Below are 113,103 nucleotides of genomic sequence, written 5' to 3'. Positions count from 1 at the left end.
ACTCTCCCCTCGGGATATAAGGAGGGTTCGAGACAATCACGTCATACTTTTTATCATTTTCAAGGAGCGGATCCAGGAGGCTGCCCTGGAGAAATTTCACGTCCGCCCCGAGATCGGCCGCGTTTTGCTGCGCGGTTCTGAGGGCTTTCTTATCGAGTTCCACTGCTGTTACCTGTACGTCCGGAGCTTCAAGGGCAAGCGTGATGGCAATCGCACCGCTCCCGGTTCCGATATCAGCCACCTGCAGCCTTGAAATGCGCTGTTTCCGGATCCAGCGCAGCACCTCGTCCACCAGCTCCTCCGTTTCCGGTCTCGGTATCAGTACGTCTTCATTCACAAGAAAAGGACGTCCGTAAAACTCTTCGTACCCCATCAGGTGCTGAACGGGGACCCCCCGGCTGTGCCGGATCACATCGTGCTGGAATGCTTCCCACACAGGGGTGCTGAGCACCTCGCGACGGGATAGATGAAAACCTGCCCAGTCGGTTCCCAGATGGTGTTTCATTAAAAGATCCGCCGCCCGCGCCTCTCTTTTGTTTTTTTCTAAAAAAGACGAAGCCCAGTTCAGGGCTTCGTAGATATAGGCCGGTTTCATTCAGGCTTCGCCTGCCTCTTCCATCATTTCCGCCTGTTCTTCCACTATCAGGGCTTCAATGATTTCTTCGATTTCGCCTTGCAGCACCTGATCGAGCTTCTGCACGGTGAGGCCGATACGGTGGTCCGTCACGCGGCTCTGTGGAAAATTGTACGTGCGGATCCGCTCCGACCGGTCCCCGGTACCAACGGCGGACTTGCGGTTCTCCGCGTATTCAGCTTCCGCCTCTTTCTGGTACATGTCATAAATGCGGGCGCGGAGGACTTTCATCGCTTTATCCTTGTTTTTAAGCTGGGATTTTTCGTCCTGGCAGGACACCACAATGCCTGTCGGTTCATGGGTTAGACGAACCGCAGACATGGTCGTATTTACGCTCTGCCCGCCCGGTCCGCTGGCAGCGAACGTGTCGACACGGATGTCCTTGTCATGAAGCTCCACTTCGACTTCTTCGGCTTCCGGCAGTACAGCCACGGTTGCCGTCGATGTATGGATACGGCCGCCGGACTCGGTGCTCGGCACCCGCTGCACCCGGTGCGCCCCGTTCTCATATTTCATCTTTGAATAGGCGCCCTCACCGTTGATCATAAATATGATTTTACTGAAGCCGCCGAGTTCCGTCGGGGTCGACTCGATGACTTCGGCTTTCCAGTTGTTTTTCTCGGCGAAACGGCTGTACATCTTATACAGGTCCGCCGCAAACAGGGAGGCCTCATCGCCGCCTGCGGCTCCGCGGACTTCCACAATCACATTCTTGTCATCATTCGGATCTTTCGGGAGCAACAGGACACGGAGCGTCTCTTCCAGCTCTTCTTTCTTCTCCGACAGTTCCTCGATCTCCGCTTTTACCATCTCTTCCATTTCGTCATCGAGTTTGTCCTGGAGCATCGTTTTCGCATCTTCCAACTGGGTGGTCGTGTCTTTATATTCCCGGTATTTCTGGACGATCTCTGAAATTTCCGCCTGTTCTTTGGAATACTCGCGTAATTTCGCCGTATCGTTCACCACATCCGGATCACTCAGCCATTCATTCAGCTGTTCGTAACGGTCTTCCACGGCTTGCAGACGTTCTAGCACAAGCTTTCACCTCTTTATCGGTTGCATAACATTCTAATTATAGTATAATGCCTGCTCCCCGTCAAAAGGACCCGGCACGGAGTATCTCGTGTGAAATACCTATCGCGGTTACGGTTCGGAAAGAAAAAGAACGGCGCTTACGTTACGTTTTTACACCGGATGCCCGTGAAAACGTCACGTAAAACCTTTCATGATGACGTTTGGGATGTTCGTATCCCGCCTAAACGTCATCATGGCGCTCCAACGTTACGTTTGGCTTCTTTTTCCGCGCACAAACGTCATTTACACGTGCTCATAACGACGTTTAAACCGGGAGCCGTTATCCAAACGTCGTTTACTTACCAGCCGGTTCGTATTACGATATTTCTTCCACCCTGTCACTTCACTGGAGTATCCACACTCCCGCCGCTTATTGCTCCATTAAAATCTGAATCTTAAGGTTATCCCTCTTCCAGGCAGAAAATAGGTTTCTATTTTTCCAGGGAGGGAATACTGGTACCAGTATATTGGTTAAAGGAGTCTATTGTATGAAGTTTGTTATTATCGGCGGGGATGCTGCCGGGATGAGTGCGGCGATGCAGATTATCCGCAATGTGGAAGATGCCGAGGTTACAACGCTGGAAGCCGGCGGTATTTATTCTTATGCGCAGTGCGGACTCCCCTACATCATCGGCGGAGAGGTCGAGAGCACAGAGAACCTGATAGCCCGGGATGTGGAAACCTTCCGGGAGAAATACGGCATCGATGCGAGGGTATATCACCATGTCGAAACCGTCGACACAGAGAAGCAGGTTGTTTCCGGGAAGGATCTGAATAACGGAACACCTTTTGAGATGCCTTACGATAAACTTCTTGTTGCCACCGGCGGCGCGCCTGTTCTTCCTGACTGGCCGGGGCGGAACCTGAAAGGGGTACATACACTGAAGACAATTCCGGATATTGAATCAATCACCGGGGATCTTGATAACGTCCGCGATGTGACGATTATCGGCGGCGGCTACATCGGGCTGGAGCTCGCCGAAAATCTGGTTGAAACCGGACGGGACGTGCGGATCATCGAACGCAACAACCGGATCGCCAAAATGTTTGATCCGGACATGACGCCGCTCATTCACGAAGAAGCAGGAAAGCACGGCGTGGAATTGTGCCTGGAAGAATCCGTCACCACGCTGGAAGGAGAAGAAAGGGTGGAAGCGGTACGCACCTCTTCGAACCGGTATGAGACAGATTTAGTTATTGTCACAGCAGGTATCCGGCCCAATACCGAATGCCTGAAACATACCGGCATTCATCTTTGGGATAACGGGGCAGTCCAGGTGGACGCCTACATGCAGACGAATGTAAACAATGTATACGCAGCAGGCGACTGCGCCGTCCAGTACCACCGCATGAAGGAAAAAAATGATTATGTCCCGCTCGGCACGCATGCCAATAAACAGGGCCGTGCCGCCGGAAAGAATATGGCGGGCATTCCGAAAGCTTTTCAGGGAATTGTCGGTACGTCCATTCTGCGCTTCTTCGATTTGACGCTTGCCAAAACCGGATTAAATGAAACAGAAGCCAGGGCGATGCAGTTCCCTTATGATACCGTAACCCACCGCGCTTCCGATAAAGCCGGTTACTTTGAAGGCAAAAAACCACTGCATCTGAAGCTGCTGTACCGCACCGATACAGAAGAGGTGATCGGGGGCCAGGTTATCGGAGAATCCGGCGCAGCCAAACGCATCGATGTGCTGGCAGCCACCCTTTTTCATCGGATGACCCTCGATGAATACGAAGATCTGGATCTGTCGTATGCCCCGCCGTACAACGGTGTATGGGACCCGATCCAGCAGACGGTACGGCGTGCGACCTGACCATGTCTGCAGCCACGAACAGACGGACCGGGCGCATTAGTGTCCACTAAACGGTTTTTCACGGATACTAAGGTGCTGTGAGCAGAAAATAGCGGCTGCTGCGTGGAGCTCTGGAACCACTAAACGCCCATTGGTGCATCACAGTATCCCCCAGACCAACAATATATAACGTGAAACCTGGACGATTCTTCAGTGGATCGTCCGGGTTTTTTGTATACCATCGATGTTACAGCTGTTTTCACCAGGGTGCGGCGGATGATGGTCCTTGGAGCCGTCCACTTGTAAACGAATTTCTTTGGCATGTAAATCGCCCTGTTCGGCTTGTAACCACACCGTTTTGGACGGAACAGGATGTTCACGCGCAGCATCTCCCATCGTTCGGATCTATCCCCATACTATTTTTATCCGTCCAAAACAGTAACATGAACCTGGTATCTCGGAAATTCCTGTTTATACTGCTGCTTCAATTCCTGCTGCTTTTTCTGTTTTTGTTTTTTATTCCATGAGGCATCACCTGTCGTGTAAAGGTAGGCATGCCGGCCGCCGAAGGTGACGTATTTTGGAGAAAAACCAAGCCGTCGGGCGATATCCTTTACTCTGGCGTTATCATTGCCCTGATTCTGCTCTTTGGTCGTCATCGAGACATCACCGGGCCCCTGGTTATAATCCGAAGGTGTTGCCGGCTCCGGACTCTGCAGTGGTCCGGCCGAAGGCCCTGTTCCGGTATTTCCCTCCGCCTGCGGAGACTTATCCTGTTCACAGGATACGGAGAACATAAGCAGTCCGCTGATCATAAAGAGAATGATATATTTCATTAACGCTCTCTCCTTCTGTCGGTTTTTGTCTTATGTTTTCCACTCCTTTGATTTTCATTCAGGTGATGACTGCTTCCTTTTTTCTTAATACCGGTCATTTCGCAGAGCTTACGCGTCAAAACAGGGCATGTACCCGCCGCGGAAGCCTGGTTATCAGCCAACCTGCATTCATTACAAGCGAAATCATACTGAATACCAGCCAAACCCCGTTTCCATGCAAACCTACAAAAAAAGACCGTCCGTTCGGACAGTCTTCTGTTTCTGCTGTTATACCGATTCCACCGAAAAATCGTTTTCGGGTTTTCCGGGTACATCATGGCAGTGCCGGCACCGTGGTTCATAGGCTTCATCGGCGCCGACGAGAATAACTTCATCGTCATAGTGGGCAGGCCGGCCTTCGATCAGCCGCTGTGTGCGGGAAGCAGGAGATCCACAGCACGGGCAGACCGCCTGCAGCTTGATCACTTCCTCGGCTGCGGCCATCAGTTCCTTCACCTGCATAAACGGTTCCCCGCGGAAGTCCTGATCCAGTCCGGCCACCACCACCCGGATGCCCCGGTCCGCCAGGTGCTGGGCGACTTCTATAATTCCGCGGTCAAAAAACTGGGTCTCATCCACTGCCACCATCTGCACGCCTTCTTCGAGCATTGGAGGAATATCATGGGAATGAGCTACTGCTTTGGCCCATATTTTCGTTCCGTTGTGGGACACGACTTCTTCTTCGCTGTAGCGGTCATCAAGCGCAGGTTTAAACACAATGACGTTCAGATTGCCGTATGCCGCGCGGCGGATACGGCGTATCAGTTCTTCGGATTTTCCGGAAAACATGCTGCCGCAGATGACTTCCATCCAACCTTCTTTTCTTATCATGTACATTCTTGTTCCCCTTACTACATCCCGTTAAATTACGTTTATTCTTTTCTTATTTTCCCTGAAATTCAGAATGTATTCAATAGGTCACGGGGAACTTTTCCGGGTTATCCTTTCAAGCTTTCCTGCTTTGTTTCCATGGAAGAATAAGGAACTTCGCTCCATCCCTTACGCTTTTGTGTTTTCTGTCGTATCAAGCGGGGGAAGACCCCTCCTTCTCCGGCAAACAGAAAGGAAATCAGGAAAATGACGCCGGTCATGACCGCCATGCTTCCGGAAATCGATACGTTCAGCCATTTGGCGGCATAATATCCGCTGAAACAGGCGGCCGCACTGAACAGAATGCTGTATACAAACATGGTGGAAAGTCTGCTGGTCCAAAGATACGCCGAAGCGGCCGGTACGATCATAAAGGCAACGACAAGCACCGCCCCGACGCTATCAAAGGAAGAAACAGCGGTGACCGATGTCATCGTCATAAGCAGATAGTGAAGAAAAGCGGCCGGTATGCCGAGCGATACAGCCAGGGCCGGATCAAACGTGGATATCTTCCACTCTTTATACAGGAGCCCGATCAGGATAAGGTTAAGCAGAAGTACCACACTGACAAAAAGAAACGCCTGAGGTACAGGTACACCAAAGAGCGTCACCGTCTGAAAGGGAACAAACGCGATATCCCCCATCAGCGCGTGATTAACGTCCAGGTGGACATTCCCCGCATACCGGGAGATCAGAAAGACACCGAGCGCGAAAAACGCGGTGAATGTCACTCCTATGGCAGCGTCCGGCTGCACACCGGAATTCTGGAGCAGCTGAATGACAAGGGTTGTTAATAACCCCGCCACCGCCGCCCCGAGAAGCATCGTGAAACTATCCAGCGTGCTGGTTAGTAAAAACGCCGATACCAGACCAAGAATCACAGTGTGACTGATGGCATCTGAAATCATCGCCATCTGCCGCAGCACAAGCAGTACACCAATGATACTGCACGAGGCTCCGACCAGCACACCGGTTATAATAATCCATCCTTCATAGGTCAAGACTGTCTCCTCCTTTCCCCATCATGTGAGATACCTGTTCTTTTTCAGCCAATTCCATAACCGTCTGGCCTCGCTGTGTTCAGCACCGAGCGCTTTCTGCCAGGAAGCATACCGGGAATCGGCTGCATCCGGGACCAATTGCAGCGCCTCCACAGCCTGCTGTTTTTTCCACCGGCGCCGGAACCTTCGATACTCGATGATTTGAGCCAGCTTCCCTCTTTTAGGGGCAAATAGAAAAGACAGCACAAAGATGGCGGTTGCAATCAGTACAACAACCGGGCCCGTGGGAATGCCGCTGCTTGCGGCACTGAGAGCCGCGCCTGAAAAGCCGGACAATGCGCCGATCAGAGCGGAAAGAATGACCATTACCCCGAGCCTGTCGGTCCAGTACCTTGCTGCGATGGCAGGAGTGATAATGAGCGCCGACATTAAAATAATGCCTACCGCCTGGATTCCTGCTGTCACAATCAGCACAATGGACAGACTCAGGATGCTGTTCAGCGTGTTCGTCTTCCATCCCAGCCCGCCGGCGAACAGCGGATCAAAAATGACCAGCTTCCATTCTTTAAAAAACAGAAAGGATGCCGCGATAACCAATACAGCGATACCGCTCATCATCCAGACATCGAATTGCACCATGGAAGCGGCCTGGCCGAAAATGTAACTGTCCAGTCCGCTCTTATTACCCGCCGAACTGTTGGTAATCACGGTCAGCAGTACAATACCGAGTCCGAAAAAAACAGAAAGAATCAAACCGATGGCTGTGTCCTGTTTCAGTTTTGTGTTCCTGTGAATCACGCGTATGCCCCACAGGCTGATAAAACCGAAGGCAGCAGCACCGATCATCAGTGCCGGCAGCTCTCTTCCGGCAATGAAAAATCCAAGACACACACCGGGCAGCGCCGCGTGGGACATAGCTTCGCCTACCAGGCTCTCTTTACGCAGCAGCACGAATGAACCAATCACACCGCTTGCGATCCCCAAAAACATCGTGCCGAAAAGAACCCAGCGGAGGTTGGGACTTTCAAGCAGAGACAACCATTCCTGCATCATGATGGATTCCCCGCCTGTTCAGAGGCGGCAGACTGGAAAAAGGCAAGCTGGCCACCGTAAGCTTCCTGCAGCTTCTCTTTTGTAAACACATCCTCTGTCGGCCCATGTGCGACGACATGTTTATTCAAGAGAATCATCCAGTCAAAATATTCCTGCGCCGTCTGCAGATCATGATGCACGACGATAATGGTTTTGTTTTCCTGCTTCCATTTCTGCATTAACTGGATGATGGCACGTTCGGTTTTAGCATCCACGCCGGCAAATGGTTCATCCATAATGTACAGGGAAGCATCCTGTGCCATCGCGCGGGCAAGAAAAACCCGCTGCTGCTGCCCTCCGGAAAGCTGCCTGATCTGTCTTTTCGCAAATTGCTCCATTCCAAGTTCCTGTAAACTCTGAAAAGCGATCTCTTTATCCTGTTTCCGCGGCCGGCGGAAGAGTCCCGCGTGGCCGTAGCGCCCCATCGTCACCACATCCAGAGCATCGGTCGGAAAATCCCAGTCCACTTCGCCGCGCTGCGGCACGTAACCGATGCTCGATCGAACCGTTTTCAGGTCCTCTCCAAAAAAGACGGCACGCCCGTGCAGTTTCGGCACAAGATCCAGCACCGCCTTAAGAAGAGTCGATTTACCTGCTCCATTGGGACCGACAATACCGACCAGTTTCCCCTTCGGAACAGAAAATGCGGCATTCTCCAGAACAGCGGATTCCTGATAAGCTACTGTTATATTCTGAACGTCCAGTGCATTACTCATCACTCTGCCTCCTTCTTTTACTGGAGAGACGATACGATCGTGTCAATGTTGTGCCGGAACATGCCTTCATACGTTCCTTCTTCCGTTCCGGCTTCTCCCATCGCATCCGAATACAGCTCCCCGCCGATTTCAACCTGCTGGCCTCGTTCCTCTGCCCCTTCCACGACGGAATTCACCGCCTGTTCGGAGACGCTGGATTCCACAAATAATGCTCCTATGCTCCGCTCTACCATCAAGTCCACGATATGGTTAACGTCCCCGACACCGAATTCCGCGTCGGTGCTGATACCCTGCAGGCCCTGTACTTCCATGCCGTATGCATCGCCGAAATAGCTGAAAGCGTCATGGGCGGTCACAATCACCCGGCTTTCTTCCGGAATTTTCTGAATCTGTTCTTCGGCATATGCATCCACTTCCTCCAGCATATCGAGGTACTCCCCGGCACGTTCTTCATATCCTTCGCTGTTTTCTTCGTCCACTTCAATGAATGCATCCCTCACAGCTTCCACGGCATACGCCCATCTGTCCGGGTCAAACCATACGTGCGGATCATGAGGATAATCTTCTCCCCCGGAAATAAGCACATCTTCCGGGATATTCTCTCCGACCGCATAACTCGGGGTTTCGTTTTCTACATTCTGAAATACATCCCCCATATTCCCTTCCAGATTCAGCCCATTGTAAAGATTCAGATCCGCTTCTGTCAGATTCATCACATCCTGCTGTGTCGGTTCATACAGGTGCGGATCCACACCAGGCCCCATCATTCCCTTCACCTCAGCCTGATCTCCACCTATGTGTTCAGCGATATCCCTTATCTGACCGGTTGTTGTTACAACAGACAAGGTGCCGCCTTCCGAACCTTCCGATGACCCTGCATTTTCTCCGACCCCGCATCCCCCGAGAAACAGGATGCCGCTGGTGAACACAACGATTTGTTTCAACAAGCTCATTTTTTTACCCCCGACTAATTTATTTTTATATATGACAAAAAGTTTCCCTAATGCAATAATAGATGGGTTCCGAATGTTTTTCAATACTTTTTCTTCATGGAGAAGTCAAATAGGAAAAAAGGAACAGAAAAAGAGGGAGGTTTTACGATACTAAAAAAAACAGGCAGGGGATTCGTCCCCTGCCTGTTGCGGATGCGGCCATATTAGTCGAGGTTGTATTTCTTTTTGAAACGGTCGATACGACCGCCGGCATCGGCCAGCTTCTGCTTTCCGGTATAGAACGGATGGGAGTCAGAGCTGATCTCCACCTTCAAAAGCGGATACGTGTTGCCGTCTTCCCACTCAATCGTTTCATCGGAAGATTTCGTGGAACCGCTCAAGAATTTAAAGCCTGTGCTTGTATCCAAAAATACGACTTTCTGAAAATCCGGATGGATGTCCTGCTTCATTTGTATTCACTCCTTTTGCTTCTGGTGGTGACATGCCGCGTTCCCTACCTGGTTAATGCGGCATAGACGCTATCTTCTCGTCAGCGTTTGATCTCACACATAACGAGATTATAACAATCCCGCTATTATTTTTCAACTACTTCTTTATCATTCCGTTACGTGCGCCGGTTCGTGCTGCGGCCTTTCTGTTTATCCTTTTCCAGTTCTTCAAAGAACTCATCATTCGTTTTTGTCTGCTTGACCTTGCGGATAAAATGATCAATGAAATCCGGCGAATCGTTCATGGTTTTGCGCATGGCCCAGAGATTTTCCAAATGCTCTTTGGATAGAAGGAGTTCTTCCTTTCTTGTGCTGGAACGGCGGATATCGATCGCAGGGAAAATCCGGCGCTCGGCCAGGCGGCGGTCGAGATGCAGTTCCATATTCCCGGTTCCCTTAAACTCTTCATAAATCACGTCGTCCATCCGGGATCCGGTTTCCACCAGGGCTGTCGCCAGAATAGTGAGGCTCCCGCCTTCTTCAATATTCCGTGCCGCCCCGAAAAACCGTTTCGGGCGGTGCAGCGCCGCCGGGTCGATCCCGCCGGAAAGCGTACGGCCGCTCGGTGGAATGACCAGGTTGTAGGCACGGGCAAGGCGGGTAATGCTGTCCATTAAAATGACCACATCTTTCTTGTGCTCCACGAGCCGCATGGCCCGCTCCAGCACCAGTTCCGATACCTTGATATGGTTTTCCGGCACTTCGTCAAAGGTGGAGCTGGCAATATCGCCGTCCACCGATCGTTCAATATCGGTCACCTCTTCGGGGCGTTCATCGATCAGGAGCACGATTAATTCCGTTTCAGGGTGATTCTCTGTAATGCTGTTGGCTACTTCTTTTAAGAGGGACGTCTTCCCTGCTTTCGGCTGGGCGACAAGAAGTCCGCGCTGGCCGAAACCTACCGGTGTAACCATATCCATAATCCTTGTGCCGGCGCGTCCCGGTTTGTTTTCCAGGTTCATCCGCTCTTCGGGATATAACGGAGTCAGCGCCGGAAAATGAGGACGTTCCTTGGAAGAGTCCGGGTCGTCTCCGTTGACCGCTTCCACCATCAACAGCCCGTGGTACCGTTCTGAATCTTTTGGCGGACGGACCTTTCCGGATACTTTATCGCCGTTTCTCAGGTCAAAACGACGGATCTGGGAGGCGGAGATATAAATATCCTCGGAGCTCGGCAGGTAATTGATAGGACGAAGAAACCCGTATCCTTCCGTCTGGATGATTTCAAGAATCCCTTCCATAAACATATACCCGTCTTTTTCAGCCTGGCCCTTCAGTATGGCAAAAATCAATTCACGTTTGGTCAGTTTGCTGTAGTAAGACACTTTATACTCTTTGGCGAGTGTATAAAGTTCTTTCAGCGTTTTATTTTCCAGTTCCGCTAAATTTACACTCAATCATCGTCACCACTTTTCTGCAATAGTCCATTTTCTTTTTTTCTATGTTTGTTCTCTATCTATGAATGAAACTGGGATAGGAGTTTTCCATGGATAATCATTGGTTCGGAGGGATCTCTGCGGGTTGCGGTTGAAAAAGCTGATAAAATGATTCTTTGAAGAGGAAGGACGTTATCAAATTATTTTTCCCGTCTATCACATATTGTAAACACGTTTTTTTAAGAATAGCAACAATGAATTCAGGGGAACCGCGGCAAAAAATGTCACATAAGGTACAAATGCTGAAAAAGGAATGCCCCTTTTTCTTCCGGGGCACCCCTTCTGACTGCTGGTCAGTTTGTTTTGATGACAAACTCCGGTTTTTTCTTTACATTGTGTTTGCCATCCACAAATCTTACGGTTCCGGAACGGGCACGCATCACGAGAGACTGGGTGGTCGCGCTGGCTCCTTTATAATGAACGCCCTGCAGAAGACCGCCGTCTGTCACGCCGGTGGCTGCAAAGATGGCATCGTCGCCGGCGACCATATCTTCCATATATAACACCCGTGATACGTCATCGATTCCCATTTCTTCACAGCGTTTCTTCTCTTCATCATCCTTGGGAAGCAGCTTCCCCTGCTGTTCTCCGCCGAGGCACTTGAGGCCGACGGCGGAGAGAACACCTTCCGGAGCTCCGCCGGCACCGAGGAGAATATCGATCCCGGTTTCATCGAAGGCCGTGTTAATCGCAGCGGCTACATCCCCTTCCTGGATAAACTTGATCCTGGCGCCGGCATCGCGCACTTCCTGAATCAAAGAGGCGTGGCGTTCACGGTTGAGCATCGTGACGACGACATCTTCCACGTCTTTACCTTTCGCTGCCGCCACCGCTTTCAGGTTATCAAGGACCGGAGCGTTAATATCAATCTTTCCGACGGCTTCCGCGCCAACGGCGATTTTCTGCATATACATATCCGGTGCATTCAACAGGCATCCCTGGTCGGCCACGGCAAGCACTGTCAGTGCATTTTCCATGCCGTTGGCGACGATATTGGTACCTTCTACCGGATCCACGGCCACGTCCACTCTCGGACCGAAACCGGTACCGAGTTTTTCCCCGATATAAAGCATCGGTGCCTCGTCTTTTTCTCCTTCCCCGATCACCACCGTGCCTTTCATCGGGATGGTGTCAAATACATCCCTCATTACGCTTGTGGCTGCATCATCTGCTTCTTCTTTTTTCCCGCGGCCCATCCAGCGCGCCGACGATAAAGCGGCGGCTTCGGTTACGCGTACCAGTTCAATGGATAAACTTCTTTCCATTCCGTTCCCCTCCCCATGTACTTTACGAACTTTTCACTTGTCTGATTTCCTTGGCTGTAAGTTCTTCTCTCCATACCCGAGCCCCGAGGGCCAACAGTTTTTCTTCCAGGTCTTCATAGCCGCGGTCTATATGTTCCAATCCGGTAATTTCGGTTACGCCCTCAGCCATCAGACCGGCCACGACAAGGGCAGCCCCGGCACGGAGATCGCTAGCTTTTACTTTTGCGCCCTGCAGCGCGCCCTTCCCGTTAATGAGAGCGGACCGCCCTTCCAGCTTGATATCGGCTCCCATCCGCCGCAGTTCATCCACATGCTTGAACCGGGCATTGTATATCGTGTCCGTAACGACGCTTGTGCCGCGGGCTCTTGTCAATAGAGCGGTAACCGGCTGCTGCAGATCCGTTGCAAAACCTGGATATACAAGGGTTTTTATATCCACGCTCGCTAATTCAGGCGACGTCGCGATTCTTACCTGCTCATCCCCCGTTTCCACGCTCACTCCCATTTCCCGGAGTTTTGCCATCAGCGATTCCAGATGATCCGGAATAATGTTATTAATCATCACTTCTTTTCCTTTGGCAGCCGCGGCAATCATATACGTGCCGGCTTCGATCCGGTCCGGAATGATAGAGTGCACGCATCCGGTCAGTTCCTCCACGCCGTCTATCCGGATAACATCGGTTCCGACTCCTTTGATTTTAGCGCCCATGCTTGTTAATATCGTCGCTACATCAATGATTTCCGGCTCTTTTGCCGCATTTTCAATCGTTGTCCTTCCTTCGGCCTTCACAGCAGCCAGCATGATGTTGATCGTTGCACCGACACTGACAACATCCAGATAAATGCGGGCTCCGGTCAGTTTTTCCGCCTGAAGATAGATGGCGCCATGTTCATTCGTCACTTTCGCCCCCAAAGCTTCAAACCCTTTGATATGCTGGTCAATCGGGCGCGGTCCCAGGTTACAGCCGCCCGGAAGACCTATTGCGGCTTTTTTAAATTTGCCGAGCATGGCCCCCATCATGTAATAGGAAGCCCGAAGTGTCTTCACTCTGCCGTTTGGAAGCGGCATCGGTACAATACGGGACGGATCGATGTTCATTTTCGTCCCGTCATACGTGACAGACCCTCCAATATCTTCAAGCAGAGAAGCCAATGTTTCCACGTCGGAAATTTTCGGAAGGTTTTCGATCGATACGTTTGAATCGGCCAGCACGGCGGCAGGAATTAAGGCTACAGCACTGTTTTTCGCGCCGCTGATATGTATACTGCCATGTAAAGGATGTCCTCCTTCAATCATCAACTTTTCCATGCGTATCTCACTTCCTCATCTTCGTCTTATGGTGTCCGATCCATTTCGTCAGAGGCATCTTTCTTAGTATAGACAATCGGGAAAGGAGATAGACCTTTCCCGTTGTCCGTTTTTTAGAGGGAAGAGGCTTCCTGACATCCGCTCTTTCCGTGTCCTACCGGTTCTCCCAGTCATTGAGGAACTTTTCAATACCCTGATCGGTCAATGGATGGTTAAAGAGCTGACGGATCACTTTCAGCGGAAGAGTCGCAATGTCTGCGCCTCTCGCTGCGGATTCGGATACGTGAAGCGGATGACGGACAGAGGCAGCGAGAATTTCTGTATCAATATCGTGTTCGTCAAAAATTTCTGCAATCTCACTAATCAGATCGAGCCCGTTATGCCCGATGTCATCCAGCCGGCCTAAAAACGGGGATACGTAAGATGCTCCTGCTCTTGCAGCCATCAAGGCCTGTACAGAAGAGAAGACAAGGGTCACATTTGTTTTGATATTTTCCTCGGAAAAGACCTTAACCGCTTTCAAACCTTCTTCAGTCATCGGAACCTTCACCGTAATATTCGGAGCTATCTGAGCCAGCTCCCGCCCTTCAGCGAGCATGCCGTCAGCCTGGGTTGAAATGACTTCCGCGCTGACCGAACCTTTCACAAGCGAAGTGATTTCTTTCAGTCTTTCCTGAAAGTCAGCCCCTTCTTTGGCAACCAGACTTGGATTGGTCGTTACCCCGGCCAGAATTCCCAGTTCATGAGCTTCTTTTATCTCTTCCATGTTCGCTGAATCAATGAAAAATTTCATATTCCCGCCTCCTCAATTCTTATAAATGAAAGAGTTAACAGGTACAGCCCGGAGCGGCCGATACGCTACTAACTCTTTTCCCTTTACCCCGCTGTGTTACACGCGGCCGGACGATCCGAATTCACGCATTTTTGCTTTGACCGTGTCTTTCACGGCGTCACGTGCCGGCCCCATGTATTTCCGCGGATCATAAAGTTCCGGTTTTTCTTCGAGGGTTCTGCGAACTGCTGCAGCCGACGAGATCTGGCTTTCGGTGTTCACGTTGATCTTGGCATGTCCGTAGCTGATGGCCTTCTGTACATCATCGGCAGGAAGGCCTGTAACGCCGTGCAGAACGAGCGGAATGCCGGCAAAGCTGTCCATTTCTTTCATGCAGTCAAAGTCAAGGTTGGGTTCCCCCTTGTAGGGGCCGTGCACGGAACCAAGAGCCGGTGCGAAACAGTCCACTCCCGTTTCTTCCACCAGCTTCCTGCATTCGGACGGGATAGCATACGTTTTTTCCGCATCCTCCACAACAACATTGTCTTCCCGGCCGCCGATGCGGTCGAGTTCTGCTTCCACGGAGACGCCGACAGAATGAGCAGCATCCACCACCCGTTTCGTCAGAGCAATGTTTTCTTCCAGCGGATAATGAGACCCATCGATCATCACGGAGGTAAAACCTGCCCGGATGGCTTCGACACACTTTTCGAAGCTGGAACCGTGGTCCAGATGGATCGCTACAGGAACGGTGATGCTGTGAGCTTCCATAAAGGTTTTTACCATTTCCACCACCGGGTTGAAACCGCTCATGTAACGGGCTGATCCTTCGGATACCCCGCAGATGACGGGGGACCGTTCTTCTTCCGCCGCCTGCAGAATGGCCTGAATAAACTCCATGTTATTCAAGTTAAACTGGCCGACCGCATAACGGTTGGCTTTGGCCTCATCCAGCATCTCTTTCATTGACACCAATGGCATGAAACATCCTCCTTCAGGTCTGCCTGCCTCAAAACGCGCACCGCTATGTAACAAAGCTGATCAAGGAGCTTTTATTCTGTTCTTGGTACATTATAGCATATGATAAAAGATTTTCATCCGCACTCGGAGGAAAAGTTGTAACGCTGTAAACGGAGCGAGCGCTTTCATATTTTGTTTCCCGGGGAAAGGAAGCAAAAGAGGTCATGGGAGGTATTTTTGAATTTCTTCTCTGACCTGGTCAATGTCGAATGGTTTGGAAATATAAGAGGAAGCCCCCAGCTGCTCAGCCTCCTGCATCATGCTCAGTTCTCCGTACGCTGTCATTAAAATGACGCTCGTCCCTGGAGCCAGCCCTTGTTCTGCTCGTTTCTGCAGAATTTCCACCCCGTCCATGCCGGGAATTTTCATATCCAGCAGCACCAGATCAGGATGTTCTTCTTTCAGCAGTTCAAGGGCCCGGCTCCCGTTAGAGGCCTGCAGAATATAATGTCCTTCCTTCTGGAGTATTTCCTGTAACAGGACTCTTATGCCGTATTGATCATCTACAATAAGTATTTTTTTCATGCCGTTTCCCCTCTTTCTCTAAACGCTGCCCCGTATTCCGCGTATTCCGTACCTATCCTGATTGTTACTTCTTCCATATCTGTCCTCTTTTTTCCTGCTTCTACGAGTATTTTTACAGGAATAAGAATTTCGTTTACGATGGACATGACACTGGAGAAAAGGCGGGAAGAAAATGAAAATTTTTTCCACTCAGCTGCAGGGGGCTTTTCAACATATTTTAGCAGAGGAAGAAGCGATAGAAAATGGAGCCAGGCTTCTGGTTCAGGGGCCGGCGGGAACAGGGCGCCTTCTGATCGGCGGAACCCCCTCCATGGCGGGAACAGCATCCACCCTGGCGATGCATCCGGATGCCCCGCGGCAGACTGAATATGTTCCTTTGGATAAAGACGTGGCAGCCGAAATGGATGACCGGGTGCTGCTGTTTGCCGGACATGAAGAGAAGACAGCACTTCAGAGAACAGCTGCAAACCTGGTGCAGCGGGAAATTCCGGTAGTTATCACAGCACCGTTTTCCGAAGAAGAGAGCGGACTGGAGCTGGAACCTACGGACGTATGGCTCGACACGCACGTAAAAGGCGGCATCGTGCCCGGGGAAGACGGGGAGAGGCTGGGAGACCCGTCCGCCCTATGCTCTCTGTTTGCCGGCCAGCTTCTCTTTTTGAACATGAAAGAAATGCTCGAAGAATTGTGATGAAGAATAAGAAACAGACAGGGTCTTACCTGTCGTTCGCCATGGTTTAATAAAAAAGAGCCGTTCCGAAAAGGAAAACGGCTCTTTTTCATTACTGGTTCTGGTTGATGGAGGCCTGAATGAATTCGCGGAACAGCGGCTGCGGTCTGGTCGGGCGGGACACGAATTCAGGATGGAACTGGGAGGCCACAAAAAATGGATGATTCTCCAGTTCAATAATTTCCACCAGTCTCCCATCCGGGCTTGTCCCGCTGAAAAGGAACCCGGCTTCTTCCATCAGATCGCGGTAGGCGTTATTGAATTCATAACGGTGACGGTGGCGTTCATATACCACCTCTTCCCCATAAGCTGACTGCGCTATGGTGTTTTCATGCAGCTTGCAGGGGTATAAGCCGAGCCGGAGGGTGCCTCCCATATCCTCGACTTCTTTCTGCTCTGGGAGCAGGTCGATGACAGGATCTGCTGTGTCCGGATCAAGCTCTGCCGATCCGGCTCCCTCGATCCCTGCCACGTTGCGGGCATATTCCACCGAAGCCAGCTGCATTCCAAGACATATTCCAAGATATGGGATCTTATTTTCCCTGGCATATTGGATAGCGGTTAATTTCCCTTCTATTCCCCGGTCTCCAAAGCCTCCCGGTACAAGAATACCATCAGCCTCTTTCAGTTTGTCTGCGATATTGTCCGGAGTCACTTCTTCTGAGTTGATCCATTGAATATCCACGTAGGAATCGAACGCATAACCGGCATGTTTCAGAGACTCAGCAACTGAAAGATAAGCATCAGGGAGCGATACGTACTTACCGACAAGGGCAATGGTTACCCGGCCGGAAAGATTCTGCACTTTTTCAACAAGCATCTTCCACTCTTCCATATCCGCATGTCCGCCGTCGAGTTTCAGATAATCGCATACAATCTGATCCATCTTCTGCCGCTGCAGATCGAGCGGAATCTGGTAGAGCGTATCCGCATCCGAACACTCAATCACAGCATCCCTGTGAATATCACAGAAGAGGGCGATCTTCTCTTTCATCTCCTGAGGCACGGCACTTTCGGTCCGTACAACAATCACATTCGGCTGAATACCGAGGCTGCGGAGCTCTTTGACACTGTGCTGGGTCGGTTTGGACTTCAACTCGCCGGCAGCGGATAAATAAGGAATCAGTGTACAATGAATATACATGGCATTTTCGACACCGACATCGCTTTTTATCTGCCGGATCGCTTCCAGAAACGGCAGGCTTTCGATATCGCCGACCGTTCCGCCGATTTCGGTGATGACGACATCCGCTCCGGTTTCGCGGCCGGCACGGTAGACCCGTTCAATGATTTCATTTGTGACATGCGGAATGACCTGTACGGTACCGCCGAGATAATCCCCACGCCGTTCTTTGCGGATCACCGACGAGTAAACTTTCCCCGTTGTTACATTGCTGTTTTTGTTCAGGTTGATATCGATGAAGCGTTCATAATGACCCAGGTCGAGATCCGTTTCCGCACCGTCATCGGTGACAAACACTTCGCCGTGCTGATAAGGGCTCATCGTCCCTGGATCCACGTTAATGTAAGGGTCGAACTTCTGGATCGTCACATCGAGGCCGCGGTTTTTCAGAAGACGTCCCAGCGAAGCGGCGGTGATCCCTTTCCCGAGCGATGATACAACCCCTCCGGTTACAAAGATATATTTGACTGCCATGCATTCATCTACTCCTTTTTTTCTTTTAATAGCATCGCAAGAACGAGACGGTCTGTTCATAAAAAAAACAAAAGTGACACCACTCCCGGCGAGGGGGCGCACTTTCGTTTCGATTCATTTATGGAATAAAAATATATATCTGTTTAAGCCCAAAAATGATTTTACCGAGCCTTATTTTAAAAGTCAAGCACCAAAATAAGAGGATCTTCTGCTAAATCCTGTGCCAGTCAGTAGGAATCATCATCATTCGGTTCTTCCACATCTTCACTTTCAAACCCGTCCAGCGGTTTCGTTTTTTCTTCATCTTCGGCATTTTCTTCCTGGGACAGCTCATCGAGTTCGTCTTCGATGTCTTCAAAATCATCATCAAAGTCGTCATCAAACTCATCGGTTTCGTCCGGTTTTTTCTTTACGTCATCGCTCTGAACAGTATGGCTTAAGTCTTCATCCGTCTGATCGAGCGTATACCAGCCGCGCAGGCCCCAATGGTTCTCGCCGAGATGGACAAACCGTCCGTCCAGGTTCATCGCTGTGAACAGTTTTGTCTTCCGGTTTTTTGATTGATCCGAGGTCAACCCTTTCAGTTCAGCGATTCGATTGACCAATGCTGCATATTCATAAGGCTTCTTTTCATCTTCCAGCAGAATATGAGCGAGCTCTATCGCAGACATTTCTTCAATTTCTTCTTCATTATAATCAGAAATACTCAAGGACCGCACACTCCTTTTTTTACAAAGTATTCATGTCCTCCGGGAGAACCGTCCATACAGACATGTTCCCGAGCGAAAACAGACACTGTTTCTATCACCGTTCTTCAAAATCATACTTTTCATTATAAACATATTTGCGGTATTTATGCCAGCATTTTTCAAAGGAAAACAGGCTCTTTTCTACCTTGGGATGTGAAGTTTTTTCATTTCAGGATTCTAGAACCATCCGGATTCGGACATTCTAATAGATACAGTTTAATTTCAGGAGGCCTGTTCCATGATCTGGATCGTTTCAGGAGTTGGTGCAGCACTACTCGCTGCGGGGTGGTGCGTGCTTGATTTTACCATTGGCAGAAAGCAGCACCGCAAACACCGCCGAGCTGTACTTTATCCCCTTCGCTGCGCGGAGATATCATGGTATGACGAAGGGGGATCCTTTTTCAGGGATTACTTTGAAGATATCGAACAGGCGGAGGAATATATTTACGTTCTTTTTTTCATTTTTCGTTACGACAGCATCGGGAGCCGGCTGATCGACCTTCTCTGCCGGAAAGCAGAAGAGGGGGTCGCTGTCCGGGTCATGCTGGACCGGGTGAGCGGCGGCCTGAGTCGAAAAGGGCGTCAGAAGCTGAAACAGGCGGGGGTTTCCTTCACTTACAGCCGGCCGGTATCGCTGCCTTATCCTTTCTACTCGCTGCAGCGGCGCAACCACCGGAAAATAACAGTGATCGACGGGAACATAGGATATACGGGCGGATTTAATGTAGGGGATGAGTACCTCGGCCGGGATCCGAAACTCGGATTCTGGCGGGATTTTCATCTTCGTATTGCCGGTGACGGGGTGCAGGATTTAAAGCAGCAGTTCATCACGGACTGGCAGTGGGAACATCCGGAGGACCGGTTTTCTTCTGTCGGCAGCACTTCCGGCCTGACGAAAGGAGATACCTGTTTCCGGTTTTTGGCAACAGATGGAGACGGGGTGTTGAACTCTTTTCTCTACGTTATTCAGAAAGCACAGCACCATATCTACATCTCAAGCCCTTATTTCATCCCCGGAGCGGCGCTGGAGCAGGCTTTACTGGAAGCTGCGGGCAGAGGGGTGGAAGTAACGATACTGCTGCCGGCAAAACGGGATCATCCACTCGTTCAGGAAGCATCCTGGTCTTATCTTGAACCTTTGATCGATGCGGGAGCCCATGTCTACCATTTCAACGCCGGCTTTTATCACGCGAAAGCCGTGCTCGTTGATGATGAATTCTGCGATATCGGCAGCGCCAATTTTGATAAGCGCAGCTTTCATCTGAATCTGGAAATGAATACACTCATTCAGGACAAGGCATTCATGGAAGATGTCAAACACACCCTGGAGAACGATATGAAACAATCCACCCGTCTGCACTCCGAAGACGTGAAGCAGCGGCCGTTCTTCGTGCGCCTCAAAGAAACCGCCGCTCATCTTCTGGAAGAACTGCTATGACATGTTCACGGATGCCCGGTCTTGTTCCACTTTCCGGATAAACTCTGTCACCACCGCATTATAGACATCAGGCTTCAGGGTCGGTATCTGATGGCCGACCCCGCTCACCCTTACGACATCTTTCGGAGCCTGAACCGCATATTTGTAGAACAGGTACTGATAGTAATGAACATACCAGTCCCTGGTGCCGTATAAAAGAAGCAGCGGTGCCCGCAGCTCCGGCAGTTTTTCCGTACACGAATAACGGAGACCCGATTCATAGAGGGAGCGGACAAGCGGGGCGGAACTTCTCTTTACCGTTCCTGCTATCGCTTCCCGGTGCCGCACGTCTTTGGCATTACCGACGGAAAGCATCCAGGCAAGCAGTCCCATCCATCCTTTTTCCGTGATCCGGATTCCGGTTTCAAATTCCTTGCGCAGCAAGGTCGTGCATACTTCCGGAAAACCACCGGCTGTCACGATACCCGCCGTCCGCTCCGGCCAGCGCAGCGCAAATTCAAGAGCCACAGAGCCACCGCTCGAATAGCCGCATAAAAGCACCTGATCAAGTCTGAGGAGATCCGCCAGGTTGTAAAGGTCCTCCGCCCATTCCGAAATCGTTAGCGTTCCGCTGCCTGATTGACTGAAACCGTGCCCCCGGGCATCCATCAGCACCACTTTACACTCCCGGCCCAGTTTCCGCTGGTGATAAAAGGCCGCTCCCCCCATGGCCGGAGGATGAATAAAAAAAACAGGAAGGCCGTGCCCCCATACCTGGTAATGCAGCGCGCTTCCCTGTGACATGAAAAACGGCATCTACAATCTCTCCTCCTTTGTTCAGCTCCCTCCACTCTGCATCCAGGCCTGAATCCACTGAAACACTTTATAGCCGAGAAAAATCCCGGCCACACCGAGCACCCCCGGCAGTGCGGGAGGGGCTGGAATCGGAAGGCGCACAAGCGCAAACAAGAAGCCGACGCCAAGTCCTGTTAACAGAGATAACAGTGCTTCCTGCATCCGTTATCACACCTTTCTTTCTACTATGTAACACTCCGCTTTAAAATATTCCCTTTTTTCGTTTTCCTTAACTGGGAATTTGTGATATCTGGAGGAACGAGAAGTCGTTGATAATGCCGCAGTCAAAAAAAATCCTGCAGCCGATAAAATATCGGTGCAGGCAGGACAACGTCTATATGACAGAGCAGGAGGTTATTATGATGTTAAATCCAGCGCCTGCTGCAGCACTTTGTCCCCATTCATTGTGCCATAAGCCATATTATCAATCACATCTACTGGTATATTGTAAGAACCGGCTTTCCCTGAAATTTTCTGTTTTAAATACCGTACCTGCGGGCCTATGAGAATGACCTCCAGCTCCTCCATGTGTTGGTTTAATTCTCCCTCTGCATATGCATCGATATCAGCCTCTATCCCTTTTTGTTCCGCTGCCTCTCTCATGTTTTTCACAAGCATGCTCGTGGACATCCCTGCTGAACAAACCAGTGCGATTTTCATTTTACCTGTCCCCTTTCCCTCTTTTATGAAGTTCTATGATTTCTTCTCCTAGCTCTTTCACCGTCATTGCATTCATCAAGTGATCCTGGGCATGAATTAATAAAATAGAAGGATTTTCTTCTCTGCCTGATGCTTCCTGCTGCAATAATGCAGTTTGGGAGTGATGGGCCTGGTTCAATTCCTCTTCTGCCTCTTTTATCTTCTGATATGCCTGCTCTATCTCTCCCATTCTTGCCGACTGTAAAGCTTCCATGGCGGAAGAACGGGCATTTCCTGCATGTAGAATAATGTCAAAAGAAACCTGCTGAAGATCCAGCGTGTGTTTCATTGACCACTCACCTTCCTTTCTTCTTGGCTGAAGTCTTCGTGGCCTGTATTTTTCATTTGTGAACGATCGGCTGCCATGATGAATGGAATATACATCGCCGTGGCAATCGACAAATTAATAAGCTGCAGAACAACACCGGACCAGGATCCTCCTGTGACCAGATATCCACTTAGTATCGGAGGAGTCGTCCACGGCAGAATGGCTACCGTTTTGGGAACAAAGCCGACAGCAATTGCCGAATACGCGACAATCGTTAAGACAAAGGGGATTAAAATAAATGGAACAAGCATCACCGGGTTCAATACCACCGGAAGTCCAAATAACATGGGTTCATTAATATTAAAAATCCCCGGAGCACTTGAGAGTTTCCCTACTGTTCTGTAGTGCCTGGATTTGACGACCAGGAATATGGCAAAAATAAGAGCCAGGGTTGTGCCGGATCCGCCCATGAAAACATACGCATCAAAAAACGGCTTCGTCACAATATAGGGGACGTCAAAGGCACTGGTACCCGCTGCAAATAAGGACTGGTTTTCTTCAATCAGCGGAAGATAAATCGATTCCATGATCGGCCCCAGAATATTGGTCCCGTGCAGACCGAAAAACCAAAGCAGTTGATTTAAAAAGGCAAACAGTAACGCTGAACCTATGGTGTTGGATAAACCCTGCAACGGCTCCTGAATAACGGAAAAGACGAGTTCATGAATGCTTTGGCCGAAAGTAAGGGTGATCAAGGTATTAACCAACCCCGCTGCGAACAATATGAGGGCTGCCGGGAGCAGAGCGTTGAATGACTTTGTCACTCCTTCCGGAACTCCTTCCGGCATTTTTATTTTCAATTTTTCGTATTTACCCAATATTCGAAATACTTCTGTTGAAACGATCGATGTAACAACAGCTACAAATAAGCCCTGTGCCCCAAGCCAGGTGAATGAGAGGCCGAAATCATCCGTAACCGGGGTCAACACAACAAGAGCACCAACAGCAATCAGAGCAGCCGATATTCCGTCTGCCTCATAAGATTCTGCCAGCTTATACGCAATAGACGCCGTTACCAATAAACTGAGGATAGCAAAGGATCCATTCCATACTGAATCGCCCACCATTTTCCAATTGTCTCCAAAAACCATTACCATGAAGTTTTGGAAACCATCCCACGGAAAATTATTAATAAGAACGGCGAGGGATCCAATGATAATCAGCGGCATAATCCCTACAAAACCATCTCTTATTGCCACCAAGTGACGCAGGGAACCTATTTTTCCGGCTATGGGCATAAACTTTTCTTCCATAAAACGCATGAATTTGTTCTGATTCATGAACGAACAACCCCCTTAGTGAATTGAGGCAGAAAGTCCTTATGAGCCTCTAATAACTCATCAAGTACTATCTGAGCTTTTTCATCAGATCGGATCAGCGGATTCATTACAAAAGCAGCATAGGTGCTGTAATAATTACCAGTTACCGCAGCCTCGATGACCAACTCCTCCATTTTTTTCATCTGTATGAGTAAACCACTTGTTTGTCTTGGAATGGAGCCAACAGCAATCGGTCTCGGCCCATCTGCAGTAATAAGACTATTTACTTCAATAACAGCATCATCCGCCAACTCCGGAAGACAGCCATTGTTACGCGTGTTCACCGTTTGCACATCCAGAACGTTATTATACATGGAAACCATTAAGTTGCAGGCAGCATCGCTATAATAGGCACCTCCTCTTTCTTCCAGTTCTTTTGGTTTGGCTTTAACGGATTCATCCGCATACTGCCGAAATAAATGTTTTTCCACCTGCATGACCATCTCCGCTCTCGTCCCCTGTTCTTTCCATTGCTTGATGTCTTTTTCCAGCATCGTTTCCTGTTGAAAATAATATTGATGATAAGGATTCGGGATCATACCGATCATGCTCAAAAACGTTTTATTCCAGGGAAGCGATACGATATTAGCCGGCGCATAGTCCACATCCTGGTTTATCAATTTTTCTATGGTTTCTGAGGTCCGGTCTTTTCCGTCTATAAAAACACGCTTTCCGAATGAAAAGTGGTTCAGCCCTAAAAATTCTACAGAAATCCGTTCAATCCCTACACCAAATAAAGAAGCAATGCCTGTTCTCATGTTGTATGGAATATTGCAGACGCCTACCACTTTCTGGTGGGGAGAGTGCTTTAAAACTGCTTCTGTTACAATGCCTGCCGGATTGGAAAAGTTGATTAACCAGGCTTCAGGACAGATATTATGCATATCTTGAGCAATATCCAGAAGAACAGGTACTGTCCGCAGTGCATTAAAAATCCCCCCTGCCCCGTTCGTTTCCTGACCGATCAACCGGTGTTTTAAAGGAATCTGTTCATCATAATAACGGGCCTGCAGGCCGCCGACCCTCACTTGAACCATGACGAAATCAGCATGATGAAGTGCTTTCTTCCGGTCCTTCCCGGCATGGATCTCCACAGGCAGTCCAGCCTCCGCTATCATCCGGCGTGACAGCGATGCCACTGTCTTCATTTTTTCTTCCCCTTCTGCTACATCCACCAGCACAACAGAGGTCACCGGAAAACGATGATAACGGTCGATCAGACCTTCGATGATTTCCGGTGTATAGCTGGATCCCCCGCCAATGACTACAAGTTTTAACCCCATGCTCGTAACCTCCTTTATATGTAAAAGCGCTTTCTAAAAATAATTTAACATGTTACTACAAATATGTCTATACCATTTTGTTATTATGAATTTATGATGAATTGTGATAAACTATGACTACATCATTTACAGGCAGGGAGAGACAGCAATGGCGAAGAAAAAATCTCAGTTACACAGCCGGATTAAAAAAGACATCATTGAAAAAATTGAAAGTGGATATTACCGTCCCGGACGCCTTCTGCCTACGGAAACGGAATTTTGCAGTTTATATGAGGTGAGCCGCACAACCATCCGCACTGCGTTAAACCATTTAATTATGGAAGGACATATTTACCGTAAACAGGGAAAAGGCACATTTGTCGCTAAAGGGAAAGTACAGCAGATATTGAGCTCCAGTACGATGCGGTTTAGTGATCAGCTTCGCGCCCAGTCGCGTACCCCACGCATCAAGGTGGAGGAATGCAGAGAGGACGCCGCTGACAAAAAAGCCGCGCAAAAACTGGGGATCAACGAGGGGGATCCCATCTATATCGTGAAACGAACGCGTTTCGCAGATGACGAAGAAATCCAGTTTGAGATCGCTTATGTAAGGAAAGACCTTGTTCCCGACTTAACGGAAGAGTCGGCAGAGCAGTCGTTGTATGATACCATCACCGCCAACGGCCATCAGCTGAACAGAACGGAAGAACAGATAAAAATTGTGATAACCGATGAAGAAGCAGCAGCCAGTTTGAATATCTCCACCGGGGCTCCCTGTTTTCAAATTTCCACCATAACCTTTATTCCATCTGAAGAAGCTGTGGAATATTCAGAAGCTTATTTCCGGGGAGACCGGGTGGAATTCATGATCGAAAGAAACTATCAATAATCTTGTGGAGAAGGGGTTGGTCTTCTTGAAAAACCTCATTATCAACGCTGATGATTTCGGGTATTCGAAGGGGGTGAACTACGGAATAATGGACGCTCACACCTCCGGCGTCTTAACATCGACCACGCTAATGACCAATATGCCCGAAGCGTCGCACGCCTGCGGCCTGGCGGCGGCCAATCCTGAGCTCGGTGTCGGCATACACCTCACATTAACCTGCGGCCCTCCTCTTGTCTCCGGTCATCAAACGATCGTGGATGAACAGGGGAAGTTTCGTACTTTATCCTACTATTCCGGTTCATATGACATTAATGAAGAAGAAGTTTATCAGGAATGGAAAGCTCAGATAGAAAGGGCTGTCCAGTTCGGGATCACCCCGACTCATCTGGACAGCCATCATCATATTCACTCTTACCCGGGACTGACAGAAGTATATACGTCCCTTGCCGCTTCTTATCATCTTCCAGTCCGGGTTCCTTTTCCGGAAAAGACACCGGGCGAAGATTCTTTCGTTTCTGACGTTATGACGACTGATTACCTGGAACTCCGCATTGATAAATTAAAAGGAAACATGGAAGAAACGTACGAACAGGCCGATACAATTGAATTCATGACCCACCCTGCCTATCTGGACAAACCGCTGATTGAAGGTTCTTCCTTTTTATTTCCCCGCGCGGAAGAGCTTGCCCTGCTGACCGATGATGCTCTGAAACTTCGGCTTAACAACAATGCTGATGTACAGCTGATTACCTTTCGCGACCTTTTATAAAACGGGGAGAGAAAGGGGAAGGCGGTTGGAGCTGAATGTCCAGAAAATCAGGTTATAACCCATTTTTCAGAATCAAGCGTGGTAGGATGTCCAATAAATGTTGGTTGCAGCCATTTGGTTCTGTGTTTTCCTTAAAGTGTCCCTTACCTGCAGTTTATAGACATTTGCACTCCTGATTTGTCCACATACGGCGCAAAAAGACCTGTCCGGCTTGCTGACCGGGCAGGTCTTTTTGTACATCATGATTACATTTTTTCAGGGGCATGGACACCAATCATCGTCATCGCGTTCTGGAGCGTGATCTGGGCAGCTTTGACGAGCTTGAGCCGGGCCTGGGTTTTGGCGGCGTCTTCCTGGTCCACCACCCGTTCCGCATTGTAAAAACTGTGGAAGGCGGCAGCCAGCTCATGGGCGTAATTAGTCATCCGGTGCGGAGCGTACTTCTCGGCTGCCAGCGCGATAGCTTCCGGAAAGTCTCCGATTTTTTTCAGGAGATCATATTCTTTTTCCGAAGCAATCGGGGTCAAGTCGGCTTCCGGATCATACGTATATCCTTTTTCCTCCGCCTGTCTGAAAATGCTGCATAGACGGGCATGGGCGTACTGGACATAATACACCGGGTTTTCGTTGGATTCCGATTTCGCCAGGGTTAAATCAAAGTCCATATGGGTATCAGAGCTTCTCATCGCAAAAAAGTACCGTGTCGCGTCAATGCCGACTTCTTCCATCAGGTCTTTGAGCGTAACAGCTTTCCCGGTGCGCTTGCTCATTTTTACCCGTTCGCCGTTTTCATACAGATTCACCATCTGAATGATCTGGGTCTCGAGCTGATCTTTATCATAGCCGAGCGCCTGGACAGCTGCTTCCATTCTCGGAATATAGCCGTGGTGGTCGGCTCCCCAGATATTGATGACTTTTTCAAATCCTCGTTCAAATTTGTTTTGGTGATAGGCGATGTCGGGCAGAAGATAGGTGTAGGTATTGTCGTTCTTGACGAGCACCCGGTCTTTGTCATCCCCGTAGTTGGTGGATCTGAACCAGACCGCATCGTCCGCCTCGTACACTTCCCCGCGCTCCTCGAGCAGCTGGAGGGCCTTCTCCACTTTGCCGCTCTCATATAATGACGTTTCCGAGTACCAGACATCAAATTCGACCCCGAAATCAAGCAGATCCTGCTTCAGCTTGTCCATTTCCCGTTTCAGCCCGTACTCCCGGAAAAAGGCAAGCCGTTCTTCCCGGGCCGTATCAACAAAACGCTCTCCGTGAGCTTCTGCCAGCTCTTCGCCGAATTGTTTAATATCAGCGCCGCGGTATCCGTCTTCAGGCATCGTTGTTTCCCTGCCGAGCGCTTCCAGATAACGGGCCTCAACAGAGTAGGCCAGGTTGTTGATCTGATTACCCGCATCGTTAATATAATATTCACGTGTTACATCAAAGCCGGCTCTGTCCAGAATATTGCAGAGAGTGTCTCCAACCGCCGCACCGCGGGCATGTCCAAGGTGCAGGTCTCCTGTTGGGTTGGCGGAAACGAATTCCACCTGAACTTTTGTGCCGCCGCCGACGTCCGTTTTTCCGTATTCCTGTCCGGCTGAAAGCACCGCCGGGATGACCTGGCGAAGATAGCTGCGATCGAGGAAAAAATTAATGAACCCCGGGCCGGCAATCTCCATCTTTTCGACGGATGCTTTCGACGTATCAATGGCCCCGGTAATATCTTCTGCAATCAGACGCGGTGCTTTTTTTGCCGTTTTGGCCAGCTGCATGGCAAGATTGGTGGCAAAATCCCCATGCTGCTTGTCTTTTGGTGTTTCCATCACCACTTCCGGGAGATCTTCTCTGGAGACAAGACCCGCTTTAACAGCGGCATCTGCGGTTTCCTGTTTTAACTGCTCCTTGATTTGTTCGACGACGTTCATAACCGTTACGTATCCTCCTCAATCGAAATAGTGACATCGTACCGTCCGGCAACAGCACCCTGCAGCGTCAGGTCATAGCCGAACTGAATGCGGCCGGTGCTTCCGCTGTCCGCCCACATGACAGCCACCTGATGGGTGTCCGCCTCGGTGGTGAATGTTCCAAACGGCGTTTCATAGCTTCCCTCGGTCCGTTCTCCACTTAAATAGCGTTGACGCATGGCTACAGAGCCGGACCGCAGCACGGTGATCTCTCTGTCTCCTACCTTTAAGACCGTGGAAACTTCACCGATATCGTCCAGATTTTCTGTGAACGACACATAGGTGAAATTCTGCTTTTGGTATACCTCGCCTTTGGCCTCGAGGTTCACCTGCTCCTGCTCCCCCTGCTGTTTGATATTGGTCGTCATTTTTACATCAACTGGTGTTTTCAGCGCATCTGCCATCTTACCGCTCCCCTTCTATATGAATATAGTTCCGGGTCCCTCGCGTTTCTCCGCATACAAAGTGTAGCGATTCCTATTTTCCATTGCAAGAAAAGATAGATCCCCGCTGCAAATATATGTATCAGCCTTCTATTTTATGCCTGTTTTTTACGGAAAATGGCGGGAATACGAAGGGGTGAACCGAGAGCGTCGGCTTCGTTTTTTCCGGATCCAGACGGCTGTTCCCATGACAAGGGCTCCAAGCAGTGCTCCGCTTAAGACATCCAACGGATAATGATGACCGGTGTAGACGCGTGATACCAGTACCAGCAGCACTGGAAACAAAGCCATCCAGCCCGCTTGTCGTCCGATACAGAAAAAGAGGGCGAGACAGACTCCCATAATGACCGCCTGATCGCTCGGAAAGGAAGGGGAAGCACTCTGTTCCATTAAGACGGATGCGTCACGCGTAACAAACGGCTGCGGCCTGTTAACGAGCATTTTGATGAGGTAATTCAGGCCGAGTGCCGCCGCCAGGGAAAGCAGACTGAGCCATGCCGGGCCCCGTTTTTGTGTGAACAGCAGCAAAACGATGATGACAAAAGCAAGAATAAAACCGTAAGAAGACAAAACAGTCATCAACAGGTCAAGCCAGTCCCACCGGCCGGCTGCACCGTTGATCTGTTCAAATAAAGCAACATCCATAACAGCACCTGCTCTGTTTGACTTTCTTCCATTATACATGAAACAAACGGTTTCTGAACCACTTTTCTGCCATCCTGCTGTTTAAAGCCGGGATTGGTGTCCCGGCTTTTTTACGCTAATCTTCAAATGTCGTTCCTTTTCCTGCGTTGAGCAGGCTTTGATAAGCATATACGGCTATCGCTGTGTCCTGGACACCGGTACCGGTCAAGTCGCAGAAGGTGATGTCTTCAACTGATTTTCGTCCCTGTGCCCGGCCGAGGGATAAGGCTCCCAGTTCCTGAATCGTGCTGTTTTCGTGAATGATTCCTGCCTCCAGCGCATGGTGGTGTTCTCCCAGCTTAAATACCTGGGCTTTCGAATCACAAGCCAGCACATCCACTGCTCCAAGCACATCCGGAGCCACTTCATTTTTCTCTTCGGCATCCGATCCCATCGCAGTAATGTGCAGGCCTGGATGAAGCCATTCTTTTTGAATAATAGGTTCCTTCGCGGGGGTGGTCGTTACCACGACATCACTGTTTTGCACCACTTCTTCTGCGCTTTGTGCCGCTTTCACCTCGATGCCGAGGGCCTCTTTCATGTCATCGATATACTGCTGCACTCGTTCTTCTTTTCTTCCGTACACGAGAACCTGGTCTACGCTCCGTACCATCTGCAGCGCACGGATCTGATAGCGTGCCTGCGTGCCTGTGCCAATCACGCCGGCGGTTGTTATATTGGGCGCTGCCAGGTGATCCGCTGCCATTCCTCCGGCCACGGCCGTACGGACATCGGTCAAATAGCCGTTGTCCTGCAGCACCGCTTTGGTAAAACCTGTTTCTGTACTGAACAGAAGCATCATGCCGCTCAGGCTTGGCAGTCCTTTATCCACATTATCGAAAAAGCCGGAAGAAATTTTCAGCGCAAACTTATCCATCCCTTTCACGTAGGCTGTTTTCACGTCCACTTCTCCGTTATTTTCCGGAATATCCACCCGGAGGACCGGCGGCATTGTCACTTCGCCCTGCTCCAGTTTCTGAAATCCTTCTTCAATCAGCTCCAGCGCGGTTTTGTTGACATCCACCACCTGACGAAGTTCTTTTTCAGAAAAGATATACATCCACCATCCGCTCCTTTCTTCCTTTATCCATACTATCCCTTTTCACCGATGATGATTAAACCTGTTTTCCCGGGTGTAAGAAAAACAGCTCCTTTTCTGCAACCTTTTCTGTGTTTGCCTTCGTCGAACGAATAGAAGATAACAAAAGGGAGGGGCGGAGAAGAGAAACTGTATTTATCGTTTAGGAAAACATCCCCGGGGGTAAGGAAGAGTTAGAGAAATCTGCTTTTACTATAAAACTATTATGTATGTGAGGTGTTTTAGACATGAACATGTGGAAGAAAATAGGTATAACCTCGTTCGCTGTAATTTTCCTGACGGCAGGAGCGGTATCCGCGAATGAAAACTTTTCTGATGTTGATTCGGACTTCTGGGCAGAAAATGAAATTACGTATCTAACCGGCGAAGGAGTCATCAGCGGCTATTCAAACGGTGAGTTCCGTCCCGGAAATGACGTCACCCGTTCCCAGGCAGCGCTTATGATTGCTGCCTCCCTAAACCTTGAAACCGGTGACCGTCCGGATCCCGGGTTTGAAGATGTCGATGCGTCCAGCCATGCGTATGAAGCAATTGCGGCTGTTGCGGATGAAGGGATCATCAATGGAGATGACGGCGCCTTTATGCCGAATGATCCGTTAACGAGAGGACAGATGGCAGCCGTCCTCACCAGAGCGTATAACCTGAGCGCAGACGGCGACACCAGGGACTTTGCAGATATTGATGAAGATTATATTTTCTATCACGATATCCAGGCACTGGCCGGCAGCAACATTACTACCGGATATGCCGAAGACAACACGTTCCGTCCCGGAGAATCGACGACAAGGGCCCAGTTTTCCGTATTCACCGCCAGAGCCATGAACGAAGAATACAGGCCTGAACCGGCGGAAACCCCTTCCCTTGCCTACTTCCAGGAACGTATAACAGAAGCGGAAGCCGCCATTGAAGATGTGATGTACAACGAATGGGAAGACTCGTTCGAGAACGACGAACCAAAAGCACCTTTTGAAGACATCGAAGGTACGTTCCATGAATACTATACCGAAGAGATGACATCCGGCATGTGGGAACCATTTTATCAGGACGGCCTCGATGACTACGGACCGGCGCTTGCCCAGGTCTTTCCGTTCCGGAACATGGAAGGTGTATCGTTTGAATCCCGAAGCGAAAATGAAGTCGTCATCGGCGGTACCGAACCTGAAACTGAATTAAACAACCAGGAAACGTATTATGAGTACACCCTTGTGAACAAAAACGACACCTGGCTGATTGCCGATATGGAAGGAACCCCGCAGTAGAGTACACCTCCTGCCCCTCTTTCGTTCCAATTTATAAAATCAATGAAACACGGTCTTAACCCCTCGTTTAGGCCGTGTTTCTTTTTCGTGGATACCGCAGCTTAAATCGTGTATAATTGTGGAAGCGCTTAAATGACATAGATAAGGTTGGTGTGAGAAAAGATGAAATACCGGCAGTTGGGTAATACAGACCTGAACGTGAGTGAAATCAGTTTTGGCACCTGGGCCATAGGCGGTGCCTGGGGATCAACCAATGACACGGAAGCCTTAAAAGGACTGGAGCGGGCCATGGAAGCAGGCGTGAATTTTTTCGATACCGCGGATGTATACGGAGACGGCCGCAGCGAGGAACTTCTCGCCAAAGCAGCGAAAAGGCGCGAAGATGAGATTCATATCGCGAGCAAATTCTGCCGCGCCGGAGACATCGATGATCCTGATACCTACTCTGAAAAAAGCGTACGGGCCTACCTCGAAAACAGCCTGCGCCGCCTTGGCCGGGAGCGGCTCGATCTCTATCAGATCCACTGCCCGCCAAAACACATTCTCGAGGACGGCCATGTGTTTGACGTGCTCGATAAACTGCAGCAGGAGGGAAAAATCCGCTATTACGGCGTTAGTGTCGAAACCGTGGAGGAAGGCCTGATCTGCCTGGAACAACCGAATGTCCGTGCCTTGCAGGTCATCTTTAATATCTTCCGCCAGAAACCTCTTGAAGAACTTCTTCCTAAAGCGAAACAGCAAGGCGTCGGTATTCTTACCAGACTTCCGCTTGCAAGCGGTCTCTTGACGGGTAAATTCACGAACACCAGCACGTTTGCCGAAGACGACCACCGGCACTTCAACCGGGAAGGGAAAGCATTCAATGTAGGGGAAACATTCGCCGGGCTTCCTTTTGAAAAAGGAGTGGAGCTCAGCCAAGCCTTGCAATGGATCGCAAAAGGACGCGGAAACATGACCAGAGGGGCATTAAAATGGATTCTTGAGCACGAGGAAGTAACGTGTGTGATCCCCGGCTTTAAATCGATGGAACAGGTGGAAGACAATCTGCAGGCCGAAGAAAGCACCTCCTATACCGAAGAAGAAATGCAGAAGCTCCGCAGGATATATGAAGAGGATGTACTGCCCTACATTCAGGGGGCCTATTAAAAGCAGACTGTCATACAAAAACTGCCTGGGTATAAGCGGGCAGTTTTTGCTTATCAATTTAATTTTCCCTGCACGATCAAACGGTTCACCGGGTTTTTCATCGGGGTGCAGGTGATCAGCGTAAGGACCTTTTCTCCATTCGTATCCTGCCGCAGCACGGAGGTATCAGAAGGGTCCACGATCTTCGTCTGAAACACGGTGTAGGAATAGGTCCCGGTGCCGGTCTCTACTTCTATCACGTCTCCAGCTGCCACCTCATCCAGACGGTTGAACATGCGGCCGTATGTGTGACTGCGGTGGGCGGCGACTGCACTGTTGCCTTCCTCTCCCAGTGCAGCTGTGCCGGCAAGATGGCCGGCTGCCACCTCGAGAATTTCCGCGGATGCCCCTGCCGCCACAGGAAGTTCCGCTCCAATTGCAGAGATTCGGAGAATCCCGATAGGATCCGTTTCTCCTTCCGTATCCGGCAAAGAGGCGCCGGCCTCTGCTGAATCTTCCTGTTGAAAAACCTGTTCCAGCTCTTCATAATCCCGCCCGACTCTTGTTTCCACCGGTGCCGCTTCAGCAGTCTCCCACTGTTCCAACAGTTCCGCCTGCCGGGAATCAGCCATCCATTCGTTCACATGCGGATAAAACAGCAGGAAGATCCCCGCGAGAATCAGAAGAAAGGCAGCCGGTTTCATGGCTCCCTTCTCCTTCTAAACACAAGCGGCACGAGAGAAGAGGACACTCTGCCATATAAATAGATGCCGGCAGCTATACTGACAAGCCCCGCCGCATAAAACAGCAGATTTCCATGTTCACCTGTCTGTGGCAGTGTTGGACCGGGCCGATCATTGCCGCCGGGAACTGTCGTCTCATCATCGCCGGGCTCTTCCGGTTCATTTGGTTTATTTGGTTCATCAGTATCCGGTACGCCAGGTTCTTCAGGTGTTTCGGGACGGTCCGGGTTTTCCGGGTCCTCTACCGGCTGTTCGGGATCCCCCGGCTCCCCGGTCCCCGGTTGTTCCGGTTCTCCGGTATCCGGGTCAGGCACTGCAGGCGTTTCTGGATCGTCGGACTCTTCTGGATTCCCGGTATCACCCGGATCACTGGTATCACGGTCCGGATTTCCGGAACCGCCGTCTGAATCATTGCCGCCGTTTCCGTTATCGTCTCCGCCGCTGTTTTCATCATCGTCCGGCGGGGTATTCACCTGTCGCGCATCCACTTTCACGGACACACTGGTGGAAAGCCCCTGATATTCATTCCCGCTTTCTTCAGGAAAATGAACGTCAAACGTCACCGGCAGATCTTCCTCTTTTTCCAATAGTCCCATATCAATGGTTTCGACTCCTGCGAAACTTCCTTCGTACTTCTGTTCACCGTCTGCCTGGACAGTGACCTGCAGGTTTTCAAAGAACATCATTGATTCTTCTTCCCGGTTCTGCTGGTCTTCTTCTTCCCTTTTCAAGGTAAGGACATATTCGATATCATCCTTACTGACATTTTCCACGGTAATCCCCGTTTCAAAGGAAAGACCCGGAGCAAAGGGGCCGACATCTTTCATGAAGCCGCTGTCCTCCAGTTCCACCAGCTCCCCGGCAGCTGCTGTACTGGAGGAGAACAGAAATAACAGCGCCACCCCGGTCAGCAGGGACAACGCTTTTGTCCATATCTTCATCATCTCCCCATCCCCCCGTTTTCTTATTCAATGGTCAAAGCTCCGGGGCTTGTAACGGACATATTTTTTCCGCAGCCCCAGGACTTTGAGAACCGTTTTGTAGTATTTCCATAATGCAATAAAACCGAGCAGCGCCGCACCGGCAATGAACCCGTATCCGCCTGCCATCTGTTCTATCAACCATCCGGCTGAGGGGATATGAAAGAGATAAATACCTTCCACCTGCTCCGGCGGAACCAATGCATCATCCTGTACCGGATTGGCATCTCCTTTGGTTCGGAATCCTTCTTCGGTTATCTGCGTTACGCGGTGGGTGACGCTCGCCCCATTTTGTTCGAACATGAGGACGGAACCGATCCGGATGGCTCCCGTTTCTTTCAGAATTAATAGATCTCCTTCAGAAAACGTCGGTTCCATACTCCCGGATGCTGCTTTCACCGGCTGCAGACCGAATATTTTCGGAATATCACCGGGCTGCTGAATGGTAAAGAAAACGAGATAGACAGCAAGAACAAATGTCCCGAAACTAAGCAGCACCGTCAGTTTTTTCAGCAGTTTCATTGATCCTTATCCTTTTTGTCTGCTTTTTTCTTATCTTTGTCCTTGTCTTTACCTTTATCGTCTTCATCGCTGTTTTTATCGTTATCATCCGTTTTCTCGTCTTTTTCTTCATCTTTTGCGCTGTTGTCTTTCTTACCGGCTTCTTCTTTTTTGTCCTCAGAAGGATCGTCCTCCGGAGTGCCGGAATCATTGGTGCTATCGTCATTCGTTGATTCATCGACTTCTTTACCGGAATCTTTTTCACTCTTCACATCGCTGCTGCCTCCGCCTGTTCCCTCATTACCGGAGTCGTTCTCTTCGCTCTGATCCGTCTGCTCTCCCGAGGATTCTTCTTCTCTGGCGCTTTGATCTTCCCCGCTATCTTTTTCGTCTTCCCGGCTGTTGTCCTGCGGATGATCTTCTCCGCCGTCGTCAGGGGATTCAGGACTTTCTGACTCCGGTGATTCTTCCGAGTCTGAGCTTCCGCCGTCCCCGGAATCTTCTCCACTTTCTTCCGTGTTTTCTCCGCCGTTTTCGGACTCACCGTCATCTTCATTACCGTTGTTATCTTCTTCTACGGCTTCTTCACCGCTGCCGTTGTTTTCTTCGGTTTCTTCGCTGTTTTCTTCACTGTTTCCGGATTCTTCCTCGTCTTCTTCGTTGTTACCGGTGTCATCACTACCTTCTTCTTCACTGCCGTCACTGGATTCCGGCGACTCTTCCGATTCTGAACTTTCTTCTTCATCTCCGGACTCTGCCCCGGTCTCTTCCTGCGTTTGTTCTTCTTCCTTGTTTTCTTCCTCGTTCTCTTCTTCCATCTCTTCTTCTAATTCTTCCTTTTTAGGAGGTGGGTTGTGGACTTTTACCCGTATATTTTCTTCGAATCTTCCATTAAAAGCGGAAATATCAAAATACACCCATTGATTATTACAATGGACCCCTTCCCGGTGATCGGTCACAAACGTGGCAGACTCTGAATCTTTAGCCGAAATCGAGAGACGTTCCACCTCCGGAACGATGCGGTAATTGTTTTTCTTATGTGCCTTCTGCCCGGCCTGGATGCGGACGTCATCTGCATCCACCTGCGTTTTGTTTCTTAACGTCAGCGTGACAGCACAACCGTCGACTTCCTCATCAATATCCAGACCGTCTGCCGGAACAAAGGCTTCGACCGAACTGGGAGAACTTCTTGTTTCGGCTGAAAAATAGGAATAAGTGCTGAATCCATCCAACACGCATGCAATCACAAACGTGCTCACGATAAACAGGGATAACCAGCCTTTCAACCTGGAGCACCTCCATTCAATGATCGGGATATAGAACGAAGCAGCTGGAAGCCAGCTGCTCCGTGTTTACAACGTATTTACCTGCTATTAGTCTTCCGGGTACTCCGCATCTTCAACTGTCTGCTTACCATCTACACGGAGCGTACCTGTTACTGAGGAATCCTGATACTCATTGCCGGCTTCCTGGTCAAGGTAGACGTCAAAACTTACAGTTACGGCATCGCCCGGCTCCATGTCTTTGTCGAAACCTTCTGATGCATCACGGAACCACTCATTGATCGGTGCTTCGGTTTCATTGGCATCAATCCACTCGCTCTGGCCGCTCCAGTCTACGCTTCCGGTACGGTCAAGATTCATGCGGATCTTATAGTCATTGCCGTCTGCACCTACAATACCGCTTGTTTCCACATCGAGCATCAGACGGGGATCGAGCGCCAGGTTTCCGTCGTTTTCAAACGTAATCGAGTTTCCTTCCGCTCTATACTCTGAATCATTTTCCGCTGTGTTCTGCGTTACCGGCTGGAGAAGCTGACCTTCCGTACTGAAGACTCTTTCTTCACTGATGTCGGTCAGGGAAAGCGTTCCCGCCTGCACATCGCTGGAGCCGGTTTCCTGGCTTTCGGTGAACCATGAGAATGTGCCAAATCCTGCCCCTGCTGCCATAACGCCTGCCAGAGATGTTGCGATGAGTGCCTTTTTTGTTTTGTTCATTGATAATTCCTCCTCATAAGTAATGTTTCAATCTTTTCCTGTCCCTAACAAACAGTAGGTAACATTGATAAATAAATGCCGTCTTCGGCTGTGCTCTTTTTCACCTCCTTTATGGAATTAACTTGGTATTACACTGTTTGTTCTGATTTATCGTTTCTGCTTAACCGCTCGTAAATCACGATACCGATGTAAGCAAAAACAGGAAGGATAATAAACAGGATGATACCGGCCGGACTTCCGAAAAATTGCGCAAGGTACCCGCCGTAAGGAAGTGAAAACTGCATTTCCCCGATAACCCGGGAGCCGGAGGTCACTTCATCATCTTTCACATTGTTGTTGTCTCCCTGGGTCACAAACGCGGGCTGCCCCTCTTTTTCAGTGGTTTCGATGACCCGGTGGGTAATGACTTCTCTTTCCTCGTTATAAAAGGAAATAACATCGCCGGACTGAATCTCCCCGGGATCTGTCTGTTTCGTAAGTATCATGTCTCCTGCCGAAAAAGCAGGCTCCATACTGTTCGACAGGACCGTTAAGGGGTGATAGCCAAACACGGATGGCATTTCATCCGGATTCATTCTTCCCTGGATCAAAAGAAACACCGAGGCTAAAAAAAGGACAAATAACAGAGCGAAAAAACTTTTACCTGCTATACGTACGAGCCGTTTGATCATCCTGCCGCCTCCTGTTCTTTTGTCTTTTGTTCGTTTTATCGAATACAATAGAATTATATAACGAATGGATTGTTTTGCAAAACGTCTTTGACATGCTTCAGTTCTATATAACGCACATATCCTTCATTTTTTTCCCTTTTCCTCTTAATAACTTACTTTTTCACATTTATGACCAATTTTTCGTTTTATATATTGAACAAAACGCACCTATCCACCCGATACTTCCTGAGTTTCATTTGTTTTTCTATGGGGGTGAGGCATATAATGTAGGAAATGTCTCAGAGAAAAGGATAGGGATGCAGATATGAAAAACGATCATTATGATTTCTTATACGACCTGCTTCACACACCGTCGCCTTCAGGGATGGAGGCAGACATTCAGAAAAAATGGCTGCGGCAGGTGAAGCCGCATGCGGAAACGTTACATACCGACGGGGCGGGCAATGGCACCGTTTCTCATCATCCGGACGCGTCCCTGCAGATTGCGGTGGCGGGACACTGTGACGAAATTGGATTTATGGTGAAAGCCATTGACGACAAAGGGTATATTTATGTAGAAAAACTGGGAGGGATCAGCCACAAGCCGGCTGTAGGCATGAAAGTGGAGATTCTTGGAACGCACGGCCGTCTTACGGGTGTTTTCGGGACAAAAGCCGAGCATCACGGGGGATCCAAGGATTCTTTCAATTTTTCCGATTTGTTCATCGACTGCGGGGCTTCTTCGCGGGAGGAAGTAGAAGCATTCACGGTGCCGGGGGATACAGCTGTGTACAAACGCGAGCCGGAAACGCTTCTTAACAACCGAATCAGCGGACGCGGCCTCGATAACCGAACGGGATCCTTCATTGTAGCGGAAGCTTTCAACCGGCTGGAAGGACGTCTGCACCAGGACGTCGGCATGCATGCGGTGAGCACAGTCAATGAAGAAACAAACATGGGCGGCGCTTATTTTGCCGGTTCCGGACTTGCTCCGGACCTTGCCATCGCAGTGGATGTGACGTTCGCGACGGATTATCCGGGCGCCGTCTCGGAGAAAACCGTGGAAGTAAAGCTGGATGAAGGTCCTGTCCTTGCCAAAGGAGCCCCCATTAACCAGAAAGCCAATGAGCTGCTGGAAGAAGCGGCCTCGTCCGCCGGCATCCCGGTCCAATATGAGCTTACCCCCCGTACGACAGGAACGGATGCCGATCAGCTCCGCAAAACCGCGCAGGGTGTTCCAGTCGCTGTTGTATCGCTGCCGCTCCGGTACATGCACGCCCCGGTTGAAACGGCAAGTCTCGCCGATATCGAACAGACGATTGAGCTGCTCACGGCATTTTTCACCCGGCTCACCGGGCAGGAAAACTTCAAACCTGTTTCCATCGAAGATCTCGAGGAGTAGGAAACTTTCATGTTTAAAACATGAACTTCGACGAGCGAAGGGCATCGTTTAGCGGCCAAATTGAGCATTATACCTGCCAAATGTACACTCGTACCCGCCAAACATGTTCTTTTACCAGCCAATTGAGTTAGTTTACACGCTGAAAACGGATGCTTTCCCGCCAACTGCCGGCCCCGCTGCTGGTCGACTGCAGCCGGGCGCTGGATCTCAAAACACTCCCTTCTACGCGTTAATAGTGATCGTTACCGGGAAGATAACGATCACTATTCTTTATTATTTATGAGCAGAATACCGGCACGTTTCTCTCATCTAAGGTACAATAAAGACGCTCTTATACGAAATTACTTGGAAAGGTAGCTTGGTATATCTATGGAACAATCAACTGCTCCCGCTCCTGCGTTATCGAAAGCACGTCGTTTATGGATGGCTGTGCTTCTCGGATCGCTGGCTGCTTTCGGGCCGCTTACAATTGATATGTACCTTCCCAGCTTCCCTTCTATCGCAGATGATTTAGGGACCACTGCTTCTTCGGTTCAGTTAAGTTTAACAGCCTGTCTGCTCGGGCTCGCCGGGGGACAGCTCGTCATAGGTCCGATCAGCGATATGAAAGGCCGCAAAGCACCGATGATGATTTCGCTGGCGGTATATGCGGCAGCATCGCTGTTATGCGTCTTCGCACCGTCGATCTGGGTGCTTATCGGTGCCCGTTTTTTACAGGGATTTTCCGCATCCGCGGGCATTGTTATTTCTCGTGCGGTCGTCCGTGATTTATACACCGGGAAGGAATTAACGAAATTCTTTGCTCTGTTGATGCTCGTAAACGGCCTCGCGCCGATCCTTGCTCCCCTTGCCGGCGGCATTGTGCTGGAATGGACCTCTTGGCAGGGTATCTTTGCTTTATTGAGCGTCATCGGCCTGTTCATGTTCGTGACGATATTTATTCTGCTCCCGGAAACCCTGAAAGAAGAAAACAAATCCACCACCGGGGTCAAGCAGACTATCCGGACATTCGGGGATCTGATCAAGGACCGCTCCTTTGCCGGCTACGCGCTGGCGCAGGGACTGGTCATGGCCGGCATTTTCGCGTATGTATCGGGAACGCCGTTTGTATACCAGGGCATTTACGGTGTGTCGCCGCAGGTGTTCAGTATTCTATTTGCGATGAACGGCATCGGACTCATTGCAGGAAGCCAGTTAACAGGCCGGCTGGCCGGCATCGTTGATGAACGGAACATTCTGTTCACCGGGCTGCTGACAACAACGAGTGCCGGCACATTCCTGCTGTTCATGATTTTTCTGCAGGCGCCGCTCGTCTTTATTGTGATCCCCCTCTTTCTGATCGTTTCCTGCGTAGGGGTGGTCACGACGACCTGCTTTTCTCTGGCCATGGAGTCCCAGGGAAACCGTGCCGGCAGTGCCTCCGCTCTGCTCGGCCTGCTGCCGTTTCTGTTCGGCGCCTCCTCAGCTCCGCTGGTCGGCGTTGCCGGCGAAAATACGGCGCTTCCTATGGGATTGATTATCTTTACTGCCAATGTGCTTGCCTTGAGCTGTTACCTGTTTCTTGTAAGAAAAACATCGTGACCGGCACAGCAGATCCCGGGGGTACCCGGGATTCTTTATTTATGAAACGGATACTTTTTTCTCAGACGCTCCAGTTCCTCCAGGTTCGCCATCGCGGTTTCTTCCCGCTCCCTGCCGATTTCCACAATGATACTCTCAATCAGAGCGACCGGGGCCGTCATGGAGTGAAACTCCCACATCTCCCCGCGCTCTGTATACATCACGGCATCAGCCCTCGGAATAAACTCAAACACTCTCAGATCCGTAATTAGAATGACCACCATGCCTTTTTCTGCTGCAGCATCAAACAACGCCCTTATTTCAGGAAGAGGCTTGGCAAAACCGAAAATAACGACAGCATCCTGCTTTTGAAAATGCATCATTTCCTCCAGCAGCTTCTGCCCGCTTTCCGGGAGAACATGAACGTGAATGCCGAAACGGCGGAGCCTGAAGGAAAAGAGCGACGTCAACGCGGCAGCCGGTCCGTAACCAAACATATACACCACGGCCGCTTCATTTATGAACGCTACAGTTTTCTGGAAATCATTCTCCGACATTTCCTTCGACGTCGTTTCGAGATACGTTTGGCTCTGCTGCATCATGGAATGCACGACTTTCGATGATTCCGTCTTTTCAATCATCGTTCCCATTTTATTGGCCGGCGTATCGGCAAAACGATGCTTCATTTCCTCCCGGAACGCCTTGAAGCTGGTAAATCCGATCTGACGGAAAAAACGGGACACGGTAGCCATACTTACCCCCGTTTCCCGGGCAATATCCTTCTGGGTGAGATACGCAATTTTCGTATCCTGCTTGTACAAATAATCCGCTACTTTCTGCTGGTTGGCACTTAACGAGGAAGAATCAATCTGAAGCCAGTCCAACCACCCCACCTCCTTTCTCTTTATGATACATTACCTTTCATTTTGAAAAAATATTTTCTTTTTAATAAATAAGAAAAATTAATTTCATTTTTACAATCCCTTAACACCTCCTTTATATACAGCTCTTACACTGAACGTGTAATCATCTTAAAGGAGGCATCTTTTCTTATGGCTCATGATCCGCATATTCAGAAGAAAGAATTGAATCAGTCCCAGCAGCTCATGATCTTTGTCTTGTCCATGTCCCTGTTTGGTATCGCCAATATCATCACCGAGATTGTTCCTGAATTTTCATTCGGCCCGGTGGAATTTTCGGTATCATACTTCGCTTTCATTCCTTTGACGATGGTCTTTTTGTTCAGCCCGCTGCCGGCGGCCCTTGGTGCTCCGCTCGGTGAAATTATTTTCGCGGATCTTTTGATGGGGGATTTTGGAGGCATCGGTGAACTGGAAGGCTTCATTGAATTCGGACTGGCGATGTATATTGCCGGACTCCTCGTAAAAAATCCGAACAGCAGAAAGCAGATTGGTATCGCCGCCCTCATTGGCGTTGGTATCGATCAGATGCTGAGTACGATCGTGGACATCGGCAAAGTGTGGGTCGGTATTGAAGAGCTTGAAGCAGTGCCCGGAGTGCCGGAAAGTGTTCTTGTTCTCGAAGGTATCAGTTTTGTCAATGAAATGGTTATCTCCGGTGTGTTGTTCGGCTTGATTCCCGCATTGTGGCTCGTACCCAGGCTCTACGGCAAAATCGAGCCGCTTATGGGATTTGAACCGCGGCAGGACGTCTCCTTCCGCTCCGCCACCGAGATTGTCAGCGCCCGTTTTCTCGTTCTGGCCGTCTTCTTCGTCTTTGTCGGCATGATTGCGGAATTCATGGCGGAAATGGACGTTAACTTCGCTGTCTGGGAACCGGAATTCATTGAACAGTTCGGACAGCAGTTTCTCTGGGTAGGGGTGTCGGCCGCCTTGATTGTGCTCATTCTTGCCATTATGGGTGTTTCGTATTTGAAGAAATCCTCCGGAACCAGACATCATCCCTCCAGAAAGGCGCAGTAATTATGGAAACACCTATCATCGAGTTACAGCATGTTCATTTTTCCTATCCTGCTGCACCGGAACCTGTTCTGCACGATGTCTCCCTCACAGTCAACCGCGGTGAATTTCTTGCTGTTATCGGTGGAAACGGGAGCGGCAAAACAACGCTCTGCAAAACGTTTAATGGGTTGATCCCCCATTATTACAGCGGAAGGCTGGAAGGTACCATCCGTATTAACGGGGAACCGACGGAAGAAACGAATACGGCCCTCCTTTCCAAAACAGCCGGTTACGTCTATCAGGATTTTGAAAGCCAGCTCGTCCGTCCGCGCGTCGTGGATGAAGTCCGGTTTGCCCCGCTGAACTACGGCTGGACAGACTATAAAGAACGCGGACAGGAAGTGCTCGACATGCTGGGGCTGACCGGTATCAAAGACGAATTCATCTGGCAGCTGAGCGGCGGGCAGAAACATCTGACTGCCCTCGCCAGTGTTCTTGCCCTGCAGCCGCAGGTCGTTATCGTGGACGAACCCGCAGCCCAGCTCGACCCGGTCCATGCCCGGGACATTTATAACACCCTGCAGTACTTAAACCGTGAACACGGTGTAACGATCATCGTCATCGAACACCACACCGAGTTCATTGCCGAATTCGCGCAATCCGTGTTATTGATGGATGCCGGCATGGTGAAGTGGAAAAAACCTGTGGCTGAAGCCCTGCGGCGCACCGCTGAACTTCAGTCCCAAAATATTCTTCCGCCTCCTGTGACGAGGCTGGCCGAAAAAACGGCACCAGAGCCGGCCGCCAATCTTCCCGTAACGATGGAGGAAGGAGTCCGGTGGTTCAGACCCTTTATTTCACCAATTTCCACCCGGCGTCTCGGCCCGGTACCGCCGCCGGGAGCTGAAAAAAGGGAGATTGCATCATTCCGCCATGTTACCCAGGGATATAAAACAGTGGAAAAGTCCTTTAACTGGGTGTTTCAGAATCTGTCGCTCTCGTTTTATGAAGGAGACCGGATAGCTCTTGTCGGGGGAAACGGCGCCGGAAAATCCAGTTTATTGAAAATGCTGACGGGCATTCTCCGTCCCCGTGAAGGAGAAATAACCGCCGCCGGGCATTCCGTCCGACGCACCGCACCGGAAAAAATCGCGGAAGCTGTGACTTATATATATCAGAACCCGGAAGAGATGTTCATCGATGATAATATCCGTGCTGATATTGAATACTTTCTTAAAGCCAGAAAGTCACCGGATGCTTCCGAATATACCGATGAATTATGCCGGCTTTTTTCCCTGGAAAAGCTCGAAAACAAAGACGGGCGCCTTCTCAGCGGAGGCCAGCAACGCCGGGCCTCTCTTGCCATCGGACTGGGGACAAGGCCGTCCCTGCTGCTTCTGGATGAGCCAACCTCGAGTCTTGACATCAACAGCCGTAACGAAGTGACACGTCTGCTGCATGAATTAAAAGACCAGGTAAAAACAGTAGTCATTGCTACCCATGATATGGACCTCGTCGCGGAATGGGCCAGCCGCGTCATTGTATTGAACGAGGGAACGGTGGAATATGACGGCGGACCGCGTGGGTTGTTTTCCGATCATGATTTGATGCGGAAGTGTTCCCTGCACCCTCCCCAGCTCGTCCGTCTGTCTGAAAAACTGGGCATGCACCCTTCTGCGCTCGATATTTCGGAATTCCTGACATTCATGAAACGAGGTGAACCCGGCGATGAACCGTATCCGGCAGTGGCTCTCGAAAATCAACGTTGAAACGATAAAAATTGAACTAATGAATACAGCATACGGCGAACGGACGACGCTTATGGCAAAACTTGATCCAAGGGTAGCCATCATCTGGTATCTACTGTTCGCAATTCTGCCCTGGTTTTTCTGGAACAACACTATTTTGATCGGTATGCTCATCTACATGATTATTCTTACCGCCGTTTCCCGGATCAGCCCGCTGATTTTGTTCCTGCTCTGTTTCGGACTCGTCACCGAAGCCGGCTATGTTATCTTCGTCGCTCTCTTTTTCGGAGGAGACCTGACTGCGGCAGCCGCTCTTCTCACCTTCACGATGAAACTGACAATCATTTCGCTGGCGAGCATCGTCATTTTTACGAACATGGACCCGGAGCGTTTCAGTGATGCCCTGCTTCGTTTCAAAGTGCCGGAAACGTTCTGTTTCGGTATCTCCTACGGCTACCGGATGCTGCCGATCCTGATTGAAGAATACCAGAACATCTTCAACTCCTTCCGCCTGCGGGGAAAATTCCCGGAAAAGAAAGGATTCTTCGGCTGGCGGTACGTCTATCATATCTGCGTCACCGCCGTGAAAGCTTTTTACCCGATGATCCTGAACACCGCCAAACGGACCCGCACGACGGTGGAAGCCCTGGAAGTCAAAGGGTTTACTTACGGGATGTATGATCCCGGAGCGAGGGAACTGAAACTCTCGTACTTAAAAACAACCAAAAAAGACGCCCTGTTTTTGGGCATCACCGGCATTGTTTTAATTGCCATCATTTATACCGGAACTCTATATCCGATAGAAAGGACGATTCACCAACTATGAACATGGATCTGCATACTCACGGTAAACTGACGAAGAAAACGGATTTTGATCTGGAGTTTTTCCGGAACATGGCCGCCGGAGCAGCGAAAAACGGCCTGGATGCATTTGCCTTGACCGAACATTTCAACACCCGCAACTTTCGGGAGGTCTATGACACGCTTGATGCTCATTTTCCGTATGTAAACAACTATTATGACGTAGACGGCCTCCGTGTGTTTCCGGGCATGGAAGTGGATGTAAAAGAGACAGGACATATTCTGTTAATCGGGGAAAAAGCAGCTGTTCTTGCCTTGAATGATGAACTCGAACCTTTTAAAGAAGATTTTATCTCCTTTGAGGAACTGCTGCGGCTCACGGAGGAGAAAGAAATGGTTCGTATCGGCGCCCATCCGTTCCGGGAATCAACACCGCTTCTTGCACATCCTCCCCGGCTGCTCGAAAAACTTGACGCCTTTGATGTGAACGGCAAAGACTTATTTACGTATGAGAACACCGGCATGAAAGAGCGCGTACAGAAATGGGCGGACGAACTCGGCATCCGTGCCACGGCCGGGAGTGACGCCCACCATCCGCTGCAGCTCGGAGCCGTGCACAACGAAGTCCCTTCTGAAATCGAAACGATCGGGCAGCTGAAAGAAGCCGTACTTGCCCAGCCGGATCTGCACGTATCCCCCTGCCTGTCTACAAAGGTAGAAGCAGCCAAGTATGTCAAAAAGACGCTGAAACAGCACGTGCTTTCTGTTTAACAACTGCATCCCCGGAATGCCGGATACTTATTTCACAAATTCCTGGCGACGGACCGCTGCGGCTGTTTCTTCCAGTGTTCTGCCCATTCCTGCTTCCACAACCGCGACATAGGTTCCTTCGACAACCGGCGCGTCGATGATTTCTACACGGCCTTTTCTCTCAGGCATCATGTCGAGTGCGAGTTCCGCGTTCATTACGGCACTGCCGATATCGTAAAAAACCAATACACCAGCCGCTCTGTCTGCTTCTTCGAGAGCGGCTTTGATTGTACCGGCGCTGGTGCCGATGGCTCCATCCTCCGCTCCGCCGGCAGCAAACACTGCCACATCGGGCTGCTTTGTCTCGGAGACCAGATCGACGATACCTCTCGCGATTTTTGCACTGTGGGAGATGACAACGACCGCTGGTTTTTCCATCAGGCTTCCTCCTTGTTCAACGTTTCAGCCAAGGCTTCAAATAATAGGTAAGATGAATAAGCTCCCGGATCGATGTGGGATACGGACTGTTCTCCGTAATACGAAGCCCTTCCTTTTTTCGCGGGTATTTCCGCCGAGTGTTCCATTCCTTCTACTGCCTTCTGCTGAACTCCGGCGGCGTCCAGGCCCTGCTGCTGGATATATTCCACGACCGGAATCCAGACATCCAGAAGCGTTTTGCTGCCGCGTTCAGCTTTGCCACGGGTTTTCAGTCCTTCCACGGCAGCTTCCAGCCCTTTGGTAAACGCTTCTTCTGTCAGTTCTGTCTTCCCTTTCCATTCATCGGCTGCTTTCAGAAACGCTGTGCCGTATAACGGACCGGAGGCACCGCCCACTTTCGAAATAAGCGTCATGGATACCGTTTTAACAAGTGCTCCAACGTCCTCTTCGCCATTATCCTGAAGACCGGCTGCCGCTTCCTGGAACCCCCGTGCCATATTGTGGCCGTGGTCCCCATCTCCTATGGCCTGGTCCAGTTCGGACAAATATTCTTTGTGCTGCTGTATCTTCTCATTGGCTGTCTGGATCCAGCGCTTGATTTCTTCTAACGTTATTTCCATGGAACAGCACTCCCTTCTATGATTGGAGGTACGGGATCAAGGTATCATCGAGTTTGAGCACCGTCAGAGAACACCCTGCCATTTCAAGAGACGTCATATATTCCCCAACAAATGATGTTTGTATCGGCAGATTTTTTTCAGCGAGCAGCGCTGCCGTTTTCCGATACACAATGTAAAGCTCCATCAACGGGGTCGCCCCCTGTCCGTTAATCATAACTGCCAGAGAATCCCCGCTTTGTACTTCCAGTTCCGATATCACGTTTTCCAGCAGTTCTTCCGCCACGTCATCAGCCGCCTGAAGGGATTTTCTTTCCATGCCCGGTTCTCCGTGAATACCGGTGCCCAGCTCCATTTCGTCCTCTGCCAGGGTAAAGCCGGGCTTTCCGGAAGCCGGAACCGTACTCGGCCGCAGAGAGACCCCCATGGTTCTGACATTTTTCAGCACATGACGCGCCAGCTCTGCCGCTTCCTGCAGATCCAGCCCTTCCTCGGCAGCTGCTCCGACTATCTTATGGACAAAAATCGTACCTGCCACACCGCGCCGGTCTGCCTCGTTTTCCACCGCCACATCATCTTTGACAATAATCTGCTCTGTATCAATGCCTTCAGCCGCTGCCATTTCCGCCGCCATATCAAAATTCATGACGTCGCCGCTGTAGTTTTTCACGATCAGCAGGACACCGTTGCCGCTGTCCACCGCCTTGATGGCTTCCAGAATCTGATCCGGCCCCGGGGAGGTGAACACTTCCCCCGCCACCGCTGCATCGAGCATATTTTCTCCGATAAAACCGGCGTGGGCGGGTTCATGGCCGCTTCCGCCCCCGCTTACGAGCCCGACTTTACCGGGAACCGGCGCATCTTTGCGGACGAGCACATGCCGGCCGGGCAGGCGTCTCAGCGTATCCGCATGTGCCTCCACAATGCCGTCCAGCATCTCCTCCACGACACGATCCGGATCATTGATAAGTTTTTTCATAAAAAAGTGCCTCCTTCCTCGGTTCTTTCTTCGCTTTCTCTTCTCTCTATTCCTTTTTTATACAAAAATAAAAACAGGAAGCTTTCCGGATCGGACATTTGTGCCGTTATTCTCCAGAATCAGTGCTATACCGGGGCTTTTTCGGACATCTATTCCGTTATTCAAGCTAACAAGAGCTGATTTTCTCTGATAACTGGAAAATAGCGGAATGGAGGTCCGGAACTCCTTCAAATCAGGCATATTTTCAGGAAATAGCGGATCACATGTCCGCTGTGTCAATGGCTGACAGCCTCCCGTCAGCTGTTGCGATCCCGCATAAATAATAGAAAAAACCTGCTGTGTGTATGACAGCAGGCAGTTCCGCTTTCATCTATACGCCGGAGTACGCCATGAATCCTCCGTCCACCGGGATTGTCACTCCTGTCACAAATCCGGACATACGGTGGTCGGTCAGCCACAGCAGTGTGCCGGTTAAATCTTCTGGGTTTCCGAAACGTTCCATCGGCGTTTGATCGATAATTTTACGGGACCGTTCGGTGTATCCCCCATCTTCATCAAGAAGCAGATTGCGGTTTTGGGATGTTAAGAAAAACCCCGGTGCCATTGCGTTACAGCGGATATTTTCTTTGGCCATATGTACAGCCAGCCACTGTGTAAAGTTATCAATACCTGCCTTTGCCGAGCTGTACGACAATACTTTCGTCATTGGGCTGGGGGCGCTCATGGATGAAATATTAATTACTACAGGGTTTTCCCGCTCCAGCATGCCTTTCATAAATACCTGCGTCGCCAGTACCGTTCCAATGTAATTCAAATCAAAGACATGTTTCAGCCCTTCTTCGGTCAAGTCAAAAAACGTTTTGACTTTGTCATTCTGCAGGTGTTCTTTTTTAAAGTATTCTTCTGAGGTCGCTGCATCAGGATGGTTGCCTCCGGCGCCGTTGATTAAAATATCATAACCTTCATAGTGTTTCCTTATTTCCCTGTCTGCCTCTTCTATACTTTCAAGCTGCAGTACGTCGCAAGCCACACCAATCGCTTCGCCGCCGTCCCCGACGATCTCCTCGGCCACGGCATCTGCCTTTTCTTTTTTCCTGCTCAGCACCGCGACTTTCACGCCTTGTCTGCCCAATTCACGGGCCATTTCCCCACATAGTACCCCACCGCCTCCTGTAACAACTGCTACTTTACCTTTTAAATCTGTATGTTCATTCATCATCGTGTCCCACCTTTCTCTAGATTATCCCAGATTCCAAGCATATACATAATGCCAAGTGCTCTATCATACAACCCGTACCCCGGTCTGCAGTTCTCTCCCCACAAGTGGCGGCCGTGATCCGGACGGATATAGCCTGTGTAACCTATATCATGATAAGCCTGTATCACATCAACAATATCCACTGAACCATCCTCCGCCCGGTGGGACGTTTCGATAAAGTCGCCATTATCATAACGGCGCACGTTACGAACATGGGCAAAATGGATACGCTCCTGAAACTCTCGAATCATCGCCGGAATATTATTATCCGGACGGGCACCGAGAGCCCCGCTGCACAGCGTAATGCCGTTGTACTCACTTTCCACCAGGCCGGTCAGCCTTTTTAAATCATCACGACCGGTTATAATACGGGGAAGCCCGAAAACGGACCACGGTGGATCATCCGGGTGAATGGCCATTCGAACATCGCATTCCTTGCATGCAGGAATCACCCTTTCCAGGAAATACCGTAGATTCTCCCAAAGGTCTTCTTCCGAAATATCTTTATACTGATCTATTAAACCTTGGATATGTTCCAGCCTTTCCGGTTCCCATCCCGGCATGGTAAACTCCGGTTTCTCGGTAATCTTTTGAATCAGCGCTTCCGGCGTAATATTTTCAATCTGGTTATTTTCATAAAACAGCGCGGTGGAACCATCTTCCAATTTCTTCTGGAGATCCGTTCTGATCCAGTCAAACACCGGCATGAAGTTATAACATATTACCTTTACTCCGGCAGCGGCGAGATTTTGTATCGTCTCTACATAGTTGTCTATGTATGTTTCACGCGAAGGAAGTCCAAGCTTAATATCTTCATGCACATTCACACTTTCTACCACTTCTGCGTGTAAACCATGGGAAAGAATTGAGTCTACGGTTTCCTGAATCTCACCCTTTTCCCAGATCTCTCCCGGCTGCTTTTCATGAAGAGCCCAAGCTGCTCCACTTGTTCCGGGTATCTGATTAATATCGTTTAATAAAACGCTGTCATTGTTTTCCCCGTACCAACGAAAAATCATATTCATAACCGTTACCCCATTTCAGCAGCATTGTACTATTGCTTTATCCTTCAACTAATTTGTTGTATACTAGTATATAAGATCCGTAGATTTAAATCAAGCAAAAATTAAAGCGCTGACACTTTTAAAAAATTGGAGGTTGTGAAGAAATTTTCAGTATGCTAGTATACAAATATGTTAATAACCTTATTCTTTTGAAAGGGGGGAAACGAAAATATCACAACAATCTATGAGAAGTAATGGGTACAGCGCCATCAAAGATCAGATCATCAAACTGGAACTCCGTCCCGGGCAGAAAGTGACTGAAAATGAGCTCGCGGAACGGTTTGACGTCAGCCGTACCCCCATTCGCGAGGCCATTGTGCGTTTATCCCAGGAAGGTTTAATTGATGTGTATCCACAGCGGGGCACATTTGTCTCCCTTATCGATGAAGAACATGTCGAAGAAGGACGCTTTATGAGAGAGCATATGGAAATAGCCGTCGCAAGGCTGGCCTGTGAAAAACTCTCCTCCACTGCTCTTCAGGATTTATCTGAAAACTTAGTCCTTCAGGAAATGAGCGTAAAAGAGAAAAACTATCAACGAATTTTTCAGCTGGATGAGGATTTTCATCGGATCATTTTTGCCGGCTGTAAAAAGCAGAGAACATGGCAGTCGGTGCAGAGCATGATGGTAAATCTGAACCGGACCAGAATGCTCAGCCTGGCTTCTGAGTATAACTGGGAAATGATTTTAGACCAGCACCAAAAGATGTATGAAGCAATCAAAAATGAGAAACCGGACGATGCCGAACGCGTAATGAAAGAACATTTATCCCTGGTCAATATTGATCTGGCCGAATTAAAAGAACGTTATGCGAATTATTTCCAAGGAGTCGAAACGTAAAACATGGAGTGTATTCTATGAATCTTCAGGAAAATGTAAACGACATCATTCAAAAGACACCTGTGCTGGATATGCATACTCATCTTTTTCCTTCAGCGTTTCATCAACTCTGCTTAACCGGCATTGACGAGCTGCTGACGTATCACTATCTGGTATCGGAAGCATTCTTATGGTTGGATATGGAGTATGCTTCGTTTTTCGAACGGCCCAAAACGGATCAGGCGGAGATTGTATGGAACACCTTGTTTGTACAGCGTTCTCCTATAAGCGAAGCATCCCAGGGGGTGCTGACGGTTCTTCAGGAACTGGGGATCCCTTTTTCCAAAGATCTGGATGATATTCGATCCCGCTTTGCTGCTTTCGATCACAACCACTATCCCGAATATCTAATGAAGGTGGCGAACATTTCTTCCATTGTGATGACAAATAACCCGTTTGATGCTGCCGAAAGGAAGTATTGGGACAGCTATACAGATTTTTCACGAGAAACATTCCTTCCAGCGCTGCGGGTCGATCCATTGATCAGCCACTGGACCGAAGCTGCCATAACGCTTAGAAAGGATGGCTTTCCTGTATCAGATACAGTGAATGATCAAACCATCGAAACGGCAAAACAGTATGTACGTTCCTGGGTGGAGTCGATGAACCCTGTTTATGTCGCTGCATCACTGCCATGGGACTTCCCTAAAAGCAACGTTGAAAGCGTTTTACTTGAAAGATGTGTTCTGGCTGTCTGTCAGGAGTATAACCTGCCTTTATCTTTGATGATCGGAACAAAAAGAGGACTCAACCCTGATCTTCAAATGGCCGGAGACGGTACCGGGCAATTTAATTTTGATTATTTAGAAAACATATGTGTGCAGCATCCGAATCAAAAGTTTCTCATTACTATGTTATCCCGGGAAAACCAATATGAACTGACCGTTCTCGCGCAAAAGTTCCGCAATGTGATGGTATTTGGCTGCTGGTGGTATTTAAATACACCCCAGTTCATGGAAGAAATCACGCAGATGCGTATGAGCCAACTGGGAATCCGGTTTATTCCACAGCATTCGGACTGCCGGGTGATGGAACAATTAATCTATAAGTGGAAACATTTTAAAGACGTGTTTTCCGGATTATTGTACAAACACTACGAGGCCCTTGAAACGAAAGGGATACCTGTATCCCGGTCTGATATAGAGAGCGATGTCTATGCTATGTTTCAAACGAACTTCCGGAATTTTATTAATCAAAAATAAGGAGTGGACAAACGATGAAACAACTTTTTTCTATGTTGACGACAGCCAGTCTTCTTTTCCTGGCAGCCTGTGGTGGAGGAAGCTCCAGCGGGAGCGGAGGAGAAAGCGGAGAAGGGTCTCAGGACAGCAGCGGAAGTGAAGAATCCTATACTCTGCAGGTTGGCATTGTCGTTTCTGAAAACGATCCCATGTATGAAGGACTGGAACAATTCAAGAGTAATGTGGAAGAAAAAACAGATGGTAATCTAACTGTAGAGTTATTTCCTAACTCATCTTTAGGAGATACACCGGAAATACAGGAACAGGCAATTTCAGGTGCGAATGTCGGAACACTGGCCGATGCTGCTATTATGTCTGATTATAAACAGGAAATCGGCATCCTTCAGGGGCCGTACCTTTTTGAAAACTATGAACAGATACAACAAGTAACGAATTCCGATCTGTTTGAAGGATGGAAAGAAGACCTTGCAGCAGAAAATAATCTGCAGATCCTCTCGTTTAATTGGTTCCAGGGTGCCAGACATGTCATCAGCAACAATGAAGTACAGACACCGGAAGATCTTGACGGCCAGAACTTAAGAACGATCGGAGCCGATATTTTCACCCAAACGATAGAAGCAATGGGGGCAAATGCTACCGGTCTGGATTGGGCGGAAGTGTACTCCGGCATTCAGCAGGGCGTCATTGACGGTGCAGAAGCACAGCACTCTGCCACCCACGGAGCCAGCCTTTATGAAGTAGCTGATTATTATTCCAAAACAAATCATATCCAGCTCATTACCGGTCTGGTTGTTGGAGCAGACTGGTTCAGCAGCCTCCCGGAAGAATATCAGGAGATTGTGAACGAAGAAGCAAAGGCGGCCGGCCAATTTGCATCTGAAACAGTGATGGATAGTTCCAGTGAATATGAAAGCATGATGGAAGAAGAAGGAATGACCATTATCGAGCCGGACACTGCTCCGTTCAAAGAAGCGACCAAAGGTGTATATGAAGAATTCGAAGGATATCCGGAGCTGAGGGATCAGATTACGGAAATCATTGAAAACGAGTAATTTTACAGGAGGGACTCCACTTTGAAACATCCAGCCGTTATCCTAACAAGAGTTGAAGATATTGCTACCAAGCTGCTCCTCACCTCCATCGTCGTTTTGGTATTTTACTCCGCAATGGTTAGGTGGCTGGGAGTCCCTATTGCCTGGTCTGTAGAAATGGCTCAATTATTATTTATATGGCTTGTCTTTCTGGGAGCTAATCAGGCCCTTCGCAAAAACCGGCATATAGGCGTTGATATTTTTACTAATAAACTGCCTGAAAAAATAAAGATTACGTTGAATGTAGTGACAGACTGCCTCATTGCCGGTTTTCTTCTCATTATTATTTTCTATGGCACACAGCACGTATTCGATCATGCGTTACGGAGCGTACAGAATCTGCCGATCAGCTATTCCTATATCACTTCATCCGTGCCGGCAGGATGCTCTTTAATGCTTTTGACGCTGTTTGTAAAATGGATTTCTTTCTTTTTCCACAGTAATCAGCAGTCGTCCCTCACTGAGGACACTGACAGCGATTCAAGGGGGAAACTATCGTGATCTGGGTTGTACTTTCTTTTGTTTTATTAATTATTCTTAATGTACCAATCGCTTTTTCTATTGGGATATCCGGGTTGATTTATTTTCTGCTGGATCCGAATCTTCCCATTAATTTAGCCATACAACGTTTTGCATCCGGAACCCAGTCCTTCCCCCTGCTTGCTGTTCCTTTCTTTGTACTGGCGGGGAACTTACTGAATGCAACCGGAATAACCGAACGTCTTATTCGTTTTGCTAATGCAATAACAGGACACCTCACTGGAGGCCTGGCTCATGTTTCCATCATATTAAGTGCGATGATGGGTGGCGTTTCCGGTTCAGCCAACGCTGATGCTGCCATGCAGAGCCGTATTATGGCACCACAGATGATCACCAAAGGGTATTCCAGTGGATTTTCTGTTTCAGTCATTGCCTTAAGTGCACTGATTACGGCGACTATTCCTCCAAGTGTCGGTCTGATTCTATATGGATTCGTCGGGGAAGTATCTATAGGGCAGTTGTTTATTGCCGGCGTTGTACCAGGTATCTTAATGACTATTACCTTAATGGTAACGTCGACTCTTATTTCAAAAAAGAGAGGCTATAAACCGGCCAACGTGGAACGTGCTTCCTTGAAAACGGTATGGAAAACGTTCAAAGAAAGTTTTTGGGGGCTTCTCTTTCCCATTATTCTAATCGTAGGGATCCGCTTTGGAGTTTTTACAGCTTCTGAAGCCGGGGCGTTCGCCGTCGTCTACGCCTTTTTAGTAGGAATGTTTATTTACCGGGAACTGGATTGGAAAAAGTTAAATAAAGTCCTGAAAAATACCGTTGAAGATAACGCTGTGATTATGCTGATGATTGCCGCAGCTTCCATTCTTGGGTATGTGATTACATCGGCACGTGTGCCTCAGCAGGCAACCGAGAGCATGCTGGCGCTTACGGATAACGGATTTCTCATCATGTTTATCGTGTTACTCTTTCTACTGATCGCAGGCATGGTGATGGAAGCCACGGTTAACACCCTGCTTCTGACGCCAATTCTCCTGCCGATCATGACAAACATAGGTGTCGACCCGGTTCACTTCGGTATTTTAATGATGACCATCGTAACGATGGGCGGGATGACTCCTCCCATCGGTGTCACGATGTATACCGTATGCTCCTTATCCAATGTCTCTGTCTATGATTATATGAAAGAATCTGTCCCATTTATTGTCTCCATCGTTGTGCTAGTCATCATTCTCGCTGCTTTCCCTCAAATCTCCTTATTCCTCCCCGACTTGTTAATGCGTTAATCTCTATTCCTCAACAAGCTGTGTGTCAAAAACACAGCTTGTTTTTTTGTTCTCCGGGCTTATTAATATACTCTTTATAAAACTTCACTTCTTCTTAACTAACTCAACTTGTTAACAAGTTACGGTATACCTAGTTGGTTAGGAGGTGATAGCCAATGGCGCTGGAAACCTTTTTTAGCAGGCATCTTGAGGTTTCGGACTATATTATCAGCCAGATTAAACACGAGTATTACAAACCGGGACAGAAAATTCCTTCAGAGCATGCGCTTGCAGAAACGTTTCAAACCAACCGGTCCGTCATACGACAGGCCGTGATGCGCGTGACAAACCTCGGGTGGGTAACCCCGGTTCAAGGAAAAGGGGCATTTGTAAATAAACGGCCAAAACCGATCCCTTTTCATCTGTCTTCCCGCACCTGTTTTTCAAAAAATGTCGAGAAAACCGGGAAGCGTTTTGGGAGCAGACTAATGGAATGGTCCAAGGAGCCGCCTTCTGATGATGAAGCAGACAGGCTGCAGCTTAAGGGAGAATGTCTTATTTACCGCCTTCATATTCTACGCAGTGCAGATGAACATCCGATGGCATTAACTACATCCGTACTGCCGGCGGATGAAGTTCCCGGTCTTGAAGATCAGTTGGACAGCTTTTATTCCCTGTATCAAATCCTGGAAGAATCGTATCACTTCACCCCTGTTCGCTCTTTTTCAACGGTGGCTGCAGAATTTCCGTCCATCCACGAAGGCCGTCTATTAGAAACACCGGAAAATGTACCAATTATCCATATTGAAAGCGTGATGAACCACCCTGGCGGTGCTCCTGTCGAATTAGCCAATGCCAGAATCCGCAGTGACATGGCCACATGTTTTATTGAATTTTAATGAAAATAATAGCTCTAAACTTGTGAAAAGACGACGATTCCCCAACATTTTTCAAAGGAGTGAAGGACACAATGTTGAGAAGCCTGTATGTTTTATTCACAGCTTTCACCATGATCTTCCTTATCAGTGGCTGCGGGTCGGAAAATGATGTATCCGGAGAGCAGAATAATAGCAGCGGAGAGGAAACCATAACATTTGCCGTGACTGACTTAGTAGGAATGGAAGAATTAAAACGCAACTTCGAACCTTTTCAGGAAGAGTTGAGCAGTATTTTAGAACAAGAGGTGGAACTCTTTCCAGTGTCCGACCGAACGGCTGCCGTTTCCGCCCTTCAATCTGATCAGGCTGATTTAGTTCTCACCGGACCGGCGGAGTACATTATCATAAACGAAACGACAGACATTACTCCTCTCGTGGGATTAACTCGGCCGGGTTACCGGTCAGCCATCGCTGTGAAAAAATCCAGTGATTACGAATCCATTGAAGATTTAGAAGGAGCTACTGTCGGAATGTCGGATGTAGGATCGACAAGCGGACATTTGGGACCATCGAAAATTCTCATGGATAACGGAATTAATCCGCAGGAAGATATTGATCTGAAAATGCTTGGAGATGCTGACCTTACAGCCTTTGCAAACGGCGATGTGGACGCCTGGGGCGGGAACCTTCCCGATGATTTGAAGCGCTTTGCCGCATCTGACTCAAATGACCTGTCCATGGACGAGCTCCGTATTTTTGAAGGACGGGAACTCCCCAATGATATTTTCATTGCAAACAATAATACCTTATCGGAAGAACAGATCAACCGTATTCAGGAAAACATGAGTACCAACTCCCAATCCTTGGTTGATTCTATTGCGGAAGGCAGCCAGAACGAAAAATACCAAGACTCGGAGATTGTTGAAGCTGACGACAGTCAATATGAATATGTCCGCGGGATGTATGAAGCCATTGGTGTTAACAACCTGACTGAGTTTGTCGGGGACTAAAGGAAAGAAGGTGCCGTTATGCAGATCTCAGTGAATCATTTATCCAAAAAATTTTCAGATGGTTATGCAGCATTGGAGAATGTCTCTTTTTCCGTTAATCAAGGAGAGCATGTCACGATACTAGGTGCAAATGGAGCCGGAAAGTCTACACTCATTAAAACCATCGTAGGGTTGGAAAAACCTACGACAGGCAGCATTAAGATTGGGACCACAGAATTGAACAACATTACCCCTAAAAAGTTACAGCAGGTGAGACAGCGTATCGGGTTTGTCTTTCAGAACCTGAATCTCGTTCAAAATCTATCGGTTTTTCAGAATGTACTATTTGGAACCATGGGCCGGACCAGAAACTTCTTAAACTGGTGGCCTTCAACAGCTTCTCGTTACGACCGGGAGCTTACCATGAGTTATCTGGAAGATGTCGGGATGGAACACACCGCCAAAAAAAGAGTTGACCGGTTATCCGGCGGCCAGCAGCAACGAGTGGCCATTGCTAAAATGATGATGCAGCAGCCTGATATTGTCATTGCCGATGAGCCCATTGCCAGCCTGGACCCTCAGGCCGGTGAAGAGATCATGCATTTGTTAACGTCGATTATCAAGGAAAAACAGGTAACAATGGTTTCCGTGCTGCACCAATTGGAGATTTCAAAAAAGTATGCCGACAGGCTGATTGGACTGAAAAACGGAAAAATGGTGATGAATACCTCTTCCTATAATACAAACACAAAACATTTAAATGAGTTATACAACAAATCTGCTGTTCTTGTGTAAAAAATGATTGGGTGATGGGATGGAACAAAAACAACGGGCAGAGGTGCCTGACAGATGGGGAAAGCCTTCCATTTTGACATGGGTTTTATGGATTGTTCTTCTCCTCATTATTGTTCACGGTTTGGATCGAAGTGAATTAACATTTGCCAGGCTCTTTGAAGGAGCGGGGAGACTTACAGAATTTGCAGCTAATGCTTTTCCTCCCGATGTAAGCAGGTTGAGCGACATTCTGGTGGCGGCATTTGAAACGCTGGAAATTGCCGTCATTGGAACATTGGCCGGAGCTTTACTGAGTGTGCCGATCGCCCTGCTCGCTTCTCAAAATACAACGCCTCATAAAAGTTTATACGTCGCCGCACGAACCTTTATTTCTTTTTTACGTGCTATTCCCGACCTTGTCTGGGGGCTGATTTTCGTGGTAGCCATCGGTCTTGGGCCTGCCCCGGGGATTTTCGCCATAACCGTTGACGTTATTGGTTTCTGCGGTCGTTTCTTTTCCGAGCGTATCGAAGAAGTAGACGAAGGTCCGATCAATTCATTAAAAGTAAGCGGAGCACCGATTGCTGCGATTGTAACCGGCGCGCTGCTTCCTGCTACACTTCCATCTTTTACTGCAACCACGTTATTTGCTTTGGAGCAGGCCATACGTTCCGCCGTCGTCTTAGGCCTTGTCGGGGCCGGCGGTATTGGAGTAGAGCTGCAAACCTCCATGCAAATGCTGTTGTATGATGAAGCATTGACGATCATTTTAATTATCTTTCTGATCGTCATCATGATAGAAAGGCTTTCTACATGGATCCGCGGTAAAATTATTTAACTTTTCTGCCCGGCAAACAAGGAGGAACAGCCACTATGCATCAGACTATCATTACAAACGGGACCATCGTGACTCCGATGGAGACATTCAATGGAAACATTGTTATTTCAAACGGCATCATAAAAAATATCGAAAAAACAGGGGGGGCTTCTACCTTTTCGTTTCAATCAAATAACTGCGAAACAGTAAACGCTGAGGGAAAATACGTCCTGCCGGGATTAATTGATACCCATAGTGACGCTTTCGAAAAAATAATCAACCCCCGGAAAAACGCCCTGTTCCCTTTCTCGTTCAGCTTTCAGGCGATGCAGCCTCAGCTTCTCTCCTGCGGGATCACGACGCTGCTGCACGCGGTCTCCTTTAATGGAGAAACAGGGCTTCGTTCCAATGAGAACGGACTGGATATTGCGCGTGAGATTGCAGACCTGCAGCTCAGCAGGGACGCCAGCCTGCGTCACTTCCTTCACGTTCGCTATGAAATCACCAACGAAGACGGCCTGCCAATCATTAACGATTTAATAGACCAAAAACTCGTCCATCTTCTTTCTATTATGGACCATTCATCCCAATATGACAGTCAATACCAATTGGATAAAACAGTAGGGTTAACCGAAGAAGAAATCACCCAGTTAGCGGAAGATGCCCGTTCCCAAAAAGCGTCGATTGACCCATCCAAATGGAAAGAGTTAATCAATACCGCACTTAAACATGGAATCTCGGTCGCTTCTCACGATGACGAAACAAAAGAACAAGTGGAACAGTTCCGGCAGGCAGGTATTACCATCAGCGAGTTCCCCCTTACCACTGAGGCGGCAGAACATGCTGTCAGTCATGATATGTTCACCGTTTTTGGAGCGCCTAATATTATCAGGGGAAAGTCTCACAAAAACAGCATTTCCGCAAAAGAGGCGGCGCAAAAAGAACTCGCCGGTATCATTTGTTCGGACTATTACCCTTATTCTCTTCTCCCGTCTATTTTCCATCTCCATCATGAAGGGGTCGAGCTGCACCGCGCGGTAGCCCTGGCTACGCTGCACCCTGCTCAGGCGCTTCAGATTGATTCCTGGCTCGGCTCTTTAGAAATTGGAAAAACAGCCGATCTCAGCCTGGTCGAATGCAGCGCGGAAAATCAACCTTCCATCACCGATGTCATGGTAAACGGAGAATGGAATTTCGTGCAGAGAAAAGGGAATGTGATGAATCCAACGGACAGCGTACATTCGTAATCGGAGGGTTACATTTGAAAAAATCACGCTTATCCAGAATTCTCGTTCATGCAAAGCTGGAAATGATGGAGCGCTTCTGCAGCCAACTGGAAGAAAACTATCAGGTCGTTCTGGAAGCAGAACCACAAAAAAGCCTGGTCCTTATGAAAACAAAAGACTCGGTATCAGCACAGAATTTTTATAACGGAGAGATTCTTGTGACCGAATGCAAAGTGACGCTCCACAACTCCCCCGGCTTCGGTATTGTCATAGGGGAACAGCCGGACCGATCTTTTTTCATGGCCGTCATAGATGCAGCTTTTAATGCAGAACTTCCAGAAGTATCTTCCTGGATGAATACCCTGATACAGGAAGAAACACGAATCGAAAGAGAGAAAATTCAGGAAACACAGAAAGCAGCAGAGAGCCAGGTCCACTTTGACACCATGGAGGGTTTTGATGAACGGTGATATGACATTTAACCTTGTGCACGATTCTCAAGCCATTTACCGGGAGATGCTGGAGGCTGTCTCCCGTCCCGGAACCATCTCCAATATCCAGACAGTTTCACCCAAACTCCCCGATCCACATGTGAATCCGGGTATGATGGGGATCGCGCTCACCCTCCTGGACGGCGAAACCAGCTTTGCTCTTGTTCCAGAGTCGTTAACGCTCTCCTCGTATATCCATCACAAAACGGGAAGCAGGGAAGAAAAACCGGAGAAGGCAGACTATATTTTTCTTTATGATCTCTCCCTCGATTTCTCGTTTGCCGGGGTGGTTGAAACGATGAAAAAAGGAACACTGACTAATCCACATGATAGTGCCACCCTCATTGTGCAGGTGGAAAGCTTTACCGCAAATCACCAAGCTTCCTATGTATTAAGCGGTCCCGGCATTGCCTTTGAATCCCGTATTCATATCGAGGGAATGCCGGAGAACTGGGAAAAAGCCCGGCAAAGTGCTAACAGAGAATTTCCAACAGGTATTGATCTCTTTTTCATCTCAGAAGACGCAGAAATCATGAGCATTCCAAGGACAACTCGGATAAAGAAAGGGTGATACAGCATGGGATATGTCACCGTTACAGGGGGAGAGGCTGCTATGGAAGAAGCAGAGAAACTGCTGCATCACTACCGGACAGCCCGGTCTAAGCACCCTCTTGATCCTGAAACAATTGAAAACCAGATGCGCCTTCTCGTGGACCGGATTATGGGAGAAGGAGGGCTTTATGCCCCGGATCATGCCTCTCTTGCCCTGAAACAGGCGGAAGGAGATCCATCGGAAGCAGCATTTTTATTAAGAGCCTACCGCTCCACTCTGCCCCGACGCTTTTATTCGAATACGGTAGATCCGGCGGAAATGAGGCTCATCCGTCGTATTTCCTCTACTTTTAAAGAAATACCCGGCGGACAGATATTGGGTCCGACCTATGATTATACCCACCGCCTTTTAAACTTTGGATTAAGAGAAGAAACAGCAGAAGGTTTTTCTGAGTTTCTGGAAGCTGTGGATATTGATTCAGAACAGCTCCAGCACCCCCTTTCTTTCAAAAAAGTAACAGAGCTGCTGAAAGAAGAAAACCTGCTCGCCGACACAGACATGGACAACGAAGAACAGCCTGAGGATATCACACGGCAGAAGACGGCTTTTCCTTTAAGCAGGTCGGCAAGACTGCAGTCTTTGGCACGCGGGGAAACCGGAGCCATGTCAGCACTGGCTTACAGCGCAGTCCGGGGTCATGGCAACGTTCATCCTACCATTGGAGAATTAAGGGTCGGCTATGCGGATATCGAGATTGATTATCCCGGAAGTGAGAACGAGAGCCTTTACATAGGGGAAACGATGCTGACGGAAGTAGAAACGGTAAATTCTTTTACAGATACAATGGATAACAAAGCCGGCGGACTTCATCTCGGGTACGGGCTCGTGTTCGGCCACAATGAATTAAAAGCCATCTCCATGGCCATTTTAGAGCACACCCTGGCAACAGAAGGAAAGGCCCCGGTGCATGACGAAGAATTTGTGCTTCTTCATATAGACAGCGTGGATTCGTCCGGTTTTATTTCGCACATGAAAATGCCTCATTACGTTACCTTTCAGTCCCAGTTAAACCGTTTGAGGAAATTTAAGGAAGAAGGAGGAGATCCGGAAGATGAGTCCTGCAAGCAGTAAACGATTCAGCCTTTCCTCTTATAATTTCGGTTTTTTAGATGAAAGTTCTAAACGGGAAATCAGGCGCTCTACGTTAAAAGCTGTTGCTATTCCCGGGTATCAGGTCCCTTTTGCCTCCCGGGAGCTTCCTATAGGAAAAGGTTGGGGAACCGGAGGTATGCAGCTTAGTTTATCATTGGTTGGTTCCCGCGACACGATAAAAGTGATCGACCAGGGGCACGATGACAGCGTAAACGCAGTCAGCATACGGAACTTAATTCAATCCTGCACGCGGGTGGAAACAACCAGGTATTCTCAAACAGCCAGTTTAATCCAATCCCGGCACCGTATCCCGGAAATACCGTTGAAGAAAGATCAAATCCTGATTTTACAGGTCCCGCAGCCGGATCCGCTGAAAAAAGTGGAAAGCCATGATAAAAAAGTGAAACAGCTTCACGCAGACAAAGATTATAAGGGAATGTGGCTGCATTTATACGAAGATATCAGTCAGTGGGGCGACATTTCCATCAGCGCCGATTACCCGAGTATCGCTCATGGAAGGTATCTGTTTGCTCCGAGCCCTCTGCCGCGGTGGGATGTTCCCAAATTAAACAACTCGGAAGCATTGTGTCTTCTGGGCGCAGGCCGGGAGAAAAAAATATACGCCATTCCGCCACACACACAAGTTACACCTTTGGCTTTTGACGATGTTCCTTTTACCACAGAAGATTTCGGAAGTGCCCGCTGCAAAAAATGTGGAGCAGATAATGTATATCTCGACGAATTCATAGATGAAAAAACCGGGCAGAAAACCTACAGCTGCTCAGATACCGGTTACTGTTCTCAGCGGACAGCCGAAAGGAGTGGACTATGATTTTTGATGCCATTGATAAGGAACCCATGCTCTCCGTTCATCACTTGTCCAAACGTTTCGGAGCGGGATGCAGCGTCTGTAAAGATCCTCAGTCACTGGATTATAATATGTGCCATGTCTGCGGGACCGTTTGGGCCTGTAAAGATATGAATTTCGATTTGTTTCAGGGAGAGATCCTCGGCATTGTTGGAGAAAGCGGATCCGGCAAAAGTACCCTTATGCGTTGTTTACATTTTGAACAGGAAGCAACCAGCGGTACCGTTTATATGCGGGATTATAATCAGAGAGACACGGACATTCTCACCGTTTCCCGTCAGGAAAAACAGTACATTAAAGATCATATTTTTGGATTGGTCTATCAGAACCCTTGGGAAGGGCTGAGGATGGATTTTTCCAGCGGAGGAAACATAGCAGAAAAGCTTATTGCTGCGAACTATAGGAATGTCAGTGCGATTAACCAACGAGCTAAAGAACTTCTCGAAAAGGTGGATATTCCTATCGGCCGTATGAAAGAACATCCAAGGTTTTTCAGCGGCGGGATGCAGCAGCGGGTCCAAATTTCAAAGGCTTTGGCCAACCAACCCCCTCTCCTGTTTCTGGATGAGGTCACTACCGGTCTGGATTTATCAGTACAGGCCAAGGTTCTTGATCTAATACGTATTCTACAGCGGGAGTTTCATGTATCCATTCTTATCGTTTCTCATGATTTAAGTGTGATACGCATGCTCGCGGATCGTACAATGGTTTTAAAAGATGGAAACATGATAGAAGCAGGATTGACCGATCAAATCCTGGAAGATCCTCAGCACCCTTATACTCAATTGCTGGTCCAATCTCTTATATAGAAAGTAGAGATATGTATGAGTGCACGAATCGAATGCCAACATGTGACGAAAACATTTGAACTCTATCAAAAAGAGACAAAAACACTGCGTGGATGCGAAGATGTTTCTTTCACTGTGAACCGCGGAGAATTTGCCGGCATAACCGGAAAAAGCGGGGCAGGCAAATCCACTATGTTAAAAACGCTGTACCGCACGTATCTCCCTGCAGACGGCCGCATTTTTTACGACTCCGATCACACAGCCGGGATAGATCTGGCGGCGGCATCCGAACAGGAAATCCTCTACCTCAGGAAAAATGAAATCGGCTATGTATCCCAGTTTTTAAAAATAATGCCCCGTGTCACAGCGTTGGAAACTGTGATGGAGAGCCTTCTTGAAATGGGACACAGTCCCGCTGCTGCACGGAACGAAGGCCGCATCATGCTGCATCAGTTCAATTTACCGGAGCATTTGTGGGAGACTTATCCCGATACCTTCAGCGGCGGAGAAAAACTGAAATTGAATTTAGCAAAAGCCATGGTCAAACAACCGTCCCTATTACTATTGGATGAACCGACTGCTTCGCTGGATGAACATTCCAAACAATACGTAAAACATATGATCCAGCAACTGAAAGAAGCAGGAACCACCATGATCGGTATATTTCACGACCTGGCATTCATGGAAACAGTAGTAGATAAACAATATCATATGAAGGAAGGTCTGCTGTTCAGAACAGAAGACGCATTGGAGTTGAACAGAAATGATTGAATTACATTGTCATACAAAAATATCGGATAACTCTATGGATATTGCAGATGTCATATCGCTCGCCAAGGAAAAAGGCGTTACCCATTTAGCAATTACCGATCACGACACAACCGCCGGTCTGGAAACAGCAATACCACTCGGAGAGGAAAATGGCATTACCATCATTCCCGGCATCGAAATGTCTGCCTATGATTTTCGACGTAAGACACGAGCACATATATTGGGCTATTATATCGATCCTTATCATGAGTCCCTGAAAAAATTGTGCGATCCTATGGTAAAACGCAGGCACGACGCTTGTTATATGATGACGGAAAGAGTTATGAACCTCGGTTATGATATTGACTGGGAGCTGGTTCAGTCTTATGCCCGGGGCGGGACAGGAGTTTATAAACAGCATATTATGCACGCTCTCATGGATCAGGGGTATACAGACGGCATTTATACGGAGCTGTATAAAGAACTTTTTTCAAGCGGAGATGCCCGGAACAATCCGGGAGAAGCTTATGTTCCAGTAGAGTATATCGATGTGAGAAAAGCTGTCCAGACGATTAAACAGGCAGGCGGTATCCCGGTGCTCGCCCATCCCGGCCAATTTAATAACTTTGATGCTGTGCAGGAATGGGTATCTCTGGGACTTGAAGGGATTGAAGTCTGGCACCCGCTGCATAATCCCTATGTCGAACAGCTTGCACATTACTATGCTTCCACTTATAATTTGATCGAAACCGGAGGTAGTGATTTTCATGGCATATACGGGGAACATAACGACGAACTGGGAAGTAAAAGCCCCGGTTTGAACGCCATGATCGCCTTGAAAGAAAAAGCTGTTTCTCATGCTGCTTTTTCTTTCCTTCCCTGATAAAGAGGGGTATTATGATAGACATTAAAACAAAAGGATTTTGGCAGGCGACGCTGGCACTCGGAGCTTCAGCACTGATGACCTTTGCCAATCTGTATTTCCCGCAGCCGCTCCTCCCTTTGTTCTCGGAATCATTCGGTGTATCCGAAACAACGGCGAGTCTGCTGATTTCAATGCCGTTATTTGTGCTCGGCATCAGCTTTTTTGTTTATACGGCGTTATCGGATGCGTTCGGACGCCGCAACATTATATTTCTTGCGATGGCGCTCGGTACGGTTGGTACAGTGGCGGTCAGTACAGCTCCGACATTCGGCGTGATGCTGGCGGGAAGAGTCTTTCAGGCCGCCGGACTGGCCGGTATTCCAGTAGCTGCCATGGCTTATATCAGCGAGGAGTTTAAAATGCGGGCGATGACCGTGGCAGTCGGGGCCTACATCAGCTGTAACAGCCTTGGCGGGATGAGCGGCCGTGTGTTCAGCGGGGTACTCACTGATGTCTGGAACTGGCGGACGGCGTTTCTGGTGATGGCGGTGCTGAGCCTCCTTCTGTTTATACTGGTCTATATTCTGCTTCCACCTTCGCGGGAATTCCAAGCACGACCGTTGAGGCTGAAAACAATCATTCAGGATAATAAAGACCACCTCGGCAGTCCGGTGCTTCGCTGTGCCTATATCATCGGCGGACTGCATTTTCTCCTGTTTATGGGGATATTCACGTTCATCACGTATTATCTCAGCCGGGAGCCCTTTCACGTCTCCATTGCAGTTCTCGGCCTTCTTTTTCTCACCTACAGCGCTGGTACGGTTAGTTCGATCCTGGCCGGAAAAGCCGGACAGCGCTGGCGCCAGACGATATGTATGTTTGCCGGAATGGGATGTATGGCAGTAAGTTTAGTGTTAACGCTTCTTCCTGCGTTTTCGGTGATTTTCGCTGCTCTGCTGCTGTTAAGCTTCGGCTTCTTTTTCACCCATTCCACCTCCAGCGCCTGGGTGACAAGGTTTGCCACACACGCCAAAGCAAGCGCGTCCGGCCTTTATCTGACGGCCTATTATATTGGCGGCAGTCTTGGCAGCCTGTATTACGGAGTGCTGTGGACCTCTTTCGGCTGGCAGGGAGTGATATCGGGATCTTTTGCGATTCTTGCCGTCACCACAATCGTTACAGCAAAAATGAAACGGCTGGAAGATCAGGAAACGAATCAAGTTCAGGCGGATGTACAATAATTCAACGCTGCCGGGAGACACCAGCTGTTCGAAACAGCGTGATAGTATCCGCAAGATGTCACGCTGCAGCCACTGCAGCTCTGAAATCAGGCTGTAGTGGTTTCAAGCGGACTCTGGAGAACACGAAGAGACTGCCGCCAGCCTCATAATGTCTTCAGGAACCGACCTTGCGTCCATTACAATAACAAGCCCGGCTTCTACTATCCTCTTCCGATCAGCACTCTATAAAGCGGGGACCTGGAGCCGAACTTCCAATGCTCTTTTCAAAAAGAAAAACCATCCTTTGAAGCTCACAGCTTCGTGAAGGATGGTTTTCTTTATCGTTAATTGGTTTTCATCAACAGATAAATAAAATAAGGGGCTCCTATAGCTGATACGACCAGGCCGACCGGTATTTCGGACGGAGAAAACAGGTTCTTCCCGATGGTGTCGGCTGCAAGTAGAAGCAGGGCTCCGATTAAGGCGGCTGCAGGAATCAAGTAATGATGCATCGGACCGACGAGGCGCCGCGCGAGATGCGGAGCCACCAGGCCTAAAAAGGCGATACCGCCGCCGACGGCAACGCAGACACCGGCAAGAGCCACCGCTGCCATCAGAAGCAGCCGGCGTTCTTTCTCCACTTTTGTACCAAGGCCTGTTGCAATGTGATCTCCCAGAGAAAGAACGTTCAACTGCATGGCTTTGAACAGGGTGTAAGGCAGCAGAAGCACAATCCAGGGAGCCAGCGAGAGAACAAACTGCCAGTTCGCCCCCCAGATACTGCCGGAGAGCCACACCACGGCCTGCATAAAATCATTGGGGTCCATGCGGAGCTGAAATACGATCAACAGCGCATTGAAACCGGCATTTACTGCGATGCCGACCAGGATCAGCCGCACCGGGGAAATCCCCTGCTTCCAGGCGAGAATATAGATCAAAAAGGCGGCCAAAAAGGCACCGGCGAGGGCAAAAAACGGCATCGCAAAAACGGAGAATGATCCCATGTCCCCCATTGAGCCGCCCAACACGTAAATAAACACGACTACGGCGAGACCTGCACCTGCGTTAATCCCAATAATGCCGGGATCCGCCAGTTCGTTCCGGGAAACTCCCTGCAGAATCGCGCCGGAGACCGCCAGCCCCGCGCCAATCAAGAGCGCCAGGACCATACGCGGCAGGCGGAAACTGAATAAAACGAGAGAGGCTTCCTGCGAACCGGCGCCGACCAGGGTTTTGAGCGTATCCAGCGGAGAAAGAGGATAGCTGCCGAGAGTCATGCTGATCAGAAAAACAAGCAGAAGAAGGCCTGCCATGGTCATCATTACATAAACAAATCGTCTGCGGTGAATGCTGTTGATATCCATCAGAGGCCCCTCCCTCCTCCGCGCGCAAGATAAAGGAAGAAAGGCACTCCGATGAGGGCGGTAATGGCTCCGACCGGTGTTTCATAAGGAGCGTTAACCGTTCTCGCACCCAGGTCGGCCAGAACAAGCAGCAATGCGCCCAGTATGGCGGAACAGGGAATCAGCCAGCGGTAATCCACCCCGGCGAGAAACCGGGTGATGTGTGGAATCACCAGTCCGATAAAGCCGATATTTCCCGCCACAGCAACAGCGGCACCGGTCAACAGCAGGACGGTAATAATACCGAGTGCTTTGACCAGCCCCGTTTTCTGGCCGAGTCCTTTTGATACTTCTTCTCCAAGACTGAGTATCGTGATCGATCTCGAAATAATCAGCGCGAGACCGAGCCCGACAATTGCGACCGGAATTAGCATCTGTATACTGATCCACTGCATACCCGCCAGACCCCCGGCAAACCAGAAGGTCATGTCCTGCGCGACCTGGAAATGAATCGCGACCGCCGAGGAAAAGGAACTCAGCATCGCGCCGACCGCCACCCCGGCGAGCGCTAATTTTACCGGAGTGATACCGCCTTTGGAAAACATGCCGATGCCGAACACGAGCAGGGCTCCAAGCCCTGCTCCTGCGAACGACCACCCCATCAAGCCGACATAAGAAGTTCCCGGAAAAAAAGCAAACGCCAGTGCGATCGCAAAGGCCGCCCCATCCGTCACCCCGAGAATGGCGGGAGAAGCAAGCGGGTTTCTCGTCATGCCCTGCATGATGGCACCGGAGACAGCTAAAAAAGAACCGATAAACACAGCACTGAGCACCCGGGGAAGGCGGACTTCCTGAATCACTTGATGATCGGTGATTTCCGGATCAAATGCAAACAGCGCCTCCCATACGGTTCCAAGGTTAATGGACGCCGCCCCGAAGGAAATCGAGAGTCCGAGCGAGAGCACAAGCGCCGCCGTACCGAATACCAGAATCAGGATCGCTGCAGCGGGGCCTTTCTTCTTTCTATTGTACGTTTCGTCCGTCTGCTCTTTTTCATTCTCTGCCACAATTATTCCCTTCTATCCTTCAGATTCGGTAATTTTCTCCACCAGATCGTCCAACTGTCTTTCCACTAATACCGGATTAAACTCGCTCCAGTAGTCATTATCTACGACATGGACCTTGCCGTTCTGCACAGCCGGAAGGCTCTGCCATATATCTTTCTCCTTCAGTTTTTCATAATTTTCTTCTGCCGTCGTATCAGAAAACATCACAAAGATGCGGTCTGCACTGTATTCTGGGATCACTTCTTCCGACAGCGTCACCGCATCGGAAACCTCAGCTGCCTTTTCGGTCGGCTTAAACTGTGCCGCGTCATAAATCGTCGGAAAGGCCGAGGTATCATACATATGAATGTTCTTTTCATAAAACTGCATCACAGCCGCTGTTTCCCCGTCTTCGATATAAGGATCCATCTCTTCCCGCGCTTGTGCCACATCTTCTTCATATTGCTGGATCCACTCTTCTGCTGCTTCTTCACGCCCTGTGACCTCCGCCACGATATTCAACTGCTCCCGGAGCGGCGCACCAAATTCGAGCGCTACCGTCGGTGCAATCTTCTGCAGGTTCTCAATGGCTTCTGCTTTGCGGTAATTCGAGACCACAATCAAGTCAGGGTCGAGCGAAACGATCTTCTCCGCGTCCGACTGTTCCGACCCCACGCTCTCGGCTCCTTCTGTCAGTTCATCCCTGTATTTATCCAGGTCGTAATCCAGCGCACCGACAGGTTTGATACCAAGAGCCGACAACTCACCAAAATAATTGATGGCCACTACATCTTCCGGATTCTCCGGTATCTCCACTTCCCGATCCAGGCTGTCCGTGTATGTACGGGTGCTCTGCTCTCCACCGCTGCCCTGACCGGAACCGCCTCCGCAGGCAGCCAGTACAGCAGCAGCCAGAAGGATACTGGTCAGCATATATATCGAACGATGTTTCATTTTATACCCCTCCGATTCAATTGATAATGATTATTAATGTCGTGGAAATTATATCGGAAATAAACAGGATAAGCAATGAAAAAAGGAAAACTCGATGAAGCATATACTCTGGTAAAGCAGGAATTGAACTAACCCGCGACAATAATACCATCATGCTCTCCTCCCCCTCTCGTGATATGATAGACAAGAAAAGGAGGAGGGAACCATGCTGTACCACGCCTATGGCGCTCGAGATCGGCTACGCAAAGACTTGAACCGTGACCCGAATGCCATTCTTGCTGCGATGTATGATGAAATTCTCGTTGTCGACCAGTACGGAACACTTCTCCGCCGCATGTGTCCATAATAAAATTATACTAGACTCTTCAACAGCGCATCCGCTTGATTCTGTCTATGACATTATTTTAATAGACATTTTCAACGGTCTGGGGGTATTTTGTGTCTGCTATTCTCCGGTTATGGACACATTGATGCTGCCTGTGTCCGCTATCCTTCCGACAGTACAGAAAAAAGAGCCCCTATATCGGGACTCCTTCGTTTACGATAATTTCATTTTCTGCAGACGCAGGGCGTTCAGTACCACGGAGACGGAGCTGAATGCCATGGCGGCGCCGGCGACCCACGGCGCGAGCAGTCCAGCGGCGGCAATGGGGATACCGAGGGTGTTGTAAATAAACGCGAAAAAGAGATTCTGCTTGATATTTCTCATCGTCGTCCGGCTCATGAAAACGGCATCCGCAACACTGTTCAAGTCACCGCGCATCAGGGTAATGTCGGCAGCCTCGATCGCGACGTCGGTGCCGGTGCCGATCGCCATGCCGATGTCGGCGGCAGCAAGCGCCGGCGCATCATTCATGCCGTCACCGACCATGGCGGTTTTCTTCCCTTCCTGCTGCAGCTTCTGAATTTCTTCGCTTTTCTGTTCGGGCAGGACACCGGCAATGACTCGGTCAATGCCGACCTGGGCTGCGATCGCGTCAGCGGTGCGCTGGTTGTCGCCTGTGAGCAGCACGACATCCAGGCCGGCCTGCTGCAGCCGGTTAACCGCTTCTTTCGATGTTTCCTTGATTGTATCGGCCACGGCAATGATCCCTGCATACGTTTGATCCACAGCCGCAATCATCGCGGTTTTTCCGGATGCTTCCAGCTGCTGCAGGTCCTCTTCTGTTTTTTCTTCCAGGGTTATCCCTGCTTCTTCCATCATCCGACGTGTGCCGACCCGGATCGTGCGGCTGTCCACTGTGGCGCGGATACCCTGTCCGGGAACCGCTTCGGTACTTTCCGCTCCTGCAAATGAAACGGAGCGGGACTGAGCTCCCTGCACAACAGCCTGCGCCAAAGGATGTTCGGAATCTTTTTCAGCCGAAGTGGCATAGGAAAGCAGTTCGTCTTCCCTCCAGCCTTCTGCCGGAATGACATCGGTGAGTTCCGGTTCCCCTTTTGTCACGGTTCCTGTCTTATCCAGCACCACTGTTTCTATGCTTTTTGTATTCTCCAGGTATTCCCCGCCCTTAAACAGTACGCCTGCTTCGGCGGCTCGTCCGGATCCCGCCATAATCGATGTCGGAGTAGCAAGCCCCAGCGCGCACGGGCAGGCAATAACGAGAATGGAGATCGTCGGAATCAGTGCACCGCCTACATTGCCCGGCGTAATAAAGGCAATCCAAATGATAAACGTCAATATGGCGAGACCGATAACGGTTGGTACAAAAACACTGGACACGCGGTCGGCAAGACGCTGCACTTCCGCTTTGGAACTCTGCGCTTCTTCCACGACTTTAACAATCTGGGATAACGCCGTATCGCTCCCGATCCGGGACGCTTTCATTTGCAGCGCACCGTTTTTGTTAATGGTAGCGCCATACACATCGTCGCCTTCGGTTTTATCTACCGGCATGCTTTCCCCGGTAAGCATCGATTCATCAACGGAAGAGCTCCCGTCAAGCACTTCGCCGTCGACCGGTATTTTTTCGCCGGGTTTGACATGTACGATATCCCCGATCTGCACCTCTTCCACCGGAATTTCCACTTCTTCGCCGCTGCGCTGGACGACGGCTGTTTTGGCACGCATACCGAGCAGTTTTTGGATCGCCTGCGAAGTCCTTCCTTTTGCACGGGCTTCAAAAAGTTTGCCGAGCAGAATGAGGGTGATGATAACCGCGGAGGCTTCAAAATAAAGCTGCGGCATACCGGAGCCGCCGTTGTTCCACCACTGCCAGCCCAAATAGATGCTGTAAAAGTAGGCAGCCGATGTTCCCATCGCAACCAGCACATCCATATTCGCGCTTTTATTGCGGAGTGCTTTCCACGCCCCCTCGTAAAACTGCCAGCCGATCACAAACTGTACCGGGGTGGCAAGGGCGAACTGCACCCATGGATTCATCAGTATGTCCGGCATCCAGATAAAAGAAAGCCATTCAAAATGGGTGACCATCGTCCACAACAACGGCAGGGTGAGGATGGCTGAAGCGGTGAACTTCATCGTCTGCTTCCGGATTGCTTTCTGGCGGGGATCCTCCTCTTCACTGCTGTCTGTCTTTGGATGAAGCGCGTAACCGAGACGATCCACCGCCTGCGTCATATCTTCCTCCGATACCATACCGGGGGTATATTCGACAGAAGCGGATTCCATCGCGAGATTCACATTGGCTTCAGCCACTCCCGGCAGTTTGTTCAGTTTTTTCTCAATCCGGGCCGCACAGGCCGCGCATGTCATGCCTGTTACATCAAATTCTGTTTTTTCATGTTCCACTTCGTAACCGAGCTTTTCGATTTTTTCTTCAAAATCAGCAGGCCCGGTCTGTTTAGGATCATAAGTGACATTGGAGCGTTCCATCGCCAGATTGACGCTGGCATTCTCTACGCCTTCGATTTTATTCAACCCTTTCTCAATCCGGTTCGCACACGCCGCGCACGTCATTCCGGAGATCGACAGGGTGGTTTCTTCCTGTTCCGCCATGCCCCTCTCCCTCCTTTCAAAACGGGGAGGATGGGAAGTTATGCTTCCACATCATACCCCTGGTCATCAATTGCTTCTACGATGTCTTCATGAGAGGTCACATTTTTATCATATTCCACGTCGACGTTCCCCTGATCCAGATTCACCTGGACACGGGATACACCTTCCAGTTCACCGACGCTTCCTTCCACCGCCTGCACGCAGTGTGCACATGACATTCCTTTAACGTTCAATGTTTCTGTGGTCATTATGAATTCCTCCTTTTATATAATACTATACCCATGTATGGTATATTTTAATCAAAAAATTATTTCATCATCCGTTTCATGACATCCATCAGCTCATTGATCGATTCTTCTCCGTCTCCGCTTTTAATTGCATTCGAGACGCAGTGATGTGTGTGATCTTCCATAAGCTGGACCGATACTTTATTCACCGCGGACTGGATCGCTGCGATCTGATTGAGAATATCCACGCAGTAGCGGTCATTTTCCACCATGTTGTGAACGCCGCGGACCTGACCTTCAATCCGCTTCAGCCGGTTCAGCATCTGTTGTTTATTCGGCTGGACTGTCTGCTTATCCGAATGCACCTGCTCCTCCATTCCTGTCCCTCCTCTTTGTATACTATACCCATACCCTGTATTTTTATTATAACGACCCCTTCTTTGTCACGCAAGTCATTTACCCGCCGGCTCACCAACCAGCGACTTACAAATTATTTAAACGGTCGAAATTACGGATAAGGATGGTTAACGATTTGTATTAACTGGACAGTAAAAAGAGAGGGTATCCTCAAAAACCGCCAGGCTTTTGGGACACCCTCTCCCTTTATGCACAGGAGGATGATCTCATGATGAGTTACGATTCGCTCAAAGGTTACAGATCGACTTTCAAGTTGGCCATCCCCTTGGCAACCTCCGGGTCGTGGTACGATAAGAAAAGACTTTCCCGCGTATCGAGGGTGGAAATCCGCTCGATATCTTCCGCGCTCAGCTCAAAATCGAAAATATCAAAGTTCTCGACGATCCGCTCTTTATGCACCGATTTCGGAATAACAACGACTTCGCGTTGAACAAGCCAACGCAGCACGACCTGGGCGACGGATTTGTTGTGTTTTTCTGCAATGGAGGTCAGCACTTCGTTGCCGAACAGATTGTTACGTCCTTCGGCGAACGGTGCCCACGACTCGTGTTGCACCTTCTGCTCTTTCATGAAGGCAGCGTTGTCGATCTGCTGATAGAATGGGTGTGTTTCAACCTGATTAACAGCGGGCACGATGTCGTTATGCATGATGAGATCCATCAGACGATCGGGAAAGAAGTTGCTGACACCGATCGCCTTGATCTTACCTTCACGGTACAGGTCTTCCATTGCACGCCACGCGCTGTAGTAATCGCCGAACGGCTGGTGAATAAGGTAAAGATCGAGATAGTCAAGCTGCAGCTTCTGTAAGGACTTGGCAAACGCCTGCTTGGCATTCTCATAGCCGGCATCCTGAACCCAGAGCTTGGTTGTAATGAACAGTTCTTCGCGCGGCACGCCGCTGCGCTTGATCGCACGCCCGACCGCCTCCTCGTTCAGGTAACCGGCAGCGGTATCGATCAGGCGGTAACCAGCAGTCAGCGCTTCATATACCGCGTTCTCGCATTCTTCGGCATCGGGAACTTGGTAGACACCAAAACCGATGATTGGCATTTTCACTCCGTTATTCAATGTTACGGTTTGCATTGTCATTCCTCCCATTTTTCAAATGTAAAACGTAAACAGCCGTGCCTCTTCCTAACGGAAATGCTTCTTTTCGTTTACCCATGGGAACTTATTTGCACATTCCTACAAAATGTTCAATAAGGGATTTTTAAAGGAATATCGACCGATCCAATAATATCGTCCATTATGACTTACCACCCCCTTGAAATTGGTCAACCATGGTTTATACTAAGGGTAGTGATTAGAGTGTTATCGAAGTCAAGACATTTCGAAAAAAAACTTTTAAAGGAGCATTTTTCGATGTATACCATTAACGAAGTCGCCCGGATCTGTGATCTTTCAGCACACACCTTGCGCTTTTACGATAAAGAAGGACTCCTCCCTTTTATTTCAAGGAGTAAGGGGGGAAATAGGCAGTTCTCTGAAACGGATTTGGATTTCGTAAAGATGATTTGTTGTTTAAAAAATACCGGCATGCCGATCAAAGATATTAAGCACTATGTTAATTTGTACAGGGAGGGCGAAGAAACCTTTGATACACGAAAGGAAATGATGAAGGCTCATCGCAAAGAAGTCACTCGGCAAATCGATGATTTAAAGAAGAGCTTAAACATCATTGATTTAAAAATTACTAAATCATTGATTTAAAAGCTGCTTTTTACAGTTTTGATAAAAAAATCAGATTCACTTAGAGTTAACACTAAGTGAATCTGTTGAAACCTTTATTCAACATTATGGTCCGATTGTTGAACAGCATGACTGGCGATTTTAAAAACCCAACATTTTTAATGTCGGAACCTGCAATAACATTCCTTTTGTCCCTTCCATTTTACTCCATGTACTTTCTGCTGAGTTATCAAATCATTTATTTAGACGATGAAGAATTGAACAATTTCGTGTTAGTCGAGCATGAAAAGAGTTTTGGACAAAACCATTCATAACTAAAAAATTCCGAACGATTATTCAGGGAATCGTTCGGAATTTTTGTTGTGCATCCTATACCGTTCCGTCAAAACACTTCGCTTTCCGCGGGCACGGCTCGAGACTCGTGCTTTTCCCGCGGTGAACTTACCTCCTGCGGTATGCCGGGCAAACTCGTCGAGGATATCATAGTGCCGGTTCGTGACCATTCCCATGCTAAAGTGGGCACCGAGTTCAGGTGCTACGGCTCCAGCACCCTAATTAGGATAGCATTAATTTTACTATGCCCTAAAATTGCTGCTAGCTTGATTCGTTAAGACAGCGCTCGCGACAATACGGAAGAGTTGCTCAGCCCGTGGTGCGGACGAGGGCTGGTTGCTGAGCCACGCAAGCGCAGCAGTCAGCGAGAATAGATCATCACCATTCATGTCGGTACGCGCTAGACCCTCGGCCTGAGCACGAGTGAGAAGCTGCGTGCCTGCCGCGCGCACCTTGACGCATGAAGCGTGGAGTGCGGATTCCCTGTCTTCCTTGGCTTCCATCATCGTGTCCACAACACCATGATAATTGCCCATGAACACAACGACGTCGCGTAGCCACGACACGAGTGCATCATCGGGTGAACTCGCAGTTTCGAGGTTACGTGCTTTTGTCGTCAACTCGTCAAAATTTGAACGGAGCAAAGCTTCGAGTAGCGCCTCCCTCGTCGGGAAATGACGATACAGTGTGCCCAGCCCGACACCAGCTCTGCGAGCGATTTCGCGCAGCGATGCATCGACGCCTTGCTCAGTTACAACGACTCTCGCGACTGCGAGTATGTGCTCATAATTTTTCTTCGCATCAGCCCGCATATGATTCCTCCTTGACTTCCGGATCACCGCTCCGTATAATATTAAACGGAACACCATTCCTCTTATATGGAGCGCTGCTCCAGTAAGTATAACTCATCTGAATGAAAGGAGAAAGCATAATGTCTACAGATACAATGAAGGCGATTCGTCTGCATGAATTTGGCGGCCCTGAGGTACTGCATTACGAGGAGGCGCCGCTTCCCAAGCTGAAGCCAGGTGAGGTGCTTATCCGCGTTCACGCGGTTGGCATCAACCCCCCAGACTGGTACCTGCGTGAGGGTTATAAGGATCTTCCCCCTGAGTGGCGGCCACAAGTCCCCTTTCCCGTTATTCTGGGATCAGACATGTCTGGCGTCGTCGAGTCGGTGGCGACGGATGTGCAGGGCTTCTCCGTCGGCGATGAAGTTTTCGGAATGGTTCGCTTTCCCAGCTTTGGGAAGAGCGCTGTTTATGCCGAGTACGTCACCGCTCCAGCTTCAGACCTTGCAATCAAGCCGTCTGGTATCGATCATCTACACGCCGCAGGGACTCCGATGTCTGGCCTCACCGCATGGCAGTTCCTGATCGAGCTGGGGCACAATGAACCGAATCCGCTTCAACCGGAGATGCATCGTCAGGTGTCGCTTAACGGCAAGACGGTACTCGTCAATGGTGCCGCGGGCGGCGTGGGGCATTTTGCGGTGCAGATGGCAAAATGGAAGGGTGCGCACGTCATCGCGGTAGCATCGGGCAAGCATGAGTCATTCCTACACGAGCTCGGTGCTGACGAATTCATCGACTACACCAAGAGTCCTCCCGAGGACACCGCCCATGAAGTTGATCTCGTCCTCGATACACTCGGCGGTCCGACTACCGGTCGTTTCTTGCGTACGCTTAAGCGTGGCGGTGCTTTGTTCCCAGTGTTCTTAGGCTTCTCCGACACCGAGGAAGCTGAAAAGCTGGGTGTCACGGTATCGATGACCCAAGTGCGTTCGAACGGCTCGCAGCTGGCGGAGTTAGGTCGCTTGCTTGATGTCGGGACGGTTCGCACCGCCATCGACAGCACGTTTCCACTTGCCGATGCTGGCAAGGCTCATGAACGCGCTGCCGATGGACACATTCAAGGCAAAATTGTGCTCACGGCCGTGTAAGGACAACGGCACGAATGATTATTGAACTCCTCATGGAACGCGGAGGACTATTGAACCACAAATGTGATAGCATTGAAACGGCTATCAAAATTCCTGCTGAGTATAGGGATTCTTTAATTACCGTAAATAAAGTTGTTTAAAAACGATAGAATGCGCGTTTTGACTTTCATTTTTAAACAACTGTATTATTCGTGTTCCATCGTTCAATCGTGAAAAAAGCGAGAAGTGACAGGCATTTATCTCGGCCAATTTCTCACAGGTTTATAACCGGAATTCTGAAGGAAATCCTTTTCCTGGTCTTTGTCCAACCCTTTCATGGCAATGCCTTTTTCCATTGCGATAATGTGCATCCTGGCTGTGTACTCCAGCGTTTGCAAAGCCATTCGTGCCTCTTTGATGTTTTCATCGTAGACGAGAACGCCATGGTTCTCCAGGAGCATCACATTCGTGTCTTTTGCTTTTTCCTTAACAGCGTCGGCGAGTGCCCGGCTTCCTGGATGAAAATACGGAATCTTCTCCACCCGTTCCAGGTAGTACATCGCCTCGACAAAGTAATTCGAAGGCACCTCCACGTCGGAACACGCAATTAATGTACTGTAGAAAGGCGACGCATGAAGAATAGCTCCTATTTCGGGACGCTCTTCATACACAGCGCGGTGCATATTATGCTCTTTAGATGGTTTTTTTCCGGATACCGGACCTTCTTCGAGGGAACAGAGAGCGAAATCATTGATATTCATATCGCCGACGTAAGTGCCGCTCGCTGAAATATAGAATAGATTTTCTTCTACTCTGGCGCTAATATTGCCTGCGGTTCCCCATACAAGATCATTTTCTCTCATAAACAAACCTGCTTGATGTAATTCTTGCAAAATAGGAAGATGTTCCATTCCATCTACTCCTTTTCTTTATAAGCTTAACAGTCCAGTGGATATCTGCGGCACGAATATAATGATGATGAGTGTTACAAGTACAGCCACATAAAACGGGACCATACCTTTTGCCAGTTCGTCCAATCTTAAATTGGCTATTCGTCCCGCTACAAATAGATTCAACCCTAATGGAGGGGTAACCATGCCAATTGCTAATGTTACGATCATCACCATACCAAAGTGAATTGGATCAATACCAAGCTGCAGAGCAACCGGTGCCAGGATCGGGGCTAAAATAATGATCGAAGCATTTGTTTCCATAAACATTCCAACAATTAAGAGTAACACAACGACAGCCAGAAGGAAGACCGATGGGTTTTCCGAAATAGAAGTGAAAAATCCAGCAACCTGCTGCGGAATATTTTCAATCGTGAGTACCCAGCTGAACAACCCGGCAACAGCGATAATAAACATAATCGTAGACGTTGTTGAAATTGCTTGATTCAAAACTTTTCCGATATTACCGAAATGAATCGCGCGGTAAAAGACGGTACTGATTAAAAATGCATAAGCTACCGCGACGCCTGCCGCTTCCGTTGCAGTAAAAATGCCACTGTAGATACCGCCAAGAATAATAAACGGCATAATTAAAGCAGGGATCGTTTCCACAAAAGCTTTCCCCAATTCACGCGTACTTGTTTTTGATTCCCGGTGATATTCTCTTTTTTTGGAAATAATAACAACCGTTATAATTAGGCCTGCGCCTACAAGTACGCCAGGTAAAATACCACCAATAAATAAATCTCCGATCGACGTGTCAGCCGCTGTACCATAAAGAATCAACGGTATACTCGGAGGTATGATAATACCAAGCGTTCCAGAAACCGATTGCACACTTCCGGCAAAATCACGGTGATACCCTCTTTCGGCCATTGCTGGAATTAATATTGAACCAAGAGCAGCCGTTGCTGCAATACTAGATCCGGATATCGCGGCAAAAAACATCGTTGTAATGACCGTAACCATCGCCAGTCCGCCCGAAAAATGTCCGGTGAGAGCATTGGCAAAGTTTATGAGGCGCTGCGAAATGCCTCCAAATTCCATAATGACACCCGCTAGAATAAACAGCGGTATCGCGAGCAGCGGAAAGGAATCCAGAGAGACAAACGCACGTTGCGCAAGTACAAGAAGTGGGGTACCACCTTCAATCAAAAGCGCCAGACTGGTGGAAAGACCCAATGCCACTGCCACCGGCACACCAACGATAAACAAGGCAATCAATGATATAATAAGAGCTGTAATCATTTTGTTTCACCTCCTACAGCGCTTTCATGTTCGAGCATATGACTGCATATATTAGCAATTCCATTCAGCGCCATAATAAGAGAACCTAGAGGAACCGCGGCATACACCCACGCTATCGAGAATTGAAGCGTTGGTGTGAGCTGCCCGATCACCGTAAAAGTCAATACCGTACCGTAGTAACATAGAATAATAAAAAACACGGTGGAAATAATAGAAACAATGAATTGAAGTTTTCTTTTCTTTGCAGCGCTTACAACATCCATTAAAAAATCAATCGCAATATGCTCTCTATTTCTCACGGCAAGCGCCGACCCCAAGAACACAATATAGATCGTTAAATACCGTGATATTTCTTCCGACCACGCTAGTGGAAAGTTAATGACAAAACGGGTTATAACCTGAAAGAAAACCAGAACTGCCAGAACGACAAACATCGTGGACGCCACGTATTTCACGATTTTATTTAAATGATCAACCGCTGCTATATATTGCTGCATGTCACAGACCTCCCTTTCACTTTCTCATCTCCACAATTTCGTCATATAGATCTCGTCCATATTTGTCCGCCAGGTTTTCATTCACGGTTTGAACTTTTTCTCTAAATAACGATTTATTTACTTCCACGATCTCCATCCCTGCATCTCTCATCGTCTGCATAGCCTCTTCCTGCTGCTGAGATACGAGCTCATTTTGATATTGTCTTGCTTCCAGAGCTGCTTCTTCTACAGCTTGCTGTTCACTGTCGGTCAACTTTTCATACGTCTTATCACTCATCAGTAGCTGCACATAACCATACACATGATCAGTCAGCATCAGATAATCCTGCACTTCCTGAAGCTTCGCATTGGTGATAAAAGAAGCCGGATTTTCCTGAGCATCAATGACGCCTGTCTGCAGGGAGGAATATACTTCACTGAAGTTCATCGGCGTAGGGTTGGCGCCCATCGCATCCCAGCCTTCAACAGATGCTTCGATATTCGGCACCCTTATTTTCAACCCTTGCAGATCGTCCGGGGTTTCTATTCTTTTATTCGCGGTGAGTTCTCTTGGCGACCGAATGAAAAATTCCAATCCTCTCACGCCTGTTTCTTCCAGCATCTCTGCCTGAAGGTTTTCTCCACCCTCTCCATATAAAAAGTTTCTCAGATGCTCATTATCATCGAATAAATAAGGGAGTTCGAGAATCGCGTATTTTTCGTGAAAATTGGACAACACACCAGCAACTAAAGCAAAATCAACCGATCCGATCTGCATTCCTTCTACAAGATCACGGTCTGAGCCAAGCGTTGAACTGGGATAAAGGTCTATCTCGACAGAACCACTTGTTTTTTCCTCCACCAGTTCGGCGAACCGTTGGGATCCCAGGTGCCAAGCATGATCCTCATTTTGAATATGACCGAGCCGCAGGGTTGTGACAGAACTGGCTTCTATCGTCCCGGAGGACGAGCCAGCTCCCTGAGAACAACCCGCAAGCGTCACGACCAAAAGCATGGTTAAGACAGCAAGCGATTTCACGTGGTTCACAATATACCTCCTAATCATTAAATGCTACTAATACTTTGACGGAATGATCCTCTTTCTTATCTACCATCCGGAATCCTTCAGCGGCTTGTTCTACTCCAAGACGGTGAGAGATGACCTTTTCCACCCGAATGTTATGCTCTTCTATAATGTTCAACGCTTCTTCGGTGTCCGGACGGTTATAGGTCATGCAGCCAATGAGTTCTTTCTCCTGTTGTTGGAGCTGTTCCACATCAAGCTGCTGCTGGTCGTGAAACATCGCAACGGTAACGGCACGTCCTCCTTTCTTTAGTAGATTCAAAGAATCATTCACAATGCCGGGAACCCCGGCAGTAATAAGGACTTTGTCCAATGATCCGCCCATTTTTTCCTTCACTTTGCCGATCCAGCCGTTGTCATTTTTGATGTTGTGCGTCTCTTTTGCTCCCAGCTCCCCTGCTTTCTGGAGGGAGTAATCCAGCACATCCGTGACGACGGTATGCTCTGCGCCTTTTGCCCGAACGGCCGCAAGCGTTAATAGCCCAATCGGCCCGGCGCCCAGGACAGCCACACGATCTCCCGGCTGGATATCGGCTTTCCATGCGGCGTGGACACCGACAGCGAGCGGCTCTGTCAAAACTCCACGATCATAACTAACCGAATCGGGAAGCGGGATGATGAGGGATTCCGGAGAAACGAAATACTCTGCCATCGTTCCTAACCATGTATCCATACCCGGGGCCAGTCTTTCGTCAGAATAATTGATTTGACCCGTCATTTCCCCTTCGCTCTCTCCCGTACCGAGCTGTGGTTCCACCGTGACACGGTCTCCAATATTCACATGCTTCACGTTTTTTCCAGTCTCGACCACTTCCCCCGCCACTTCGTGACCGATCACAACGGGAGGCTTGCGGAAGGGGTGAAACCCTTTATACGTATGGATATCCGATCCACATATTCCTGCCACCTCCACTTTAATCAGCACTTCATCCTCTTTGATCTCCGGTGAATCAATGTCCTTCACTTCTATTTGTTCAGTGTCTTCTACAAAGACTGCTTTCATCAGTCTCCACTCCTTTTCTCTTTTACTGAAACAACATCTGTTTCGATTCCTGCAAGTGTTTTCTCATGATCTCTACACTTTCCGCTTCATTCTTTTGAAGCGACTCAAACAACTGTATATGATCCTCATAGAACTTACGGATTCGTGTCGGATCTTTTTTCAGATGACGCAGGGTGATACGCAGCAAGTGATCCTGATAGTTAATTAAAATACGTGTTATCTCCCCGTTTCCTGCAATTTCACTGAGCGCTAAATGAAACTCGTGATCCAAATTGGCAAACGCTTTGGCATCGAGATTTTCTGCTGTCTCCCTGGTTTCTTCGATGTTCTTTTCCAATTCCTTTAACTGCTCTCCCGAAATCCGAGGGTAAATTTCTCCGCAGTTAAACGTCTCCAGCGCTATACGCAGGTTGTAGATATTGTTGATCCGTTCCACAGATAAATCGTGAACGAGAATGCCCTGTTTGGAGGACACCGTAGCAAATCCTTCCGCCTCGAGACGGGTCAATGCGTTTTTGATCGGGGTTTTACTCATTTCTAAATCATTGATCAACGTCCGCTCCGATAAAAATTCGCCCGGCGGGTATTCTTCTTCCAATATCTTTTCTTTGATCTTTTGATACGCGGCGTCTTTTAACAGCATATTCCTCACCCTTCCCGTAACGGTATTTACTTTTCTGTCTTTCCGGCGTTAAAGACGTTTTCAAAAAAGGATTCTCCACCAAGTTGGCCGCTTTTCAATGCTATCTCCAGACCGTTGAATCGATCATCTTCGGAGTAGGCATGGCATAATGGGGCACCCGGTGCGGTAGATTCCAGCACTTCCAGACCATAGATACCCAGCTGCGACGTGACAAATCCGGACGTATCCCCGCCCGAAATAACGAGCCTGCACAGGCAGGACTGTTCCATGATCTGTTTTGTCCACTCTCCCAGCCGTCTTCCTAGGTAAATGCCCATGTCTTCCTCAGCAATTCCCTCGTTTTGAAGGTGGGCCCTGGTCTTTTCGATAGCATCGTCGGAGGGGCCTTTCGCTGTATACAACACGACTTTCTTCTTGAAATCCAGCAGGGCCAGGATGTGCTGAATAAAAGAACTCGGCACCTCTTCGGATGTCAGCAACTCATAAGGCACCTGCTCCATATGAAAGCCTGCTTCTTCCGCTTTTTCGAGCTGCTTTTTCGTGACATCCGAAACACTGCCCGAAACGACCAGCATCTGTGTTATTTCTTGTGTCCGTTTCGTCTGTTCGTAAGCTTTGGTTTGACCTTCGGCCTTCCATTTAGCAGCCAGCGCATATTCAATACCGGACGACCCTATCATGAACTGCGTATGCTCCTGCCGGGAAGCCCACATTACATCAGCAAACCAGTTCATGTGTTTTTCTTCCAGCGCATCGAAAATAGTGATATCTTCTGTATCCTCTAAAATCGAAGGCTCCGGCGCAGCGTTTTCCATGTCCAGGACGGTCTTATATCCAATAGTCTGACTCGTTTGTTTTTGCAGATGTTTCCCAAGATCTGCTTCATCCATCGGAGTCACGGGGTGTTGCGACATCACTGGATGCTCATCCAAACGGAAAATGTCCCCATGAAAGTTCGCAAAATGATTACCAAACACCGTGAATCGCCCCAAGTCAGGGGTTCCCACTAAGAGAGGATACGTAGGTCCTTGAAAATAGCGCTGAGACAGCTCACTGACGAAGCCGATGCTGCCTGTTTCCGGTGAGGAATCAAACGTAGAACAAATTTTGTAATGAACGAAGAACGGTCGGATGGTCTGAAACAGATTCCATACCGGGGTCAGTTCTTTCTCCATGCCGGCAGGATCCTTTGCCCGCGCTGTACCGGCTACGCCTATACACTGCACGCCTTCAAACCGGTCCAGCATATCTTTTGTTGGCACATCCAAAAACAATATTGTACGCAGACCAAAGCGGTGTAGCGCTTCCATTGCATCGGTAGAGCCAGTGAAATCGTCTCCATAAAACGCAAGAAGAACACGATCATCCATTTATTCAAACTCCTCATCTTTAGAAATCTAACTTAGATCTAAGTTGAATCTAAAAAGAATTTATCACAATTTTAGTAATATATCAACACAGAGTTTTAGATTACAGATACATAAAACCACCTGGAACAAAAGTAAAAGAATGCAGCTAAAAATATCCACTACACCTTGTACTCAGCTCGGTGTAGTGGATAGTGGATATTTATTTTACTGAACATCCTGTGCCACTTCTTCTTTATATTTTTCAAACATAAAGGTAGCTCTTTCTAATCTCCAGCTGCTCCCGCAGGGCTTCATCCTGGAATGTTTCGAGAAATACCTGTTTGGCTTCTGCCCTCTGATCTTTGATTATCCAGCCCGGTAACCTTCCATTCCTTTATTCTTTTACAGCCAAACCATTTCCTATCCGGCTCTCCCTTGCGGCACATTTGTTGATAATTTTCCCCGACCTTCGTACAATGATGAAAGTAATTCATTTTTCGACAAAATTTTTAATATAAAAGGGGGGACCATGTTGGAAAAAGGAATTCAGTTTTGGAGCAAGGCCACCCGTTCTTTCGCTCTTCCGGTTATTATCGTTCCGGTTCTGCTTGGAACAACCGGCGCGTTCGCCTGGGAGGAGACGTTTCACTTCTTCTGGTTCTTAATTACGCTGATCGGAGCCATAGCTGCGCATTTATTCTCCAATATGATTAATGATTTATGGGATTACCGAAACGGCGCTGATGAGCAGGCAGAGATAGAAGAGGGCGATATTCCGACCAATTCCCGGCTGCTGCCAAGCGGTGCGCTTTCGGAAAAAACGTTCGCCGCGGTGACATGGAGCCTGTTTGCAGCAGCGGTTGTCTGCGGTGTCATCATTACCATAGCAAAAGGTTGGCCTGTTCTATTGATCGCGGCCACCGGCGGTCTGATCGCCTATTTTTATGTGGCGCCGCCGCTGAAATTCGGCTACCGGGGGAAAGGGTACAGTGAAATCGCTATTTTTGCGGCGTTTGGCATTCTTCCGGTGATGGGGGCTTATTATGTCCAGACCGGCGCTTTTGACGTGCGGGCATTTCTGCTCTCTTTTCCTGTAGGTATATTAACCACACTGGTGTTATATAATCACCACTTTCTGCACCCGCACGCCGACGAAGCCGCCGGAAAACGGACACTAGTCGTCGTGCTCGGGGAGAAGAAAGGACTTGTGCTCTCCAAATGGCTGACAGCCTCTGCTTTTGTTTTCGTTCTGATATGTGCAGCGGTGCAGGCGCTGCCGTGGTACGGACTGATCAGCCTTCTCGGCTTTATTCCTTTAATCAGGATGCACCGAACCCTTGGGGAAACGAATCCGGCGGAAGCCTACCCGCCTTTCATGGGGGCAGCACTGAAAGCATCCACCCGCTGCGGCGGACTGCAGATCTTGACATTAATCATTCACGGCTTTATTACGTAAGGAGAAAGTAAAATGGGGAAAGAGTGCCGGAACACGGACAGATCAGCTTTGAAGAACGCGCCTTCAATACGTACCGGATCACCTACAACCGTGACAGCGATGAAGTCATTTACAGCGTGAACGGAAGTCCGGCGTGAAGCCAATGTTCCGTTGAAGTTCAACCAGTCCACGGTCGTCCTCGGCATCATGACCGAAAAAGACCTCACCCCGGAAGGCAGCGTCTCTGTACACGGGCAGACTGTTACCGGAGAATGGTCCCCGGTGAAAGTAACGATGGAAGAATAGCAGCGAAAATACATCGTGCGGTTTCATACGGACATTCATTCCGTTATTTCCCTGATTTATGGGCCTAATACGACCCAGCCGGACATCTGTTCCGCTAATCGCAGAAATCGTTGCTGATTCACCTATGAAAACAGGAAATAGCGTACCAGATGTCCGTATCCCCTTGAAAAAAGGGGATATTTTCAGAAATAACGGATTCTATGTCCGTTTCTTCCTTTTTAAGTACCGGTATGAGAAAATATGGAATGTAGAAAGGAAGATGCAGCTATGTCACGACAACAAGCTTATATCTGTGCCACAGCAGGGGCGGCGATGTGGGGGTTCCTTGGACTGTTCGTACAGGCCCTCTATGCGGCCGGGTTCACTCCATGGCAGACAGTCGCCATCCGCGCCGTTTTTTCTGCCATTTTAATCGTCGGATATCTGGCCCTTCGCCACCCTCATCTATTAAAAATACATATCAGGGATCTTCCCTTTTTCATCGGGACCGGGATTGTCAGTATTGTATTCTTTAACTGGTGCTATTTCACCGTCATGGATGAAGCGTCGCTGTCGCTTGCGGTAGTGCTGCTGTATACCGGCCCGTTGTTTGTCACTCTGCTTTCCCGTCTCTTATTTAACGAATGGCTGACCAGACGGAAAATCGTGTCCCTGTTTCTCACGCTGACAGGCTGCGCCTTCACTGTAGGACTTCTTCCGGCCTTTGACGCGGGCATTTCCGGCTTTGTGGTGCTTGCGGGGCTGGGATCCGGATTTTTTTACGCGCTCTACAGCGTGTTTGGAAAATATGTAAGCCGCCGGTATTCCTCTATGACCATTACCGCTTATTCCTTCATCTGTGCCAGCGCTTTCATGATACCGGCGGGCGGCCTGATCGGCCGGGTGGAGAAGCTCGCAGATCCGGAAGTGATTCTTTACGGTTTCGGACTCGCGTTTATTCCGACAGTGCTCGGCTATATTCTCTATACGAGCGGACTTACGTATATTGAATCAAGCCGCGCCTCTATTTTAACGACGATTGAGCCGGTCGTGGCGATCATTCTCGGCGTCACCGTCTTCGGCGACAAGCTGAGTCCCTGGCAGCTTCTCGGTATTATGCTCGTGCTTGCCTCCATCTTTGTCATATCCGAACGGCGCCGCCCCGCCGTCTCCTCCTGATCAACACACAGTGCTATTATATCCATCCACCAAGCTGACCTCCGGCGGGTCAGCTTTCGTTCTTTTTGCGCAGGACGATACCGTGAAAATAGATCAATGTTCATTTTCCTTTTGCATCAGCCTCCCTTTTCTGTTTCAATATAAGAACAAACGTTCGATTTTATGGTTGTTTTTTATCTCCATTCCTTGTCTTTTGAATAGGAGATGGAAAGGAGGGCGCAGTATTGGAACATGTACCTGCCGGCCTGTTCGGCCGCTGTGGAAAGCTGGATCAATTTATTATGGATCACCCCTCGGTCTGGAAGCATTCGGTGATGCAGCAGTTTCTCAGCGATACCCGCCGCCGGGAACTGCTCATTGAAGCCATATGTACGCCCACAACGGAGAACCAGGCATTCCTGAATGAAGCGTTCACGTCCTTTTATACAGAGATCAGGTTTGTTTCCTATATCCTGAAAACCCTGCATTGGCGGTCGGTCCGCTATGACCAGCAGCGGCAGCAGAGAAGCGTCCGCCAGCCGTTGATTCTGGATCAACCGGTGAGCCAGGGAAGCCTGGAAACGATAAAAGAAACTATTGTATCAGCCGATGTCCTGCCTGCATTGGATGAAGCGTCCGGCCTGCAGGAAGCGGTGGGTCACCCGCTGCTGCATAAAGGATTGAATCAGCTCACCACCCGTCAGCAGGCTGTACTGCAGAAAAAGTATAAAGAAGAAAAGACGGACAAAGCCATTGCCGCAGAATGGAACATTTCCCAGCAGGCCGTTTCCAAAACAAGACAAGCTGCTCTGGAAAAACTAAGGATATTTATGAAAAGGGGGAACAGCGGATGATGAATGTGATGAATGCTGCAGGCTTCATTCAGGTGCTTGCCAATTTCGGATTTCCGGTAGTGATCACGTTTTATTTACTGTTCCGATTCGAAAAGCGTCTGGAAAAAATGGAAAAAGCGTTTTACAAAAGTGGTTACAGCAAGGAGGAATAACTATTGGACATCATCACCCCGGCGCATATTAAAGAAGCCAGGCAGCAAAACGAAGAAGCCGTACAGTATATTGTTGAGCGGTTTGAACCGTTTATCCAGCAGTGCCTCGCGCAGACCCGCCCACAGGAACGTGAAGATCTGCGCCAGGAACTGCGGCTCTCCTGTATAGAGAGTATTTACTCGTTTCAGGACAAGAATATTCCCGGTTTTTTTGAATTCTGCCGACGCCTTGATGTCGAAAAGTCAGGAACAGAGAAACCAGGCGGACCTCCAGTCCGCTAATTGGCAGGAGATCAGCGAATTGCCTGGGTTTTCGGACCTCTGTTCCCTTAATGACGTACGAACCGCTTGTTTATGCAAAAAAAAGTGAAATAACGCATCATATGTCCCGCTTCCCCTGCAAAGCAGGGAAAACAGAGAATATAGCGGAACACAGGTCCGCCTTCTCTATTCACTCCCACTGCGCTGAACTGAATGATTAAGCTGAAACGGAACCGTTTATGCTAAAAGACGGAGTTTGGGAACTTGATCCCGCTCCGTCTTTTCTTATGCAGCGCTTTGCCGCTGCAGATTGCTCTTTTGCCACGTTGGCTGGTATGGATGCATGGTTGGCGGATAAATCTCTGTATTCGGCGGGTAAAAGCGCTTCTTTGGCTGATAACGAATGATTGGGCTGATATTCCCCTTCATTCGGCTGGAAAGTGGTCGTACTTGACGGATAAGTGGAATCATTTGGCCGATACATATTCTTCCCCTCCACATAAACGTCTGAACGATAACAAAGGCCAAGGATCGAATTCCAAATCATCGTTATGTCCCGTACCTTTATTCATCCGCGGCCGCTGCTGCCTTGATTTCTTTTGTCGTTACCCATTGGCCTGAGGCGGCAGACTGCTGGACAGCTTCGAGCACGACCTGATTTTCATATCCATCCGCAAAGTCGGCATGCGGGCTTTCTTTCAGGTGGATGCCATTCATCAGTGCTGCCATCTGGTTGATAAACGTATGCTCGTAGCCGATGATGTGACCCGCCGGCCAGTACGCCTTCATGTATGGATGCTCATCTTCCGTGCAGTGAATCATCCGGAAGCCCTGCAGGCCCGGTTCATCATCCTCAAAATATACCTCAAGGTTATTCATGTTCTCCAGGTCCCAGCGGATGGAACCCTTTTCCCCGTTAATTTCAAACTTGTTTTTATTGCGGTTGCCTCCTGCAAAACGGGTGGCTTCAAATACGCCCATCGCTCCATTATCAAACCGCGCCAGAAATCCGGAGGCATCATCCACGGTGACTTCCCCGGTGCCGGTTCTATCTTCAAGCGGCCGTTCTGTAATAAACGTTTCCAGCATTCCGCTGACTGACTGGAACTCTCCGACGAGAAAACGGGCCAGGTCAATAATGTGGGCACCGATGTCCCCAAGCGCACCGGAACCTGTGTGTTCTTTTTTCAGTCTCCAAACGAGCGGAAACTCCGGATCCATAATGAAATCCTGTAAGTACTGGGCGCGGATATGGTAAATCCGCCCGATCCTGCCTTCCCGGATCAGCTTTGCCGCATACTGCACGGCCGGGGCGTACCGGTAATTATGCGACACCATATGAACGACGTTATTTTTTTCAACGGCTTTTTTCATCCGTCCAGCCTCGGCTGCAGTAACAGCCAGAGGTTTTTCGCAGATGACATGCTTACCGGATTCCGCTGCGGCGATCGCCATCTCGGCATGTGTATGGTTCGGCGTCACAATATCAATCAGGTCTATATCGTCCCGTTCCACCAGCCGGCGCCAGTCCGTTTCCCACGACGCCCAGCCGAAATGATCCGCCGCTTCTTTCACGGCATGTTCGTTTCGTCCCGCTATGGCCTGCTGTACCGGTGCGACCGGCGGATCAAAGTAAAAAGGCAGATCCCGGTACGCATGGCTGTGTACTTTCCCCATAAACTGATGACCGATTAAGCCGACCCGTACCGTGTTCTTGTTCACGCCCAAAAGACTTCACCAATCCTTTCCCGTATCAGGATGCTCTTCAAAAAGGAAGAGGCCTTCTCAAATCCTTCTTCCACCGACATCAGACTGTCTTCATGTTCAATACTGACGACTCCTTCATATCCTGCCAGCTGCAGCACACTGATCATATCGCGCCACGTCTTCTCCCCCTGTCCGTAGCCGATCGTGCGGAACATCCAGGAGCGGTTCCATTCATCAGTGTATGGTTTCGTATCAAGCACACCGTTCACGGCGGTATTGCCTTTATCGATACTTGTGTCTTTCGCATGGAAATAAAATAACGCATCTGCTTCCGCCAGTTTTCTGATAGCAGCAACAGGATCCATCCCCTGCCAGAAAAAGTGGCTGGGATCCATATTCACTCCGATATTTGTACCGCAGGATTCACGTAGTCTGATACACGTTTCTGTGTTATAAACATTGAAACCCGGATGCGGTTCGATGGCTGCCAAAACGCCATGTTCTTTCAAAAAGCGGTCCTGCTCCTTCCAGTATGGAATAACCTTTTCCCGCCACTGCCATTCCAGTACATCGGCATGATCCTGCGGCCACGGGCACGTCACCCATACCGGATGCTTTGAAAACTCCGATTCTCCCGGGCATCCCGAAAACGTAATCACATGCTTCACACCCAGTTTGGCCGCCAGACGGACCGTTGTCTGAAAAAGCTGGTGATCCCCGGCAGCAATGTCCGGATCGGGATGAAGCGGATTGCCGTGACAGCTTAAAGCACTGATGCTCAATCCCCTGTCTGAGATTTTCTTATGAAACGCTTCGCATTTATGCTCATCGTTTAACAGTTCCACCGGGTCACAGTGAGCGTTTCCCGGATGTCCTCCCGTTCCGATTTCCACCGCATCCAGGCCGTTTTCCACTACGATATCAAGTGCTTCCTCCAGCGGACGGTCCTGAAACAATACGGTAAACACACCTAATTCCATATCCGTCACTCCTCTATGGTTCTACTCTCTTTTCTGAAACAGTACAGCCACAATAATAATGAGCCCTTTGACAAATCCCTGCAGGTGCGGCGACACATTCATCAAGTTCATCATGTTGTTTAAAATACCGAGAATCAGCACGCCGAAAAATGTCCCGATTACCTTTCCCCGGCCCCCGGTCATCCGTGTACCGCCTATAATGACAGCCGCAATCGCATCGAGTTCATACAGCTGGCCGGAACTCGAAGAGGAAATGGAATTCAGGCGCGATGTTTCAATCATCGCTGCCACACTGACCAGGAGTCCTGCTATACTATACACGGCGATCTTTAAGCGGTCCACCCGGATGGTGGAGAGCACGGCGGCTTTTTCATTGCTTCCCACCGCATACACATACCGGCCGAAACGGGTGTGATTCATCAAGATATACACAAGCGCTGTCATGATAAGGAAAATAATGATCGGTACGTCCACCGCAGCGATTTCCGTATTGGCAATGGCAGTGAAACCTCCGACTTCTCCAGATACACTCCCTCCGTCTGCTGTGTACAATGCGATGGAACGCGCGGCTGACATCATTCCGAGAGTCGCTATAAACGAGGCGATTTTTCCTTTGGCAATCATCAGCCCGTTCAAACATCCGGCTGCGGTGCCGACCGCGCATGCTGCAACCAGGGCAGCCACAATGCTTCCCGTTGCGTTTAAAGCGAGCACAGCCATGACACCTACCATGGCCAGCACCGAACCGACAGACAAATCGATGCCGCCGGAAAGCATGACAATGGTCATACCGAGCGAGATAATGCCGATAATCGATACCTGCATCAATATATTCAGCTGATTATTGATATCCAGAAACCTTGGGTTCAACACAGCGGCCAGCACAAAAATAATGACAAACGCTATAATGACGCTGTATTCCGCCCATAACCAGGACAGCCAGTTTCTCTTCTGTGACGTTGATTCCGCAGGCTGCTGCGGCTGTAATTCCGGTTCAGCCAATAGATTCCACCATCCTTTTTGATCCTGTAGCATAGGCCATGATTTCATCTTCCGCCGTATCGTCCCGGTTCAGCCGTGCCGTAATCCCGCCCTTATACATCACATGGATGTTGTGACATATTTTCAGAATTTCCGGTGCTTCCGAAGATAAAATAATAATGCCCTTTCCCTGCTCTGCCAGGGAGACAATATGCTGGTAAATTTCCCGTTTGGCTCCGACGTCAATGCCCTGCGTCGGGTTGTCAAAAATAATTACGTCAGCGTTTACTTCAAGCCATTTCGCAATGACAACCTTCTGCTGATTGCCTCCGCTCAGGGCAGCGATCGAAGCATTCGGATCATGCGCCTTGATATTCAGCTCTTTTTGATAATGCCGGAACGCCGTTTGTTCCTGCTTTCTGCGGATAAAGCCTTTTTTTTCAAAATGTCCGATGGAAGAGAGGGTAAGATTGTGAATAATGCTCAGATCCTGAATCACGGCATTTTCTTTCCGGTCCTTGGGCACCAGTCCAATTCCTGCACGGAGTGCCTGGTTCGGATGGTTCACCTCTACTTCTTTCCCGTTAACAATTAATCTCCCCACATCCTTTTTCCGGAAACCAAACAACGCCTCAAATAATTCGGTCCTGCCATCGCCGGCCAGACCGGTAAAGCCGGCTATTTCGCCTTCTCTGACGGTAAAATGAATATCGTGAAACAGTCCCTTCCTGGAAAAACCCTCGACCTGCAGCATCTCTCTGCCGAAGTCATGAGCGCGTACAAAATGGTCATCTGATACAGACCGGCCGACCATCATTTTCGTGATGGATTCCGGATTTTCACCTGCCAGACTGCCGGTTCCGGCCACTTCTCCGTCCCGCAGAACCGTGTAACGGTCACAGATCTCCTTAATTTCCTTCAATTTATGGGAAATATAAATAATCGAAACACCGGATTCTTTTAACATTGTCATCCGTTCAAACAACTGTTCAATTTCATGTTCCGCCAGCGCCGTTGTCGGTTCGTCCATAATAATCACGGAAGATTCATGGAGCAGGGCCTTTGAAATTTCGATAAACTGTTTGTATGATGTTCCGAGATCCCGGACGTATTCCGACGGATCCAGAGAAACACCAAGCCGGGACAGGACATCCTTCGTTTTCTGTTTCATCGCTGCAACGTTTAGAAAACCGGCCTTATTGCGGAGTTCCGAGCCGAGAAACATATTTTCATACACTCGTAAATCGGAAACGACGTTTAATTCCTGATGAATGAAACTGATCCCCAGATCCTGCGAGTCCCCGGGCGTGTTGATGGTGACCGGCTTCCCGTTTACATAAATAGTGCCGCTGTCCGGCGGCAGCACACCACCCAGAATATTCATAAGGGTCGATTTTCCCGCCCCGTTCTCCCCGAGAAGAGCATGTATCTCTCCTTCTGCCAGCTGCAGACCGACCTGGTTCAGCACTTTCACTTGATGAAAAGATTTATCGATTTTCTCCATGTTGATGAAAGCCATTCTTCTTTCTCCTTTTTCAGAGATTCCGGCCTTGTTTGGGGCAGCAGGGACTCACAATACGGAACTGCGGACCCTGCTGTTCTTAATAGTAATAATCTTATTAATATTTAGAATCCGGGTTGTAGTATTCCTCTACGTTTTCCTCTGTTACCTTGGTCGCCTCTTTAATGACCATCGATTCTTCCGGCTCTTCGCCCTGCGCGATATCGGCAGCAATCTGAACCCCGTCCCTTACCATCGTCGGTGAATACAGGAATGTAGCCTGAATCAATCCGCCTTCCTGGATGTTTTCAAATACTTCTTTGCTGCCACCGGCTCCGGTAATGAACTGAATATCATCCCGTTCTGCTTCCTGAATGGCCTGCTGTACTCCTAGTGCCATTCCATCATCCTGGGTAAAGACCGCATCGATCTCCGGTTGAGCCTGAAGAATATTCTGCATGACCTCAAGAGATGTTTCTTTTGAGAAATCACCGCTTTGAGATGCTACGATTTCCATGCCGTCTTCTGCTTCCACCGCTTCCTGGAACCCGCTGCCGCGCTGCTCTGTCACAGAGTTCGGCGGTCCGGTGATTTCCACTACATTCCCTTCTCCGTTCAGCTGCTCTATAAAGTATTCTCCTGCATTGGCGCCGATTCCCTGGTTATCCCCTTTGACGACCACATCCGCTGCATCATTATCCAGTTCCCTGTCTACGATGACCAGAGGGATACCCGCATCTTTCACCTTCTGACCAACCGGAGTTAATGCTGCGGATTCGATCGGCAGCATGACAATCGCATCCACTTCCTGGGAAATGAGATTATCCACATCGTTGGCCTGTGTGTTCGGGTCTTCAGCATTCGTCATAACATATTCCACACCGGCGTTTTCCTCGATTTCCTGTGCTTTGCTTTCGGCGTTATCAATCAGTGCTCCCATCCACCCGTGGGTAGCTGAAGGAAGAGAAATTCCGATGGTCAACTCTTCTTTGCCTGAGGCTTCTGATTCACCAGAGGAATCCCCGCCGTTTTCAGATGAACCATCGGTTTCTTCACTGGATTCACTGCTGCCACAGGCTGCCGCAAAAACAGACACCAGCATCACCAACATCAATAACAGTACTCGTTTCATTTTGTTTGTCACCCCTTTATTATAATAAAAAAATACGCCCCTGTAATCGATTACAAAAAAGGTTTTCATCATGCTTCTGCCGCATTTTAAAAACTACCGGTTTCCATTACCCCAGTGTCGATTCCCGGATGACCAGTTCATGACTCATCGTCGTACTTTCTACTGCTTTTCCGTTGATCTTATCTATGAGCATCCGCGCCGAAGTGGTTCCCATCTCATACATGGGCTGCGCAATGGTTGTCAGCGCCGGATTGGTCATATTGGAGAAAGCAATCTTGTCAAATCCGGCAACAGCCACATCTTCCGGGACATGCAGCCCCTGGTTGTGCGCTTCTTTCATGGCGCCGATCGCCAGGAGGTCGGAAACGGCAAAAACAGCAGAGCGCTTCTGCGGACTCTCCAGAATCTTTTTCATCGCCTGCTGTCCATGTTCGAAACTCGGACCATTCGTGTAATAAACATCCTCCTCGTTAAAAGGGAGCCCGTTTTCCTCCAGTGCGCGCTGGTACCCAAGCTGCCTCTGTCGTGCATATAAATACGTTACATCAGAGTTAATCATGGCAATATCCGTACGACCGATCTTGATTAAATGGCTGACAGCCCGATATGCCGCTTCTTCATTATCAATGGTGACGTAAGGAATCCCGCTTTCCACAGAATATTCACTGCACTGAATAATCGGATGATCCTCCGCCAGTTTCGTCAGCTCTTCCACATTTACCGTTGGATCCATGGAAATGATGCCATCCGCCATTTTTTTGCGGACCAGATCAAAATAGATGTTCTCCCGTTCCGGACTGGAATCCGTTTCACACAACAAAATATTGTAGTTCTGCTGAATCGCTGTGTTTTCAATACCATTGATAATGTCGGAGTAATACGGATTGGAGATCGTTGGAATAAGGACCAGAAGAAGCCGGCTTTCCGAATTCCGCAGGTTTCTCCCCAGCATACTTGGTTCATAGTTGAGCCGTTTAATCACTTCTTCCACTTTCCCTCGTGTTTTCGGTGTGACGGCACCTCCATTCATCACTCTCGACACCGTGGCCACAGATACTCCTGCTTCTTTTGCTACTTCCTGAATGTTTGCCATAAGGTCACGTCCTGTTTTGTAATCGATTACAACTATCATTTTAGTGCTGCTTCATTATTTTGTCAATTACCATTTTTCAGATTATTTTCGACAAATGGAATGGGTTACAATGTAATCCAGGGTAGCAGGAGGTAATATATTGTGAATTTTCAGTCCTATTGTTCCACGTGAAACATGGAAGAAAACTGAAACGAACATCCCCTCCCATTCGTCTTACAGGATGGAACAAACGCTTTATGTACTTTTTTTCAATGGTATGACACACATATTAAGTCTAAATAACGGTTTGTCCTCAACCTTCTCGCTCTTCTGCAGCTGATTTATAATAATAGGACAGACAGAAATTGGTTCCCTTTCAGGCCTGCAATTTACTACGAAAAGGTGTGAAGAATCATGCTTTCCCATAAACTACTCAAATGGCTGCTTCCGGTCGTCTTAATAGGAGCCGGTGCTGCTATTTTTTATTTCTTTGCCACCCCGACGTTCAGTCATGATTACAAGCAGCTGACAGAACGGGTGGAAGTCGGGCTGAAATATACAAATCCGGAAGAACAGACCATTTATTTTCACCCTTATATCGAAAATCCAAATCCTTCTTCTGATATTACCCTGACCCATAACGAAAACTTTATATCTGTTTCCGTTCTGGATGAGCATGGTGATGTCATTGAAAACTCCGTTACGATACCTGAACAGGAAAACAGCAGCATGAAAAAAGATATACAGACAACCCTTCGCCCAGGAGAAACGGAAAAGAATACGAATTATTACAAGGTCGATGTACCGGAAGAAGCAGACCGCCTGCAGCTGACATTCACAGGAGAGGTGGAAGATGAGTACGGCTTTGATGATGTGAAAGAAACGATAGAAGTCGATCTCGATTACTTAACTGCATAGGCGCAGGAAATCGGAGCTGTCTTACAAGATATGCTCCATTTTCTTTTTCCGGGGAGGGAGTATGTTTTTCCTTCCCGGCCCTTAACCTGATACAATAAAAGCAGAACATCTTTTTCTAAGTGTCTATATTTTCTTTCGAAACACGTATGATATTCTCATACAATGAAATAATGAACCGTGGAACATCCCATTCTGTTGGGATATTCTCCATAGTGAAACGATAATGTGCAGGTGTGATGCCACATGAAAAAAAAGATCTTCATTTTAACCGGCCTCATCTTCTTACTGATGATGCCAACGGGGGCATGGTTTCTCAGCACCTACCTCTCCGGCCCTGTTCCCGAAGACACACCTTCCGTTTCACCCAATGACTCGTCCGGGGAGCAGCAGAACAATTCCGCCGCTTCTTCCTCTGATACAGAGACGGCAGCCGATGAAGGAAACCCATCTTTTGACGGAGGGATTCAGGACGCCGTCGCTTCTGTGGTCAATGAAACCCGCAGTCTTTTCATTTCCTCCGATTTAAACATTACAGCCGTCGGGGACTCCCTGACAAAAGGAACTGGTGACTCATCCAACAATGGCGGCTACGTCGGAATCCTGGAAGAATCGATCAAAAAAAGTGTTCCGGATGCCTCCATTCGTATCCAGAACTATGGAAAGAAAGGGAATCGAAGCGATCAGATACTGAAACGGCTGGATAAACCTAAAATTTCCTCTTCCGTGGAAGAGGCGGATATCGTTCTTTTGACCGTCGGTGCCAACGACATCATGAAAATTCTACGATCCAACCTGACGGATCTTACCTATGAACCGTTTGAAGAAGAAAAAAAACCGTATGAAGAAAGACTCACTTCGATTTTCGAAAAAATCCGGCAGGATAATGATGAGGCGGTTATCTATCTGATCGGTATTTACAACCCTTTTAATATGTACTTTTCCGACATTCCGGAATTAAATCAGATCATCACCGACTGGAACAGCATTGGAAAAGAGGTCGTAAGAGAGCAGGAGAATGCCGTTTTCATTCCGATCCGCGACATCTTCCAGTATGCGGGGGAAGATTATTTCTCCAACGATAATTTCCACCCGAATCAGAGAGGATATGCTTCCATGGCCGAACGGGTCCTGGATTACATGGAACCTGATCTGAAAGAGTACCAAACCGGGAATCAGACAGGGACAGATGAGGAGAACGGCAATGACTAGAACGATCAACAAAAAAGCAGTATGGAAATGGTTATTTTTATCCCTTTTCACGGTCAATCTGGGAGTCGTTCTCTGGCTGTTTCTTGTACTGAACGTTCCGCCTTCCGCCCCCGTTCCTTCATCACCCGGGGAAACAGATGACCGGGATGTTGCTTTCACGATTGAATCAGACAGGGAAAACCTGAATCAATTAATCGATGAATATATCAGCCGGCTTCCGCAGACACAGAACGTATCCTACAGTGTGGATCTGAACACCAGGGTGGAGTTATCAGGCTCTGTTAAAGCCTTTAACCAACAGATCCCTGCGACAGTGAAGCTTGTCCCCGAAGTACAGGAGAACGGTGATCTTATCCTGCAGCAGGAATCCATACGCCTCGGAAGACTCCAGCTCCCAAACAGCCAGGTGCTGCAGTATATTAAACGAAACTATGAAATGCCGGAGTGGATAAGTGTACATCCCGCCCGCGAAAACATTTACGTCGCTGTGACCCAGATCAGCCACAGCAGTATCCAGGTTCGGGCGGAACAGTTTGACCTTAAAAACAATGAGATTTCTTTTAGTGTCCATGCGCCCTATGAGTTTCTCCCTTTTAACCAGAATACCATTATGAATTATCTTCAGTCCGGATGATGACCGCGGACGATTAAGAAAGGGGGAAAACATCGTGTTCCAAGCTTACAGCTACCTTTCCCATTTGTACTGCCCACGGTGCAGCCGTAAATATGATGCGGACGGACCGCAGCATGTCTGTTCATGCCGTTCGCCGCTTCTGGCAGCCTACGACATGGATGCATTGAAAATCCAGTTTCGTAAAGAAGCAGTCATGGTCCGCCCTCCCTCGATGTGGAGGTATCATGAATTACTCCCCGTTCATTCAGAGAAAGACATTGTTTCTCTCGGGGAAGGCATGACCCCGGTTCTGCCTATGCCGTCAACCGGCGCTCGGTACGATATAGACTCGTTATGGCTCAAGGATGAGGGCATTCTCCCGTCTGGTTCCGTCGAAGCCCGTGGTGCTGCTTCCGGGATTTCCAAATTAAATGAATACGGGGTACGGGAGATCGCCCTGGCATCAAACGGTCATGCCGGCGCAGCATGGTCGCAGTACGGCAGCCGGGCATCTATTGCCTCCCATGTTGTGATGCCGGTGGAAGCTCCGCTTACAACGAGAAAAGAATGCGCCGCCGCTGGAGCCGATCTTCAGCTGATCAACGGGTTTATTAGTGATGCAGAGGATGCTGTACAATATTCCGCTCAAAAACACGGCTGGTTCAATGCGTCTCCTTTCAAAGAACCGTACCGCATCGAAGGGAAAAAAACGCTGGCCATGGAACTTGCTGAACAGCTGCAGTGGAAGCTTCCCGAGGTCATTGTTTGTCCTGTCGGATCCGGAACTACCTTTACTGGAATATATAAAGCACTTCAGGAACTTATTGAACTGGGATGGGTGCGGTCGGGGAAAATGCCGAGACTGGTCGCCGTTCAGGCAGATAACTGCGCTCCTGTTGTACACGCCTTTGCAAACAGACAAACCGAGGCAGATACCCGGCCGGAGACTTATACGGCTGCTTTTGGCATCAATACAGGAGCCTCTAAGGCGGACTTTCTTATTCTGGAAGCCATTTATGAAACGAAAGGTTCCGCCGTCGCCGTTTGCGACGAAGACCTTCTTTCCGAACAGCGCCTGCTTGCCTGTGAAGACGGCATTTTCACCGGTCCGGAAGGAGCAGCCGCATTTGCCGGAGTGAGGCGTCTCCGTGAGGACAACTGGATAGACTCTGAGGAAACGGTCGTATGCATCAATACCACCATGGGCCTAAAATCCCCGGAAACCATTGAAGGCAGCGCCCCGATTCTCGCACCCGGAGATGAGTGGTAAGTCCAATACAGCAGTCTCTCCTTATTATGAAATGCCTTAATGGAGGGAATTTCCTCCAAACCCATACAAACCAAACATCCATTTAACACTTTTTTATCAGTTAAAGAAAAATCATAACGGAAGTTCGGTGAAATACCACGAAAGCTGCCTGAAACGTTACCGTCTTCTTCCCATGCTTACGTTTGGACTACTCCTGTGTACGATAAACGTCGCTATGACCTGTTCTATGTTACGTTGACAGGCATCCGGCCTTTCAAAACGGTCTTATAAACGGTTTATACTTACGTTTTCGGTATTCTTCCGCCGCTTTCCGTCCGTATGACGCAGAAAAGCACCAGTCGGCCGCGGCCCACATACAAAAAGAGATGCCCGCTTGTTGGAGCATCACTTTTGCTTCACCTTATTTTGTTTGATAAGAAACCGAAACGCCGAGCTGTTCGAGAAGTTCATAAAACGTCGGGCAGGTTTTGGACACGCAGCCGGGGTCCTCAATGGATACCCCGGGTACTTTCGTTCCGATAAGAGACAGGGCCATCGCCACGCGGTGGTCATCGTAGGAATGGAGTTCCACACCGACAGGCGTGCCGGGGTGAACCTTAAGGCCGTCCGAAAACTCCTCCACCTTGATGCCCATTTTCCGAAGTTCCGTGCAGGCGGCATAAATCCGGTCGGATTCATGATGACGGATATGCTCCACGTCGGTAATTGTTACCGGACCGTCCGCAAACGGGGCGACCGCCGCCAGCGTTAACGTCTGGTCCGACATTTCCTTCATACTGATTTCAAAGTTCCCCTTCAGCTGCGGGGTCCCCTGCACTTCAATATAATTTTCTCCTCTGGTGACGGTACATCCCATTTTTTCATAAACATCGACCATGTAAATATCCGGCTGATTGGTCTGCATCGTGAGATTGTTGATACGGATGCGGCCGTTATTGAGCGCTGCCAGCGCCATGAAATAACTGGCCGTTGACGCATCCGCCTCAAGCGCCATATTCTGCCCCTTATAGCCGCCGGACGGAATATTCATTTCGGTCAGATCGTCATTATATTCCACATCAGCACCGAACTGTTTCATAAGGTCCAGCGTGATTTTCACATAGGCGTGCTGGACGATGTAATCCGGGATCCGGATCTCCATGGGGTGTTCAGCATACGGGCCGGCAAGAAGCAGTCCACTGATGAACTGACTGGATATCCGGCCGGAAATGGAGACCATGCCGCCCTTCAGCCCCTGCGCGCGGACCCGGAGCGGATAAAACCCTTCGTTCTCAAGGTATTCCACATCGGCACCGAGGTTCTGCAGCGCATCCATCAAGGGCTGTACCGGCCGTTCACTCATCCGTCTGCTTGCTTCAACAGTAAACATTCCACTCCCTGCCACGGCCAGTGCTCCCGGCAGAAATCGCGCTATAGTACCGGCTGCGCCGATATATAGATCGGCTTCTTCCACCGGCCAGTTTCCTCCGCAACCTTCCATGATCACGGTATCCCCGCTGACGTCTGCCCTGGCTCCCAGTTTCTGAAGCGCATCGATGCACCAATAGGAATCGTCGCTTTTCAGAATGCCGGACAGGGTGGAGCGCCCTTCTGCCAGAGCCGCCATGATTAATGCCCGGTTCGTGAAACTCTTGCTTCCCGGGATCGTGATATCCGCCTGAAGCCGTCCTGTCCGGAGCGGGGCAATGGCTACATTCTCCACGTCATTCAACGCAGCCCATGGGGATCGCGCTCTAAAATCTGGTTCACCCATCTCCATCGTCCTTTCTATATGTAGTCTCTTTCCTGTGTCTTTCATTTTATCACAGAGAAAACCCGCGTGGTTTACCGCTCACGCAGAAGGTGCTGCATCGATTGAAAAAACGTTGGATCATAACGTTTTACCGGGACAGGGGCCGGCGTTTTCATAATGCTGCGGGCCGCTTCTGCCTCCCGTCCCGCGCTCGTTTTTATCATACAGAAATTGGTGTAAAACCGCCGGTGTGCGTCTGCCGGCACAGTTTTCCGCAATGTCCGCCCGGTGTTCTGCCGGCGCTGAAGAATCTGCGGGGAAGCATCATGATAAACATATTGATCCGGGCTTCCGATACGGTGTTCCATGAAAGCCGGACGAAAATAATGAAGGAGCTCCTCCAGATGGTCCTGCCGGTTCAGTATCGAGGCCGAGAAAAGCGGGGCGAACAGATCACCGTCCAGAACAACCACCGCATGCTTTCGGTATTTTTCCATTGCCAGCCTCCAGCGCTCCTGCTCATCGATATACTCCTGCCAGGCGTCTTGTTTGCGCTCCCGGAACGACGATGCCGGGATAACATATGCTCCGTACCTGTCTTCAAGTTCAAGTGCAACGGTCGTCTTCCCAGCACCCGGCGGGCCTTCGATACAGATAATCGGCATGTTCATCCTTCCTTGTCCGACGATGGTATGCGGTACCACGTCTCCGCATTTTTATACAGGATTTTACGCTGTGCCGTTTCATCAAACATTTCTGTTATTATTTCTATGTCGTCTGTCTTAAACGGACGCGGTGCTCTGGTGGAGGGCAGATCGGTGCCGAACATGAGCGCTGCAGGGTTTTCCTGGTATATCCGCGTCATAGCTTCCCTTACATTCAAGGTTACACGTCCGAATCCCGAGGCTTTCACCCTTACTCCTTCGGCAGTTAACGCGGCAAGGGTGTCAAAGCCGTCTTTTATCAGCCCGAGGTGATCCACCACGACAGCAGGCAGACGGTGGATCACAGGCTTTAACTCATTCAGCATGGCCGCTTCCACATACAGCTCGGAGTGCCAGCCGGCCCAGTTGTATACATTGCGCGCCAGTCTCTCCATATCCTCCAACTGCCACCGGCCCCCTCGTTTCAGATTAAAACGAATGCCGCGCACCCCTTTTTCATGAAGGTACTGTACTTCTTTTTCCGTGACAGAAGCAGGAAGCTGTGTCACTCCCGCAAAGCGGTTCCCGAGGGCTTCAAGGGTGTCCGTCAGATAGGTCTGGTCCCATCCCTGAAACGATCCCGATACCACCACGCCCCCTGCCAGGGAGAAAGGTTCCATATCCGCCAGGTAATCCTGGAGACGGTAGGCAGGAGGAACATATCCCTGATTGGAGTGCAGAGGGTAAGCCGGATCAATAATATGAAAATGAGCATCAACTATACGCATCACTGACTCCACTCCTTCTGCCTTTTACATTCGCCGCTGCCTGCCTGTTTTCCTGCTTTGCTTCGTATCACAGTTTATCACAAAAAAACCAAACAGCCTTCTATCTGAAAGCTGTTTGGTTTCCTGTACAGCCGCTATCGCACCGCCAGACGGACCTGATTATGCGAGGCGTCTTCGGTTAACAGCGCACCGTCCTGCTCTTCAAAGGCGATACCCGCTTCTATCAGGCGGGAGCGCGCCCGGCCAAGCTCCTGTCTATCCGAAAAGGTAACAGTGTATTCTTTCAACCCGGCAGCATGTTCCGGAGGGGCGGGGGCATCTTTTCCCGCCCAAATGTTAAGGCCGATATGATGGTGGTACCCGCCGGCAGCTACAAACAAAGCATGGTCCCCCATGTAAACCGTCGGCGCAAAGCCCAGTCCGTCGACATAGAAGGCTTTCGTTTTTTCCAGATCGCCGACGTGCAGGTGAATATGACCGATGACCGTTTCAGCAGGCATGCCGTTCCATTCCTGTCCCTCTGCGGCACGCAGCACTCCATCGGCATCCATTGGCACCGTCGGAGCTTGCACCCAGCCTTCCTCATCATACGTCCACTGACTGCGGTCCCGATCTCTGTACAGTTCCAACCCGTTTCCATCGGGATCCGGCAGATACACCGCTTCACTGAAGTCATGATCCGCCGCTCCCTGCAGCGGGTAGTCCTGTTCGACAAGTCTGCGCAGAATACGCCCCAGCGACGGGCGGTCCGGAAGCAGGACTGCTGCATGATACAAACCGGTCGTGCGGGGCGGCTTCGGGACGGCGCCCGGCCGTTCCTCCAGCACGATCAGCGTATTCCGCCCATCGGCCGAAAGCTGTGCAGTTTGGGACGTTTTCCCAATAACCTGGAATCCAAGCAGGCCTTCATAAAATTCAAGAGACCTATGCAGATCTGCAATCGTTAATACAACAGACCCGACAGCGGCATCATCTGGAAGTGCGGCAGACATAGCAGTTTCTCCTTTCGATTAAAATATAAGGGCATCCAGCGAGAACATACCCGCTCCGGTGAAAACAAATCCAATTCCGATGACAAGCAGCATCAGATTATATTCATAACCGCCGTCGGTTGCCCAGAAACCGTTCGGACCATGGACTTTGATGATCGCTCCCAGCATCGTAACAGCGATAATGATACCTGCTGCCGGAGTGAGCAGGCCGAGGGCAAACAACAGCCCGCCGACGAATTCAAGCAGGCCCGCTGTGAGCGCCATGGTATAACCCGGCTTGATGCCGATCGAGTCAAAAAATCCTCCGGTCGCTTTCAATCCATGGCCCCCGAACCAGCCGAACAGTTTCTGCGTGCCGTGGGCAGCAAAACTTAATCCAATAACAAGCCGTATAATGAACAGCCCTGTACTTGCTAATAAAGACATATAAGACCCTCCTTTTATTAAGTAACAAAAATATATCAGGTTACTTTTAGTAAGTCAAGTGAAAAACGAAATCCCCTGCATCAGCACGGGCCTTCCTCACACCTTATCCCTTTTACTTCACATGGTTTTCATTCCGTTCCGTCTGTACCAGCGTCCACCCAGTTATCCGCCCATTTCTGTATTTCTGCCAGCGCAGGAGTGATTGCCTCTCCCTTTTCTGTCAGCGAATACATAATCCGTACCGGGGTTTCGGGAAAGACTTCGCGCTGCACGACTTCTTCTTCTTCCATTTCTCTCAGCCGTTCCGTCAGCATTTTTTTGCTGATTTCCGGAATTTGTTCAGCAATTTCATTAAAACGCTTCGGGCCGTCTTCGAGCACACGGATAATAATGCCGATCCAGCGCTTTCCCAACAGCTGAAAAGCTTCTTCGAATTTCGGGCACACCCTCATGGAAGCCATATCGACACCTCCGATTTCTTCGTTTTTTCTATTATAGTATATTCCAGTGTTTTCTTATAGTCATGAAGCTTCTGACGCTGGAAAATATTAAAGCTTTTAAAGGAACAAATGTTTGCATATAATAAAAGCAAGGAGGGATGCATCATGAAAGGAAATAAACTGACACCGGGCTCCAACATGCGCTGGGAGGCTTCCCGCATGATACTTCCCGAGCACAGGGAAAAATGGCTTCAGCATCAAAAGGAGCAGAAAAAGGTCAAAAAGCCGGAACTTGATCCTCAGCGGTGGGAAGAGCTGGAATGGATACTCGGCGAGGCGATGCGCTCCAACCGTACCCTCTGTTTCACCTGCTGGAAGAACGGTTTCTTTTATCACATCACCGGCACCTGCCACTATATTAATCACGAACAGCAGCAGTTTCATCTTCAGACGAAAGATGGGGTGCAATATCTGCATTTTGATCATTTGGTTAATATTGAATAGTCATGGAAAAACAAAATCTGTTATTATAAGATTAAAAAGTGTAAAGAAACGACATTCAGGGAATAATGCCATGCAGTCATACATCCCTTCAGAGAAAAACAACAGCGCCGGCCCGGCGGCAGAACACTCATGTTGTTATCTCATGAGTGTTTTATTTCGTCGAAAACGGCAGCCTTAATAAAGAAAGGGGGAAATCGTCGATGGCTGAACAGCATGAGGGAGTTTCCATCGTCATTCCCGCCTACAATCCGGATGAACAATTACTGGAGCTTGTACGTAAATTGAGCAGAGAATCGTTCGATGACATTATTATTGTAGATGACGGCAGTGACGCTTCCTGCGCTTCTATATTTGATACATTGGAGGAGTTTTCCTCCTGCAGGGTGCTCAGGCACCAGGAAAATCAGGGAAAAGGAAAAGCGCTGAAGACAGCTTTTTCCTATTACAGCACCTATCGTCCGAATGGGACAGGTTTGATCACAGCGGACGCGGACGGCCAGCACCGTCCGGAAGATATAAAGAAAACAGCAGATGGCCTGATCGAGCAGCCGGAAGCCTTGATTCTCGGTGTCCGTGATTTTTCAGGGGAAGATATTCCGCTGCGGAGCCGGTTTGGAAACGTCTTAACAAAAATGGTCGTAAAAGCGGCTTCCGGCATGAAACTGACCGATACCCAGACAGGCCTCCGGGGCATTCCGGCAGCATTTGCCGGAGAACTGCTCGAGATCAAGGGCGACGGCTATGAGTTCGAAATGAGAATGATACTGGCCTGCCGGACCAACCAACGGTCGATTGAAGAAGTGACCATTGAGACGATCTATATGAATGACAATGAATCCTCCCATTTTCACCCGATCCTGGATTCGATCAAAATATATTATGTCTTTTTACGTTTTCTTTTTTCGTCCCTTGCTTCCTTTGTCGTGGACGTCACGCTGTTCGCTGTATTTTCCGCCATATTCAAAGCACTGATGCCGATGGGATTCATCATCCTGGCAACCGTGCTCGCAAGGGTCCTGTCGTCCCTGTTTAATTATTTAGTAAACCGGCATGTGGTCTTTAAATCGAACCATTATCCCGCCCGTACGCTTGTGAAGTACTATACGCTAGCGGCAGTCCAGATGGGGGCTTCCGCCGGCGGGGTTTACGTGCTGTACCATACAGCAGGCGGGCATGAAGTCCCGATTAAAATCGCCGTTGATTCCCTCCTGTTTTTACTCAGCTTTTATATTCAGCGGAACTGGGTGTTTAAAAGAGAAGCTTCTTACATCGGCAGAGAGGTGAACGATTATTAACGTCTTAATCATGCTGCTGCTTGTATCGCTTTCGTTTGCGGGATACGGTGTGGTGCTGTACGTAAAATACCGCATTGCGCCAGCCGTCCTTCCCCTGGTTCTGTTCACGGGAACGATTCTTGTCCTCTTTCTCGGCGGTCTGCTGCATGTGCTCGCCGAAACAGCTTATGTCCTGTTCGGAGGCGGTCTTCTCGCGCTTTGTTATGCTGTCTTTCTTTTTCTGCGGGATCGCAGCCTGTTTTCCGGCATATTCAGCCCGGGAATGGTATTCTTTGCAGCAGGTTCCGCTTTCTTTATTCTCATGCTTCAGGATGAAATCTTTCTGCACTATGATAATTTCAGCCATTGGGGACTGATTGTGAAAGAACTGTTTCAGTCGAACAGCCTGCCGGATGAATCGACAATTATTACATATACCACATACCCGCCCGGATCGGCCCTTTTTGCCTACTACCTGGTGTCATTCACCGGTTTTTCAGAGAGCATGGCGCTGATTGCCCAGGCTATCCTTATTACAGGGGCACTGGCCCCGCTTTTTCTCTTTTGCTCCTGGAAGCAGCCGGTCCACGCGGCGGCAACGTTGTTCATCCCGGCTGTTCTCTTGATGGTGAACAGTTCCAGCATTTTCAGTCTGCTGGTCGACCCCCTGCTCGGCTATATCGCTGCAGCGGCAGTCGTCACAGCTGTTTATTATAAAAACAACTGGAAAACGATGAGTGTACTGCTGTTCCCGATGCTGTCCGCGCTTGTTCTCATCAAGGACAGCGGCAAAATCTTTCTTGCGTTTACTGTTTTGTGGATGATTGCCTTGTTGATACGATACCTCCGAAAATACGGCGGAGGCTGGAAAGAAACGCTTAAGTCCATGATCTGGAGTATCAGCTGGACCATTGTGCTCCCGCTTTTTTTCAATCTGTTATGGTCCCGCTATATTGAAGAAGCCTACAATACGTCTGAATATGAAGACAGTAAATTCGCCATTACCGAGGAGACGCTTACAGATATCGACAAGTCCCCGGAACTGATTAACAATCTGCTTCCGATGGTGGCCCGTGCGGGATTTGACTTATCCTCCCCGCTTGTACAGGGGCTGATTGCGGCTCTCGTTACCGTTCTGTTTACGGCCGCTGCCGTTAAGATTCGTACGGGCCGGATACCGGTTCCTCTCGTGTGCGCGACGCTGTCTGCCGGGTTGTTTTATGTGATATACACCGCGCTGCTGTATCTCATGTATCTCTATCTGATGCCGGAGGTGGAAGCGGAATATCTCGCTGGTTTTGACAGGTATCAGTCGTCGATCGTTATTTTCTGCACCGGCATTATCATGGTATTTACCATCCGCACCTTCATGAAGCATACGGATGTGCTTTTTCGAACGGGAAGTGCCGCGGCGGTATTGGCCGGCCTTCTTGTATTTGTTCCTTACGCCGGGGAAGTACAGGGATTTTTTCATCAGGAAAATACAGAAGCTGCTCCGCGTAAAGCTGCCTCTTCCCTGCTGACCGATTTAAGACAGGAAGAACCGATCTCCGAAAACACCCGCATCACCATCATCAATGATCTCGGTGAATCCGACCGCGGCTTCCTGCGGCACTTGATGCGCTATGAACGAATGACAGCCAGTACGTTTATTCACACGCAGTGCACGACAGACGAACACGGGGAGGAGCTGACAGAGGATCTGGAACGCTCCGGGTATCTCATGGTCATTCAGATTACAGACGAGATGCAGGCATGCCTGGAGGCAGACAGCGATATCAAAGTGGATGAACCGGGCCTGTACCGGATCAAAGATGGAACCATCACATCCGCCATTCAACACAATAATGGAGACGGCTGATCCAGCCGTCTCCTTTTGCATTAATTAGTGCAAAGCTGCCGGCAGTACGCCCGGCAGCTTTTTTATCGGCGTAAATAAATATTCGAAAAATCGACATCCCGCTCCACGTCAATGGGATGGCCTTCACTGTCTGTCATCGTGAACCCATCCAGCATTTCCTCATCCCCGGTTTCTTCCTGATCACTGCCAAACAGCCCTTCATATGCTTTTGACGGTTCATACGTGTCCTGCGGCGTATCCGAGGAACCGTAAGCTGCGGTCTGTTCCCAGGTTTCCTCAGCATCGAAACGGCCGTTTTCAATTTCTGAGGTTTCTACAGATGTAAACCCCCCCTTGCCGGGGATCAGTCTGTCTTCTTCCACCGGCCGGTACTCCCCCGTTTCTTCATAGGCATGCTGAATACACTGCATGGCCGTTGGTTCTGCTTCCAGCCGTTCCATTGGAATCTCTCTGCCGCATGTTTCACATGTTCCATACGTTCCTTCATCGATTGCTTCCAGCGCTTGTTTCACCCGTTGAATGCCTCGGTCCGCGTGCTGCTCAAGCGCTATATCTTTTTCCCTTTCATACAGACCTGTTGCCTGATCGGCAGGGTGGTTATCATAGTTGGAAAGCTCGCCAATGGTCTCCTGCGCGAATTCCGTGTCCCGTTCGTCATTCTCCGGATGCTGATGTAGTTCATCCAGCAGACGTTTCCTCATTTTTTGAAAAAAATCGTTTGTTTTCACCTGTCTCTTCCTTTCCCCATTTTACGCTTAGTGTGTGTGTTCAAGGCTGGTTCGTTACGGAACAGTTTCTGGAAATATCAACGCGGAAAATCGCTGAGTGTCTCACAACCCTCTTCGGTGACGACAAAGCTTTCGCTGATTTCCACCCCTGTATCTTCCAGCCAGATGCCGGGAATAAGGTGAAACACCATGCGGGGCTGAAGAATCGTACGGTCACCCGGCCGCAGCGAAGCTGTATGTTCTCCCCAGTCCGGCGGATAATTAATACCGATGGAATACCCGATCCGGGAGTCTTTGCAATAGCCGTACCGGGCCAGAGATTCCTGCCAGCTTTGTTCTACTTCTTCACAGGCAAGCCCCGGCCTGATCCGGTCGAGTACGGTTTCCAGACCTTCTGTCACCGCATCCGTCAAACGCTGGAACGTGCCGTCCGGCTTCCCTGCTGTAAACGTTCTTGCCAGCGGTGCGTGATAACGCCGGAAACACCCGGCCAGCTCAATAATAACCGGATCTCCCTGCTGCAGCGTTTCATCCGTCCAGCTGATGTGCGGTGCATACGTTAATGCGCCGGCCGGAAGCAGCGGCACAATCGCCGGGTAATCTCCACCAAATTCAGCTGTTCCACTGATCTGGGCATGAGAGACCGCAGCCGCTATATCACATACTCTCGCTCCTTCCTTTACAGCGCTTCGTCCTGATTCCATTGCCGAGTCTGCAATGCGTCCCGCTTTTTTCATATAGGTTATTTCCGTTTCTGATTTAATCATCCGGACTTCGTTCACAAGCAGCCCGGCATCGGTGAAACGCAGCCAGGAGCATTTACGCTCAAGCTGCTGCAGGGCCCTTGGTGAAAAGTAATAGGCTTCCATTTCCACGCCCGCTCGTTTTATTTTCTTTTTATACCGCTTCATCCATGCAGCCAGGACCTCCATTGGATGTTTTTCCCTGGAATGCACATAGGCATCATCATAGGACAGCATCCGGCATGGCGGCAGCCAGGACGTGGATCTGGCTCCATTCACATCCTGGGCTCTTCCGAACCAGTACGGCTCCTCTTCTTCAAGCAGCACAATGACCATCTGCGGAACATAAAAAGACCATCCATCGTAGCCGGTCAGATAATTCATATTGGCCGGATCACTGATGAAAAGAACATCCAATCCCCGCTTCTCCATCTTCTTTTTGACGTTCTGAATACGCTCTGAGTATTCGCTTTTTGGAAATACCGTTAATGACCGCATGTTCCGCCTCCTTTTTTCGACAGCAGCGGGCGTCAAATTATGATAGACATCTGCTTATTCATCACTTTATTCTGAAAGGAGAGCGGTTGATAACCAAAAATATGTAGAAGGAGTGGATGGAATGGAACTCATGACCCTGCGTGATGTATGGATGGCTAAAAAGCGGATTCGTCAGGCTCTTCCGCCCACCCCGCTGATCCCTTCCCCTGTTCTTTCTGAAAAAACAGGAGTGCCTGTCTATCTGAAACTGGAACAGATGCAGCCAACCGGAGCCTTTAAGCTGCGCGGCGCCTTTCATATGGTTTCTTCCCTTCCGCCGGAGGACAAAAAACGCGGCGTTATTACGTTTTCCACGGGAAACCATGGGTTCGCGACGGCCTATGCTGCTGCACAAACCGGTATTGAGGCAGTGGTATGCGTGTCCAGACAAGTGCCGGAAGCCAAAATCCGCGCCCTCCAGGCAAGCGGGGCTGAGCTGCACATTGAAGGAGAAAGCCAGGATGAAGCTGCGGAGGTATGCGCACGGCTCCAGCAGGAAAAAGGATATATACTCATTCCGCCGTTTGATCATCCGGCCATCATTGCCGGCCAGGGAACGATCGGCCTGGAAATTCTGGAGGAACTGCCGGAAGTACAGACGGTCACAGCCGGACTGTCCGGCGGCGGACTTCTTTCCGGCATCGGGCTTGCCCTGAAAGAAACAGACCCTTCCATTCAGATCACCGGATTATCCGTCAAACAGGGAGCAGCCATGGATGACAGCATCCGCGCCGGCAGACCGGTGGAAGCTCCGGAACATCCGACGTATGCCGACAGTCTGCTTGGAGGTATCGGCTCAGCCAATCGATACACGATGCCGCTTATCACCCGGTACATCGATGAACGGCTCCGCCTTTCGGAAGAATCCATCGCCCGCGGCATGGCCTTTTTGTATGAAACCCACCGGTTTGTCGTGGAAGGAGCAGCAGCTGTCGGTGTCAGTGCGCTTCTGGACGGTTCCGTCAAACCGAAAGGACCGGCCGTTGCAGTCATAACCGGAAATAACATCGGCGTCCAGGAACACCACCAAGCCGTATCCCCCTACCTGCACAGCTGACTATTCCATAATAAAAGGCGGCCCGTAAACGGGACCGCCCGGTTTCATTATTATGCTTTCTCCCAGCTGGTATTCAATTCCACCCCGGCCGCATGGAGTGTGGTAAAGACCGGGCAGCGTTCATCGGTAAGGCGCTGCAGTTCCTGAACCCGTTCTTCTGATTCGCTCGTTTTTACTTTAGCATGGATCGTTACCGTCTGAAAATACGGGCGGACACCTTCAACGCCCTGCATGCCTCGGGGGTCAATATCTCCGGAAATATCGAAGGTTATGCCCTGCAGATCAAAATCCAGCTCTTTGGCTGCAAAGTTGGCAACGACATTTTCACAGCCGGCCAGCGAGCCAAGCAGCGTGGTCAGAGGATCCGGCGCAGAGTCATTCCCTCCAAGGCTCGCCGGTTCATCGATTTCAACGCGGTGACTGCCGGACTCCGCCACGGTTCTCATGTTTTCGGACTCTCCCGTAATGTGAAAGTTCATGCGTTCCGCCATCATTCATTCCTCCTTTAGGAATTAAACTGTTTCATCTGCTGCTTGTCTATCCGCTTTTTTTCCTTCCAGGCACGTTTACTGATGGAAGACTTACTGCCACGCCGGTACAAGCCGGTTTTTTGGCCAAGATTCCATACCATCGTTGACTTTTTCCCGGATTTGAACGTTTTCAGCTTCTTTTTTTCGTGAAGCTTCCGCCAAAGGTTTTCTTCCAGCACCTCCGCTTCCTGAAAGACGCTCCTGCTTTCACGGGAAATATCCGATTCCTCCTGCAGTACTACGCCGCTGCCGGTGCCGAATATTTCCGGCGCTCCTTCTGCCTGAAGAGTGGAAGAAACGAACAGATACCCATTATCGTCCACCGGAAGATCCGCATACTCAAAAAGAAGCGGCGGTTCGAAACCATCGAGCCAGAGAACCTGGCCGTAAGGAAGCAATTCACTGCCGGCATAAATGAGATCCCGGTCGATGCGCTCCACCGGCACATTTTCATAAACGAGCAGTCCCCGTTCATCAAGAAGATCTCTAATATCTTCCCGGACTTCCTTATTCTCTTCCGGAAGAACCGGACCGCTCGTGATCAATGTGACCGGCGTTTTCTTCCGGTTCTGCCTCCGCCAGGCCTGCAGGGACAAGGCAAGCTCCACTCCGGCTGCTCCTCCTCCGACAACAACGGGATGTTCCGTGTGCTGCATGCTTGCGGTTGACGTCAGGATTTCTTCATGCGGCGTCAAAAACAGGGCATGGTCACGTACCCCGGGTATGGAACCGGCTTCCTGCCGCCGTCCCATATTCACCGACAATAAGTCATAGGGCATGGATTTTCCATTTTCCGTTAACACTGTTTGTCTGTCTTTGTCGACCGCGGTCACTTTTTCTTCGAGAAAACGCCCGCCGTTCTTCCGGCAGAACTCTCTGAGATCGATACGGATCTCTT

At 49.3% G+C, this 113,103-nt stretch carries 120 protein-coding genes (2 of these 120 only partly in view); 48 read left to right on the top strand and 72 right to left on the bottom strand.

Annotated elements, in window-relative coordinates:
* Together prmC and prfA are read right to left on the bottom strand one after the other, a co-directional pair.
* Positions 1–595, bottom strand: the 5' portion of a protein-coding gene (prmC, locus tag ACW9JV_RS01190; protein WP_457330531.1) for a peptide chain release factor N(5)-glutamine methyltransferase. It extends 269 nt beyond the left edge of the window; the window shows 595 of its 864 coding nt (coding positions 1–595); its start codon is at positions 593–595; the stop codon falls past the left edge of the window.
* Complete coding sequence (gene prfA / locus ACW9JV_RS01185) at positions 596–1,669, bottom strand: peptide chain release factor 1 (RefSeq protein ID WP_457330529.1); 1,074 nt, start codon at positions 1,667–1,669, stop codon at positions 596–598.
* A 527-nt stretch (positions 1,670–2,196) separates the two neighbouring features.
* On the opposite strand from prfA, the gene ACW9JV_RS01180 reads away from it, so the two are divergent.
* A complete protein-coding gene (locus tag ACW9JV_RS01180; RefSeq protein WP_457330527.1) occupies positions 2,197–3,525 on the top strand; it encodes an FAD-dependent oxidoreductase in 1,329 nt (442 codons plus the stop codon).
* A 189-nt stretch (positions 3,526–3,714) separates the two neighbouring features.
* Here ACW9JV_RS01180 and ACW9JV_RS01175 read toward each other — a convergent pair whose 3' ends face one another.
* The 14 genes from ACW9JV_RS01175 to ACW9JV_RS01110 all read right to left on the bottom strand — a co-directional run bounded on the left by ACW9JV_RS01175 (position 3,715) and on the right by ACW9JV_RS01110 (position 15,826).
* The gene (locus ACW9JV_RS01175) at positions 3,715–3,900 is read right to left on the bottom strand and encodes a hypothetical protein (RefSeq protein ID WP_457330525.1); all 186 of its coding nucleotides are present in this window, start codon (positions 3,898–3,900) and stop codon (positions 3,715–3,717) included.
* A gap of 26 nt (positions 3,901–3,926) precedes the next feature.
* Positions 3,927–4,340, bottom strand: coding sequence for a hypothetical protein (locus tag ACW9JV_RS01170; protein ID WP_457330523.1), 414 nt, complete (start codon positions 4,338–4,340; stop codon positions 3,927–3,929).
* Between the two features lie 267 nt (positions 4,341–4,607).
* Positions 4,608–5,216, bottom strand: coding sequence for a thymidine kinase (locus tag ACW9JV_RS01165; RefSeq protein ID WP_457330521.1), 609 nt, complete (start codon positions 5,214–5,216; stop codon positions 4,608–4,610).
* 101 nt (positions 5,217–5,317) lie between these two features.
* Positions 5,318–6,250 (bottom strand): metal ABC transporter permease, encoded by a 933-nt coding sequence (locus ACW9JV_RS01160; RefSeq protein WP_457330519.1) that lies wholly within the window; start codon positions 6,248–6,250, stop codon positions 5,318–5,320.
* Positions 6,251–6,271: 21 nt separating this feature from the next.
* Entirely contained in the window at positions 6,272–7,303 is a 1,032-nt protein-coding gene (locus ACW9JV_RS01155) for a metal ABC transporter permease (RefSeq protein ID WP_457330517.1), read from the bottom strand.
* Positions 7,300–8,058: a metal ABC transporter ATP-binding protein gene (locus ACW9JV_RS01150; protein ID WP_457330515.1), complete on the bottom strand. Its 759-nt coding sequence runs from the start codon at positions 8,056–8,058 to the stop codon at positions 7,300–7,302. Before ACW9JV_RS01150 ends, ACW9JV_RS01155 begins: the two co-directional genes overlap by 4 nt.
* 17 nt (positions 8,059–8,075) lie before the next feature.
* Positions 8,076–9,011: a metal ABC transporter solute-binding protein, Zn/Mn family gene (locus ACW9JV_RS01145; protein WP_457330514.1), complete on the bottom strand. Its 936-nt coding sequence runs from the start codon at positions 9,009–9,011 to the stop codon at positions 8,076–8,078.
* A 203-nt stretch (positions 9,012–9,214) separates the two neighbouring features.
* A complete protein-coding gene (locus ACW9JV_RS01140) occupies positions 9,215–9,460 on the bottom strand; it encodes a type B 50S ribosomal protein L31 (RefSeq protein WP_457330512.1) in 246 nt (81 codons plus the stop codon).
* Positions 9,461–9,615: 155 nt separating this feature from the next.
* The gene (gene rho, locus ACW9JV_RS01135) at positions 9,616–10,896 is read right to left on the bottom strand and encodes a transcription termination factor Rho (protein WP_457330510.1); all 1,281 of its coding nucleotides are present in this window, start codon (positions 10,894–10,896) and stop codon (positions 9,616–9,618) included.
* A gap of 332 nt (positions 10,897–11,228) precedes the next feature.
* Positions 11,229–12,200: a class II fructose-bisphosphatase gene (gene glpX / locus ACW9JV_RS01130; RefSeq protein WP_457330508.1), complete on the bottom strand. Its 972-nt coding sequence runs from the start codon at positions 12,198–12,200 to the stop codon at positions 11,229–11,231.
* A 22-nt stretch (positions 12,201–12,222) separates the two neighbouring features.
* The gene (locus ACW9JV_RS01125; protein ID WP_457330506.1) at positions 12,223–13,509 is read right to left on the bottom strand and encodes a UDP-N-acetylglucosamine 1-carboxyvinyltransferase; all 1,287 of its coding nucleotides are present in this window, start codon (positions 13,507–13,509) and stop codon (positions 12,223–12,225) included.
* A 154-nt stretch (positions 13,510–13,663) separates the two neighbouring features.
* Entirely contained in the window at positions 13,664–14,302 is a 639-nt protein-coding gene (gene fsa / locus ACW9JV_RS01120; protein WP_457330504.1) for a fructose-6-phosphate aldolase, read from the bottom strand.
* A gap of 96 nt (positions 14,303–14,398) precedes the next feature.
* Positions 14,399–15,262, bottom strand: a complete 864-nt coding sequence (gene fba, locus ACW9JV_RS01115; protein WP_457330502.1) for a class II fructose-1,6-bisphosphate aldolase — start codon at positions 15,260–15,262, stop codon at positions 14,399–14,401.
* Between the two features lie 201 nt (positions 15,263–15,463).
* Complete coding sequence (locus ACW9JV_RS01110) at positions 15,464–15,826, bottom strand: response regulator (protein ID WP_457330500.1); 363 nt, start codon at positions 15,824–15,826, stop codon at positions 15,464–15,466.
* Positions 15,827–15,998: 172 nt separating this feature from the next.
* Here ACW9JV_RS01110 and ACW9JV_RS01105 point away from each other — a divergent pair, with 172 nt between their 5' ends.
* Positions 15,999–16,517: a DUF2529 family protein gene (locus ACW9JV_RS01105; RefSeq protein WP_457330498.1), complete on the top strand. Its 519-nt coding sequence runs from the start codon at positions 15,999–16,001 to the stop codon at positions 16,515–16,517.
* A 91-nt stretch (positions 16,518–16,608) separates the two neighbouring features.
* Here the strand turns inward: ACW9JV_RS01105 and ACW9JV_RS01100 are convergent, their stop codons facing one another.
* Positions 16,609–18,213: a CTP synthase gene (locus ACW9JV_RS01100; protein WP_457330496.1), complete on the bottom strand. Its 1,605-nt coding sequence runs from the start codon at positions 18,211–18,213 to the stop codon at positions 16,609–16,611.
* Between the two features lie 227 nt (positions 18,214–18,440).
* Positions 18,441–18,923 (bottom strand): DNA-directed RNA polymerase subunit delta, encoded by a 483-nt coding sequence (gene rpoE, locus ACW9JV_RS01095; RefSeq protein ID WP_457330495.1) that lies wholly within the window; start codon positions 18,921–18,923, stop codon positions 18,441–18,443.
* A 277-nt stretch (positions 18,924–19,200) separates the two neighbouring features.
* Here rpoE and cls point away from each other — a divergent pair, with 277 nt between their 5' ends.
* A complete protein-coding gene (cls, locus tag ACW9JV_RS01090; protein WP_457330493.1) occupies positions 19,201–20,400 on the top strand; it encodes a cardiolipin synthase in 1,200 nt (399 codons plus the stop codon).
* Here the strand turns inward: cls and ACW9JV_RS01085 are convergent.
* The 6 genes from ACW9JV_RS01085 to ACW9JV_RS01060 form a co-directional block, all read right to left on the bottom strand.
* Positions 20,395–21,195, bottom strand: coding sequence for an alpha/beta fold hydrolase (locus ACW9JV_RS01085; RefSeq protein WP_457330491.1), 801 nt, complete (start codon positions 21,193–21,195; stop codon positions 20,395–20,397). The genes cls and ACW9JV_RS01085 overlap by 6 nt on opposite strands.
* A 21-nt stretch (positions 21,196–21,216) precedes the next feature.
* Positions 21,217–21,396, bottom strand: a complete 180-nt coding sequence (locus ACW9JV_RS01080; protein WP_457330489.1) for a XapX domain-containing protein — start codon at positions 21,394–21,396, stop codon at positions 21,217–21,219.
* Positions 21,397–21,591: 195 nt separating this feature from the next.
* Complete coding sequence (locus tag ACW9JV_RS01075) at positions 21,592–21,894, bottom strand: PTS sugar transporter subunit IIB (RefSeq protein ID WP_457330487.1); 303 nt, start codon at positions 21,892–21,894, stop codon at positions 21,592–21,594.
* Position 21,895: 1 nt separating this feature from the next.
* A complete protein-coding gene (locus tag ACW9JV_RS01070) occupies positions 21,896–22,222 on the bottom strand; it encodes a PTS lactose/cellobiose transporter subunit IIA (RefSeq protein ID WP_457330485.1) in 327 nt (108 codons plus the stop codon).
* Positions 22,219–23,541 carry a PTS cellobiose transporter subunit IIC gene (gene celB, locus ACW9JV_RS01065; RefSeq protein WP_457330483.1) on the bottom strand — a complete coding sequence of 441 codons (1,323 nt, stop codon included), beginning with the start codon at positions 23,539–23,541 and terminating at the stop codon, positions 22,219–22,221. The genes ACW9JV_RS01070 and celB overlap by 4 nt, the downstream gene beginning before the upstream one ends.
* The gene (locus ACW9JV_RS01060) at positions 23,538–24,863 is read right to left on the bottom strand and encodes a 6-phospho-beta-glucosidase (RefSeq protein ID WP_457330481.1); all 1,326 of its coding nucleotides are present in this window, start codon (positions 24,861–24,863) and stop codon (positions 23,538–23,540) included. The genes celB and ACW9JV_RS01060 overlap by 4 nt, the downstream gene beginning before the upstream one ends.
* A gap of 148 nt (positions 24,864–25,011) precedes the next feature.
* Between ACW9JV_RS01060 and ACW9JV_RS01055 the strand changes: the two genes are divergently transcribed.
* Together ACW9JV_RS01055 and chbG are read left to right on the top strand one after the other, a co-directional pair.
* Positions 25,012–25,731, top strand: coding sequence for a GntR family transcriptional regulator (locus ACW9JV_RS01055; RefSeq protein WP_457330479.1), 720 nt, complete (start codon positions 25,012–25,014; stop codon positions 25,729–25,731).
* A 25-nt stretch (positions 25,732–25,756) separates the two neighbouring features.
* Positions 25,757–26,500, top strand: coding sequence for a chitin disaccharide deacetylase (chbG, locus tag ACW9JV_RS01050; protein WP_457330477.1), 744 nt, complete (start codon positions 25,757–25,759; stop codon positions 26,498–26,500).
* A 245-nt stretch (positions 26,501–26,745) separates the two neighbouring features.
* Here the strand turns inward: chbG and argS are convergent, their stop codons facing one another.
* The 4 genes from argS to ACW9JV_RS01030 all read right to left on the bottom strand — a co-directional run bounded on the left by argS (position 26,746) and on the right by ACW9JV_RS01030 (position 30,642).
* Positions 26,746–28,416, bottom strand: a complete 1,671-nt coding sequence (gene argS / locus ACW9JV_RS01045; protein WP_457330475.1) for an arginine--tRNA ligase — start codon at positions 28,414–28,416, stop codon at positions 26,746–26,748.
* Positions 28,417–28,421: 5 nt separating this feature from the next.
* The gene (locus tag ACW9JV_RS01040) at positions 28,422–28,859 is read right to left on the bottom strand and encodes a DUF1934 domain-containing protein (RefSeq protein WP_457330473.1); all 438 of its coding nucleotides are present in this window, start codon (positions 28,857–28,859) and stop codon (positions 28,422–28,424) included.
* Between the two features lie 147 nt (positions 28,860–29,006).
* Positions 29,007–29,543: a phosphatase PAP2 family protein gene (locus ACW9JV_RS01035; RefSeq protein ID WP_457330471.1), complete on the bottom strand. Its 537-nt coding sequence runs from the start codon at positions 29,541–29,543 to the stop codon at positions 29,007–29,009.
* A gap of 115 nt (positions 29,544–29,658) precedes the next feature.
* Positions 29,659–30,642 (bottom strand): cyclodeaminase, encoded by a 984-nt coding sequence (locus tag ACW9JV_RS01030; protein WP_457330469.1) that lies wholly within the window; start codon positions 30,640–30,642, stop codon positions 29,659–29,661.
* Positions 30,643–30,908: 266 nt separating this feature from the next.
* Here ACW9JV_RS01030 and ACW9JV_RS01025 point away from each other — a divergent pair, with 266 nt between their 5' ends.
* Together ACW9JV_RS01025 and ACW9JV_RS01020 are read left to right on the top strand one after the other, a co-directional pair.
* The gene (locus ACW9JV_RS01025; protein ID WP_457330467.1) at positions 30,909–31,940 is read left to right on the top strand and encodes an S-layer homology domain-containing protein; all 1,032 of its coding nucleotides are present in this window, start codon (positions 30,909–30,911) and stop codon (positions 31,938–31,940) included.
* 162 nt (positions 31,941–32,102) lie between these two features.
* Positions 32,103–33,086 (top strand): aldo/keto reductase, encoded by a 984-nt coding sequence (locus tag ACW9JV_RS01020; protein ID WP_457330466.1) that lies wholly within the window; start codon positions 32,103–32,105, stop codon positions 33,084–33,086.
* A 53-nt stretch (positions 33,087–33,139) separates the two neighbouring features.
* Here the strand turns inward: ACW9JV_RS01020 and ACW9JV_RS01015 are convergent, their stop codons facing one another.
* The 6 genes from ACW9JV_RS01015 to ACW9JV_RS00990 all read right to left on the bottom strand — a co-directional run bounded on the left by ACW9JV_RS01015 (position 33,140) and on the right by ACW9JV_RS00990 (position 37,957).
* On the bottom strand, positions 33,140–33,769 hold the full coding sequence (locus ACW9JV_RS01015) for a class D sortase (protein ID WP_457330464.1): 630 nt from the start codon (positions 33,767–33,769) through the stop codon (positions 33,140–33,142).
* Positions 33,766–34,752 (bottom strand): LPXTG cell wall anchor domain-containing protein, encoded by a 987-nt coding sequence (locus tag ACW9JV_RS01010; protein WP_457330462.1) that lies wholly within the window; start codon positions 34,750–34,752, stop codon positions 33,766–33,768. The genes ACW9JV_RS01015 and ACW9JV_RS01010 overlap by 4 nt, the downstream gene beginning before the upstream one ends.
* 24 nt (positions 34,753–34,776) lie before the next feature.
* Positions 34,777–35,310, bottom strand: coding sequence for a signal peptidase I (locus ACW9JV_RS01005; RefSeq protein ID WP_457330460.1), 534 nt, complete (start codon positions 35,308–35,310; stop codon positions 34,777–34,779).
* Positions 35,307–36,575, bottom strand: coding sequence for a hypothetical protein (locus tag ACW9JV_RS01000; protein ID WP_457330458.1), 1,269 nt, complete (start codon positions 36,573–36,575; stop codon positions 35,307–35,309). Before ACW9JV_RS01000 ends, ACW9JV_RS01005 begins: the two co-directional genes overlap by 4 nt.
* Positions 36,576–36,662: 87 nt before the next feature.
* On the bottom strand, positions 36,663–37,286 hold the full coding sequence (locus ACW9JV_RS00995) for a hypothetical protein (RefSeq protein ID WP_457330456.1): 624 nt from the start codon (positions 37,284–37,286) through the stop codon (positions 36,663–36,665).
* A gap of 128 nt (positions 37,287–37,414) precedes the next feature.
* Positions 37,415–37,957 carry a signal peptidase I gene (locus ACW9JV_RS00990; RefSeq protein ID WP_457330454.1) on the bottom strand — a complete coding sequence of 181 codons (543 nt, stop codon included), beginning with the start codon at positions 37,955–37,957 and terminating at the stop codon, positions 37,415–37,417.
* 304 nt (positions 37,958–38,261) lie between these two features.
* On the opposite strand from ACW9JV_RS00990, the gene ACW9JV_RS00985 reads away from it, so the two are divergent.
* Both ACW9JV_RS00985 and ACW9JV_RS00980 read left to right on the top strand, forming a co-directional pair.
* The gene (locus ACW9JV_RS00985; RefSeq protein ID WP_457330452.1) at positions 38,262–39,338 is read left to right on the top strand and encodes a M20/M25/M40 family metallo-hydrolase; all 1,077 of its coding nucleotides are present in this window, start codon (positions 38,262–38,264) and stop codon (positions 39,336–39,338) included.
* Positions 39,339–39,707: 369 nt separating this feature from the next.
* Positions 39,708–40,919 carry a multidrug effflux MFS transporter gene (locus ACW9JV_RS00980; RefSeq protein WP_457330450.1) on the top strand — a complete coding sequence of 404 codons (1,212 nt, stop codon included), beginning with the start codon at positions 39,708–39,710 and terminating at the stop codon, positions 40,917–40,919.
* 35 nt (positions 40,920–40,954) lie between these two features.
* On the opposite strand, the gene ACW9JV_RS00975 is transcribed toward ACW9JV_RS00980, so the two are convergent.
* Positions 40,955–41,782, bottom strand: a complete 828-nt coding sequence (locus tag ACW9JV_RS00975) for a MurR/RpiR family transcriptional regulator (RefSeq protein WP_457330448.1) — start codon at positions 41,780–41,782, stop codon at positions 40,955–40,957.
* Positions 41,783–41,950: 168 nt separating this feature from the next.
* On the opposite strand from ACW9JV_RS00975, the gene ACW9JV_RS00970 reads away from it, so the two are divergent.
* The 4 genes from ACW9JV_RS00970 to ACW9JV_RS00955 are packed head-to-tail and all read left to right on the top strand — an operon-like array spanning position 41,951 to position 46,140.
* Positions 41,951–42,841 carry a cell division protein FtsQ gene (locus ACW9JV_RS00970; protein ID WP_457330446.1) on the top strand — a complete coding sequence of 297 codons (891 nt, stop codon included), beginning with the start codon at positions 41,951–41,953 and terminating at the stop codon, positions 42,839–42,841.
* A gap of 2 nt (positions 42,842–42,843) precedes the next feature.
* A complete protein-coding gene (locus tag ACW9JV_RS00965) occupies positions 42,844–44,589 on the top strand; it encodes an ABC transporter ATP-binding protein (RefSeq protein WP_457330444.1) in 1,746 nt (581 codons plus the stop codon).
* Entirely contained in the window at positions 44,549–45,394 is an 846-nt protein-coding gene (locus tag ACW9JV_RS00960; protein ID WP_457330442.1) for an energy-coupling factor transporter transmembrane component T family protein, read from the top strand. Before ACW9JV_RS00965 ends, ACW9JV_RS00960 begins: the two co-directional genes overlap by 41 nt.
* Complete coding sequence (locus tag ACW9JV_RS00955) at positions 45,391–46,140, top strand: PHP-associated domain-containing protein (protein ID WP_457330440.1); 750 nt, start codon at positions 45,391–45,393, stop codon at positions 46,138–46,140. Before ACW9JV_RS00960 ends, ACW9JV_RS00955 begins: the two co-directional genes overlap by 4 nt.
* A gap of 27 nt (positions 46,141–46,167) precedes the next feature.
* Here the strand turns inward: ACW9JV_RS00955 and dhaM are convergent, their stop codons facing one another.
* The 5 genes from dhaM to uxuA all read right to left on the bottom strand — a co-directional run bounded on the left by dhaM (position 46,168) and on the right by uxuA (position 50,436).
* Positions 46,168–46,557, bottom strand: a complete 390-nt coding sequence (gene dhaM, locus ACW9JV_RS00950) for a dihydroxyacetone kinase phosphoryl donor subunit DhaM (RefSeq protein ID WP_457330438.1) — start codon at positions 46,555–46,557, stop codon at positions 46,168–46,170.
* On the bottom strand, positions 46,557–47,177 hold the full coding sequence (dhaL, locus tag ACW9JV_RS00945; RefSeq protein ID WP_457330436.1) for a dihydroxyacetone kinase subunit DhaL: 621 nt from the start codon (positions 47,175–47,177) through the stop codon (positions 46,557–46,559). Before dhaL ends, dhaM begins: the two co-directional genes overlap by 1 nt.
* A gap of 16 nt (positions 47,178–47,193) precedes the next feature.
* The gene (gene dhaK / locus ACW9JV_RS00940) at positions 47,194–48,153 is read right to left on the bottom strand and encodes a dihydroxyacetone kinase subunit DhaK (protein ID WP_457330434.1); all 960 of its coding nucleotides are present in this window, start codon (positions 48,151–48,153) and stop codon (positions 47,194–47,196) included.
* 370 nt (positions 48,154–48,523) lie between these two features.
* Positions 48,524–49,372 (bottom strand): SDR family oxidoreductase, encoded by an 849-nt coding sequence (locus ACW9JV_RS00935; RefSeq protein ID WP_457330432.1) that lies wholly within the window; start codon positions 49,370–49,372, stop codon positions 48,524–48,526.
* Positions 49,369–50,436, bottom strand: coding sequence for a mannonate dehydratase (gene uxuA, locus ACW9JV_RS00930; protein ID WP_457330431.1), 1,068 nt, complete (start codon positions 50,434–50,436; stop codon positions 49,369–49,371). The genes ACW9JV_RS00935 and uxuA overlap by 4 nt, the downstream gene beginning before the upstream one ends.
* Positions 50,437–50,659: 223 nt before the next feature.
* Between uxuA and ACW9JV_RS00925 the strand changes: the two genes are divergently transcribed.
* The 18 genes from ACW9JV_RS00925 to ACW9JV_RS00840 all read left to right on the top strand — a co-directional run bounded on the left by ACW9JV_RS00925 (position 50,660) and on the right by ACW9JV_RS00840 (position 66,797).
* Positions 50,660–51,316, top strand: a complete 657-nt coding sequence (locus tag ACW9JV_RS00925; protein WP_457330429.1) for a GntR family transcriptional regulator — start codon at positions 50,660–50,662, stop codon at positions 51,314–51,316.
* A gap of 17 nt (positions 51,317–51,333) precedes the next feature.
* Complete coding sequence (locus tag ACW9JV_RS00920) at positions 51,334–52,557, top strand: glucuronate isomerase (RefSeq protein WP_457330427.1); 1,224 nt, start codon at positions 51,334–51,336, stop codon at positions 52,555–52,557.
* Between the two features lie 14 nt (positions 52,558–52,571).
* Complete coding sequence (locus ACW9JV_RS00915; protein WP_457330425.1) at positions 52,572–53,609, top strand: C4-dicarboxylate TRAP transporter substrate-binding protein; 1,038 nt, start codon at positions 52,572–52,574, stop codon at positions 53,607–53,609.
* A 21-nt stretch (positions 53,610–53,630) separates the two neighbouring features.
* Positions 53,631–54,149, top strand: a complete 519-nt coding sequence (locus ACW9JV_RS00910) for a TRAP transporter small permease (RefSeq protein WP_457330424.1) — start codon at positions 53,631–53,633, stop codon at positions 54,147–54,149.
* Entirely contained in the window at positions 54,146–55,426 is a 1,281-nt protein-coding gene (locus tag ACW9JV_RS00905; RefSeq protein ID WP_457330422.1) for a TRAP transporter large permease, read from the top strand. Before ACW9JV_RS00910 ends, ACW9JV_RS00905 begins: the two co-directional genes overlap by 4 nt.
* Before the next feature lie 155 nt (positions 55,427–55,581).
* The gene (locus ACW9JV_RS00900; RefSeq protein WP_457330420.1) at positions 55,582–56,304 is read left to right on the top strand and encodes a GntR family transcriptional regulator; all 723 of its coding nucleotides are present in this window, start codon (positions 55,582–55,584) and stop codon (positions 56,302–56,304) included.
* A 71-nt stretch (positions 56,305–56,375) separates the two neighbouring features.
* Positions 56,376–57,293 (top strand): phosphate/phosphite/phosphonate ABC transporter substrate-binding protein, encoded by a 918-nt coding sequence (phnD, locus tag ACW9JV_RS00895; protein ID WP_457330418.1) that lies wholly within the window; start codon positions 56,376–56,378, stop codon positions 57,291–57,293.
* 18 nt (positions 57,294–57,311) lie between these two features.
* Entirely contained in the window at positions 57,312–58,067 is a 756-nt protein-coding gene (gene phnC, locus ACW9JV_RS00890) for a phosphonate ABC transporter ATP-binding protein (protein WP_457330417.1), read from the top strand.
* 19 nt (positions 58,068–58,086) lie between these two features.
* Complete coding sequence (gene phnE / locus ACW9JV_RS00885; RefSeq protein ID WP_457330415.1) at positions 58,087–58,884, top strand: phosphonate ABC transporter, permease protein PhnE; 798 nt, start codon at positions 58,087–58,089, stop codon at positions 58,882–58,884.
* Between the two features lie 35 nt (positions 58,885–58,919).
* Positions 58,920–60,110, top strand: a complete 1,191-nt coding sequence (locus ACW9JV_RS00880; RefSeq protein WP_457330413.1) for an alpha-D-ribose 1-methylphosphonate 5-triphosphate diphosphatase — start codon at positions 58,920–58,922, stop codon at positions 60,108–60,110.
* A gap of 14 nt (positions 60,111–60,124) precedes the next feature.
* Complete coding sequence (gene phnG, locus ACW9JV_RS00875) at positions 60,125–60,559, top strand: phosphonate C-P lyase system protein PhnG (protein WP_457330411.1); 435 nt, start codon at positions 60,125–60,127, stop codon at positions 60,557–60,559.
* Positions 60,549–61,151, top strand: a complete 603-nt coding sequence (gene phnH / locus ACW9JV_RS00870; protein WP_457330409.1) for a phosphonate C-P lyase system protein PhnH — start codon at positions 60,549–60,551, stop codon at positions 61,149–61,151. The genes phnG and phnH overlap by 11 nt, the downstream gene beginning before the upstream one ends.
* Positions 61,152–61,157: 6 nt before the next feature.
* Complete coding sequence (locus ACW9JV_RS00865; protein WP_457330407.1) at positions 61,158–62,264, top strand: carbon-phosphorus lyase complex subunit PhnI; 1,107 nt, start codon at positions 61,158–61,160, stop codon at positions 62,262–62,264.
* Positions 62,245–63,117 carry an alpha-D-ribose 1-methylphosphonate 5-phosphate C-P-lyase PhnJ gene (locus ACW9JV_RS00860; protein ID WP_457330405.1) on the top strand — a complete coding sequence of 291 codons (873 nt, stop codon included), beginning with the start codon at positions 62,245–62,247 and terminating at the stop codon, positions 63,115–63,117. Before ACW9JV_RS00865 ends, ACW9JV_RS00860 begins: the two co-directional genes overlap by 20 nt.
* Entirely contained in the window at positions 63,114–63,962 is an 849-nt protein-coding gene (locus ACW9JV_RS00855) for an ATP-binding cassette domain-containing protein (RefSeq protein ID WP_457330403.1), read from the top strand. Before ACW9JV_RS00860 ends, ACW9JV_RS00855 begins: the two co-directional genes overlap by 4 nt.
* Before the next feature lie 15 nt (positions 63,963–63,977).
* Positions 63,978–64,712 carry a phosphonate C-P lyase system protein PhnL gene (gene phnL / locus ACW9JV_RS00850; protein WP_457330401.1) on the top strand — a complete coding sequence of 245 codons (735 nt, stop codon included), beginning with the start codon at positions 63,978–63,980 and terminating at the stop codon, positions 64,710–64,712.
* Complete coding sequence (locus ACW9JV_RS00845) at positions 64,705–65,574, top strand: PHP domain-containing protein (protein WP_457330399.1); 870 nt, start codon at positions 64,705–64,707, stop codon at positions 65,572–65,574. The genes phnL and ACW9JV_RS00845 overlap by 8 nt, the downstream gene beginning before the upstream one ends.
* 14 nt (positions 65,575–65,588) lie before the next feature.
* On the top strand, positions 65,589–66,797 hold the full coding sequence (locus ACW9JV_RS00840) for an MFS transporter (RefSeq protein ID WP_457330397.1): 1,209 nt from the start codon (positions 65,589–65,591) through the stop codon (positions 66,795–66,797).
* A gap of 323 nt (positions 66,798–67,120) precedes the next feature.
* Here the strand turns inward: ACW9JV_RS00840 and ACW9JV_RS00835 are convergent, their stop codons facing one another.
* The 3 genes from ACW9JV_RS00835 to ACW9JV_RS00825 form a co-directional block, all read right to left on the bottom strand.
* On the bottom strand, positions 67,121–68,140 hold the full coding sequence (locus ACW9JV_RS00835) for a FecCD family ABC transporter permease (protein ID WP_457330395.1): 1,020 nt from the start codon (positions 68,138–68,140) through the stop codon (positions 67,121–67,123).
* On the bottom strand, positions 68,140–69,117 hold the full coding sequence (locus tag ACW9JV_RS00830; RefSeq protein ID WP_457334521.1) for a FecCD family ABC transporter permease: 978 nt from the start codon (positions 69,115–69,117) through the stop codon (positions 68,140–68,142). Before ACW9JV_RS00830 ends, ACW9JV_RS00835 begins: the two co-directional genes overlap by 1 nt.
* An 81-nt stretch (positions 69,118–69,198) precedes the next feature.
* Positions 69,199–70,119, bottom strand: a complete 921-nt coding sequence (locus tag ACW9JV_RS00825) for an iron-siderophore ABC transporter substrate-binding protein (protein ID WP_457330393.1) — start codon at positions 70,117–70,119, stop codon at positions 69,199–69,201.
* Between the two features lie 205 nt (positions 70,120–70,324).
* On the opposite strand from ACW9JV_RS00825, the gene ACW9JV_RS00820 reads away from it, so the two are divergent.
* Positions 70,325–70,465, top strand: coding sequence for a hypothetical protein (locus tag ACW9JV_RS00820; protein WP_457330391.1), 141 nt, complete (start codon positions 70,325–70,327; stop codon positions 70,463–70,465).
* Positions 70,466–70,657: 192 nt separating this feature from the next.
* Here ACW9JV_RS00820 and ACW9JV_RS00815 read toward each other — a convergent pair whose 3' ends face one another.
* The 4 genes from ACW9JV_RS00815 to ACW9JV_RS00800 form a co-directional block, all read right to left on the bottom strand.
* Positions 70,658–73,078, bottom strand: coding sequence for a heavy metal translocating P-type ATPase (locus tag ACW9JV_RS00815; RefSeq protein ID WP_457330388.1), 2,421 nt, complete (start codon positions 73,076–73,078; stop codon positions 70,658–70,660).
* Positions 73,079–73,116: 38 nt separating this feature from the next.
* On the bottom strand, positions 73,117–73,326 hold the full coding sequence (copZ, locus tag ACW9JV_RS00810; protein ID WP_457330387.1) for a copper chaperone CopZ: 210 nt from the start codon (positions 73,324–73,326) through the stop codon (positions 73,117–73,119).
* A 59-nt stretch (positions 73,327–73,385) separates the two neighbouring features.
* Positions 73,386–73,682, bottom strand: a complete 297-nt coding sequence (locus ACW9JV_RS00805) for a metal-sensitive transcriptional regulator (RefSeq protein ID WP_457330385.1) — start codon at positions 73,680–73,682, stop codon at positions 73,386–73,388.
* Positions 73,683–73,956: 274 nt separating this feature from the next.
* Positions 73,957–74,808 (bottom strand): aldo/keto reductase, encoded by an 852-nt coding sequence (locus tag ACW9JV_RS00800; RefSeq protein WP_457330383.1) that lies wholly within the window; start codon positions 74,806–74,808, stop codon positions 73,957–73,959.
* A 279-nt stretch (positions 74,809–75,087) separates the two neighbouring features.
* Between ACW9JV_RS00800 and ACW9JV_RS00795 the strand changes: the two genes are divergently transcribed.
* Positions 75,088–75,435 carry a MerR family transcriptional regulator gene (locus ACW9JV_RS00795; RefSeq protein WP_457330381.1) on the top strand — a complete coding sequence of 116 codons (348 nt, stop codon included), beginning with the start codon at positions 75,088–75,090 and terminating at the stop codon, positions 75,433–75,435.
* Between the two features lie 554 nt (positions 75,436–75,989).
* On the opposite strand, the gene ACW9JV_RS00790 is transcribed toward ACW9JV_RS00795, so the two are convergent.
* Positions 75,990–76,559 (bottom strand): TetR/AcrR family transcriptional regulator, encoded by a 570-nt coding sequence (locus ACW9JV_RS00790; protein ID WP_457330379.1) that lies wholly within the window; start codon positions 76,557–76,559, stop codon positions 75,990–75,992.
* A gap of 119 nt (positions 76,560–76,678) precedes the next feature.
* On the opposite strand from ACW9JV_RS00790, the gene ACW9JV_RS00785 reads away from it, so the two are divergent.
* A complete protein-coding gene (locus tag ACW9JV_RS00785) occupies positions 76,679–77,689 on the top strand; it encodes an NADP-dependent oxidoreductase (protein WP_457330377.1) in 1,011 nt (336 codons plus the stop codon).
* A gap of 236 nt (positions 77,690–77,925) precedes the next feature.
* Here ACW9JV_RS00785 and ACW9JV_RS00780 read toward each other — a convergent pair whose 3' ends face one another.
* The 7 genes from ACW9JV_RS00780 to ACW9JV_RS00750 are packed head-to-tail and all read right to left on the bottom strand — an operon-like array spanning position 77,926 to position 84,442.
* Positions 77,926–78,579 (bottom strand): class II aldolase/adducin family protein, encoded by a 654-nt coding sequence (locus ACW9JV_RS00780; protein WP_457330375.1) that lies wholly within the window; start codon positions 78,577–78,579, stop codon positions 77,926–77,928.
* Positions 78,580–78,597: 18 nt separating this feature from the next.
* Positions 78,598–79,866, bottom strand: coding sequence for a TRAP transporter large permease (locus ACW9JV_RS00775; RefSeq protein WP_457330373.1), 1,269 nt, complete (start codon positions 79,864–79,866; stop codon positions 78,598–78,600).
* A complete protein-coding gene (locus ACW9JV_RS00770) occupies positions 79,863–80,363 on the bottom strand; it encodes a TRAP transporter small permease (RefSeq protein ID WP_457330371.1) in 501 nt (166 codons plus the stop codon). The genes ACW9JV_RS00775 and ACW9JV_RS00770 overlap by 4 nt, the downstream gene beginning before the upstream one ends.
* Positions 80,364–80,379: 16 nt before the next feature.
* Positions 80,380–81,390, bottom strand: coding sequence for a TRAP transporter substrate-binding protein (locus tag ACW9JV_RS00765; RefSeq protein WP_457330369.1), 1,011 nt, complete (start codon positions 81,388–81,390; stop codon positions 80,380–80,382).
* A gap of 10 nt (positions 81,391–81,400) precedes the next feature.
* Positions 81,401–82,429 (bottom strand): zinc-dependent alcohol dehydrogenase, encoded by a 1,029-nt coding sequence (locus tag ACW9JV_RS00760; protein WP_457330367.1) that lies wholly within the window; start codon positions 82,427–82,429, stop codon positions 81,401–81,403.
* 22 nt (positions 82,430–82,451) lie between these two features.
* Positions 82,452–83,072, bottom strand: a complete 621-nt coding sequence (locus tag ACW9JV_RS00755; protein ID WP_457330365.1) for a GntR family transcriptional regulator — start codon at positions 83,070–83,072, stop codon at positions 82,452–82,454.
* Between the two features lie 26 nt (positions 83,073–83,098).
* Complete coding sequence (locus tag ACW9JV_RS00750; protein WP_457330363.1) at positions 83,099–84,442, bottom strand: four-carbon acid sugar kinase family protein; 1,344 nt, start codon at positions 84,440–84,442, stop codon at positions 83,099–83,101.
* A gap of 511 nt (positions 84,443–84,953) precedes the next feature.
* Here ACW9JV_RS00750 and ACW9JV_RS00745 point away from each other — a divergent pair.
* The 6 genes from ACW9JV_RS00745 (at position 84,954) to ACW9JV_RS00720 (ending at position 88,587) form a co-directional block, all read left to right on the top strand.
* Positions 84,954–85,877 carry a UbiA family prenyltransferase gene (locus ACW9JV_RS00745; protein WP_457330361.1) on the top strand — a complete coding sequence of 308 codons (924 nt, stop codon included), beginning with the start codon at positions 84,954–84,956 and terminating at the stop codon, positions 85,875–85,877.
* A 150-nt stretch (positions 85,878–86,027) separates the two neighbouring features.
* Positions 86,028–86,162, top strand: coding sequence for a DUF6081 family protein (locus ACW9JV_RS00740; RefSeq protein WP_457330359.1), 135 nt, complete (start codon positions 86,028–86,030; stop codon positions 86,160–86,162).
* A gap of 267 nt (positions 86,163–86,429) precedes the next feature.
* Complete coding sequence (locus tag ACW9JV_RS00735; protein WP_457330357.1) at positions 86,430–87,320, top strand: DMT family transporter; 891 nt, start codon at positions 86,430–86,432, stop codon at positions 87,318–87,320.
* 224 nt (positions 87,321–87,544) lie between these two features.
* Positions 87,545–88,153: a sigma-70 family RNA polymerase sigma factor gene (locus ACW9JV_RS00730; RefSeq protein WP_457330355.1), complete on the top strand. Its 609-nt coding sequence runs from the start codon at positions 87,545–87,547 to the stop codon at positions 88,151–88,153.
* Positions 88,150–88,305 carry a YvrJ family protein gene (locus ACW9JV_RS00725; RefSeq protein WP_457330353.1) on the top strand — a complete coding sequence of 52 codons (156 nt, stop codon included), beginning with the start codon at positions 88,150–88,152 and terminating at the stop codon, positions 88,303–88,305. The genes ACW9JV_RS00730 and ACW9JV_RS00725 overlap by 4 nt, the downstream gene beginning before the upstream one ends.
* Positions 88,306–88,308: 3 nt before the next feature.
* A complete protein-coding gene (locus ACW9JV_RS00720) occupies positions 88,309–88,587 on the top strand; it encodes a helix-turn-helix domain-containing protein (RefSeq protein WP_457330351.1) in 279 nt (92 codons plus the stop codon).
* A 196-nt stretch (positions 88,588–88,783) separates the two neighbouring features.
* Here the strand turns inward: ACW9JV_RS00720 and ACW9JV_RS00715 are convergent, their stop codons facing one another.
* From ACW9JV_RS00715 to ACW9JV_RS00685, 7 genes are all read right to left on the bottom strand, one after another.
* Complete coding sequence (locus ACW9JV_RS00715; protein WP_457330350.1) at positions 88,784–89,050, bottom strand: hypothetical protein; 267 nt, start codon at positions 89,048–89,050, stop codon at positions 88,784–88,786.
* An 80-nt stretch (positions 89,051–89,130) separates the two neighbouring features.
* A complete protein-coding gene (locus ACW9JV_RS00710) occupies positions 89,131–90,288 on the bottom strand; it encodes a Gfo/Idh/MocA family protein (RefSeq protein ID WP_457330349.1) in 1,158 nt (385 codons plus the stop codon).
* Positions 90,285–91,253, bottom strand: coding sequence for a sugar phosphate isomerase/epimerase family protein (locus ACW9JV_RS00705; RefSeq protein ID WP_457330347.1), 969 nt, complete (start codon positions 91,251–91,253; stop codon positions 90,285–90,287). The genes ACW9JV_RS00710 and ACW9JV_RS00705 overlap by 4 nt, the downstream gene beginning before the upstream one ends.
* 21 nt (positions 91,254–91,274) lie before the next feature.
* Complete coding sequence (locus ACW9JV_RS00700; RefSeq protein ID WP_457330345.1) at positions 91,275–92,255, bottom strand: ABC transporter permease; 981 nt, start codon at positions 92,253–92,255, stop codon at positions 91,275–91,277.
* Positions 92,248–93,753 (bottom strand): sugar ABC transporter ATP-binding protein, encoded by a 1,506-nt coding sequence (locus ACW9JV_RS00695; RefSeq protein ID WP_457330342.1) that lies wholly within the window; start codon positions 93,751–93,753, stop codon positions 92,248–92,250. Before ACW9JV_RS00695 ends, ACW9JV_RS00700 begins: the two co-directional genes overlap by 8 nt.
* Positions 93,754–93,853: 100 nt before the next feature.
* Positions 93,854–94,867 (bottom strand): substrate-binding domain-containing protein, encoded by a 1,014-nt coding sequence (locus ACW9JV_RS00690; protein WP_457330340.1) that lies wholly within the window; start codon positions 94,865–94,867, stop codon positions 93,854–93,856.
* Between the two features lie 106 nt (positions 94,868–94,973).
* Positions 94,974–95,960, bottom strand: a complete 987-nt coding sequence (locus ACW9JV_RS00685) for a LacI family DNA-binding transcriptional regulator (RefSeq protein ID WP_457330338.1) — start codon at positions 95,958–95,960, stop codon at positions 94,974–94,976.
* A gap of 393 nt (positions 95,961–96,353) precedes the next feature.
* On the opposite strand from ACW9JV_RS00685, the gene ACW9JV_RS00680 reads away from it, so the two are divergent.
* The 4 genes from ACW9JV_RS00680 (at position 96,354) to ACW9JV_RS00665 (ending at position 99,949) form a co-directional block, all read left to right on the top strand.
* Entirely contained in the window at positions 96,354–96,857 is a 504-nt protein-coding gene (locus ACW9JV_RS00680; RefSeq protein WP_457330336.1) for a hypothetical protein, read from the top strand.
* Between the two features lie 243 nt (positions 96,858–97,100).
* On the top strand, positions 97,101–98,066 hold the full coding sequence (locus tag ACW9JV_RS00675) for an SGNH/GDSL hydrolase family protein (RefSeq protein ID WP_457330334.1): 966 nt from the start codon (positions 97,101–97,103) through the stop codon (positions 98,064–98,066).
* A complete protein-coding gene (locus ACW9JV_RS00670; protein ID WP_457330332.1) occupies positions 98,059–98,700 on the top strand; it encodes a YpmS family protein in 642 nt (213 codons plus the stop codon). The genes ACW9JV_RS00675 and ACW9JV_RS00670 overlap by 8 nt, the downstream gene beginning before the upstream one ends.
* Positions 98,701–98,734: 34 nt before the next feature.
* On the top strand, positions 98,735–99,949 hold the full coding sequence (locus ACW9JV_RS00665; RefSeq protein ID WP_457330330.1) for a threonine synthase: 1,215 nt from the start codon (positions 98,735–98,737) through the stop codon (positions 99,947–99,949).
* Positions 99,950–100,349: 400 nt separating this feature from the next.
* On the opposite strand, the gene aroA is transcribed toward ACW9JV_RS00665, so the two are convergent.
* The 6 genes from aroA to ACW9JV_RS00635 all read right to left on the bottom strand — a co-directional run bounded on the left by aroA (position 100,350) and on the right by ACW9JV_RS00635 (position 104,992).
* Positions 100,350–101,708 (bottom strand): 3-phosphoshikimate 1-carboxyvinyltransferase, encoded by a 1,359-nt coding sequence (aroA, locus tag ACW9JV_RS00660; protein WP_457330328.1) that lies wholly within the window; start codon positions 101,706–101,708, stop codon positions 100,350–100,352.
* A 65-nt stretch (positions 101,709–101,773) separates the two neighbouring features.
* Positions 101,774–102,346 (bottom strand): AAA family ATPase, encoded by a 573-nt coding sequence (locus ACW9JV_RS00655; protein ID WP_457330326.1) that lies wholly within the window; start codon positions 102,344–102,346, stop codon positions 101,774–101,776.
* Between the two features lie 2 nt (positions 102,347–102,348).
* Positions 102,349–103,113, bottom strand: a complete 765-nt coding sequence (locus tag ACW9JV_RS00650; RefSeq protein WP_457334519.1) for an amidohydrolase family protein — start codon at positions 103,111–103,113, stop codon at positions 102,349–102,351.
* Between the two features lie 134 nt (positions 103,114–103,247).
* Positions 103,248–104,105: a VOC family protein gene (locus ACW9JV_RS00645; RefSeq protein ID WP_457330324.1), complete on the bottom strand. Its 858-nt coding sequence runs from the start codon at positions 104,103–104,105 to the stop codon at positions 103,248–103,250.
* Positions 104,106–104,123: 18 nt separating this feature from the next.
* Positions 104,124–104,531 carry a DoxX family protein gene (locus ACW9JV_RS00640; protein WP_457330322.1) on the bottom strand — a complete coding sequence of 136 codons (408 nt, stop codon included), beginning with the start codon at positions 104,529–104,531 and terminating at the stop codon, positions 104,124–104,126.
* A 128-nt stretch (positions 104,532–104,659) separates the two neighbouring features.
* Positions 104,660–104,992, bottom strand: coding sequence for a winged helix-turn-helix transcriptional regulator (locus ACW9JV_RS00635; protein ID WP_457330320.1), 333 nt, complete (start codon positions 104,990–104,992; stop codon positions 104,660–104,662).
* Between the two features lie 144 nt (positions 104,993–105,136).
* Here ACW9JV_RS00635 and ACW9JV_RS00630 point away from each other — a divergent pair, with 144 nt between their 5' ends.
* From ACW9JV_RS00630 to ACW9JV_RS00620, 3 genes are all read left to right on the top strand, one after another.
* Complete coding sequence (locus ACW9JV_RS00630; protein ID WP_457330318.1) at positions 105,137–105,475, top strand: YolD-like family protein; 339 nt, start codon at positions 105,137–105,139, stop codon at positions 105,473–105,475.
* A gap of 200 nt (positions 105,476–105,675) precedes the next feature.
* Complete coding sequence (locus ACW9JV_RS00625; RefSeq protein WP_457330316.1) at positions 105,676–106,770, top strand: glycosyltransferase; 1,095 nt, start codon at positions 105,676–105,678, stop codon at positions 106,768–106,770.
* A gap of 52 nt (positions 106,771–106,822) precedes the next feature.
* Positions 106,823–108,610, top strand: coding sequence for a hypothetical protein (locus tag ACW9JV_RS00620; RefSeq protein WP_457330314.1), 1,788 nt, complete (start codon positions 106,823–106,825; stop codon positions 108,608–108,610).
* Positions 108,611–108,672: 62 nt separating this feature from the next.
* On the opposite strand, the gene ACW9JV_RS00615 is transcribed toward ACW9JV_RS00620, so the two are convergent.
* Both ACW9JV_RS00615 and ACW9JV_RS00610 read right to left on the bottom strand, forming a co-directional pair.
* A complete protein-coding gene (locus ACW9JV_RS00615) occupies positions 108,673–109,338 on the bottom strand; it encodes a TraR/DksA C4-type zinc finger protein (protein ID WP_457330312.1) in 666 nt (221 codons plus the stop codon).
* A gap of 77 nt (positions 109,339–109,415) precedes the next feature.
* On the bottom strand, positions 109,416–110,579 hold the full coding sequence (locus ACW9JV_RS00610) for a M24 family metallopeptidase (RefSeq protein WP_457330310.1): 1,164 nt from the start codon (positions 110,577–110,579) through the stop codon (positions 109,416–109,418).
* A gap of 121 nt (positions 110,580–110,700) precedes the next feature.
* Here ACW9JV_RS00610 and eutB point away from each other — a divergent pair, with 121 nt between their 5' ends.
* Entirely contained in the window at positions 110,701–111,675 is a 975-nt protein-coding gene (gene eutB, locus ACW9JV_RS00605; RefSeq protein WP_457330308.1) for a hydroxyectoine utilization dehydratase EutB, read from the top strand.
* Positions 111,676–111,725: 50 nt separating this feature from the next.
* Here the strand turns inward: eutB and ACW9JV_RS00600 are convergent, their stop codons facing one another.
* Positions 111,726–112,166, bottom strand: a complete 441-nt coding sequence (locus tag ACW9JV_RS00600) for an OsmC family protein (RefSeq protein WP_457330306.1) — start codon at positions 112,164–112,166, stop codon at positions 111,726–111,728.
* Positions 112,167–112,180: 14 nt separating this feature from the next.
* Positions 112,181–113,103, bottom strand: the 3' portion of a protein-coding gene (locus ACW9JV_RS00595; protein WP_457330304.1) for an NAD(P)/FAD-dependent oxidoreductase. It continues 169 nt past the right edge of the window; 923 of the gene's 1,092 nt are visible here — the last part of the coding sequence; the start codon falls outside the window, past its right edge — the gene reads right to left on this strand; its stop codon occupies positions 112,181–112,183.

This window comes from Salibacterium sp. K-3 (genome assembly GCF_054052005.1).
This window is presented reverse-complemented; position numbering and strand designations above follow the sequence as displayed.

What these genes read in the sequence shown, in the direction of transcription:
- ACW9JV_RS00855 (WP_457330403.1), top strand. Translation starts at nt 63,114, where the DNA reads ATGATTTTTGATGCCATTGATAAGGAACCCATGCTCTCCGTTCATCAC.
- ACW9JV_RS00840 (WP_457330397.1), top strand. Translation starts at nt 65,589, where the DNA reads ATGATAGACATTAAAACAAAAGGATTTTGGCAGGCGACGCTGGCACTC.
- ACW9JV_RS00990 (WP_457330454.1), bottom strand. Translation starts at nt 37,957, where the DNA reads ATGATCAAACGGCTCGTACGTATAGCAGGTAAAAGTTTTTTCGCTCTG.
- ACW9JV_RS01005 (WP_457330460.1), bottom strand. Translation starts at nt 35,310, where the DNA reads ATGAAACTGCTGAAAAAACTGACGGTGCTGCTTAGTTTCGGGACATTT.
- cls (WP_457330493.1), top strand. Translation starts at nt 19,201, where the DNA reads ATGATCTGGATCGTTTCAGGAGTTGGTGCAGCACTACTCGCTGCGGGG.
- ACW9JV_RS00995 (WP_457330456.1), bottom strand. Translation starts at nt 37,286, where the DNA reads ATGAACAAAACAAAAAAGGCACTCATCGCAACATCTCTGGCAGGCGTT.
- ACW9JV_RS01080 (WP_457330489.1), bottom strand. Translation starts at nt 21,396, where the DNA reads ATGCAGGAAGCACTGTTATCTCTGTTAACAGGACTTGGCGTCGGCTTC.
- ACW9JV_RS01140 (WP_457330512.1), bottom strand. Translation starts at nt 9,460, where the DNA reads ATGAAGCAGGACATCCATCCGGATTTTCAGAAAGTCGTATTTTTGGAT.
- ACW9JV_RS00645 (WP_457330324.1), bottom strand. Translation starts at nt 104,105, where the DNA reads ATGTCTGCCGCACTTCCAGATGATGCCGCTGTCGGGTCTGTTGTATTA.
- uxuA (WP_457330431.1), bottom strand. Translation starts at nt 50,436, where the DNA reads ATGAATATGATTTTTCGTTGGTACGGGGAAAACAATGACAGCGTTTTA.
- ACW9JV_RS01110 (WP_457330500.1), bottom strand. Translation starts at nt 15,826, where the DNA reads ATGAAAAAAATACTTATTGTAGATGATCAATACGGCATAAGAGTCCTG.
- ACW9JV_RS00770 (WP_457330371.1), bottom strand. Translation starts at nt 80,363, where the DNA reads ATGCAGCAATATATAGCAGCGGTTGATCATTTAAATAAAATCGTGAAA.
- ACW9JV_RS01015 (WP_457330464.1), bottom strand. Translation starts at nt 33,769, where the DNA reads ATGAAACCGGCTGCCTTTCTTCTGATTCTCGCGGGGATCTTCCTGCTG.
- phnE (WP_457330415.1), top strand. Translation starts at nt 58,087, where the DNA reads ATGGAACAAAAACAACGGGCAGAGGTGCCTGACAGATGGGGAAAGCCT.
- ACW9JV_RS01170 (WP_457330523.1), bottom strand. Translation starts at nt 4,340, where the DNA reads ATGAAATATATCATTCTCTTTATGATCAGCGGACTGCTTATGTTCTCC.
- ACW9JV_RS01155 (WP_457330517.1), bottom strand. Translation starts at nt 7,303, where the DNA reads ATGATGCAGGAATGGTTGTCTCTGCTTGAAAGTCCCAACCTCCGCTGG.
- ACW9JV_RS00845 (WP_457330399.1), top strand. Translation starts at nt 64,705, where the DNA reads ATGATTGAATTACATTGTCATACAAAAATATCGGATAACTCTATGGAT.
- ACW9JV_RS01075 (WP_457330487.1), bottom strand. Translation starts at nt 21,894, where the DNA reads ATGAAAATCGCACTGGTTTGTTCAGCAGGGATGTCCACGAGCATGCTT.
- phnH (WP_457330409.1), top strand. Translation starts at nt 60,549, where the DNA reads ATGAACGGTGATATGACATTTAACCTTGTGCACGATTCTCAAGCCATT.
- ACW9JV_RS01150 (WP_457330515.1), bottom strand. Translation starts at nt 8,058, where the DNA reads ATGAGTAATGCACTGGACGTTCAGAATATAACAGTAGCTTATCAGGAA.
- ACW9JV_RS00685 (WP_457330338.1), bottom strand. Translation starts at nt 95,960, where the DNA reads ATGGCAAACATTCAGGAAGTAGCAAAAGAAGCAGGAGTATCTGTGGCC.
- eutB (WP_457330308.1), top strand. Translation starts at nt 110,701, where the DNA reads ATGGAACTCATGACCCTGCGTGATGTATGGATGGCTAAAAAGCGGATT.
- ACW9JV_RS01145 (WP_457330514.1), bottom strand. Translation starts at nt 9,011, where the DNA reads ATGAGCTTGTTGAAACAAATCGTTGTGTTCACCAGCGGCATCCTGTTT.
- ACW9JV_RS00625 (WP_457330316.1), top strand. Translation starts at nt 105,676, where the DNA reads ATGGCTGAACAGCATGAGGGAGTTTCCATCGTCATTCCCGCCTACAAT.
- aroA (WP_457330328.1), bottom strand. Translation starts at nt 101,708, where the DNA reads ATGGAGATGGGTGAACCAGATTTTAGAGCGCGATCCCCATGGGCTGCG.
- ACW9JV_RS00955 (WP_457330440.1), top strand. Translation starts at nt 45,391, where the DNA reads ATGAACATGGATCTGCATACTCACGGTAAACTGACGAAGAAAACGGAT.
- ACW9JV_RS01010 (WP_457330462.1), bottom strand. Translation starts at nt 34,752, where the DNA reads ATGATGAAGATATGGACAAAAGCGTTGTCCCTGCTGACCGGGGTGGCG.
- ACW9JV_RS01180 (WP_457330527.1), top strand. Translation starts at nt 2,197, where the DNA reads ATGAAGTTTGTTATTATCGGCGGGGATGCTGCCGGGATGAGTGCGGCG.
- ACW9JV_RS00935 (WP_457330432.1), bottom strand. Translation starts at nt 49,372, where the DNA reads ATGATGAATGAACATACAGATTTAAAAGGTAAAGTAGCAGTTGTTACA.
- dhaK (WP_457330434.1), bottom strand. Translation starts at nt 48,153, where the DNA reads ATGAAAAAACTTATCAATGATCCGGATCGTGTCGTGGAGGAGATGCTG.
- ACW9JV_RS01085 (WP_457330491.1), bottom strand. Translation starts at nt 21,195, where the DNA reads ATGCCGTTTTTCATGTCACAGGGAAGCGCGCTGCATTACCAGGTATGG.
- phnD (WP_457330418.1), top strand. Translation starts at nt 56,376, where the DNA reads ATGTTGAGAAGCCTGTATGTTTTATTCACAGCTTTCACCATGATCTTC.
- ACW9JV_RS01060 (WP_457330481.1), bottom strand. Translation starts at nt 24,863, where the DNA reads ATGGGGTTAAAACTTGTAGTCATTGGCGGGGGATCCAGCTATACACCG.
- ACW9JV_RS00820 (WP_457330391.1), top strand. Translation starts at nt 70,325, where the DNA reads ATGCTGTACCACGCCTATGGCGCTCGAGATCGGCTACGCAAAGACTTG.
- ACW9JV_RS00760 (WP_457330367.1), bottom strand. Translation starts at nt 82,429, where the DNA reads ATGAAAGCAGTCTTTGTAGAAGACACTGAACAAATAGAAGTGAAGGAC.
- ACW9JV_RS01040 (WP_457330473.1), bottom strand. Translation starts at nt 28,859, where the DNA reads ATGGCAGATGCGCTGAAAACACCAGTTGATGTAAAAATGACGACCAAT.
- ACW9JV_RS00790 (WP_457330379.1), bottom strand. Translation starts at nt 76,559, where the DNA reads ATGCGGGCTGATGCGAAGAAAAATTATGAGCACATACTCGCAGTCGCG.
- ACW9JV_RS00795 (WP_457330381.1), top strand. Translation starts at nt 75,088, where the DNA reads ATGTATACCATTAACGAAGTCGCCCGGATCTGTGATCTTTCAGCACAC.
- ACW9JV_RS00880 (WP_457330413.1), top strand. Translation starts at nt 58,920, where the DNA reads ATGCATCAGACTATCATTACAAACGGGACCATCGTGACTCCGATGGAG.
- ACW9JV_RS00815 (WP_457330388.1), bottom strand. Translation starts at nt 73,078, where the DNA reads ATGGCGGAACAGGAAGAAACCACCCTGTCGATCTCCGGAATGACGTGC.
- celB (WP_457330483.1), bottom strand. Translation starts at nt 23,541, where the DNA reads ATGAATCAGAACAAATTCATGCGTTTTATGGAAGAAAAGTTTATGCCC.
- fba (WP_457330502.1), bottom strand. Translation starts at nt 15,262, where the DNA reads ATGCCATTGGTGTCAATGAAAGAGATGCTGGATGAGGCCAAAGCCAAC.
- ACW9JV_RS00900 (WP_457330420.1), top strand. Translation starts at nt 55,582, where the DNA reads ATGGCGCTGGAAACCTTTTTTAGCAGGCATCTTGAGGTTTCGGACTAT.
- ACW9JV_RS00655 (WP_457330326.1), bottom strand. Translation starts at nt 102,346, where the DNA reads ATGCCGATTATCTGTATCGAAGGCCCGCCGGGTGCTGGGAAGACGACC.
- phnL (WP_457330401.1), top strand. Translation starts at nt 63,978, where the DNA reads ATGAGTGCACGAATCGAATGCCAACATGTGACGAAAACATTTGAACTC.
- ACW9JV_RS00675 (WP_457330334.1), top strand. Translation starts at nt 97,101, where the DNA reads ATGAAAAAAAAGATCTTCATTTTAACCGGCCTCATCTTCTTACTGATG.
- ACW9JV_RS00670 (WP_457330332.1), top strand. Translation starts at nt 98,059, where the DNA reads ATGACTAGAACGATCAACAAAAAAGCAGTATGGAAATGGTTATTTTTA.
- ACW9JV_RS00610 (WP_457330310.1), bottom strand. Translation starts at nt 110,579, where the DNA reads ATGCGGTCATTAACGGTATTTCCAAAAAGCGAATACTCAGAGCGTATT.
- ACW9JV_RS00650 (WP_457334519.1), bottom strand. Translation starts at nt 103,113, where the DNA reads ATGCGTATAGTTGATGCTCATTTTCATATTATTGATCCGGCTTACCCT.
- ACW9JV_RS00980 (WP_457330450.1), top strand. Translation starts at nt 39,708, where the DNA reads ATGGAACAATCAACTGCTCCCGCTCCTGCGTTATCGAAAGCACGTCGT.
- ACW9JV_RS01105 (WP_457330498.1), top strand. Translation starts at nt 15,999, where the DNA reads ATGAAAATTTTTTCCACTCAGCTGCAGGGGGCTTTTCAACATATTTTA.
- ACW9JV_RS00805 (WP_457330385.1), bottom strand. Translation starts at nt 73,682, where the DNA reads ATGGAGGAGCAGGTGCATTCGGATAAGCAGACAGTCCAGCCGAATAAA.
- ACW9JV_RS00705 (WP_457330347.1), bottom strand. Translation starts at nt 91,253, where the DNA reads ATGGAATTAGGTGTGTTTACCGTATTGTTTCAGGACCGTCCGCTGGAG.
- ACW9JV_RS00780 (WP_457330375.1), bottom strand. Translation starts at nt 78,579, where the DNA reads ATGGAACATCTTCCTATTTTGCAAGAATTACATCAAGCAGGTTTGTTT.
- ACW9JV_RS00925 (WP_457330429.1), top strand. Translation starts at nt 50,660, where the DNA reads ATGAGAAGTAATGGGTACAGCGCCATCAAAGATCAGATCATCAAACTG.
- ACW9JV_RS00800 (WP_457330383.1), bottom strand. Translation starts at nt 74,808, where the DNA reads ATGCAAACCGTAACATTGAATAACGGAGTGAAAATGCCAATCATCGGT.
- ACW9JV_RS00750 (WP_457330363.1), bottom strand. Translation starts at nt 84,442, where the DNA reads ATGGATGATCGTGTTCTTCTTGCGTTTTATGGAGACGATTTCACTGGC.
- ACW9JV_RS00630 (WP_457330318.1), top strand. Translation starts at nt 105,137, where the DNA reads ATGAAAGGAAATAAACTGACACCGGGCTCCAACATGCGCTGGGAGGCT.
- ACW9JV_RS00835 (WP_457330395.1), bottom strand. Translation starts at nt 68,140, where the DNA reads ATGGATATCAACAGCATTCACCGCAGACGATTTGTTTATGTAATGATG.
- ACW9JV_RS01100 (WP_457330496.1), bottom strand. Translation starts at nt 18,213, where the DNA reads ATGGCAGTCAAATATATCTTTGTAACCGGAGGGGTTGTATCATCGCTC.
- ACW9JV_RS00865 (WP_457330407.1), top strand. Translation starts at nt 61,158, where the DNA reads ATGGGATATGTCACCGTTACAGGGGGAGAGGCTGCTATGGAAGAAGCA.
- ACW9JV_RS00735 (WP_457330357.1), top strand. Translation starts at nt 86,430, where the DNA reads ATGTCACGACAACAAGCTTATATCTGTGCCACAGCAGGGGCGGCGATG.
- ACW9JV_RS00920 (WP_457330427.1), top strand. Translation starts at nt 51,334, where the DNA reads ATGAATCTTCAGGAAAATGTAAACGACATCATTCAAAAGACACCTGTG.
- ACW9JV_RS00825 (WP_457330393.1), bottom strand. Translation starts at nt 70,119, where the DNA reads ATGAAACATCGTTCGATATATATGCTGACCAGTATCCTTCTGGCTGCT.
- fsa (WP_457330504.1), bottom strand. Translation starts at nt 14,302, where the DNA reads ATGAAATTTTTCATTGATTCAGCGAACATGGAAGAGATAAAAGAAGCT.
- ACW9JV_RS01165 (WP_457330521.1), bottom strand. Translation starts at nt 5,216, where the DNA reads ATGTACATGATAAGAAAAGAAGGTTGGATGGAAGTCATCTGCGGCAGC.
- ACW9JV_RS00695 (WP_457330342.1), bottom strand. Translation starts at nt 93,753, where the DNA reads ATGGCTTTCATCAACATGGAGAAAATCGATAAATCTTTTCATCAAGTG.
- ACW9JV_RS00860 (WP_457330405.1), top strand. Translation starts at nt 62,245, where the DNA reads ATGAGTCCTGCAAGCAGTAAACGATTCAGCCTTTCCTCTTATAATTTC.
- argS (WP_457330475.1), bottom strand. Translation starts at nt 28,416, where the DNA reads ATGAACGTCGTCGAACAAATCAAGGAGCAGTTAAAACAGGAAACCGCA.
- ACW9JV_RS00715 (WP_457330350.1), bottom strand. Translation starts at nt 89,050, where the DNA reads ATGTATCGGCCAAATGATTCCACTTATCCGTCAAGTACGACCACTTTC.
- ACW9JV_RS00635 (WP_457330320.1), bottom strand. Translation starts at nt 104,992, where the DNA reads ATGGCTTCCATGAGGGTGTGCCCGAAATTCGAAGAAGCTTTTCAGCTG.
- ACW9JV_RS00640 (WP_457330322.1), bottom strand. Translation starts at nt 104,531, where the DNA reads ATGTCTTTATTAGCAAGTACAGGGCTGTTCATTATACGGCTTGTTATT.
- dhaL (WP_457330436.1), bottom strand. Translation starts at nt 47,177, where the DNA reads ATGGAAATAACGTTAGAAGAAATCAAGCGCTGGATCCAGACAGCCAAT.
- phnC (WP_457330417.1), top strand. Translation starts at nt 57,312, where the DNA reads ATGCAGATCTCAGTGAATCATTTATCCAAAAAATTTTCAGATGGTTAT.
- ACW9JV_RS01070 (WP_457330485.1), bottom strand. Translation starts at nt 22,222, where the DNA reads ATGAAACACACGCTGGATCTTCAGCAGGTTTCTTTTGACATTATTCTA.
- ACW9JV_RS01055 (WP_457330479.1), top strand. Translation starts at nt 25,012, where the DNA reads ATGGCGAAGAAAAAATCTCAGTTACACAGCCGGATTAAAAAAGACATC.
- ACW9JV_RS00600 (WP_457330306.1), bottom strand. Translation starts at nt 112,166, where the DNA reads ATGGCGGAACGCATGAACTTTCACATTACGGGAGAGTCCGAAAACATG.
- ACW9JV_RS00960 (WP_457330442.1), top strand. Translation starts at nt 44,549, where the DNA reads ATGAACCGTATCCGGCAGTGGCTCTCGAAAATCAACGTTGAAACGATA.
- copZ (WP_457330387.1), bottom strand. Translation starts at nt 73,326, where the DNA reads ATGACCACAGAAACATTGAACGTTAAAGGAATGTCATGTGCACACTGC.
- ACW9JV_RS00775 (WP_457330373.1), bottom strand. Translation starts at nt 79,866, where the DNA reads ATGATTACAGCTCTTATTATATCATTGATTGCCTTGTTTATCGTTGGT.
- ACW9JV_RS00680 (WP_457330336.1), top strand. Translation starts at nt 96,354, where the DNA reads ATGCTTTCCCATAAACTACTCAAATGGCTGCTTCCGGTCGTCTTAATA.
- ACW9JV_RS01020 (WP_457330466.1), top strand. Translation starts at nt 32,103, where the DNA reads ATGAAATACCGGCAGTTGGGTAATACAGACCTGAACGTGAGTGAAATC.
- ACW9JV_RS00690 (WP_457330340.1), bottom strand. Translation starts at nt 94,867, where the DNA reads ATGAAACGAGTACTGTTATTGATGTTGGTGATGCTGGTGTCTGTTTTT.
- glpX (WP_457330508.1), bottom strand. Translation starts at nt 12,200, where the DNA reads ATGGAAAGAAGTTTATCCATTGAACTGGTACGCGTAACCGAAGCCGCC.
- ACW9JV_RS01025 (WP_457330467.1), top strand. Translation starts at nt 30,909, where the DNA reads ATGAACATGTGGAAGAAAATAGGTATAACCTCGTTCGCTGTAATTTTC.
- ACW9JV_RS00965 (WP_457330444.1), top strand. Translation starts at nt 42,844, where the DNA reads ATGGAAACACCTATCATCGAGTTACAGCATGTTCATTTTTCCTATCCT.
- ACW9JV_RS01125 (WP_457330506.1), bottom strand. Translation starts at nt 13,509, where the DNA reads ATGGAAAAGTTGATGATTGAAGGAGGACATCCTTTACATGGCAGTATA.
- ACW9JV_RS01035 (WP_457330471.1), bottom strand. Translation starts at nt 29,543, where the DNA reads ATGGATGTTGCTTTATTTGAACAGATCAACGGTGCAGCCGGCCGGTGG.
- ACW9JV_RS00915 (WP_457330425.1), top strand. Translation starts at nt 52,572, where the DNA reads ATGAAACAACTTTTTTCTATGTTGACGACAGCCAGTCTTCTTTTCCTG.
- ACW9JV_RS01175 (WP_457330525.1), bottom strand. Translation starts at nt 3,900, where the DNA reads ATGGGAGATGCTGCGCGTGAACATCCTGTTCCGTCCAAAACGGTGTGG.
- ACW9JV_RS00725 (WP_457330353.1), top strand. Translation starts at nt 88,150, where the DNA reads ATGATGAATGTGATGAATGCTGCAGGCTTCATTCAGGTGCTTGCCAAT.
- ACW9JV_RS00970 (WP_457330446.1), top strand. Translation starts at nt 41,951, where the DNA reads ATGGCTCATGATCCGCATATTCAGAAGAAAGAATTGAATCAGTCCCAG.
- dhaM (WP_457330438.1), bottom strand. Translation starts at nt 46,557, where the DNA reads ATGGAAAAACCAGCGGTCGTTGTCATCTCCCACAGTGCAAAAATCGCG.
- ACW9JV_RS00985 (WP_457330452.1), top strand. Translation starts at nt 38,262, where the DNA reads ATGAAAAACGATCATTATGATTTCTTATACGACCTGCTTCACACACCG.
- ACW9JV_RS01030 (WP_457330469.1), bottom strand. Translation starts at nt 30,642, where the DNA reads ATGTATATCTTTTCTGAAAAAGAACTTCGTCAGGTGGTGGATGTCAAC.
- ACW9JV_RS00785 (WP_457330377.1), top strand. Translation starts at nt 76,679, where the DNA reads ATGTCTACAGATACAATGAAGGCGATTCGTCTGCATGAATTTGGCGGC.
- ACW9JV_RS00755 (WP_457330365.1), bottom strand. Translation starts at nt 83,072, where the DNA reads ATGCTGTTAAAAGACGCCGCGTATCAAAAGATCAAAGAAAAGATATTG.